This is a genomic window from Rhodobacter capsulatus (assembly GCF_003254295.1).
GTDB classification, from domain to species: Bacteria; Pseudomonadota; Alphaproteobacteria; order Rhodobacterales; family Rhodobacteraceae; genus Rhodobacter; species Rhodobacter capsulatus.
In genome coordinates this window covers 109,794-218,991 of the sequence record NZ_QKZO01000007.1, presented here as the reverse complement: position 1 = coordinate 218,991, position 109,198 = coordinate 109,794, and the positions used below count along the sequence as shown (strand labels likewise).

The 109,198-nt window shown below is 67.2% G+C and carries 107 protein-coding genes, 2 tRNA genes, 1 pseudogene and 1 riboswitch (1 of these 111 running past the window's edge); of the genes and pseudogenes, 41 read left to right on the top strand and 69 right to left on the bottom strand.

Annotation, left to right across the window (positions count from 1 at the left end; genetic code table 11):
* Nucleotides 1-267, top strand: partial view of a glutamine-hydrolyzing carbamoyl-phosphate synthase small subunit gene (gene carA, locus LY44_RS12170; RefSeq protein ID WP_394325864.1) — the final stretch only. The gene continues 900 nt to the left of window position 1, outside the view; only the last 267 of its 1,167 coding nucleotides appear in the window; the start codon falls outside the window, past its left edge; it ends in the stop codon at nucleotides 265-267.
* Between the two features lie 151 nt (nucleotides 268-418).
* Nucleotides 419-2,488: a glycosyltransferase family 2 protein gene (locus tag LY44_RS12165; RefSeq protein WP_223230682.1), complete on the top strand. Its 2,070-nt coding sequence runs from the start codon at nucleotides 419-421 to the stop codon at nucleotides 2,486-2,488.
* A gap of 6 nt (nucleotides 2,489-2,494) precedes the next feature.
* On the opposite strand, the gene LY44_RS12160 is transcribed toward LY44_RS12165, so the two are convergent.
* Nucleotides 2,495-3,130 (bottom strand): GntR family transcriptional regulator, encoded by a 636-nt coding sequence (locus tag LY44_RS12160; RefSeq protein ID WP_055212988.1) that lies wholly within the window; start codon nucleotides 3,128-3,130, stop codon nucleotides 2,495-2,497.
* Between the two features lie 158 nt (nucleotides 3,131-3,288).
* On the opposite strand from LY44_RS12160, the gene LY44_RS12155 reads away from it, so the two are divergent.
* From LY44_RS12155 to LY44_RS12140, 4 genes are all read left to right on the top strand, one after another.
* On the top strand, nucleotides 3,289-3,948 hold the full coding sequence (locus LY44_RS12155; protein ID WP_055212987.1) for a pyrimidine 5'-nucleotidase: 660 nt from the start codon (nucleotides 3,289-3,291) through the stop codon (nucleotides 3,946-3,948).
* A 145-nt stretch (nucleotides 3,949-4,093) separates the two neighbouring features.
* Complete coding sequence (locus LY44_RS12150; protein WP_023918179.1) at nucleotides 4,094-4,312, top strand: hypothetical protein; 219 nt, start codon at nucleotides 4,094-4,096, stop codon at nucleotides 4,310-4,312.
* Between the two features lie 141 nt (nucleotides 4,313-4,453).
* Nucleotides 4,454-4,636, top strand: coding sequence for a hypothetical protein (locus LY44_RS12145; RefSeq protein ID WP_055212986.1), 183 nt, complete (start codon nucleotides 4,454-4,456; stop codon nucleotides 4,634-4,636).
* Nucleotides 4,637-4,722: 86 nt separating this feature from the next.
* On the top strand, nucleotides 4,723-5,940 hold the full coding sequence (locus LY44_RS12140) for a UbiH/UbiF family hydroxylase (protein ID WP_055212985.1): 1,218 nt from the start codon (nucleotides 4,723-4,725) through the stop codon (nucleotides 5,938-5,940).
* Nucleotides 5,941-6,115: 175 nt separating this feature from the next.
* On the opposite strand, the gene urtE is transcribed toward LY44_RS12140, so the two are convergent.
* The 8 genes from urtE to LY44_RS12100 all read right to left on the bottom strand — a co-directional run bounded on the left by urtE (nucleotide 6,116) and on the right by LY44_RS12100 (nucleotide 14,168).
* Nucleotides 6,116-6,811, bottom strand: a complete 696-nt coding sequence (urtE, locus tag LY44_RS12135; RefSeq protein WP_055212984.1) for an urea ABC transporter ATP-binding subunit UrtE — start codon at nucleotides 6,809-6,811, stop codon at nucleotides 6,116-6,118.
* A 1-nt stretch (nucleotide 6,812) separates the two neighbouring features.
* The gene (gene urtD / locus LY44_RS12130; protein ID WP_055212983.1) at nucleotides 6,813-7,553 is read right to left on the bottom strand and encodes an urea ABC transporter ATP-binding protein UrtD; all 741 of its coding nucleotides are present in this window, start codon (nucleotides 7,551-7,553) and stop codon (nucleotides 6,813-6,815) included.
* Nucleotides 7,550-8,776: an urea ABC transporter permease subunit UrtC gene (gene urtC, locus LY44_RS12125; RefSeq protein WP_055212982.1), complete on the bottom strand. Its 1,227-nt coding sequence runs from the start codon at nucleotides 8,774-8,776 to the stop codon at nucleotides 7,550-7,552. The genes urtD and urtC overlap by 4 nt, the downstream gene beginning before the upstream one ends.
* A 108-nt stretch (nucleotides 8,777-8,884) precedes the next feature.
* Nucleotides 8,885-10,861 (bottom strand): urea ABC transporter permease subunit UrtB, encoded by a 1,977-nt coding sequence (urtB, locus tag LY44_RS12120; protein WP_055212981.1) that lies wholly within the window; start codon nucleotides 10,859-10,861, stop codon nucleotides 8,885-8,887.
* A gap of 60 nt (nucleotides 10,862-10,921) precedes the next feature.
* On the bottom strand, nucleotides 10,922-12,175 hold the full coding sequence (gene urtA, locus LY44_RS12115; RefSeq protein ID WP_223230758.1) for an urea ABC transporter substrate-binding protein: 1,254 nt from the start codon (nucleotides 12,173-12,175) through the stop codon (nucleotides 10,922-10,924).
* Nucleotides 12,176-12,446: 271 nt separating this feature from the next.
* Nucleotides 12,447-13,073, bottom strand: a complete 627-nt coding sequence (gene ureG / locus LY44_RS12110) for an urease accessory protein UreG (RefSeq protein WP_055212979.1) — start codon at nucleotides 13,071-13,073, stop codon at nucleotides 12,447-12,449.
* The gene (locus tag LY44_RS12105; protein ID WP_055212978.1) at nucleotides 13,070-13,711 is read right to left on the bottom strand and encodes an urease accessory protein UreF; all 642 of its coding nucleotides are present in this window, start codon (nucleotides 13,709-13,711) and stop codon (nucleotides 13,070-13,072) included. Before LY44_RS12105 ends, ureG begins: the two co-directional genes overlap by 4 nt.
* A complete protein-coding gene (locus LY44_RS12100) occupies nucleotides 13,698-14,168 on the bottom strand; it encodes an urease accessory protein UreE (RefSeq protein ID WP_055212977.1) in 471 nt (156 codons plus the stop codon). The genes LY44_RS12105 and LY44_RS12100 overlap by 14 nt, the downstream gene beginning before the upstream one ends.
* A gap of 80 nt (nucleotides 14,169-14,248) precedes the next feature.
* On the opposite strand from LY44_RS12100, the gene LY44_RS12095 reads away from it, so the two are divergent.
* The gene (locus tag LY44_RS12095) at nucleotides 14,249-14,593 is read left to right on the top strand and encodes a hypothetical protein (protein WP_055212976.1); all 345 of its coding nucleotides are present in this window, start codon (nucleotides 14,249-14,251) and stop codon (nucleotides 14,591-14,593) included.
* 4 nt (nucleotides 14,594-14,597) lie between these two features.
* Here LY44_RS12095 and ureC read toward each other — a convergent pair whose 3' ends face one another.
* From ureC to LY44_RS12065, 6 genes are all read right to left on the bottom strand, one after another.
* A complete protein-coding gene (gene ureC / locus LY44_RS12090; protein ID WP_055212975.1) occupies nucleotides 14,598-16,304 on the bottom strand; it encodes an urease subunit alpha in 1,707 nt (568 codons plus the stop codon).
* Nucleotides 16,304-16,609, bottom strand: coding sequence for an urease subunit beta (locus LY44_RS12085; protein ID WP_055212974.1), 306 nt, complete (start codon nucleotides 16,607-16,609; stop codon nucleotides 16,304-16,306). The genes ureC and LY44_RS12085 overlap by 1 nt, the downstream gene beginning before the upstream one ends.
* 9 nt (nucleotides 16,610-16,618) lie before the next feature.
* On the bottom strand, nucleotides 16,619-16,921 hold the full coding sequence (locus tag LY44_RS12080) for an urease subunit gamma (protein ID WP_055212973.1): 303 nt from the start codon (nucleotides 16,919-16,921) through the stop codon (nucleotides 16,619-16,621).
* 9 nt (nucleotides 16,922-16,930) lie between these two features.
* Complete coding sequence (locus LY44_RS12075) at nucleotides 16,931-17,743, bottom strand: urease accessory protein UreD (protein ID WP_055213154.1); 813 nt, start codon at nucleotides 17,741-17,743, stop codon at nucleotides 16,931-16,933.
* Nucleotides 17,744-17,872: 129 nt separating this feature from the next.
* Nucleotides 17,873-18,331 (bottom strand): Lrp/AsnC family transcriptional regulator, encoded by a 459-nt coding sequence (locus tag LY44_RS12070; protein ID WP_055212972.1) that lies wholly within the window; start codon nucleotides 18,329-18,331, stop codon nucleotides 17,873-17,875.
* A complete protein-coding gene (locus LY44_RS12065; RefSeq protein WP_055213153.1) occupies nucleotides 18,328-18,786 on the bottom strand; it encodes an Lrp/AsnC family transcriptional regulator in 459 nt (152 codons plus the stop codon). Before LY44_RS12065 ends, LY44_RS12070 begins: the two co-directional genes overlap by 4 nt.
* A 58-nt stretch (nucleotides 18,787-18,844) precedes the next feature.
* Between LY44_RS12065 and ilvC the strand changes: the two genes are divergently transcribed.
* Both ilvC and LY44_RS12055 read left to right on the top strand, forming a co-directional pair.
* Nucleotides 18,845-19,933, top strand: coding sequence for a ketol-acid reductoisomerase (gene ilvC / locus LY44_RS12060; protein WP_223230683.1), 1,089 nt, complete (start codon nucleotides 18,845-18,847; stop codon nucleotides 19,931-19,933).
* Nucleotides 19,934-20,010: 77 nt separating this feature from the next.
* Nucleotides 20,011-20,379 (top strand): hypothetical protein, encoded by a 369-nt coding sequence (locus tag LY44_RS12055; RefSeq protein WP_055212970.1) that lies wholly within the window; start codon nucleotides 20,011-20,013, stop codon nucleotides 20,377-20,379.
* A gap of 3 nt (nucleotides 20,380-20,382) precedes the next feature.
* Here LY44_RS12055 and glmM read toward each other — a convergent pair whose 3' ends face one another.
* The 8 genes from glmM to LY44_RS12015 all read right to left on the bottom strand — a co-directional run bounded on the left by glmM (nucleotide 20,383) and on the right by LY44_RS12015 (nucleotide 31,010).
* Nucleotides 20,383-21,729, bottom strand: a complete 1,347-nt coding sequence (gene glmM, locus LY44_RS12050; RefSeq protein ID WP_055212969.1) for a phosphoglucosamine mutase — start codon at nucleotides 21,727-21,729, stop codon at nucleotides 20,383-20,385.
* Entirely contained in the window at nucleotides 21,726-22,742 is a 1,017-nt protein-coding gene (gene folP, locus LY44_RS12045; RefSeq protein ID WP_055212968.1) for a dihydropteroate synthase, read from the bottom strand. Before folP ends, glmM begins: the two co-directional genes overlap by 4 nt.
* A 48-nt stretch (nucleotides 22,743-22,790) precedes the next feature.
* Nucleotides 22,791-23,702 carry a dihydroneopterin aldolase gene (locus LY44_RS12040; RefSeq protein WP_055213151.1) on the bottom strand — a complete coding sequence of 304 codons (912 nt, stop codon included), beginning with the start codon at nucleotides 23,700-23,702 and terminating at the stop codon, nucleotides 22,791-22,793.
* A gap of 84 nt (nucleotides 23,703-23,786) precedes the next feature.
* A complete protein-coding gene (locus tag LY44_RS12035; protein WP_055212967.1) occupies nucleotides 23,787-24,488 on the bottom strand; it encodes a cell wall hydrolase in 702 nt (233 codons plus the stop codon).
* A 244-nt stretch (nucleotides 24,489-24,732) separates the two neighbouring features.
* The gene (locus LY44_RS12030) at nucleotides 24,733-27,270 is read right to left on the bottom strand and encodes a putative PEP-binding protein (RefSeq protein WP_055212966.1); all 2,538 of its coding nucleotides are present in this window, start codon (nucleotides 27,268-27,270) and stop codon (nucleotides 24,733-24,735) included.
* A gap of 137 nt (nucleotides 27,271-27,407) precedes the next feature.
* Complete coding sequence (gene glyS / locus LY44_RS12025) at nucleotides 27,408-29,672, bottom strand: glycine--tRNA ligase subunit beta (protein ID WP_055212965.1); 2,265 nt, start codon at nucleotides 29,670-29,672, stop codon at nucleotides 27,408-27,410.
* Nucleotide 29,673: 1 nt separating this feature from the next.
* Nucleotides 29,674-30,075, bottom strand: coding sequence for a DUF6446 family protein (locus tag LY44_RS12020; protein WP_055212964.1), 402 nt, complete (start codon nucleotides 30,073-30,075; stop codon nucleotides 29,674-29,676).
* On the bottom strand, nucleotides 30,072-31,010 hold the full coding sequence (locus LY44_RS12015) for a glycine--tRNA ligase subunit alpha (RefSeq protein ID WP_055212963.1): 939 nt from the start codon (nucleotides 31,008-31,010) through the stop codon (nucleotides 30,072-30,074). Before LY44_RS12015 ends, LY44_RS12020 begins: the two co-directional genes overlap by 4 nt.
* 165 nt (nucleotides 31,011-31,175) lie before the next feature.
* On the opposite strand from LY44_RS12015, the gene LY44_RS12010 reads away from it, so the two are divergent.
* Nucleotides 31,176-32,930: a trypsin-like peptidase domain-containing protein gene (locus LY44_RS12010; RefSeq protein WP_055212962.1), complete on the top strand. Its 1,755-nt coding sequence runs from the start codon at nucleotides 31,176-31,178 to the stop codon at nucleotides 32,928-32,930.
* A 176-nt stretch (nucleotides 32,931-33,106) separates the two neighbouring features.
* A complete protein-coding gene (locus tag LY44_RS12005) occupies nucleotides 33,107-36,541 on the top strand; it encodes a pyruvate carboxylase (RefSeq protein WP_055212961.1) in 3,435 nt (1,144 codons plus the stop codon).
* Nucleotides 36,542-36,592: 51 nt separating this feature from the next.
* Here the strand turns inward: LY44_RS12005 and LY44_RS12000 are convergent, their stop codons facing one another.
* Nucleotides 36,593-37,738, bottom strand: a complete 1,146-nt coding sequence (locus tag LY44_RS12000) for an alpha-D-ribose 1-methylphosphonate 5-triphosphate diphosphatase (RefSeq protein WP_055212960.1) — start codon at nucleotides 37,736-37,738, stop codon at nucleotides 36,593-36,595.
* Between the two features lie 89 nt (nucleotides 37,739-37,827).
* On the opposite strand from LY44_RS12000, the gene LY44_RS11995 reads away from it, so the two are divergent.
* A complete protein-coding gene (locus tag LY44_RS11995) occupies nucleotides 37,828-38,499 on the top strand; it encodes a DUF1045 domain-containing protein (RefSeq protein ID WP_055213150.1) in 672 nt (223 codons plus the stop codon).
* Here LY44_RS11995 and LY44_RS11990 read toward each other — a convergent pair.
* Genes LY44_RS11990 through LY44_RS11975 form a run of 4 tightly spaced genes read right to left on the bottom strand, consistent with a single transcriptional unit; the run spans nucleotide 38,466 to nucleotide 41,374 of the window.
* Complete coding sequence (locus LY44_RS11990; RefSeq protein ID WP_055256488.1) at nucleotides 38,466-39,020, bottom strand: hypothetical protein; 555 nt, start codon at nucleotides 39,018-39,020, stop codon at nucleotides 38,466-38,468. The two genes, LY44_RS11995 and LY44_RS11990, sit on opposite strands and share 34 nt — an antisense overlap.
* On the bottom strand, nucleotides 39,017-39,700 hold the full coding sequence (gene phnL, locus LY44_RS11985) for a phosphonate C-P lyase system protein PhnL (RefSeq protein ID WP_055212959.1): 684 nt from the start codon (nucleotides 39,698-39,700) through the stop codon (nucleotides 39,017-39,019). Before phnL ends, LY44_RS11990 begins: the two co-directional genes overlap by 4 nt.
* Before the next feature lie 4 nt (nucleotides 39,701-39,704).
* The gene (gene phnK / locus LY44_RS11980) at nucleotides 39,705-40,511 is read right to left on the bottom strand and encodes a phosphonate C-P lyase system protein PhnK (protein WP_055212958.1); all 807 of its coding nucleotides are present in this window, start codon (nucleotides 40,509-40,511) and stop codon (nucleotides 39,705-39,707) included.
* Nucleotides 40,511-41,374 carry an alpha-D-ribose 1-methylphosphonate 5-phosphate C-P-lyase PhnJ gene (locus tag LY44_RS11975; protein ID WP_055212957.1) on the bottom strand — a complete coding sequence of 288 codons (864 nt, stop codon included), beginning with the start codon at nucleotides 41,372-41,374 and terminating at the stop codon, nucleotides 40,511-40,513. Before LY44_RS11975 ends, phnK begins: the two co-directional genes overlap by 1 nt.
* A gap of 28 nt (nucleotides 41,375-41,402) precedes the next feature.
* Between LY44_RS11975 and LY44_RS18445 the strand changes: the two genes are divergently transcribed.
* Entirely contained in the window at nucleotides 41,403-41,528 is a 126-nt protein-coding gene (locus LY44_RS18445) for a hypothetical protein (RefSeq protein ID WP_262985653.1), read from the top strand.
* Nucleotides 41,529-41,530: 2 nt separating this feature from the next.
* Here LY44_RS18445 and LY44_RS11970 read toward each other — a convergent pair whose 3' ends face one another.
* The 3 genes from LY44_RS11970 to phnG are packed head-to-tail and all read right to left on the bottom strand — an operon-like array spanning nucleotide 41,531 to nucleotide 43,641.
* On the bottom strand, nucleotides 41,531-42,604 hold the full coding sequence (locus LY44_RS11970) for a carbon-phosphorus lyase complex subunit PhnI (RefSeq protein ID WP_055212956.1): 1,074 nt from the start codon (nucleotides 42,602-42,604) through the stop codon (nucleotides 41,531-41,533).
* Complete coding sequence (gene phnH / locus LY44_RS11965; RefSeq protein WP_055212955.1) at nucleotides 42,604-43,170, bottom strand: phosphonate C-P lyase system protein PhnH; 567 nt, start codon at nucleotides 43,168-43,170, stop codon at nucleotides 42,604-42,606. Before phnH ends, LY44_RS11970 begins: the two co-directional genes overlap by 1 nt.
* Nucleotides 43,171-43,641, bottom strand: coding sequence for a phosphonate C-P lyase system protein PhnG (gene phnG, locus LY44_RS11960; RefSeq protein WP_081024538.1), 471 nt, complete (start codon nucleotides 43,639-43,641; stop codon nucleotides 43,171-43,173).
* Between the two features lie 77 nt (nucleotides 43,642-43,718).
* Between phnG and phnF the strand changes: the two genes are divergently transcribed.
* Nucleotides 43,719-44,453, top strand: coding sequence for a phosphonate metabolism transcriptional regulator PhnF (gene phnF / locus LY44_RS11955; protein ID WP_055212954.1), 735 nt, complete (start codon nucleotides 43,719-43,721; stop codon nucleotides 44,451-44,453).
* Here the strand turns inward: phnF and LY44_RS11950 are convergent.
* From LY44_RS11950 to LY44_RS11925, 6 genes are all read right to left on the bottom strand, one after another.
* Nucleotides 44,432-45,058: an LbetaH domain-containing protein gene (locus LY44_RS11950; RefSeq protein ID WP_055212953.1), complete on the bottom strand. Its 627-nt coding sequence runs from the start codon at nucleotides 45,056-45,058 to the stop codon at nucleotides 44,432-44,434. The two genes, phnF and LY44_RS11950, sit on opposite strands and share 22 nt — an antisense overlap.
* 3 nt (nucleotides 45,059-45,061) lie before the next feature.
* On the bottom strand, nucleotides 45,062-46,396 hold the full coding sequence (gene phnE, locus LY44_RS11945) for a phosphonate ABC transporter, permease protein PhnE (RefSeq protein ID WP_055212952.1): 1,335 nt from the start codon (nucleotides 46,394-46,396) through the stop codon (nucleotides 45,062-45,064).
* The gene (gene phnE / locus LY44_RS11940) at nucleotides 46,393-47,226 is read right to left on the bottom strand and encodes a phosphonate ABC transporter, permease protein PhnE (protein WP_055212951.1); all 834 of its coding nucleotides are present in this window, start codon (nucleotides 47,224-47,226) and stop codon (nucleotides 46,393-46,395) included. Before phnE (LY44_RS11940) ends, phnE (LY44_RS11945) begins: the two co-directional genes overlap by 4 nt.
* Before the next feature lie 122 nt (nucleotides 47,227-47,348).
* A complete protein-coding gene (gene phnD / locus LY44_RS11935) occupies nucleotides 47,349-48,272 on the bottom strand; it encodes a phosphonate ABC transporter substrate-binding protein (protein WP_055212950.1) in 924 nt (307 codons plus the stop codon).
* A gap of 42 nt (nucleotides 48,273-48,314) precedes the next feature.
* A complete protein-coding gene (phnC, locus tag LY44_RS11930) occupies nucleotides 48,315-49,136 on the bottom strand; it encodes a phosphonate ABC transporter ATP-binding protein (RefSeq protein ID WP_055212949.1) in 822 nt (273 codons plus the stop codon).
* A 183-nt stretch (nucleotides 49,137-49,319) separates the two neighbouring features.
* On the bottom strand, nucleotides 49,320-51,485 hold the full coding sequence (locus LY44_RS11925; RefSeq protein WP_055212948.1) for an esterase-like activity of phytase family protein: 2,166 nt from the start codon (nucleotides 51,483-51,485) through the stop codon (nucleotides 49,320-49,322).
* A 181-nt stretch (nucleotides 51,486-51,666) separates the two neighbouring features.
* On the opposite strand from LY44_RS11925, the gene LY44_RS11920 reads away from it, so the two are divergent.
* Nucleotides 51,667-53,871 carry a methyl-accepting chemotaxis protein gene (locus LY44_RS11920; RefSeq protein WP_055212947.1) on the top strand — a complete coding sequence of 735 codons (2,205 nt, stop codon included), beginning with the start codon at nucleotides 51,667-51,669 and terminating at the stop codon, nucleotides 53,869-53,871.
* A gap of 252 nt (nucleotides 53,872-54,123) precedes the next feature.
* Here the strand turns inward: LY44_RS11920 and LY44_RS11915 are convergent, their stop codons facing one another.
* Nucleotides 54,124-54,321, bottom strand: coding sequence for a CsbD family protein (locus LY44_RS11915; RefSeq protein ID WP_055212946.1), 198 nt, complete (start codon nucleotides 54,319-54,321; stop codon nucleotides 54,124-54,126).
* 164 nt (nucleotides 54,322-54,485) lie between these two features.
* On the opposite strand from LY44_RS11915, the gene LY44_RS11910 reads away from it, so the two are divergent.
* From LY44_RS11910 to hisH, 4 genes are all read left to right on the top strand, one after another.
* Nucleotides 54,486-54,560: transfer RNA gene (locus tag LY44_RS11910), tRNA-Gly, on the top strand.
* Nucleotides 54,561-54,614: 54 nt separating this feature from the next.
* Nucleotides 54,615-54,689 (top strand) — tRNA-Gly (locus LY44_RS11905).
* A gap of 103 nt (nucleotides 54,690-54,792) precedes the next feature.
* Complete coding sequence (hisB, locus tag LY44_RS11900; RefSeq protein WP_055212945.1) at nucleotides 54,793-55,380, top strand: imidazoleglycerol-phosphate dehydratase HisB; 588 nt, start codon at nucleotides 54,793-54,795, stop codon at nucleotides 55,378-55,380.
* Nucleotides 55,380-56,021: an imidazole glycerol phosphate synthase subunit HisH gene (hisH, locus tag LY44_RS11895; RefSeq protein WP_055212944.1), complete on the top strand. Its 642-nt coding sequence runs from the start codon at nucleotides 55,380-55,382 to the stop codon at nucleotides 56,019-56,021. Before hisB ends, hisH begins: the two co-directional genes overlap by 1 nt.
* A gap of 135 nt (nucleotides 56,022-56,156) precedes the next feature.
* Here the strand turns inward: hisH and LY44_RS11890 are convergent, their stop codons facing one another.
* A complete protein-coding gene (locus LY44_RS11890; protein ID WP_055212943.1) occupies nucleotides 56,157-56,366 on the bottom strand; it encodes a YgaP family membrane protein in 210 nt (69 codons plus the stop codon).
* A 126-nt stretch (nucleotides 56,367-56,492) separates the two neighbouring features.
* On the opposite strand from LY44_RS11890, the gene LY44_RS11885 reads away from it, so the two are divergent.
* Both LY44_RS11885 and LY44_RS11880 read left to right on the top strand, forming a co-directional pair.
* The gene (locus LY44_RS11885; RefSeq protein WP_055212942.1) at nucleotides 56,493-58,910 is read left to right on the top strand and encodes a heavy metal translocating P-type ATPase; all 2,418 of its coding nucleotides are present in this window, start codon (nucleotides 56,493-56,495) and stop codon (nucleotides 58,908-58,910) included.
* Nucleotides 58,911-59,020: 110 nt separating this feature from the next.
* The gene (locus tag LY44_RS11880; protein ID WP_055212941.1) at nucleotides 59,021-59,488 is read left to right on the top strand and encodes a transglycosylase SLT domain-containing protein; all 468 of its coding nucleotides are present in this window, start codon (nucleotides 59,021-59,023) and stop codon (nucleotides 59,486-59,488) included.
* A gap of 61 nt (nucleotides 59,489-59,549) precedes the next feature.
* Here LY44_RS11880 and LY44_RS11875 read toward each other — a convergent pair whose 3' ends face one another.
* Together LY44_RS11875 and LY44_RS11870 are read right to left on the bottom strand one after the other, a co-directional pair.
* Complete coding sequence (locus tag LY44_RS11875; RefSeq protein ID WP_055212940.1) at nucleotides 59,550-62,057, bottom strand: ABC transporter permease; 2,508 nt, start codon at nucleotides 62,055-62,057, stop codon at nucleotides 59,550-59,552.
* Nucleotides 62,054-62,722, bottom strand: a complete 669-nt coding sequence (locus LY44_RS11870) for an ABC transporter ATP-binding protein (RefSeq protein ID WP_055212939.1) — start codon at nucleotides 62,720-62,722, stop codon at nucleotides 62,054-62,056. The genes LY44_RS11875 and LY44_RS11870 overlap by 4 nt, the downstream gene beginning before the upstream one ends.
* On the opposite strand from LY44_RS11870, the pseudogene LY44_RS11865 reads away from it, so the two are divergent.
* A pseudogene (locus LY44_RS11865) lies at nucleotides 62,712-63,423 on the top strand (arylesterase). The gene LY44_RS11870 and the pseudogene LY44_RS11865 sit on opposite strands and share 11 nt — an antisense overlap.
* A gap of 40 nt (nucleotides 63,424-63,463) precedes the next feature.
* Here LY44_RS11865 and LY44_RS11860 read toward each other — a convergent pair.
* The 3 genes from LY44_RS11860 to hemC all read right to left on the bottom strand — a co-directional run bounded on the left by LY44_RS11860 (nucleotide 63,464) and on the right by hemC (nucleotide 67,129).
* Nucleotides 63,464-64,666 (bottom strand): MFS transporter, encoded by a 1,203-nt coding sequence (locus tag LY44_RS11860; protein WP_055212938.1) that lies wholly within the window; start codon nucleotides 64,664-64,666, stop codon nucleotides 63,464-63,466.
* Between the two features lie 38 nt (nucleotides 64,667-64,704).
* Nucleotides 64,705-66,081, bottom strand: a complete 1,377-nt coding sequence (locus tag LY44_RS11855; RefSeq protein WP_055213146.1) for an FAD-binding oxidoreductase — start codon at nucleotides 66,079-66,081, stop codon at nucleotides 64,705-64,707.
* Nucleotides 66,082-66,184: 103 nt separating this feature from the next.
* Nucleotides 66,185-67,129, bottom strand: coding sequence for a hydroxymethylbilane synthase (gene hemC / locus LY44_RS11850; protein ID WP_055213144.1), 945 nt, complete (start codon nucleotides 67,127-67,129; stop codon nucleotides 66,185-66,187).
* A gap of 118 nt (nucleotides 67,130-67,247) precedes the next feature.
* Here hemC and hemE point away from each other — a divergent pair, with 118 nt between their 5' ends.
* Nucleotides 67,248-68,282 carry a uroporphyrinogen decarboxylase gene (hemE, locus tag LY44_RS11845; RefSeq protein WP_055212937.1) on the top strand — a complete coding sequence of 345 codons (1,035 nt, stop codon included), beginning with the start codon at nucleotides 67,248-67,250 and terminating at the stop codon, nucleotides 68,280-68,282.
* 71 nt (nucleotides 68,283-68,353) lie between these two features.
* Here hemE and LY44_RS11840 read toward each other — a convergent pair whose 3' ends face one another.
* Nucleotides 68,354-70,339, bottom strand: a complete 1,986-nt coding sequence (locus LY44_RS11840; protein ID WP_055212936.1) for a DEAD/DEAH box helicase — start codon at nucleotides 70,337-70,339, stop codon at nucleotides 68,354-68,356.
* 212 nt (nucleotides 70,340-70,551) lie between these two features.
* Between LY44_RS11840 and LY44_RS11835 the strand changes: the two genes are divergently transcribed.
* Nucleotides 70,552-70,962 (top strand): hypothetical protein, encoded by a 411-nt coding sequence (locus LY44_RS11835; protein ID WP_065118436.1) that lies wholly within the window; start codon nucleotides 70,552-70,554, stop codon nucleotides 70,960-70,962.
* Nucleotides 70,963-70,977: 15 nt separating this feature from the next.
* Here LY44_RS11835 and LY44_RS11830 read toward each other — a convergent pair whose 3' ends face one another.
* Together LY44_RS11830 and clpS are read right to left on the bottom strand one after the other, a co-directional pair.
* Complete coding sequence (locus tag LY44_RS11830; RefSeq protein ID WP_055212934.1) at nucleotides 70,978-72,042, bottom strand: class I SAM-dependent methyltransferase; 1,065 nt, start codon at nucleotides 72,040-72,042, stop codon at nucleotides 70,978-70,980.
* A 21-nt stretch (nucleotides 72,043-72,063) separates the two neighbouring features.
* Entirely contained in the window at nucleotides 72,064-72,417 is a 354-nt protein-coding gene (gene clpS, locus LY44_RS11825; protein ID WP_055212933.1) for an ATP-dependent Clp protease adapter ClpS, read from the bottom strand.
* A 171-nt stretch (nucleotides 72,418-72,588) separates the two neighbouring features.
* Here clpS and LY44_RS11820 point away from each other — a divergent pair, with 171 nt between their 5' ends.
* Nucleotides 72,589-73,299 carry an HAD family hydrolase gene (locus LY44_RS11820; RefSeq protein WP_055212932.1) on the top strand — a complete coding sequence of 237 codons (711 nt, stop codon included), beginning with the start codon at nucleotides 72,589-72,591 and terminating at the stop codon, nucleotides 73,297-73,299.
* Between the two features lie 299 nt (nucleotides 73,300-73,598).
* A complete protein-coding gene (locus LY44_RS11815; RefSeq protein ID WP_236692564.1) occupies nucleotides 73,599-75,116 on the top strand; it encodes a D-alanyl-D-alanine carboxypeptidase family protein in 1,518 nt (505 codons plus the stop codon).
* A 109-nt stretch (nucleotides 75,117-75,225) separates the two neighbouring features.
* Here the strand turns inward: LY44_RS11815 and ccoS are convergent, their stop codons facing one another.
* The 8 genes from ccoS to ccoN form a co-directional block, all read right to left on the bottom strand.
* Complete coding sequence (gene ccoS / locus LY44_RS11810; protein ID WP_055212930.1) at nucleotides 75,226-75,384, bottom strand: cbb3-type cytochrome oxidase assembly protein CcoS; 159 nt, start codon at nucleotides 75,382-75,384, stop codon at nucleotides 75,226-75,228.
* 17 nt (nucleotides 75,385-75,401) lie between these two features.
* Nucleotides 75,402-77,630 (bottom strand): cation-translocating P-type ATPase, encoded by a 2,229-nt coding sequence (locus tag LY44_RS11805; protein ID WP_081024537.1) that lies wholly within the window; start codon nucleotides 77,628-77,630, stop codon nucleotides 75,402-75,404.
* Nucleotides 77,631-77,635: 5 nt separating this feature from the next.
* On the bottom strand, nucleotides 77,636-78,091 hold the full coding sequence (locus LY44_RS11800; RefSeq protein WP_055212929.1) for a FixH family protein: 456 nt from the start codon (nucleotides 78,089-78,091) through the stop codon (nucleotides 77,636-77,638).
* A gap of 1 nt (nucleotide 78,092) precedes the next feature.
* Nucleotides 78,093-79,553, bottom strand: a complete 1,461-nt coding sequence (gene ccoG, locus LY44_RS11795) for a cytochrome c oxidase accessory protein CcoG (RefSeq protein ID WP_055212928.1) — start codon at nucleotides 79,551-79,553, stop codon at nucleotides 78,093-78,095.
* Nucleotides 79,554-79,817: 264 nt separating this feature from the next.
* Nucleotides 79,818-80,711, bottom strand: a complete 894-nt coding sequence (ccoP, locus tag LY44_RS11790; protein ID WP_055212927.1) for a cytochrome-c oxidase, cbb3-type subunit III — start codon at nucleotides 80,709-80,711, stop codon at nucleotides 79,818-79,820.
* Between the two features lie 45 nt (nucleotides 80,712-80,756).
* Nucleotides 80,757-80,933 (bottom strand): CcoQ/FixQ family Cbb3-type cytochrome c oxidase assembly chaperone, encoded by a 177-nt coding sequence (locus tag LY44_RS11785; protein WP_055212926.1) that lies wholly within the window; start codon nucleotides 80,931-80,933, stop codon nucleotides 80,757-80,759.
* Nucleotides 80,934-80,944: 11 nt separating this feature from the next.
* A complete protein-coding gene (gene ccoO / locus LY44_RS11780; RefSeq protein WP_055212925.1) occupies nucleotides 80,945-81,673 on the bottom strand; it encodes a cytochrome-c oxidase, cbb3-type subunit II in 729 nt (242 codons plus the stop codon).
* A 12-nt stretch (nucleotides 81,674-81,685) separates the two neighbouring features.
* Complete coding sequence (ccoN, locus tag LY44_RS11775; protein WP_055212924.1) at nucleotides 81,686-83,284, bottom strand: cytochrome-c oxidase, cbb3-type subunit I; 1,599 nt, start codon at nucleotides 83,282-83,284, stop codon at nucleotides 81,686-81,688.
* A 248-nt stretch (nucleotides 83,285-83,532) separates the two neighbouring features.
* On the opposite strand from ccoN, the gene LY44_RS11770 reads away from it, so the two are divergent.
* The gene (locus LY44_RS11770) at nucleotides 83,533-84,372 is read left to right on the top strand and encodes a universal stress protein (RefSeq protein ID WP_055212923.1); all 840 of its coding nucleotides are present in this window, start codon (nucleotides 83,533-83,535) and stop codon (nucleotides 84,370-84,372) included.
* 74 nt (nucleotides 84,373-84,446) lie between these two features.
* On the opposite strand, the gene LY44_RS11765 is transcribed toward LY44_RS11770, so the two are convergent.
* Nucleotides 84,447-84,830, bottom strand: a complete 384-nt coding sequence (locus LY44_RS11765) for a DUF2147 domain-containing protein (protein ID WP_055212922.1) — start codon at nucleotides 84,828-84,830, stop codon at nucleotides 84,447-84,449.
* 135 nt (nucleotides 84,831-84,965) lie between these two features.
* Here LY44_RS11765 and hisA point away from each other — a divergent pair, with 135 nt between their 5' ends.
* The 4 genes from hisA to LY44_RS11745 all read left to right on the top strand — a co-directional run bounded on the left by hisA (nucleotide 84,966) and on the right by LY44_RS11745 (nucleotide 87,297).
* Nucleotides 84,966-85,685 carry a 1-(5-phosphoribosyl)-5-[(5-phosphoribosylamino)methylideneamino]imidazole-4-carboxamide isomerase gene (gene hisA / locus LY44_RS11760; RefSeq protein ID WP_055212921.1) on the top strand — a complete coding sequence of 240 codons (720 nt, stop codon included), beginning with the start codon at nucleotides 84,966-84,968 and terminating at the stop codon, nucleotides 85,683-85,685.
* 170 nt (nucleotides 85,686-85,855) lie between these two features.
* The gene (hisF, locus tag LY44_RS11755) at nucleotides 85,856-86,617 is read left to right on the top strand and encodes an imidazole glycerol phosphate synthase subunit HisF (RefSeq protein ID WP_055212920.1); all 762 of its coding nucleotides are present in this window, start codon (nucleotides 85,856-85,858) and stop codon (nucleotides 86,615-86,617) included.
* Nucleotides 86,614-86,925 carry a phosphoribosyl-ATP diphosphatase gene (locus tag LY44_RS11750; protein ID WP_055212919.1) on the top strand — a complete coding sequence of 104 codons (312 nt, stop codon included), beginning with the start codon at nucleotides 86,614-86,616 and terminating at the stop codon, nucleotides 86,923-86,925. Before hisF ends, LY44_RS11750 begins: the two co-directional genes overlap by 4 nt.
* A 69-nt stretch (nucleotides 86,926-86,994) precedes the next feature.
* Nucleotides 86,995-87,297, top strand: coding sequence for a DUF1330 domain-containing protein (locus LY44_RS11745; protein ID WP_055212918.1), 303 nt, complete (start codon nucleotides 86,995-86,997; stop codon nucleotides 87,295-87,297).
* A 3-nt stretch (nucleotides 87,298-87,300) separates the two neighbouring features.
* Here LY44_RS11745 and aroC read toward each other — a convergent pair whose 3' ends face one another.
* A complete protein-coding gene (gene aroC, locus LY44_RS11740) occupies nucleotides 87,301-88,401 on the bottom strand; it encodes a chorismate synthase (RefSeq protein ID WP_055212917.1) in 1,101 nt (366 codons plus the stop codon).
* A gap of 259 nt (nucleotides 88,402-88,660) precedes the next feature.
* Here aroC and LY44_RS11735 point away from each other — a divergent pair, with 259 nt between their 5' ends.
* The 5 genes from LY44_RS11735 to LY44_RS11715 are packed head-to-tail and all read left to right on the top strand — an operon-like array spanning nucleotide 88,661 to nucleotide 92,453.
* A complete protein-coding gene (locus LY44_RS11735) occupies nucleotides 88,661-89,164 on the top strand; it encodes a type III secretion system chaperone family protein (protein ID WP_055212916.1) in 504 nt (167 codons plus the stop codon).
* Nucleotides 89,165-89,188: 24 nt separating this feature from the next.
* Nucleotides 89,189-90,001, top strand: a complete 813-nt coding sequence (proC, locus tag LY44_RS11730; RefSeq protein WP_055212915.1) for a pyrroline-5-carboxylate reductase — start codon at nucleotides 89,189-89,191, stop codon at nucleotides 89,999-90,001.
* Nucleotides 89,998-90,336, top strand: coding sequence for a tRNA-binding protein (locus tag LY44_RS11725; protein ID WP_055212914.1), 339 nt, complete (start codon nucleotides 89,998-90,000; stop codon nucleotides 90,334-90,336). Before proC ends, LY44_RS11725 begins: the two co-directional genes overlap by 4 nt.
* A complete protein-coding gene (locus LY44_RS11720) occupies nucleotides 90,336-91,277 on the top strand; it encodes a 2-hydroxyacid dehydrogenase (protein ID WP_055212913.1) in 942 nt (313 codons plus the stop codon). The genes LY44_RS11725 and LY44_RS11720 overlap by 1 nt, the downstream gene beginning before the upstream one ends.
* A 57-nt stretch (nucleotides 91,278-91,334) precedes the next feature.
* Nucleotides 91,335-92,453 (top strand): beta-ketoacyl-ACP synthase III, encoded by a 1,119-nt coding sequence (locus tag LY44_RS11715; RefSeq protein ID WP_055212912.1) that lies wholly within the window; start codon nucleotides 91,335-91,337, stop codon nucleotides 92,451-92,453.
* 234 nt (nucleotides 92,454-92,687) lie between these two features.
* On the opposite strand, the gene gcvP is transcribed toward LY44_RS11715, so the two are convergent.
* From gcvP to gltX, 4 genes are all read right to left on the bottom strand, one after another.
* Nucleotides 92,688-95,522 carry an aminomethyl-transferring glycine dehydrogenase gene (gcvP, locus tag LY44_RS11710; RefSeq protein ID WP_055212911.1) on the bottom strand — a complete coding sequence of 945 codons (2,835 nt, stop codon included), beginning with the start codon at nucleotides 95,520-95,522 and terminating at the stop codon, nucleotides 92,688-92,690.
* Nucleotides 95,523-95,535: 13 nt separating this feature from the next.
* Nucleotides 95,536-95,892 (bottom strand): glycine cleavage system protein GcvH, encoded by a 357-nt coding sequence (gene gcvH, locus LY44_RS11705; protein ID WP_055213141.1) that lies wholly within the window; start codon nucleotides 95,890-95,892, stop codon nucleotides 95,536-95,538.
* 15 nt (nucleotides 95,893-95,907) lie between these two features.
* Nucleotides 95,908-97,017 (bottom strand): glycine cleavage system aminomethyltransferase GcvT, encoded by a 1,110-nt coding sequence (gene gcvT / locus LY44_RS11700; RefSeq protein ID WP_055212910.1) that lies wholly within the window; start codon nucleotides 97,015-97,017, stop codon nucleotides 95,908-95,910.
* Between the two features lie 148 nt (nucleotides 97,018-97,165).
* Nucleotides 97,166-97,256, bottom strand: a riboswitch (glycine riboswitch).
* 171 nt (nucleotides 97,257-97,427) lie between these two features.
* A complete protein-coding gene (gltX, locus tag LY44_RS11695; RefSeq protein ID WP_055212909.1) occupies nucleotides 97,428-98,756 on the bottom strand; it encodes a glutamate--tRNA ligase in 1,329 nt (442 codons plus the stop codon).
* A gap of 99 nt (nucleotides 98,757-98,855) precedes the next feature.
* On the opposite strand from gltX, the gene LY44_RS11690 reads away from it, so the two are divergent.
* A complete protein-coding gene (locus tag LY44_RS11690; RefSeq protein ID WP_055212908.1) occupies nucleotides 98,856-99,260 on the top strand; it encodes a metallopeptidase family protein in 405 nt (134 codons plus the stop codon).
* Between the two features lie 42 nt (nucleotides 99,261-99,302).
* Here LY44_RS11690 and LY44_RS11685 read toward each other — a convergent pair whose 3' ends face one another.
* Together LY44_RS11685 and LY44_RS11680 are read right to left on the bottom strand one after the other, a co-directional pair.
* On the bottom strand, nucleotides 99,303-100,292 hold the full coding sequence (locus tag LY44_RS11685; RefSeq protein ID WP_055212907.1) for a DUF6976 family protein: 990 nt from the start codon (nucleotides 100,290-100,292) through the stop codon (nucleotides 99,303-99,305).
* A gap of 13 nt (nucleotides 100,293-100,305) precedes the next feature.
* The gene (locus tag LY44_RS11680) at nucleotides 100,306-100,515 is read right to left on the bottom strand and encodes a hypothetical protein (RefSeq protein ID WP_055212906.1); all 210 of its coding nucleotides are present in this window, start codon (nucleotides 100,513-100,515) and stop codon (nucleotides 100,306-100,308) included.
* A gap of 141 nt (nucleotides 100,516-100,656) precedes the next feature.
* Between LY44_RS11680 and LY44_RS11675 the strand changes: the two genes are divergently transcribed.
* Nucleotides 100,657-101,604: a 1-phosphofructokinase family hexose kinase gene (locus LY44_RS11675; RefSeq protein ID WP_055212905.1), complete on the top strand. Its 948-nt coding sequence runs from the start codon at nucleotides 100,657-100,659 to the stop codon at nucleotides 101,602-101,604.
* 45 nt (nucleotides 101,605-101,649) lie between these two features.
* On the opposite strand, the gene LY44_RS11670 is transcribed toward LY44_RS11675, so the two are convergent.
* Genes LY44_RS11670 through LY44_RS11660 form a run of 3 tightly spaced genes read right to left on the bottom strand, consistent with a single transcriptional unit; the run spans nucleotide 101,650 to nucleotide 103,725 of the window.
* Entirely contained in the window at nucleotides 101,650-102,435 is a 786-nt protein-coding gene (locus LY44_RS11670; protein ID WP_055212904.1) for a metal ABC transporter permease, read from the bottom strand.
* A complete protein-coding gene (locus tag LY44_RS11665; RefSeq protein ID WP_111396019.1) occupies nucleotides 102,428-103,225 on the bottom strand; it encodes an ATP-binding cassette domain-containing protein in 798 nt (265 codons plus the stop codon). The genes LY44_RS11670 and LY44_RS11665 overlap by 8 nt, the downstream gene beginning before the upstream one ends.
* Nucleotides 103,222-103,725, bottom strand: coding sequence for a Fur family transcriptional regulator (locus LY44_RS11660; protein ID WP_055212903.1), 504 nt, complete (start codon nucleotides 103,723-103,725; stop codon nucleotides 103,222-103,224). The genes LY44_RS11665 and LY44_RS11660 overlap by 4 nt, the downstream gene beginning before the upstream one ends.
* An 84-nt stretch (nucleotides 103,726-103,809) precedes the next feature.
* Here LY44_RS11660 and LY44_RS11655 point away from each other — a divergent pair, with 84 nt between their 5' ends.
* Genes LY44_RS11655 through LY44_RS11645 form a run of 3 tightly spaced genes read left to right on the top strand, consistent with a single transcriptional unit; the run spans nucleotide 103,810 to nucleotide 106,341 of the window.
* On the top strand, nucleotides 103,810-104,769 hold the full coding sequence (locus tag LY44_RS11655; protein ID WP_055212902.1) for a zinc ABC transporter substrate-binding protein: 960 nt from the start codon (nucleotides 103,810-103,812) through the stop codon (nucleotides 104,767-104,769).
* 54 nt (nucleotides 104,770-104,823) lie between these two features.
* On the top strand, nucleotides 104,824-105,822 hold the full coding sequence (locus tag LY44_RS11650) for an aldose epimerase family protein (protein WP_055212901.1): 999 nt from the start codon (nucleotides 104,824-104,826) through the stop codon (nucleotides 105,820-105,822).
* Between the two features lie 9 nt (nucleotides 105,823-105,831).
* On the top strand, nucleotides 105,832-106,341 hold the full coding sequence (locus tag LY44_RS11645) for a GbsR/MarR family transcriptional regulator (RefSeq protein WP_055212900.1): 510 nt from the start codon (nucleotides 105,832-105,834) through the stop codon (nucleotides 106,339-106,341).
* Between the two features lie 6 nt (nucleotides 106,342-106,347).
* Here the strand turns inward: LY44_RS11645 and LY44_RS11640 are convergent, their stop codons facing one another.
* From LY44_RS11640 to trpB, 3 genes are all read right to left on the bottom strand, one after another.
* The gene (locus LY44_RS11640) at nucleotides 106,348-106,965 is read right to left on the bottom strand and encodes a helix-turn-helix transcriptional regulator (RefSeq protein ID WP_055212899.1); all 618 of its coding nucleotides are present in this window, start codon (nucleotides 106,963-106,965) and stop codon (nucleotides 106,348-106,350) included.
* Nucleotides 106,966-106,971: 6 nt separating this feature from the next.
* Nucleotides 106,972-107,508, bottom strand: a complete 537-nt coding sequence (locus LY44_RS18150; RefSeq protein WP_188323851.1) for a hypothetical protein — start codon at nucleotides 107,506-107,508, stop codon at nucleotides 106,972-106,974.
* A 345-nt stretch (nucleotides 107,509-107,853) separates the two neighbouring features.
* A complete protein-coding gene (gene trpB / locus LY44_RS11630) occupies nucleotides 107,854-109,086 on the bottom strand; it encodes a tryptophan synthase subunit beta (RefSeq protein WP_055210034.1) in 1,233 nt (410 codons plus the stop codon).
* Between the last annotated feature and the right edge of the window lie 112 nt (nucleotides 109,087-109,198).

Genomic DNA, 109,198 nt, shown 5'->3' with positions numbered 1-109,198 from the left:
GCCAACCATCCGGTCAAGGATCTCACCACCGGGAAGGTCGAGATCACCTCGATGAACCACGGCTTTGCCGTCGATGCCCAGACCCTGCCCAAGGGCGTGACCGAAACGCATGTCAGCCTGTTCGACGGCTCGAACTGCGGCATCGCGCTCGAGAATCGCCCCGTTTTCTCGGTGCAATATCACCCCGAAGCCAGCCCGGGGCCGCAAGACAGCCTTTATCTTTTCGAGCGGTTCGCCGCCGCAATGGCCGCTCGCCGCGCCGCCTGAGCGCTTTATCCACAGATGTTCGCGCTGTGTTCCGGCCGCCCCAGGGCGGCCGAAAAAATGACTCGCAGAATCCGCTTCAACAGGCGCTTTGGTTAACCCAAGATTAACCAAAAAGGCGAAACTGTGACCCCGCACTCTACCAGGGGGCGAAATGCGCGGTTCCAGTCACCTCAAGATAAAGCTCGTCGAGGCCGTGGCCCCCTGGCCGAAAGCCTGCATCACCGGCGCGGCGCCCCCGCAGGACGGCGCCCCCGAGGCGACGGAGGATCAGGTGACGATCGGGCGGCCGCGGCGACCGCAGCCGGATCGTCGGCAACTGGGACAGATCCTGCTCGAGATGGGCGCGGTGCAGCCGGGCGATCTGCTCAAGGCCGTCGCGCTGCGCAACCGGCAGGACGTGCGGCTGGGCGACATCCTTCTGACGCATGGCTGGGTGTCCGAGGCCGATCTGATGGCGGCGCTGGCAAAGCAGTCGAACGCCGCGGTGATCGACCTTCTGGCAGAGCCCCCCGACCCCCGGCTGATCGACACGCTCGGCCCCGAACTCTGCCTCAAGGAGGCGATGGTGCCCTGGCGGCGGATCGGCGGCGTCACCCTGATCGCCACCGCCCGGCCCGAGCATTTCACCCGTCTTGCCGCCGAATTGCCCGCCGACTTCGGCCCCTACCGGATGGCGCTGGCGCCCGAACGCGACGTGCACGGGGCGTTGCTGGCGCGGCGCCAGACCGCCCTGATCCGCCGCGCCGAGGTCAAGGTCGACCTCGACCGCTCCTGCCGCACCCATAACGAGAAACTGGCGGCGCGGCTGGTGCTTGCGGTCACCGCCGTCTCGGTCGCGGGGCTGATCCTCGCCCCGGTCGCGGTCTTCGCGGTGCTGTTCCTCTGGGCGATGGTCACGCTTTACGCGACGATGGGGCTCAAGCTGGTGGCCTGGATCGCCGAGATGACGGCGCAGCGCCGCGCCCGCACCGCCGCCGCGCGGCGGGCCCTGCGCCCCGCGCTGATGCAGCGGCTGCCGATCATCTCGATCATGGTGCCGCTTTACAAGGAACGCGACATCGCCACGCGGCTGGTCGCGCGGCTGTCGCGGCTGACCTGGCCGCGCGAATTGCTTGATATCCTGCTGGTGGTGGAACAGACCGACCTGACCACGCGCGAGGCGCTTTCGGGCGCAAAGCTGCCGCGCTGGATGCGTGTCGTCACCGTGCCCGCGGGGCCGATCCAGACCAAGCCGCGGGCGCTGAATTACGCGCTGAACTTCTGCCGCGGCGCGGTGATCGGGGTCTATGACGCCGAGGACATGCCCGAGCCCGAGCAGTTGCATGTCGTCGCCCGCCGCTTCGCCGAAAGCCCGCCCGAGGTCGCCTGTCTGCAGGGCATTCTGGATTACTACAACCCGCGCACGAACTGGCTCGCCCGCTGTTTCACCATCGAATATGCGGCCTGGTTCCGCGCCATGCTGCCGGGCCTTGCGCGGCTGGGCCTTGTGGTGCCGCTGGGGGGGACCACGCTGTTCTTTCGCCGCGGCCCGCTGGAGGAGCTGGGCGGCTGGGATGCACACAACGTCACCGAAGATGCCGATCTGGGCATCCGTCTGGCGCGGGCGGGTTATCGGACCGAGCTGATCCCGGCGGTGACGCACGAGGAAGCCAATTGCCGCGCCGTGCCCTGGGTCAAGCAACGCTCGCGCTGGCTCAAGGGCTATGCGATGACCTGGGCCGTGCACATGCGCAACCCGGCGCGGCTCTGGCGCGACCTCGGGCCGAAGCGGTTCTTCGGCGTGCAGATCCTGATCCTCGGCGCGCTGTCGCAATATCTGCTGGCACCGCTTTTGTGGACCTGCTGGCTGATCCTGTTCGGGATCTGGCATCCGATTTCGGCGATCATGTCGGAAAGCCTGGAAAACCTGCTGCTGTTCACCTTCGTTCTGACCGAAATCGTCAATATCACCGTCGGCGCCTGGGCGGTGCGCGGCAAGGATCACCGCCATCTGATCCCCTGGGTGCCGACGCTGAACCTGTATTTCCCCCTGGGCGCGCTGGCGGGCTGGAAGGCGATCTACGAGGTGATCACCAAGCCTTTCTACTGGGACAAGACCGTGCATGGCGTCTTTGACGGGCTGCATCACATGTCGGCCCCGGCGCTGCGCCCGGATCTGGAGACGGCAACGCCCCCGCCCGGCCCGCCGCCACGCACGCCGCTGGCGCCGCAGATCGACTGAACCGCCTCAGGGCTGCTCGGTCCGTGCCTCGGCATCCAGCTTCAGCCGGGTCTCGAAAGCCTGCGAAATGTGATGGCGCAGCGCCGCCGCCGCCGCCTCGGCATCGCCCGCCCCGATCGCATCGACAATCGCCTGATGCTCGTCGAGCGCCTTTTCCCCCCGCCCCTCGGCCGCAAGCGACGTCGTCGCCAGAAGCGCCATCGAGCGGTGCACAAGATCAAGCTGCTGCACCAGATAGCGGTTGTGCGAGGCCAGATGCAGCTGGCGATGAAAGCGCTTGTTCGCCCGCGCCAGCGCGATCGGGTCATCCTGCTGCGCCCGGTCCAGATCGATCATCTCCTGCAGCACCCGGATTTCCTCGGGCGCGGCATGTTTCGCCGCCAGCCGCGCCGCCAGCGCCTCAAGTTCCGCCCGCACCGCGTAAAGCTCGGCCAACTGGTTGTGATCGAGCGAGGCGACGATCAGCGAACGCCCGTCACGCGCCAGCATCGCCTGGGTCTCCAGCCGCTGCATCGCCTCGCGCACCGGCGTGCGCGACACCCCGAAGCGCTCGGCCAGCTCCGATTCGACCAGCCGGTCCCCCGGTCGGTAAAGCCCGGCATCGATCGCTTCGAGAATGAGCGTATAGGCGTCCTTCTGCATCGAAATCCCGACCTTTCCAATTCCGCGCTCCCATTGTATGCCGCAGTATGCGGACTCGGAGCGGGGGGCAGATTAGGCGCAGCCTTGCGCCGTGACAAGCCGCCACAGTTGCAAATCCGACGCTTTGCCCTACCTGCCCGACGCTTCCTGGTGAGATCATGCCCGCATCCAAGTTTTCCCACGTCTGTCACTGGGTCTTCGACCTCGATCACACGCTTTATCCGCCCTCGGCGCGGCTCTTCGATCAGATCGAGGTGCGGATGACCGCCTATGTGATGCGCGCGCTCGGGGTCGGGCAGCAGGAAGCCAACCGGCTGCGCGATCAGTATTGGCGCAGCCACGGCACCACGCTGGCCGGGCTGATGCAGGTGCATGGGGTCGATCCGGCGCCCTATCTGCATGAGGTGCATGACATCGATTTCTCGGCGCTGACGCCCGATCCGGACCTGCGCGCGGCGATTGCCGCTCTGCCGGGACAGAAGATCGTCTTCACCAACGGCTCGGCGCCCTATGCGCAAAAGGTGCTGGCGGCGCGCGGCCTTGACGGGCTTTTCAACGGCATTTTCGGCGTCGAACATGCCGACTATCACCCCAAACCCGCCGCCCGCGCCTTTGCCACCGTCTTTGGCCGCGCCGGGGTCGATCCCGCCCGCGCCGCGATGTTCGAGGACGATCCGCGCAACCTGGCCGTGCCGCATCAGCTGGGGATGCGCACCATACATGTGGCAGAGCATCCCGCGCCCGCCCCCCACATCCAGCATCACACCGCCGACCTGCCCCGCTTCCTGCGCAGCCTGCGCGCGCCCCGTCATCACTGAAGGCCCGCTGTCTCGCCCCCGGGACAGTCACGGTTAAAATAATTCTAACCTTGTGCCGCGCGACAACTTGACGCGAATCTCCGCATCCGTATACAAGAGTATGCAGATTTGGCCGTCCGGGGGGATGGCCCTGGGAGACAGCAGCATGACCATGACGACCGCCGCCGGCGCTTTCTCGGGTTCCGATCACGGCCACGCCGAGAAAAAGGACTACACCCTTGCGATGTATCTGATCGCGGCGGTGGTGATCGGGATTGTCGCCGTTGCGGTGGCGACGATGGGTCTGGGCGGGCTGATCCTGTGCGGCGTCGGCGCGACCTGGTTCATGCTGGCGCTTCTTGTCGTGATGACTGCGGGCGGCTGAGCCCCTCCACCGCGTACCGCATCAAGGCCCGGGTCGCAGCCCGGGCCTTTTGTCTCAGCGACCTTTTGTTGGCTCGTTTCTTGCTTGCATTTGACGATATTTCCGGGCGTTCGACTCACCCCCCTCGGGAAAGGAACGCTCATGAGCACCACACGACCTTCGAATGACACCGGCGCCGCCCTCACCCTGTATCTGATCGCCATCGCGATCTTTGCGGTGATCGTCGCCTCCTATCTGATCGGCGGCCTTGGCGGGCTGATCACCTGCGGCGTCGGCCTGACCGCCGTGGTGATGGTGACGATGGCGATCAGCGCCCGGAACTGACGGCCCGCGCGCGGCCGAATTGGCCGAAGGCGGTTGAAACCGGTCGCGGTTGCGCCATCTTGAGCTCAAAGCTCAGGGAGAGTGCCATGACCGAGACCGCCGCACCGCCGCGCCTTTCGACCGACATCCTGATTTCGGGAGGGGGCGTCGCCGGGCTGACCGCCGCCGCCGCTTTCGGCGCGGCCGGGTTCACCACGATCTGCGTCGATCCCGAGCCGCCGGTGACCGCCGAAACCGACGCGGGCGCCGACATGCGGACGACGGCCTTCCTGCATCCCTCGCGCGCGGTGCTGGAACGCGCCGGGCTTTGGGCGCGGCTGGCGCCGCATGCGGCCCCCCTGCAAGTGATGCGGATCATCGACGCGGGCGGCGCCCGGCCCGAGGCGCGGATCGTGCGCGATTTCGATGCCGCCGACATCTCGGACGAGCCCTTCGGCTGGAACTTCCCGAACTGGCTGTTGCGCCGGGAAATGGTCGCGCGTCTGGCCGAAATCCCGCAGGTCGATTTCCGCCCCGGCGTGGCGACGGTGGGGCTTTTGACCCGCGAAAGCGGCGCCGAGGTGCGGCTCTCGGATGGCACGCTGGTTACGGCGAAGCTGGTGATCGGCGCCGACGGGCGCAATTCCTTTGTCCGCGAGGCGGCTGGGATCGGCACGAAAACAACGCATTACGGGCAAAAGGCGCTGGTCTGCGCGGTCACCCACCCCAGCCCGCATGGCAATGTCTCGACCGAGGTGCACCGCACCGGTGGCCCCTTCACGCTGGTGCCCCTGCCCGACCGCGACGGCAAGCCCTCCTCGGCGATCGTCTGGATGGAACGCGGCCCCGAGGCGGAACGGCTGGCCGCGCTGGACCCGGCCGACTTCGAACGCGAGATGACGGAGCGCTCGACCGGGGTTCTGGGGCCGCTGACGCTAGCCACCCGCCGCGCGCTTTGGCCGATGATCACGCAGATCGCCTGCCGTTTTTCGGCCGAGCGCGTGGCACTGATCGCGGAAGCCGCGCATGTGATCCCGCCCATTGGCGCGCAGGGGCTGAACATGAGCCTGGCCGATCTGCGCTGCCTGCTGGATCTGGCGGAAAAGGACCCGGCGCATCTGGGCGGGGCGGCGATGCTGGCAAGCTACAACCGCCGCCGCTGGCCCGAGGTGAAGGCGCGCGAGGTGGGCATCGATTTCCTCAACCGCGCCTCGATGGTGGCGCCGCGGCCGCTGCGCGATCTGCGCGCCGCGGCGCTGGGAGCGCTTTATGCGTTCAAGCCGGTGCGCAAGACCCTGATGCGGGCGGGATTGGGGATGCGCTGACGGGTTGCGGCCCTGCGGCCCGCCCCGAGCGGGGGGCGCTGCCCCCCTCTTGGCCTCTCGGCCAATTCACCCCCCGGGATATTTCAGCCAAGGTGAAACAAAACCCGGATCGGCTTTCACCTTGGTTCAAATATCCCGGGGGTGAGGCGAAGCCTAGGGGGCAGCGCCCCCTTGCCTAAACGCTGACCACGGCGCGCAAGGTGTCGCGGGACAGGCTGTCCTTGGTGCCCTCCATCGCCACCGCGCCGCGCTTGAGCACATAGAAGCGGTCGCCCAGATCATGCGCGAAGTCGAAATACTGCTCGACCAGAACGATCGCCATCCCCTTGGTATCGCGCAGATATTTGATCACCCGGCCGATCTGCTGAATGATGTTGGGCTGGATGCCCTCGGTCGGCTCATCGAGCAGCAGCAGTTTCGGCTTCATCAGCATCGCCCGCGCGATGGCGAGTTGCTGTTGCTGCCCGCCCGAAAGATCGCCGCCGCGGCGATTGAGGAAGTCTTTCAGGATCGGAAACAGCTCGTAGATCTCGTCGGGGATGAAACGCTCCGCCCGCGGCAGCACGGCAAAGGCGGTTTCCATGTTTTCCCGCACCGTCAGCAGCGGAAAGATCATCCGCCCCTGCGGCACATAGGCCAATCCGCGCCGCGCCATCGCCTGCGGCGCGACGCGCCCGACCGCTTCGCCATCGAGCGTCAGACCGCCGCCCGAGCGCGGATGCGTGCCCGCAATCGCCTTGAGAAGCGAGGTCTTGCCCACCCCGTTCGTGCCCATGATGCAGGTCACCTCGCCCGCCCGCGCCGTGACATCGACGCCATGCAGGATCTGCGAACCGCCGTAATGCAGCGTAAGTCCCTCGGTTTTCAGCATTTCAGCGCCCCAGATAAACGTCGATGACCTGCTGGTTCGCGGTCACGTGATCAAGCGAGCCTTCCGCCAGAACCGCGCCTTCATGCAGCACGGTGACCTTGCAATTCAGCCGCCGCACGAAGTCCATGTCATGCTCGACCACCACGACGGCGTGGGTTTTCGCCAGCTCGACCAGCAACGCGGTGGTCTGCTCGCGTTCGGCCAGCGTCATCCCGGCCGCCGGTTCATCGACCAACAAAAGCCGCGGCTCCTGCGCCAGCAACATGCCGATTTCCAGCCATTGTTTCTGCCCATGCGACAATTCCCCGGATTTGCGCGACAGCGCTTCCCCAAGCCCCACCTGCGCCGCCAGCGCCGCGACCCGCGCATGATCGGCGGCTTTCGGTGTCCAGACCAGCACCCGCCAGGGGCTGCGCGGCGCCTTCAGCGCCATCATCAGGTTTTCCGCCACGGTCTGATCCTCAAACACCGTCGGGCGCTGGAATTTCCGCCCCACGCCCTGCCGGGCGATCTGCGCCTCGTCCAGTTTCAAAAGGTCGATCGAGCGCTCGCCCCACAGCACCCGGCCCTCGTCGGGGCGGGTCTTGCCGGTGACGATGTCCATGAAGGTGGTTTTCCCCGCCCCGTTCGGGCCGATCACCGCGCGCAGCTCGGCCGGGCCGATGGAGAAGGACAGGTTGTTGATCGCGCGAAAGCCGTCAAAACTGACGGAAATGCCCGAGACTTCCAGCAGTTCCCTCATTCGCGGGCCTCCTTCTCCAGCAGGGCGCCCTCATCCGGGCCAAGGGCGGCGCCGCGGCGTTGTGGCGGGCGCAGACCGGCGAGCCCATCGACCAGCCCCGACAAACCCTTCGGCGCGAAGAGCGTGACGAGAACGAAGGAGAGGCCCAAAAGCACCTGCCACCAATCGACCCATTTCACCGTGTAAAAGCCCAGCGGCAGGTCGGGCGCGCGGCCTCCGGTGAACCAGGTCGAGACGATCGAGACGAAAGCCGCGCCGATCACCGCGCCCCAAAGCCGCCCCCGCCCCCCGATCGCCACCCAGACGGCGAGGTAGATCGAGGCGATCGGCGCCACCTCGGCCGGGTTGATGATGCCCGCCTGCGGGTAGTAAAGCGCCCCGGCCACGGCGGCGATCAGCGCGGTCAGGGTGAAGACGAAAAGCTTGTAGCCCTCGACCGGATAGCCAAGGAAGCGGACCCGGGCCTCGTCGTCGCGGATCGCGCGCATCACCGAGCCGAACTTGCCCGAAACGGTGAAGGCGCAGGCGAGATAGCCAAGGCCAAGCGCAAGCGCCGAGGCCCAGAGGAACCAGACCGAGAGCCGGTCCTGCCCCGCCCAGTCAAGGCCGGGGATGTTCTGCAGCCCCGACAGGCCGTTGTTGCCGCGCAGACCGCTGTCGTTCTGGTAAAGGTAGAGCGCAAGGGCAAGCGTCATCGCCTGGGTCAGGATCGAGAGATAGACGCCGGTCACGCGGGAGCGGAAGGCGAGCCAGCCAAAGCCCAGCGCCAGAAGGCCGGGCACCAGCACGACAAGCGCCAGCTGCGCCGGAAGCGACCCGGCCAAGGCCCAGATCGCGGGCATTTCCGAGGCGCCGACGACGCCGAAGATCTGCGCGGCGATGGCGTCGTTCAGCTCTTGCGGGGTCATCGGCAGGCCGTTGGCCGAGGCGAGAACGATGTCGCGGCTGCGCGCCACCATCAGCCACATGCCGATCATGTAGCCGCCGAGCCCGAAAAAGGCGAAATGGCCAAGCGACAGGATCCCCATGTAGCCCCAGACCAGATCCATGGCGAGGGCGATCAGGCACAGGCAGAGCGTCTTGCCCAGCGTCTTAACCATTGAGGTCGAGACGAGGTCGAGCCCATAGGCATTCGAAAGCACCGTCACCGTCAACGTGAAGAGCGCCAGAAGGCCGAGGAAGATCAGCACCGAGGGGTTTTTGGACAGGAACCCTTGTGTCATCGGCTGTGTCATCGGGGTCTCCGGGATCTGGCGGCGCCGGGGGCTTCGCGCCCCCGGACCCCCGCGGGATATTTGGGGCAAGATGAAAGGGCGGCGGGGGGCATGGGGTCAATCTCCGGCGGCGCGACCGCGCAGCGCGATGATGCCGCGCGGGCGGAACTGGATGAAGATGATGATGAAGAGGATCATCCAGGTCTGGGCGGCGAGCGTGTTGGCGGGGTTCAGCGCCTCGATCCCCTTTTGCAGCCCGCCGACGAGGGTGGCGCCCGCCAGCGTGCCCCAGATATTGCCGACGCCGCCGACGACCACGGTCATGAAGCTTTGCACGATGTAATCGGCGCCGAGTTCGGAGGTGACCTTGGCGAAAAGCCCGATGGCGACGCCCGCGATCCCGGCGATGCCCGAGCCAAGGCCAAAGGTCAGCATGGTGATGCGGTCGGGGTTGATCCCCATCGACGCCGCCATCGAGGGGTTCTGCGTCACCGCGCGGACTTCAACGCCGAGCCGCGTGCGTTTCATCACGACCAGGAAAAGGCCAAGGAACAGGCAGGCGAGCGCGAAGATGGCGATGCGGATATAGCTGATCGCGACGATGTCGTTCATCACCCAGGCGCCGTCGAGCCATTCGGGCGCGGTGAGCGGCCGGGCCTGGGTGCCGAAGATGTTCTTGAAGAGCTGTTGCAGCGCGATCGAGATCCCGAAGGTGGCGAGCAGCGTTTCCAGCGGGCGGCGGGCAAGGTGGCGGATCACCAGCCGCTCCATCGCCACGCCGGCGGCGAAGGTGACGGCAAAGGCCAGCGGCAGCGCGACGGCAATCGAGATCGTGTAGTCGGAGATGAATTGCTGCACCACATAGCCGGTATAGGCACCCATGGTGATGAATTCGCCATGCGCCATGTTGATCACCCGCATCACCCCGAAAGTGATCGCAAGGCCGATGGCGGCAAGGAAATAGATCGAGGCGAGCGAGAGCGCATCCAGTGTCAGATCGGCGCCCTGCATCGCGCCGACCTTGAGCGAGACGGATTGCAGCGCGGCTTTCGCGGCGGCGGTAACGGTGGGGTCGGGCTCGGCGTAAACGTCGGCAAAGCGATGCGCGGCGACGGCGGCGGTCACCTCGGCCGAGGTGGCGGCGGCGGGCACCTTGCCCGCGGCTTCAAGCGCCGCATAGGCGGTTTCGCGCTGCGCCGGGTCGGAGAGATCGGCCAGCGGCACGCCGCCCACGGCACCGTTTTCGAGATGGGCCTCAAGCGCCGCGCGCAGATCGGCGGGCGACAGACGCTTCGGCGCAAGCCCTTGATCCACCAGCAGATCATAGGCCTCGGCCTCGGGGAAACCGGGTTTTCCGGGGGTCAGGATCGCGGCGACATTTCCGCTGGGCGCCGCGTCAAAGACCCGGCGCGCGCTGGCCAGGATCGGGTTCAGGGCGGCGCGGAAATCGAGGCCGAGATCGGCGCCGAAACCCTCGATCGCGGCGACGCGGGCCACCGGGGTGGCGCCAAAACGGATCGTCAGCAGGCCCGCCAACCGTTCCTTTTGCGCCTTGATCGCCGGGTCGGTCTCAATCTCGATCGAAGCCGCCAAGGGCGCCAGATGCTCGGCCGCGCCATCCCGGGCAAGTGTCGTCAGCGCGGCCAGACGCTGCTTCGGATCGGGGTCGGAGAGTTGAAACTGGATCAGCGCCGAGGCGATCATGCCGCGGACCCCGGCATTCGGCTTGATCTCGGCGATCTCGGCTTTCGCGGCCGTGCCCCGGTCGGCCCCCGTCGCGGGATCGGCCAGCGCATAGCCATCGGCCGTTTTCGTCACCCGAAAGATCGCGCCATCCGCCTTGCGCGCGCCCAGTTTCTTGTCGGCCCAGGCCTGCAGGAACGCGGGCGCGCCCGTCCCCGCCTGCCCCAGCGCGGCAATCACCGGGCCGATGCTCTGGCGCGAGGGCTTGGCGATGGCGGCGGCATTTTGCGCGATGACGGCGGCAAGGCCGGTCTGCACGCTGGCTGCGGCAACGGGCGGGGCGGCGTCTTGGGCGGCGGCGGGCAGGGCCAGCGCAAGGCTTGCCACCAGCGCCAGAAGAAGGCTGCGCATGGGAAAATCCGGGCTGCGGGAGGGGGCGTCTCGCCCCCTCGGTTTTCGTTGAAAATCAGCTCAGTAGTTCGATTTCAGCTGCACGCAGGTCTTCGTTTCGGTGTTGTACATGCCGCAGTTCAGATCCTTCCAGTCCGAGGTCAGCACGGCGGATTCGGGCAGGAAATCGGTCCAGGCATCGCCCGGCACCGGCTCGGTCTGGCTGATGATGTCGAACTGGCCGTCTTCCTTGATCTCGCCGATCAGGACCGGCTTGGTCAGATGGTGGTTGGGCAGCATTTCCGACATCGTCCCGGTCAGGTTCGGGAATTTCTGCCCGATCATCGCGGCACTGACCTTGTCGACCTCGGTCGTGCCCGCCGCCGTCACCGCATTCACCCACATGTTGAAGCCGATATAGGTGGCCTCCATCGGGTCGTTCGTCGTGCGCTTGTCATTGCCGATGAACTTGTGCCAGGCCTCGATGAAGGCCTTGTTTTCGGCCGTGTCGGCGCTTTGGAAATAGTTCCAGGCGGCGAGCTGCCCGACGAGGTTCTTCAAATCCCCGGCGCCAAGGCCCGAAAGCTCTTCCTCGCCGACCGAGAAGGCGACCACCGGGATGTCATCGGCGGTGATCCCCGAGGCCGCCAGCTCCTTGTAGAACCCGATATTCGCATCGCCGTTGATCGTCGAGATCACGCCGACCTTCTTGCCATCGGCGCCGAGCGCCTTGACGTCGGCGACGATCTTCGACCAGTCCGACTGCCCGAACGGCGTGTAGTTGACGAAAATATCCTCGGCCGGGATGCCCTTCGATTTCAGATAGGCTTCCAGAATGTTGTTCGTGGTGCGCGGATAGACGTAATCGGTGCCCAGAAGCGCGAATTTCTGCACGCCGAGCTCGTTGAGGAAGTAATCCGTCGCCGGGATCGCCTGCTGGTTCGGCGCAGCCCCGGTGTAAAAGACGTTCTTCGAGCTTTCCTCGCCCTCGTATTGCACCGGATAGAAGAGAAGCCCGTTCAGCTCCTCGATCACCGGCAGCACGGATTTGCGGCTGACCGAAGTCCAGCAGCCGAACATCACATCGACCTTGTCCACCGTCAGCAACTCGCGCGCCTTTTCCGCAAACAGCGGCCAGTCCGAGGCCGGATCGACCACGACAGCCTCCAGCTGCTTGCCCAGCACCCCGCCCTTCTTGTTCTGCGCCTCGATCAGCATCAGGACCGTGTCCTTCAGCGTCGTTTCCGAAATCGCCATCGTGCCCGAGAGCGAATGCAGCACCCCCACCTTGATCGTCTCGCCCGCGGCAAAGGCGATGCGCCCCGTCATCGACATGGCACCGGCCGCCGCAGCGGTCATCAGCAGATTGCGCCGAGTAATCATCTGTTCCCCTGTTCCTTGATCGCGCGGCCCGGGAGGTGGGCGCGGGTTGCTTCGTGGCGGGCGCGGCCCGCGGGATCAGCAAAACCGGGGCGCCGCGATGCGGCAAGGATGCGTCCAGCAGGAAAGGGGCCAAGACGCGGAATTGTGCATCACACAGGCAAACGCCCGGTCTCTGCGCAAGAACCGGGCGTTTTGGGAACGGATTTGATGCGACTCTTGCGCGTCAGGCCGGAAGGGCGGCTTGCTCAAGACCGCCTTCCCGGATCAGGAAAGCGACGATCTCGTCGATGCCGACGCCATGGCGCAGCCGCGCCATCACATAGGGGCGCGTGCCGCGGGCGCGTTGCGTGTCCGCTTCCAGCAGCACCGGATCAACCCCCACATGCGGCGCCAGATCGGTCTTGTTCACCACCAGCAGGTCGGATCGCGTCACCCCCGGGCCGCGCTTGCGCGGAATGTCCTGCCCGGCCGCGGTGTCGATCACATAAATCGTCAGATCCGCCAGTTCCGGGCTGAAGGTGGCGGCCAGATTGTCGCCGCCCGACTCGATCAGGATCAGCTCCAGATCCGGGTGCACCCGCGTCAGCTCGGCAATGGCGGCAAGGTTGATCGAGGCATCCTCGCGGATCGCCGTATGCGGGCAGCCGCCGGTCTCGACGCCGCGGATGCGGTCGGCGGGCAGCACCTGCGCGCGCATCAGCGCCTCGGCATCCTCGCGGGTGTAGATGTCATTCGTCACCACCGCCATCGAGAGCCGGGGCGCAAGGGCACGGCACAGCTGCTCGGTCAGCGTGGTCTTGCCCGCGCCGACCGGGCCGCCGATGCCGACGCGCAAAGGTCCATTCGTCATGTCTTGAAGATCCTCACGTCAAGCGTTTCATGCGCGGCCGAGGCGATCTCGGCGCGAAAGGCGGATTGCGCCAGATCGGCGGGCGTGGCGGTGGCGGCGCGGCTGGCAAGCCGCGCGATGATCGGATGCAGCGCCGCCAGAACCCGCTGCCCCGCCGCCTGCCCCAAGGGGATGAAGCGCACCCCGACCGAGACAAGATTGGACGCGAAGGCATGTTGGAAAAGGGCAATTACCTGCTCGGTCGGAAGGCTCAATTCCTTGGCCGCAGCCGCCACCGCCAAAGGCAGCGGCATCGCATTTGTGCAAGTTCCGGTCATTTCGGCCCGCGCCCGCGCAAAGGCCGCCCCCTGCTCCTCGGTTTCCCGCAACCGTTCGGCCGTGCCCGCAAGGGCCCGCGAAAGGTCGCTCAGATCCGCCAGATCCGCGCCCCGCAAGCCACAGGCCAGAAGCACCGCATCGTTCCAGCCCGCGCCGTGTTCCAGGATATCCGAGAGCCAGTCGCAAAGATCCGCCTCGGACCGGACCTCGCCCGCGACGACCGCCTGTTCCAGCCCGTGGCTATAGGCGAAAGCCCCGGTCGGAAAGGCCGGGGACAGCCATTGCACCAGCGCCAGCAGGTCGAGATCACAGGTGGACATGGAAGGGACCGTGGTCATGCCCCATGGTGCGGCCGGTGCCATAGGCGCCGCTCTCGGGGCGGAACGGTTCCATCCGCCGCTCCACCCGCGCGCCAAGGCCGCGCAGCATCGTTTCCAGCACGTGATCCTCGCGGATCAAAAGCCGGTCGGTCTCGATCTGGCAGGGCGTGTGGCGGTTGCCGATATGCCAGGCCAGCCGGGTCAGATCGCCGGTGACGACCAGCACGGGTTCCAGCCCGCAGCGCACCTCGATCAGCCGCCCGTCGTCGAGCGCGAAAGCCTCGCCGCCGCGCAGGTTCATCACCTCGGGCAGATCGACCAGAAATTCGGCGCCCGAAGCCGCAACCAGACGCTTGCGCCGCAAGAACCGCCCCTCGTACTCCAGCGCGATGTGATCGGCGGCCCCGCTCCAGCCGCCCGCAGGCAAAGCGCGGCTTGCCCGGTGCATCAGCGACATGATTTTCCTCCGCTATTTAGAGCTTTTTTAAACATGACTTGGCAGCATGGCGAGGACGAAACCCGGAACGGGAGCGACGGATGCAGCTCAAACCCCCTGCCGATGAACTGGCCGAAATCCGTGCCGAAATCGCCCGGCTGCGCGCCCGCGAAGGGGCGCTGCGCGAGGTGCTGTTGCGCGATGCGGCGATGCCGAAGATCGGCCGCTTCCACAAGGTCGAGCTGGTGACGAGCCGCCAGCGCATCTTCGATCCCCGGCTTCTGCCCGAGGAAATCCGGCTTGATCCGGCCTATACCCGGGAAAAGGTGACCCGCGTGCTGCGCGCCAGCCGCAAGGCCCCCTCTGCGCCGGGCGAAAGCGCCGATCTGCCCGCCCCGCGCGACGCGGCGCGCGCAAGGCTTTTTGCCGGTCAACAGCCGCATTGACACGTCAATACAGGAAGTAGCGCTGCGCCAGCGGCAGGGTTTCCGCCGGTTCGCAGGTCAGGATCTCGCCATCGGCCCGCACCTCATAAGTTTCCGGGTCCACCTCGATCTGCGGCGTCGCGGTGTTCAGCTGCATCGAGGCCTTGCCGATCGTCCGCGTGCCCTTGACCGCCAGAACCTGCTTTGACAGGCCCAGTTTCCCGGCCACGCCGTCCGCCTCGGCGGCCGCCGAGACGAAAGTGACGGCGCTGTTCGAGAGCGCCTTGCCAAAGGCGCCGAACATCGGCCGGGTGTAAAAGGGCTGCGCCGGGATCGAGCCGTTCGGATCGCCCATCTGCGCCGCAACGATCATCCCGCCCATCAGCACCATCTCGGGCTTGGCGCCAAAAAACGCCGGGTGCCAAAGCACCAGATCGGCACGTTTGCCGACCTCGACCGAGCCGACATGCTCGGAAAGCCCATGCGTGATCGCCGGGTTGATCGTGTATTTGGCGATGTAGCGGCGCACCCGGAAATTGTCGTTCGCGCCCGTCTCTTCGGCCAGCCGCCCGCGCTGTTTTCTCATTTTATCAGCGGTTTGCCAGCAGCGGATGATGACTTCGCCGACCCGCCCCATCGCCTGACTGTCCGACGAAATCACCGCCATCGCGCCCATGTCGTGCAAGATATCCTCGGCCGCGATCGTCTCTTTGCGGATCCGGCTTTCGGCGAAGGCGACATCCTCGGGCACCTTGGTGTCAAGGTGGTGGCAGACCATCAGCATGTCGAGATGTTCCTCGACCGTGTTCTTCGTATAGGGCCGCGTCGGGTTCGTCGAAGACGGGATAACATTCCGGGAAGACACGACTTTCAGGATATCGGGCGCATGGCCGCCGCCCGCCCCCTCGGTGTGGAAGGCGTGGATCGTGCGCCCCTTGAAGGCCGCAAGCGTGTTCTCGACAAAGCCCGATTCATTCAGCGTGTCGGTGTGGATCATCACCTGCACGTCCATGTCCTCGGCCACCGTCAGACAGCAGTCGATCGCGGCCGGTGTGGTGCCCCAATCCTCGTGCAATTTCAACGCGCAAGCGCCTGCCTTGACCTGCTCGACCAGACCTTCGGGCAGGCTTGCGTTGCCCTTGCCCGCAAGGGCGAGGTTCATCGGGAAGGCCTCGAAGCTTTGCAGCATCCGCGAAATATGCCAGGGCCCCGGCGTGCAGGTGGTGGCCAGCGTCCCATGCGCCGGGCCGGTGCCGCCGCCCAGCATCGTGGTGATGCCCGAAGCAAGCGCATCCTCGATCTGCTGCGGGCAGATGAAATGGATATGCGTGTCGATCCCGCCCGCGGTCAGGATTTTTCCTTCGCCGGCAATGATTTCCGTGCCCGGCCCGATGATCAGCGTGACGCCCGGCTGGGTGTCGGGGTTGCCCGCCTTGCCGATGCCCGCAATCCGCCCGTCGCGCAGACCGACGTCCGCCTTGTAGATGCCGGTGTGATCGACGATCAGCGCATTGGTGATGACGGTGTCCATCGCGCCCCCCGACCGCGGGATCTGGCTTTGCCCCATGCCGTCGCGGATCACCTTGCCGCCGCCGAACTTCACCTCTTCTCCATAGGTTGTGAGGTCTTTTTCAACCTCGATGATGAGATCGGTATCGGCCAGACGCAGCTTGTCGCCGGTGGTGGGGCCGAACATGTCGGCATAGGTGGCGCGGGACATGAGACGCGGCATCAGAGCTCCCCCATCACTTTGGCATTGAAGCCGAAGACACGGCGGGCGCCCGCCAGCGGCACAAGTTGCACTTCGCGCGATTGGCCGGGTTCGAAACGCACGGCGGTTCCGGCCGCGATATCAAGACGATAGCCCCGGGCGGCGGCACGATCAAAGGACAGCCCCGGGTTCGTTTCGGCAAAATGGTAATGCGAGCCGACCTGCACCGGGCGGTCGCCGGTATTGGCCACCATGAGCCGGATCGCCGCAGCGCCCGCGTTCAGTTCGATGTCCCCCTCGGCAGGGAATATTTCTCCGGGAATCATGGGCTTACCTCAGCGGATCGGGTGGTGGACGGTGACAAGCTTGGTGCCGTCGGGGAAGGTCGCCTCGACCTGGATCGAATGGATCATCTCGGCGATCCCCTCCATGCACTGCTCGCGGCGGATGACCTCGGCGCCCGCCTCCATCAGATCGGCGACCGTACGCCCCTCGCGCGCCCCTTCGACGACGAAATCGGAAATGATCGCAATGGCTTCCGGGTGGTTCAGCTTCACCCCCCGCGCCAGCCGGTTGCGCGCCACCATGGCAGCCAGGCTGACGAGCAGCTTTTCCTTTTCACGCGGGCTCAGGTTCATCTTGTCCCCTCAGGTTTGCCAGACGCGCGGCGGGGGCGCGCCCCGCCGCAATGCGCCCATCAGTTGCAGGATCTGTTGACGCAGGGGCCAGCCATCCTCGGCCAGCAGGCGCACCACGCATTTTCCGTCAAAGCCCGAGGCCGCCGCCTCGACGCCGGGCACCGTCAGCGCGGCGCGGGCCGGGCCCAACGCGTCTTCCGCGCCCTGCGCGCACAGAACCAGCGTCGCAAAGGCGCGCGCAGGCCCGAGCAGCGCGACCCGCGGCCCTTTGGCGATGATATTCGAATTTTGCAGGAAGGGCTCCAGAAAGATTGGCTTTCCTGCCCTGTTGATCCTGCGAATGTCGCAAAAGTGCAAGTCTTGCACGGTCTCGCCCATCGCAGCACGGCCCAGAACCACCGCCTCGAGCAGCAGGCATCCGGCATCTTCGGCCAGGTCCACCGTGGTCTCGCGGTGCAGGCGCGCGCGGTCGAACAGGATCGTTTCCTGCGGCAGCCAGTCAAGCCAGCCGCCCCGCCCCACCCGATGCGCCACCGTCACCCGCGCCGCAGCGCTCTCGGCACGATAGGCACGCTCGGCGGCCTGCGTCGTCGCCACCCCCCGCGCCCCGCCCGAAAGGTCCAGCCCATACTGCAGCGTATCCCCCGCCGTCAGCCCGCCCGAGGTGTTCAGAAACACCACCTCCGGCACGCCGCGGACATGGGGCAGCAGCGCCTTGGCCGAGCCGCGTTGCGCAAGCCCCGTCAGACGCGCGCCCTCAAAGGCCACGGACGCCTGGCCATGGCTGCGCTGAAAGCGGGGCGTGGTCGCAGAATCGAACATGATCGCAGCAAACGCCCGGCGCGGCCGCGCGTCCATGTCGGGGCAGGCAGGCGGGCGCAGCAAGATCGCGGCCAGCCCGGAGACGCACAATTCCGCGCCACCTTGCCCGCAAATTCATCGCCGCGAAAATCAGCCCAGCGGCCCCGGACGGCGTTCCTCGGACAGCATCACATTGGCTTCGATCTGCCCGACCCCGGGCAAGGTCATGATCCGGCGGCGCAGCACACGCTCGAAATCGGCGATGTCGCGGGCGCCCACCCGCAGCCGGTAATCGAAGCGGCCCAGGACATGCTGCACCACCTGCACCTCGGGGATCGCCTGCACGGCGCGTTCGAAATCCTCAAACGAAATCCGCCCCTTGGTGGCCAGCTTGATGCCCAGAAACACGGTGACGCCAAAACCCAAGGCTTGGCGGTCCAGCACCAGCCGCCGCCCGGCGATCACCCCCGCCTCCTCGAGCCGCTTCACCCGCCGCCAGGCCGCAGGCTGCGACAGGCCGAAGCGGCGGCCAAGCTCGCCCGCACCCAGCGTCGCATCCTGCGCCAAAGCCCGCAGAATCGCCCGGTCGATGTCATCCAGCGCGATCACAGCGGCAGCTCCGCCGTGTCCTTCAGCGTCGAAATCAGCATCAAGGCATCGGTGTCGGCAATATGCGGCAGCGCCAGGATGCGTTCGCGGTAGATCTCCTGATAATGCGCCATGTCGCGGGCAATGACGTTCAACCGCACATCGACCTGCCCCAGAAAGGTCTGAATTTCAATGACTTCCGGCACCTTGCGCGCGGCCTCCAGGAATTCGTCGAAAAACCCCGGCTGCGTCTTGTCGAGCGTGAAACGCACCGAGACCTCGATCTCCCAGCCCAGTTTGCGCCAGTCGATCACCGCTTCCTCGGCGCGGATGATGCCGCCTTCGCGCATGCGTTCGATCCGCCGCCACAGGCTTGCCGCCGTCACCCCGGCGCGCTCGGCCAATGCAGCGCGCGCCAGCCCGGGGTCGGCCTGCATCTGCCGCAAGATCCGTCGGTCGATGTCATCCACCTGCATGATTTTTTCCATTTGTCGCCCTACGGCGCATGATCCTTATTAATAACCGTGATATTTCATGAAGTTTGAATGCGCAATCGCCGCAAGGACCCTATCCTGCCTCCATCACAACTGGAGGAACGCCATGCGCGTGTTTTATGATCGCGATTGCGATGTGAACCTGATCAAGGACAAAAAGGTCGCCATTCTGGGCTACGGCTCGCAGGGCCACGCCCATGCGCTGAACCTGCGCGATTCGGGCGCCAAGAACGTCGTCGTCGCGCTGCGCGAGGGCTCGCCCTCGGCGAAGAAAGCCGAAGGCGAGGGCCTCAAGGTGATGGGGATCGCCGAAGCCGCCGCCTGGTGCGACGTGATCATGTTCACCATGCCCGACGAGCTGCAGGCCGAGACCTACAAGAAATACGTGCATGACAACCTGCGCGAAGGCGCTGCGATCGCCTTTGCCCACGGCCTGAACGTGCATTTCGGCCTGATCGAGCCGAAGCCGGGCATCGACGTGATCATGATGGCGCCGAAAGGCCCGGGCCACACCGTGCGCGGCGAATATGTGAAGGGCGGCGGCGTGCCCTGCCTGTTTGCGGTGCACAATGACGCGACCGGCAAGGCGCAGGACATCGCGCTGAGCTACTGCTCGGCGATCGGCGGCGGCCGTTCGGGCATCATCGAGACGAACTTCCGTCAGGAATGCGAAACCGACCTGTTCGGCGAGCAAGCGGTCCTGTGCGGTGGTCTGGTCGAGCTGATCCGCATGGGCTTTGAAACCCTGGTCGAAGCCGGTTACGAGCCGGAAATGGCCTACTTCGAATGCCTGCACGAAGTGAAGCTGATCGTCGACCTGATCTACGAAGGCGGCATCGCGAACATGAACTACTCGATCTCGAACACCGCCGAATATGGCGAGTACGTTTCGGGCCCGCGCATTCTGCCCTATGACGAGACGAAAGCCCGGATGAAAGCCGTGCTGACCGACATCCAGACCGGCAAATTCGTGCGTGATTTCATGCAGGAAAACGCCGTCGGCCAGCCCTTCTTCAAGGCCACCCGTCGGATTAACGACGAGCATCAGATCGAGCAAGTCGGCGCGAAACTGCGCGCGATGATGCCCTGGATCGCCAAGGGCAAGATGGTCGATCGCTCGCGCAACTGACCCGCGCGACAAGACTTAAGGGGGGCGCCTTGCGGGGCGCCCCTTTTTCGTTCAGGCTCAGACCAAAGGAGAGCCCGATGAGCGAATTGAACGAAAAGCAGCTTGCGGCGCTGGCGCGCGAGCGCGCCAAGATCTTCACCCCCGGCTGGTTTGCCGATCTGGTCAGCGCAAGGCTCGGATTTGGCGACACGTTCTGGCTTGGGCTGTTTGGCGTGCTGCTGTTCGTCGTGCCCGCCGTGGTGCTGATCGGGGGCTTGCTTTACGCGCAGGCGCCCGGGGCGCTGATGCCGTTCTTTCGCATCACCGCCGGGCTTTACGGGCTTTGGACGCTGGGCGTGCTGCAGGCGCTGTTGCGGATCGGCGCGCGCGGCGGCTATCCGATGGCGGGGCTGGTGGTGACGGCCGGGATCGCGCTTTCGGGGCTTTACACGGCCGTCACGCTGTAACGCTCAGGCGGTGGCCTGTTCCACCGCCGCCACGATCCCCTCGACCGTTTCGGCCAGAAGCCCGGCATCCTCGCATTCGGCCATCACCCGGATCAGCGGCTCCGTCCCCGATTTGCGGATCAGGATGCGGCCCTGACCGGCGATCCTTCCCTCGGCCTCGGCGATCACTTTTCGAACATTTTCGTTATCGAGCGGCAGCTGACCGGCCTTGAACTTTACATTTTTCAACATCTGCGGCACGGTCTCGAATTGCCGCGTCAGCTCCGAGGCACGGCGCCCGGTCTCAGCCATCGCGGCCAGAAACTGCAGCCCGGCCATCAGACCATCGCCCGTCGTGGCGTAATCGGTCATCACGATATGGCCCGACTGCTCGCCGCCCAGATTGTAACCGCCCGCCCGCATCCGCTCCACCACGTAGCGATCCCCCACCGCCGTGCGTTCAAGCCGCAGCCCCCGCCCGGTCAGGAACCGTTCCAGCCCCAGGTTCGACATCACCGTGGCGACAAGCGCGCCGCCGCGCAAAAGCCCGGCCTCGGCCCAACGCGCGGCAAAGAGCGCCATGATCTGGTCTCCATCCGCCACCAGACCGTTTTCATCAAGGATCATCACCCGGTCGGCGTCGCCATCAAGGCTGATCCCCAGATCGGCACCATGCGCCACCACCGCCTCGGCCGCGGTGCGGGTATGGGTCGAGCCGCATTGTTCGTTGATGTTCAGACCGTTGGGCTTGGTGCCGATCTCGATCACCTCGCAGCCCAGCTCCCACAGCACCTGCGGCGCGGCCTTGTAGGCGGCGCCATGCGCGCAATCGATCACCACCTTGAGCCCGGCCAGCCGATCCCGCGCCGGGAAGGTGGTCTTGGCATATTCGACATAGCGCCCCAGCCCGTCGTCGATCCGCTTCGCCCGGCCAATGTTCATCGGCTGCGCCAGACGGATGTCGCCCGCGACCAGCGCCTCGATCTCCAGCTCGGCCTCGTCGGACAGCTTGAAGCCATCGGGGCCGAAGAACTTGATGCCATTGTCCTTTGCCGGGTTGTGGCTGGCCGAGATCATGATCCCCAGATCCGCCCGCATCGAGCGGGTGAGATAGCCCACCGCCGGGGTCGGCACCGGGCCCAGGAGCAGCACGTTCATCCCGGTCGAGGTCAGCCCCGCCGTCAGCGCGTTTTCCAGCATGTAGCCCGACAGCCGCGTGTCCTTGCCGATCACCACCCGATGCGCATTGCGGCCGTCGCGGCGGAAATACCGCCCCGCCGCGGCGCCCAGTTTCAGCGCCATCTCGGCCGTCATCGGCCAGCTGTTGGCCTCGCCCCGCACCCCGTCCGTGCCGAAAAGTTTCCGCGTCATGGCGTGTAACCCCTTGTTATGGCGTCAAAAAGCCGGATACCCTGGGCGATCTCGGCGACATCGTGAACCCGGTGCATCTGCACCCCCTGCGCCAGTCCCGCCAGCGTCACGGCCAGCGTGCCCGGCGCGCGGGCATCGGCCTGATCCACCCCGGCGATGGTGCCGATGAAACGCTTGCGCGAGACGCCCAGCAGGATCGGGCAGCCAAGGCCGTGAAACAGTGAGAGCCCCCGCAGCAGCGCCAGATTATGCGCGACAGTCTTGCCAAAGCCGATGCCGGGGTCCAGCAGCACGCGCGACCGCGCGATGCCCTCCGCTTCGGCGGCAAGCAAGCGCGCCTCCAGATGGTCGTAAACATCCAGCAAAACATCGTCATAGCGCGGCTCGGCCTGCATCGTCGCGGGCGTGCCCTGCGCATGCATCAGGCACAAAGCCGCGCCAGACCCCGCCACCGTCGCCGCCATCGCCGGATCGAAAAGCATCGCCGAGACGTCATTCACCAGCCCCGCCCCCGCCGCCACCGCCGCCGCCGCCACCGGGGCCTTGCGGGTGTCGATGGAAACGGGCAGCGCAAAACCTTGCGCCCGCAACGCGGCAATCACCGGGGCGGTGCGGGAAATCTCTGCCGCGACAGGAACTTCCGCGGCGCCGGGGCGGGTCGACTCGCCGCCGATGTCCAGAATGTCGGCCCCCGCGGCGGCCAAAGCCTGCGCCTGGGCCAAAGCGGCCTCAGGCGCATCGAACCGGCCGCCGTCGGAGAAACTGTCGGGCGTCACGTTCAGGATGCCCATGACCGAGGGGCGCTCGAAGCCCACCCCGGCCAAGGCCGGGCGCGGCGCGGTCAGCCGCTCCAGCAGATCGGGCGGGATTTCAGACGCCGGAACCAGCCCTTGCGATCCCGCGCACGTCAGCGCCTCGGCATGGGTGAACCAGCACCAGCCGCCCGCCAGCGGCAGCGCCGCATCGGGCCGGACGGCATCGGTCTGGGCAATCGGGCGAAAATAGGTTTTCATGCGTCTCTCTTCGCGAAAGAGCCGCCGCTTGGCAAGGTGAAGCGATGCTTAACGGTCGATCGCAACAACCGGCACGCGACTTCCCGCCGGGGCTGAAACATCGCCGTGAAGCTCGAGCCGGGTCGCGGCCATCTGCTCGGCCAGCCACAGGATCAGCGTGCCGGTGTCGCGCACCGCGCCCTTCGGGCCATCGACCGCGTCCAGAACGATCTTCGAGGGCGCCCAGACCAGCATCTGGCCCCGCCGCATCGCCCAGTCGATCTCGGTCCGGGTCGCGACGACGACACAGCGCGGATCGCGCGCCGCCAGCACCCAGGCATTCTGCTCGATCGCCAGAAGATCGATGCGGCGCTGCGTCGGCCGGTGCCCGGTCTCGGGCGGGGGGACGGCGGGCATGCCCACCGCCAGAATCACCGGCGCGCCCGAGGCCGCCAGCCGGTCGAGCCGCGCCGACAGATCCTGCGCCGCGATCACCGCATTCGACAGATAGGCGACGACCGGATGCAGCGTCGCCTCCTCGTCGAGCGCCTTCACCGGCACCGCGGCCCGCGCGCGCACGATTTCCACCCCAAGCGCGCCGGGGCCGCGGTCCAGCTTCTCGATCCGCACGAAAACCCGCATCGCGCGCGGCTGTGCGAGGATCCGCTCCGCCACCCGTTCCGCCAGCGTTTCCAGAAGGTTGAGCCGTTCCGCCGCAAGTTCCGCCGCAATCGCCTCGGTAATGCGGTCGTAAGACAGGATGCGGTCCACATCGTCTTCCAAAGGCCCGGTTTCCGGCGTCACCTCGACCACGACGTTGAAATTCAGCCGCTGGCCATGGCCGCGTTCCTGCTGAAAGGCGCCGATATCGGCCAGCACGACATGGTCGCGCAGGCTGATCCGGTCGCGCGGATCGGCGGGCGCCGAGGCCAGCGCGCGCTCTTCGGGATGGGCGAAGGCAAGAGACGTGTCGGAGTGCATGAAGGCCACCTTTCGCCCCCAGATATAGAAACGGGGCCAAGCGAAGCCCACCCCGAAACGTCATGCGCGCGCGCGGTTGCGACCTTAGCGGATCGCCGCGGTCTGCAGCGGACGCCGATAGAACGTGTGCGCGCCGATCTGCGCGGTGCGCTGATAGCTGCGCGTCCAGGTCGGACGCACGCCGATCGTGTGGAAAAAGGTGGCGCCATCGGTCAGCCGCCGCGGCGCGCCGTCGATCATCGCCCGGGCGATTTTCGCCGCCTGATCCCAGGCCGCGCGGTCGGCCGCCTGATCGGGGCGCCCGTCACAGGTCCAGCTGAAGGCGCAACCGCCGCGCCCGCCCTGCCCGACCACGCCGCAGATCGTCTTCGGAAACCGCGGATCGTCGAGCCGGTTCAGCACCACCTCGGCCACCGCGACCTGACCCTGCAGGGTCTCGCCGCGGGCCTCGTGATAGATCGTCTGGGCGAGACATTCGAATTGCGCATCGCCGTGCGCCCGGGGTTGCAGCGCCAGCCAGCTTGCGTTGATCACCGTGGGCGCCTCGACGGTGGTTTCGCGCTGCCACGGCCAGCTGCGCGGCACCGGCGCGGCGGTGATCGCCGCAACCCGGTCGGCAGGCACCGATTGCAGACCGACCCGCTCCTGAAACAGCAGCTGCATCAGCCCCTGCTCGGCAACCGCCGTGGGATCGTTCGACTGGCTTACCGTCGTTTCGGCACGCGAGCCTCCGGCGAGGGCCAGGAGGATGAGCATCCCCCCCGTCCAGCTTTTCAGCACTGACATGATCTTCTTTCGATAAGGACAATCGCCCCGGCCCGGGGCCGCGACGGCACGGGCATAGCCCAGCCGGGCAGGATTTGTCCACCACACGAAAGAACGCGGACCATTTCCCCCGCGAAAGCGGCGGAAATCCGCGCAAGAGAGGGGCACGACTCACCCCTCGGGTTACTGAATGCGACTAAAGGTAACGGAAAGAAAACGCCAGAGCTTTTGTTCTGTTAACCCTAAATTCACGCAACATTTTGCGTCAGAATCGATTCCGCGGCGCCAGAAGCGCGAAATGTGCGCCTGCCAGCCGGGCGACCGGCACCCTGAAAGGTGAACAGGACACGTAATCGAATCCGGCGGCCCGGCAGAAGGCGATTGATTCGGGGTTTCCGCCATGTTCGCCGCAGACCGAGATCGTCACGTCATGCCGCGCCGCCCGCCCGCGCGAGGCGCCCATGAGCAAGAGTTCCCCCACCCCTTCTACGTCCAAAATGTGGAACGGGTCCTCGGCATAGACATGCTGGTTGACATAGGTCGACATGAACCGGCCCGCATCGTCGCGCGACAGCCCATAGGTCATCTGCGTCAGGTCGTTGGTGCCGAAGGACAGGAAATGCGTATGTTGCGCGATCTCGCCCGCCCGCAGCGCGGCCCGCGGCGTCTCCACCATCACCCCCAGACGATAGGCGAAATCGGCCTTCATCTCGGTGCGCACGGCGCTGGCGACGGCATCGATCCGGGTCTTGACGATCTCGACCTCGCGCGCGGCCGACACCAGCGGGATCATCACCTCGGGCACCACCGGGGCGCCGCGACGGCTGGCCTCGACGGTCGCCTCAAAGATCGCGCGGGCCTGCATGTCGTAGATTTCCGGCACCGTGATGCCCAGCCGCACGCCGCGCATCCCCAGCATCGGGTTGAATTCCGACAAAGCCTCGACGCGCCGGGTGACTTCGGACAGCGGCCGGTCCAGCGCCTCGGCCAGTTCGCGCATCCCCTCGCGGTCATGCGGCAAGAATTCGTGCAGCGGCGGATCGAACAGCCGGATGCACACGGGCAACCCCGCCATGATATCGAAAAGCGCAATGAAATCCGCGCGCTGCATCGGCAACAGACGATCCAGCGCCACCCGCCGGTCATTCGGCGTATCGGCAAAGATCATCTCGCGCATCACCGTGAGCCGGTCTTCGTCAAAGAACATGTGCTCGGTCCGGCACAGGCCGATGCCGTCGGCGTCGAACATCCGCGCGGTGCGGGCGTCATCGGGCGTGTCGGCGTTCGCCCGGATGCCGATGTCGCAGACCGTCTCGGCCCAGCGCAGAAGCGTGCGAAAGCCGTCATCCAGCGCCGGTTCCAGCATTTCCGCCGTGCCCGCCAGCACCTCGCCATTGCTGCCGTCAAGCGTGATCAGCTCGCCTTCCAGAAAAGTCCGCCCGTCGGGGCCGCGAAGCGAGCGGTCACGGGAATTGATCTGCACCTCGGTGCAGCCGACGATGCAGGGCAGCCCGAGACCGCGGGCGATCACCGCGGCGTGCGAGGTCATGCCGCCGCGTTCGGTCAGGACGGCCACGGCCGCATGCATGCCGCGGATATCCTCGGGCCCGGTTTCGCGCCGCACGAGGATACAGGGCTCGCCGCGGGCGGCGCTGGCCTGCGCGGCGGCGGCGGTGAAGACGATCCGGCCCACGGCGGCACCGGGGCTGGCCGCGATGCCACGCGCAAAGCGGTCGCGCGGCGCGCGCGGATCCACTTGATAATGCAGCAGTTCCGTCAGCGCCCGCGGTTCCACCCGCAACAGCGCATCCTCGCGGGTGATGATCCCGTCCTCGGCCAGAGCCACCGCGATCTTCACCGTCGCCCGGGCCGAGCGCGCGACGCGCACCGCGTCGATCACCGAAATCCGCCCGCCCTCGACGGCGAATTCCAGCTGCATCTCCTCGCGCAGCCGCACCCGGCAGGCAGAGCCATAGCCGCAGAGCACCGCAAAGAGCGCAGGCGCCAATTCCTCAAGCGACAGCCCGCGCGGATCGCGGGTCAGAAACAGCGTGTCATCAGAGCGCGCGCGCCCCTGCGATTGGCCGCGAAACCGCCCCATGATCCGCGGCGCCCCGGTGACGCTGTCGACGAATTGCATCGTGCCGGACCCGGAAATCCCCGGCCCGATCCCCAGCGCCATGCGCTGCACCAAAAGCCCCAGCACCGCATCGGGCGGCGCCCCCTTGGCCTGACGCAGCAGCCGCGCCGTCGTCCCCTCCCAGGCGCGCGCCATCGAGCGCAGCACCTCGGCCAGTTGCCGGGCGGGATCTTGCGGGAAGGGTTCGTCGGTTTCGGCGTGATAGGCGGAAAGCGCAGCGGCCAGCGCGCCATCGCCGGGGCCCGCGTGAAACATGTCGGGGTCGAGCCGCGCGACATGGGTGGCGTAGCTTTGCACGAAACGCAGGTAAAGCGCATCGGCGGCCTCGCGCCCGTGACTGTCGGAGAGCCGCGCATGCATCGCGTCGTTCATGCCGACATTCAAGACCGTGCCCGGCCCGCCCCATTCGGGGTTTTCCGGCGAGGATCGCACCGAAACAAGGAAATCATTGCCGAAAACGGCGGCGATGCGGGCGGTGTCGGGCATCTGCCCGGCGGCGATGGCGCGCACGGTTTCGACCGGCAGGGCGACGGTGGTGGGCACCGGCAGGTCAAGCCGGATCAGCCGTTGCAGGCATTTCGCCCGCCAGCCGTGCCGGGTGGCCTGCACCGGCGCAGCGGGAGAGAGTTTCACGAACTCGGAGAAGTCGGCGATTTTCTGCATTGCGGCGAGCCCCTGACAGCAGCAGGATAGGCCGAATTGTGACGGGCGCAAGTGTGACCTTGGGGCGCGACCGTCAGACCTTCGTGCCTGTCACCGCCGGAGGAGCCTCCGGCGGGGATATTTTTGGCAAGATGAAATCAGCCGTCGAGTTTTGTCAGATCGGCGACGCTTTGGCAGATCTGCCGGATGCGCGAGAGCAGGTTCAACCGGTTGCGCCGCACGATCGGGTTTTCGGCGTTGATCTGCACCGCGGTGAAGAAGGCGTCGATGGGGGCGCGCAGTTTCGCCATTTCGGCCATGGCCGTGGCAAAATCCTCCGAGGCCATCGCCGGGGCCAGCGCCGCTTCGGCGGCGTCGAGCGCGGCGAAAAGGGTTTTCTCTTCCTCGGCTTCGGCGAATTTCACATCGGCACCGAAGCTGTATTCGACGCCATCCTTGGCCTCGGCCTGGGTCAGGATGTTGTTCGCGCGTTTGAAGCCCTGAATGAGGTTGGTGCCATCCTCGGTCTTGAGGAAGGCACTCAGCGCTTCCGCCCGTTTCACCACCAGCGTCAGGTCGTCATTGCCCGGCATCGCCAGAACGGCGTCGATGACATCATGGCGGATGCCCTCGTCCTTCAGGAAGACCTTGAGGCGGTCGTGGAAGAAGGAGAGGAGGTCCGACGAGGATTGACGAGCTTGCCCATGATGCTTGCTGGGAGTGGGCTTAACACCCCCCAAGAACGACGAGGCTAGCTCGGCCAGCTTCGCTTCGTGTCCTTCTGCGTAAGAAGCCAAATCTTCATTTATAAGGGCCTCATACAGCGCGGATTTGGTCTCTTCTTGCTCCAGCTCGGTTTCTCGCACCCAATCTCCAAGCGTTGCGATGTTCGCTCGTTGATTGAAAATCTTGCTGACTACACGCCCCAACCCCATCCGCAGCCCATTCCCGAGCACCAGCCGGATCACGCCCAGCGCGGCGCGGCGCAGGGCAAAGGGGTCTTTCGAGCCCGTGGGTTTCTCGTCGATGGCCCAGAAGCCGGTCAGCGTGTCGATCTTGTCGGCCAAAGCCACCGCCACCGTCACCGGCTCGGACGGCACGGCGTCCGACGGACCCAGCGGCGAGTAATGGCCCTTGCAGGCGGCGGCGATCTCTTCGGACAGGCCCTGCGCGCGGGCGTAATAGCTGCCCATCAGCCCCTGCAGTTCCGGGAATTCGCCGACCATCGCCGAGCGCAGATCGGATTTCACCACCAGCGCGGCTTTTTCCGCCTGATCCGGGTCGGCCCCCACAAGCGGCGCAATCTCGCGCGCCAGCGCGGCGATGCGCTCGATCCGGGCCTTTTGACTGCCCAGCTTGTTGTGGAAGGTCACGTTGGCCAGCCCCGCGCCCATGCCCTCCAGCCCCTCGGTCTTCACCACCCGCAGGTCGTGTTCCCAGAAGAAGCGCGCGTCCGACAGCCGCGCCGACAGCACCTTGAGGTTGCCCTTGAGGATCGTCGCGCCATGATCCGCGGTTTCGCGGTTCGCCACGGTCACAAAGCCCTCGATCCGGCCGGTTTTCGGGTTCTTCACCGAGAAGAATTTCTGATGTTCCCGCATCGAGGTTTGCAGCACCTCGGGCGGCAGATGCAGGAAGTCCTCGGCAATCGCGCCCATCAGCGCGACGGGGAATTCGACCAGCCCCGCGACCTCGGTCAGCAGGCCCCTGTCCTCGACCAGCTCCAGCCCCTGCGCAAAGGCCAGCTGGGTCGCGTCGTGCCAGATCATCGCCTCGCGCTCAGACGAGTCCAGCACCACCTTGGCGGCTTTCAGCTTGGCGGCGTAATCGGCAAAGCCGGTGACGGCAAAGCGATCGGGCGCCATGAAGCGATGCCCGGCCGTGGTGGCGCCCGCCTTGATGCCGTCGATGTCCAGATCGACCACCGAAGCCCCGGTGTCATCGGACAGAAGGCACAGGATCGAATGCAGCGGGCGCACCCATTTCAGCGTGCCGTTGCCCCAGCGCATCGATTTCGGCCAGGGAAAGCTGCGGATCGTCTTTTCCAGCACCTCGGCAACGATTTCGGGCGCGGCGCGGCCGGGCTTTTCGATCACCGCGAACCAGACCTGGCCCTTCTTGTCGTCGCGCTTTTCGAGCTGATCCAGCGTCAACCCGGTCGAGCGCAGGAAGCCCTGCACCGCGGCCTCGGGCGCGGTGACGGCCGGGCCCTTGCGTTCTTCGCGCAGCGTCGGGCTTTCGGTCGAAAGCCCGTCAAGCACCAGCACCAGACGGCGCGGCGTCGAAAACGCCTGCGCATGGCCATAGGTCAGACCGGCCTCGACCAGACCATCGGTGACCATCTTGCGCAGGGTGTCGCGGGCGAAGCCCTGCATGCGGGCCGGGATTTCTTCCGAGAAAAGTTCGATCAGCAATTCGGGCATGTCAGTTTTTCCCCGCAAGGTCATTCGGTTGCAGCCAGACATAGGCCCGGCCATCGGGATAGACGGCGACGACGCGATCGACGCCGGGGGTGATGTTGCGCGCCCCAAGGAAGGCCAGCGCCGTGCCCGCGGCCAGATCGGCGCCGATCCGCGCGGCATCGAAACAGGGCGGCGCTTGCGGCCCGGGCCGGGGCGCGGCGGCATCGTAAAGCGCGAAAGTCTCGGTCAGAAGCGCCAGCGAGAGCGGCGTGCGAAAACAGCCAAGCCCCCCCGGCCCCGGTTGCCAGTCCTCGGTCAGGATCGGCTCGGGCTGGCCGGTTGCGACCGCGGTCAGCGCGACCTCGGCGGGCACGGCGCCCGCGACCAGCGCCAGCGCCGCCGCGACGGGCAGAAGCGGTGTCACGCCTGCGCCTCCGGGCGCCAGCCGCCCGCGGTGGTGGTGACGAAGGCATCGGCGCATTTCTTCGCCAAAGCGCGGACACGGCCGATATAGGCCTGCCGTTCGGTCACCGAAATCACCCCCCGCGCATCGAGCAGGTTGAAGAGATGGCTGGCCTTGATGCACTGGTCATAGGCCGGATGGGCCATGACGATGCGCTTGCCGGAATTCGGATCCTCGGCCGGGAAGGCCAGAAGCCGTTCGCATTCGGCCTCGGCATCGAGGAAATGTTGCAACAGCACCTCGGTATTCGCGCCGTCGAAATTGTGGCGGGAATATTCCTCCTCGGTCTGGCGGAAAATATCGCCGTATTTCAGCGGGATCGGCGAGGCCGGATCGTTGAACGGCATGTCCATCACGTGATCGATGCCAAGGACATACATCGCCAGACGTTCCAGCCCATAGGTCAGCTCGCCCGAGACCGGCTTGCAATCATGCCCGCCGACCTGCTGGAAATAGGTGAATTGCGACACTTCCATGCCGTCGCACCAGACCTCCCAGCCCAGACCCCAGGCGCCCAGGGTCGGGCTTTCCCAGTCGTCTTCCACGAAGCGGATGTCATGCAGGCCCAGATCGATGCCGATCGCTTCCAGCGAGCCCAGATACAGCGCCTGCAGATCCGGCGGGCTGGGTTTGATCAGCACCTGATATTGGTAATAGTGCTGCAGCCGGTTCGGGTTCTCGCCATAGCGGCCATCGGTCGGGCGGCGCGAGGGCTGGACATAGGCCGCGGCCCAGGGCTGGCTGCCCAGGCTGCGCAAGGTGGTGGCCGGGTGGAAGGTGCCCGCGCCGACCTCCATGTCATAGGGCTGCAGGACCGCGCAGCCCTTGGAGGACCAATAGGTCATCAGCCGCAGGATGATCTCCTGAAACGAACGGGGCGCAGCAGGTTTTTCCATGTCACCGACCTTGAGAGCGAAACGCCCCCTCTCTAGGCAAGGGGCGCAACAGGGTCAACCGGATGCCGCCTTGCGGGGCGGAAAATGCCGCGATTGGGGGGTGACGCGGGCGCGCATCCTGTTAGTTTGCGCGAAATGCGGGGCGATAAGGTTACGGGGGGCAGCATGGGGGCGGGGAAACGGTCGGCGCTACGCGCGGGCGTGCTGGGGATGACGCTGACGGTCTGGGCCAGTCTGGCGCCCGGTCTGGCGGCGGCGGACACCTCCTGGGTGCAGATCGAGGCGCTGCCGACGCTGGATCAGGCGCAGACGCGGCTGCGCGATCTGGCAACAAGCTTCCCCGATGCCGCGGGCTTCACCCTGCCGGGCGGCTGGTATGGTCTGGCGCTTGGCCCCTATGACACGCCCGAAATCGCCGCCGAGGCGCTGCGGCAGATGCGCAACGCGGGCCTGATCCCGGCCGACAGCTATGTCGCCGACGGCAGCCGCTTCCGGGCGCAGTTCTGGCCGCCGGAAGCGGCTGAAAGCCCGGCTCTCCCCGCGCCCTCCCCTGCCCCGGCGCCCGAGCTGGCGCCCGAACCGGCGCCGCCGCCGGTCGAGACGCTGGCAGATGCGCGCCGCGCCGAGGAGGCGATGGGCCGCGAGGGGCGGATGCGCGTTCAGGAAGCCCTTGAATGGGTGGGGGTCTATTCCGGCGGCGTCGATGGCGCGTTCGGGCGCGGCACCCGGGCCTCGATCGCCGCCTGGCAGGACAGCCACGGTTTCGAGCCGACGGGCGTGCTGAAATCGGCTGAGCTGCGGCAGTTGCTGGACGGCGTGGCGGCCGAGAAATCGGCGCTCGGCCTCACCCCGGTCGAGGAGACGAAAGCCGGGATCGGGATCGACCTGCCGCTGGGGCTGGTGGAATTCGACCATTACGACCCGCCCTTCGTGCATTACCGCGCCAAGGATATCTCCGGCGTGCGGGTGCTGCTGATTTCCGAACCGGGCGATCAGAACACGCTGTACGGGCTTTACGACGCGATGGCGTCTTTGGAAATCGTGCCGACGACGGGCCCGCGCAGCCGCGACAAATCCGGCTTTTCGCTGGTGGGCGAGGATGCGCAGATCCATTCCGTGACCGAGGTCCGGCTCTCCAAGGGCCTGATCAAGGGCTTCACGCTGGTCTATCCGGCCGCCGACGCGCCGCGGATGGCGCGCGTGCTGGCGGCGATGAAGACGAGCTTCAAGCCGCTCGGCGAGACCGCGCTCGACCCGACTTTGGGTCAGCCGATGGCGGTCGGGCGCGCCGATCTGATCGCGGGGCTGGACGTGCGGCACCCGGAATTCGCCCGCTCGGGGCTGTTCATCGACGCCAAAGGCGCGGTGCTGACCGCGGCCGAGGGGCTGTCCGCCTGCGGCAAGGTCACGATCGAGGGCGCCCCGGCGAAGATCGCCTTTGCCGATCCGCACCTTGGCATTGCCGTTCTGCAGCCGCTCGCCCCCCTTGCCCCGCCCGCCGTGGCGCGATTCGAGACCGTCACCGCGGGGCGCGGCGCGGCGCTGGCGGTGGCCGGGTTCTCCTATCCCGAGGCGCTGTCGGCGCCGGTCGTCAGCTTCGGCACGCTCTCGGACCTGACCGGCCTTGCGGGCGAGCCCGAGCGGGCACGGCTCGCCGTGAAGACGCTGCCGGGCGATGTCGGCGGCCCGGTGCTGGATGGCGCGGGGGCGGTTCTGGGCGTGGTGCTGCCGCGAGGGGGCGAGACGGCGAGACTGCTGCCGCCCGAGATGACGGTGGCGGTGCAGACCTCGGCGCTGGTGCCGGTGCTGGCGGCGCGAGGCTTTGCGCCGCTGCCCGCCGAGGCGGGGGGCACGCTGGCGGCCGAGGACATCTCGGCCTTGGCGCAGGGCTTCACCGTGCAGATCGCCTGCTGGAAATGATGCCGCCCCCGAAGCGGCACAGCGCGGATCGGAACTGACAGGGGCTTTGCAAACATCGCGAAATTGGCCAGTTAATTTGCCCGATTTCGCAAGTTTTGCCTTGCGCCGCGTTGCGGCGTCGTTAGGTTTCGCCCTGACCTCCCGCTGTGCGGGCTGTGTTTTCGGGGAGATCTCAGATGTTCGAAAAGATTCTGGTCGCCAACCGCGGCGAGATTGCCATCCGCGTGCTGCGCGCCGCGAATGAACTGGGCAAGAAGACGGTCGCCGTCTATGCCGAGGAAGACAAGCTCAGCCTGCACCGGTTCAAATCCGACGAGGCCTACCGCATCGGCGCCGGGCTCTCGCCCGTCGGCGCCTATCTGTCGATCGACGAGATCATCCGCGTGGCGCAGGATTCGGGCGCCGACGCGATCCACCCGGGCTATGGGCTTTTGTCGGAAAACCCCGAATTCGTCGAGGCTTGCGACAAGGCGGGCATCACCTTCATCGGCCCGAAAGCGGCGACGATGCGGGCGCTTGGCGACAAGGCCTCGGCGCGCAAGGTGGCGATGGCGGCGGGCGTGCCGGTCATTCCCGCGACCGAAGTTCTGGGCGAGGATTTCGACGCGATCAAGCGCGAGGCGGCCGAGATCGGCTATCCCTTGATGCTCAAGGCCAGCTGGGGCGGCGGCGGGCGCGGCATGCGGCCGATCCTTGGCCCCGATGAACTTGTCGAAAAGGTCCGCGAGGGCCGTCGCGAGGCCGAGGCCGCCTTTGGCAATGGCGAGGGCTATCTGGAAAAGATGATCCTGCGCGCGCGGCATGTCGAGGTGCAGTTGCTGGGCGACAGCCACGGCGGGCTTTATCACCTGTTTGAGCGCGACTGCACCGTGCAGCGGCGCAACCAGAAGGTCGTCGAACGCGCCCCCGCCCCCTATCTGACCGAAGCCCAACGCGCCGAGGTCTGCGCGCTGGCGCTGAAGATCGGCAATGCGGTCGGCTATCAGAACGCGGGCACGGTCGAATTCCTGATGGATATGGACACGAGCCGGTTCTACTTCATCGAGGTGAACCCGCGCGTGCAGGTCGAACATACGGTCACCGAACAGGTCACCGGCATCGACATCGTGCAAAGCCAGATCCGCATCGCCGAAGGCGCGACGCTGGCCGAGGCGACCGGGGTCGCGGCCCAGGCCGACATCAAACTGAACGGCCATGCGCTGCAATGCCGGGTGACGACCGAAGACCCGCAAAACAACTTCATCCCCGATTACGGGCGGCTCACCGCCTATCGCTCGGCCACCGGCATGGGGATCAGGCTGGATGGCGGCACGGCCTATGCGGGCGGCGTGATCACGCGTTATTATGACAGCCTTCTGGTCAAGGTCACCGCCTGGGCGCAGACCCCGGATCAGACGATCAAGCGGATGGACCGGGCGTTGCGCGAATTCCGCATCCGCGGGGTGTCGACGAACATCGACTTCGTCATCAACCTGCTCAAGCATCCGACTTTCCTCGACATGAGCTACACGACGAAGTTCATCGACACGACGCCGGATCTGTTTGCCTTCAAGAAGCGCCGCGACCGGGCGACGAAGATCCTCACCTACATCGCCGACATCTCGGTGAACGGTCACCCCGAGACCGCGGGCCGCCCGAAACCCGCGGCCGAGGCGAAACCGCCGCGCCTGCCCGCGCTGCGCGGCCCGGTCACCCCCGGCACCCGCGACATGCTGGACCGCGACGGCCCGAAGGCGGTGGCGGACTGGATGCGCGATCAGAAGAAGTTGCTCATCACCGACACGACGATGCGCGACGGCCATCAAAGCTTGCTCGCCACCCGGATGCGCTCGATCGACATGATCAAGGCGGCGCCGGTCTATGCGGCGAACCTGCCCGGGCTCTTCTCGGTCGAATGCTGGGGCGGCGCGACCTTTGACGTGGCGTACCGCTTCTTGCAGGAATGCCCGTGGCAGCGGCTGCGCGACATCCGCGCGCGGATGCCCAACATCCTGACGCAAATGCTTTTGCGCGCCTCGAACGGGGTCGGCTACACGAACTATCCCGACAATGTGGTGCAGTTCTTCGTGGCTCAGGCCGCGACCTCGGGCGTTGACGTGTTCCGCGTTTTCGACAGCCTGAACTGGGTCGAGAACATGCGCGTGGCGATGGATGCGGTGGTGGAAGCCAACAAGATCTGCGAAGGCACGATCTGCTACACCGGCGACATCCTGAACCCCGAGCGGGCGAAATATGACCTGAAATACTATGTCGGCATGGCGAAGGAGCTGGAGGCCGCAGGCGCCCATGTTCTGGGCCTGAAAGACATGGCGGGGCTTTTGAAACCCGCCGCCGCGCGCGCGCTGGTGAAAGCGCTGAAGGAAGAGGTCGGACTGCCGATCCACTTCCACACCCATGACACGTCGGGGATCGCGGGCGCCACGGTTCTGGCCGCGGCCGATGCCGGGGTGGATGCGATCGATGCGGCGATGGATGCCTTCTCGGGGGGCACTTCGCAGCCCTGCCTTGGCTCGATCGTGGAAGCCATGGCGCATACGGACCGCGACACCGGCCTTGATATCGCCGCGATCCGCGAACTTTCGAACTACTGGGAGGGCGTGCGGCATCAATACGCCGCCTTTGAGAGCGGTCTCGAAGCCCCGGCCTCGGAAGTCTATCTGCACGAAATGCCCGGCGGTCAGTTCACCAACCTGAAGGCGCAGGCGCGGTCCCTTGGCCTTGAGGAACGCTGGCACGAGGTGGCGCAGGCCTATGCCGATGCGAACCAGATCTTCGGCGATATCGTCAAGGTCACGCCGTCCTCGAAAGTCGTGGGCGACATGGCGCTGATGATGGTGGCGCAGAACCTGACGAAAGACGACGTGCTGAACCCGGCCAAGGACATGGCCTTCCCCGACTCGGTGGTGGACATGCTGCGCGGCAATCTGGGCCAACCGCCCGGCGGCTGGCCCGAAGCGATCGTGGCCAAGGTGCTCAAGGGCGAGACCCCCAGCACGGAACGGCCGGGCAAGCACCTGCCGCCGGTCGATCTGGAAGCGGTGCGCGCGAAGCTCTCGGCCGATCTGGAAGGCCGCGCCGTCGATGACGAGGATCTGGCGGGCTATCTGATGTATCCCAAGGTCTTCCTCGATTACATGGGGCGGCATCGGGTCTACGGCCCGGTGCGGACCCTGCCCACCCCGGTCTTCTTCTACGGCATGGCCCCCGGCTCGGAAATCACGGCCGAGATCGACCCCGGCAAGACGCTGGAAATCCGGCTGCAGACCGTGGGCGAGACCGACGAGACCGGCGATGCCAAGGTGTTCTTTGAACTGAACGGCCAGCCCCGTGCGGTGCGGGTGCCGAACCGTCTGGTCAAGGCCGCGACCAAGGCGAAACCCAAGGCCGATCCGGGCAATCCGGGCCATGTCGGCGCGCCGATGCCGGGCTCGATCGCCGCGGTGGCGGTGACCGTGGGGCAAAAGCTGCGGCCGGGCGATCTGATGCTGACGATCGAGGCGATGAAGATGGAGACCGGCCTGCATGCCGACCGCGAAGCCACGGTGAAGGCGCTGCATGTCACCCCGGGCAGCCAGATCGACGCGAAAGACCTGCTGATCGAGCTGGAATAGGCCGATCCGCGCCAGAACAGGCCACGGGCGCCCCAAGGGGCGCCCGTTTTCTCAACCGACGCGGCGGCCGCGCACCCAGACCCCGCGCAGCGCCGCCGTGCGCTCCACCCGATGCGCCCGGATCAGATCGGCGCGCAGCCCCGGCGCGATCCGGCCGCGATCGGCCAGCCCCACCGCCTGCGCCGGCGCCGCCGTCACCGTGGAGAGCCCGCGCGCCACATCGCCCCAGATGTCGCCCAGAAGCAGCGCCGCTGACAAAAGCGCCCCCGGCACGTAATCCGACGACAGGATGTCGAGCAGATCCGCCTCGGCCAGCGCCTGCGCCGCGACATTGCCCGAATGCGAGCCGCCGCGGATCAGGTTCGGCGCCCCCATCATCACCGCGATGCCATGATCGCGACAGGCCTGCGCCGCCTCGAAGGTGGTCGGAAACTCGGCAAACCGCACCCCATGGCCGTGCGACACCGCGACATGCTCGGGCGTGGTGTCGTCATGGCTGGCCAGCGCCGCGCCCAGACGGCGCGCGGCGGCCACCACCCCCGCCTCATGCGCCGCGCCGTGCCGCGCCTTCAGCGCCTTTTCCTGCTCGACATGGGCCAGAAACTCCGCCTCGCTCAGCCCGTGTTTCTTGCGCACATAATCGCGCAGCTTCGAGAGGTCGCGAAACTGCCGCGCGCCGGGGGTGTGATCCATCAGCGACACGATGCCCACCCGATCCTCGGGGCCGAATTTCGCCAGCTCCTCGAGCAGCGTTTCCGAACAGATCTCGGCGCGCAGATGCAGGTAATGCGAGATCCGCACCCCGTCGCGTGCCCGCATCTGCAAGATCTCATCGGCCAGCGCGCGGGCATATTCGCGATAGTCCGACCGCCCTCCCGACGCCCCGATCGAGCCCACCCGCAGCGCGTCGAACACCGTGGTGATGCCCACCGAACACAGTTCGGCATCATGGGCGATGATCGCATCGGCATGCGGCCAGGCCACTTTCGGGCGCGGCTCGATATGGCGCTCCAGATTGTCGGTGTGCAGCTCGATCAGCCCCGGCGCCAGCAGATCGCCCGCGCAATCGAGCGCGCCTTTCGGCACCGCACGGCCCGTGCCGATCTCGGCGATCAGCCCGTCGCGCAGCAGCAGATGCCCGGGCATCACGCCCTCGGGCAGCACAAGCATGGCATTGGCCAAAATCGTCTCGGTCATCCGTTTCTCCGGGGGTTTTGTTTGCAAACAGGGGTTTGGCAGGCGATTGTCACATTGCGGTGACGCTTTGGTGCGACAGGGGGGCGATGATGATCAAACGCTATGCCCTTTATTTCGCCCCCGCCGATGCGGGGCTCTGGCAGGCCGGATCGGGCTGGCTGGGCCGGGATGCCGCGACCGGCCGCCCGGTCGGTCAGCCCGCCATCGCCGGGCTTGCCGCGGCCACTGCGGCCCCGCGCAAATACGGCTTTCACGCCACGCTGAAAGCGCCGTTCCGGCTGGCCGCCGGAACCACGCCCGGGGCGCTGCACGCCGCGCTCGCAGAGACCGCCGCCGCGCTTGCCCCGGTGCCCCTGCCCGGCCTTGCGGTGACCCGGCTCGGCCGGTTCCTTGCGCTTTGCCCGCAGCCCCAGCCCGCGGCGCTGACCCGCCTTGCCGCCGAGGTCGTGACCCGGTTCGAGCCCTTCCGCGCGCCGCTGAGCGCGGCCGAAACCGCCCGCCGCCGCCCTGAGCATCTGAGCGCGCGGCAAAACGAACTGCTGCGCGACTTCGGTTATCCCTTCGTCTTCGAGGAATTCCGCTTTCACATGTCGCTGACCGGGGATCTTGATCCCGCAGAACTGGACCGGCTTGAACCGCTGGCGACGGACTTTTTCGCGCCGCATCTGGCGCGGCCGGTGCAGATCGACCGGCTCTGCCTGTTCGGCGAGGACGAGACGGGGCGGTTTCATCTGCTGGCGGCGCAGGCGCTGTCGGGCTGAAGCGCCGCGATCAGCGCGGCGATGCCCGCCTCGGGCGCACCGTCGTTGAGGATCCGCACCGCGCCCAGCCCCGGCGGCAGCGCCAGCGCCGCGCGCTCCAGCCGCCGGCCGATCTCGGCCGCCGCCTCGCGCCCGCGCCCGGCCAGCCGCGCCTGCAAGACGGCGGGCGCGGCGGTGATTTCGATCACCCGCAGCGCGGGATAGGCCGCCAGACAGGCAGGCAGGGCCGCGCGCGAGCCGTTGAAGATCACGTCGCGCCCCGCGGCCAGCGGCGCCAGTTCCGAGGCCCGGATGCCATAGCCCAGCCCGTGCGCCTGCCACGACAGCGCAAAGCCGCCCGCCCCGCGCAGCGCCGCGAACTCCGGGGCCGGGAGGCTCTCGAAATCCTCGCTCTCGGCGGGCGGACGGGTGATCGTGCGCCGCGCCCGGTGGATCTCGGGGCGGGCCGCGATAAGCCCGGCGATCAGCCTGTCCTTGCCCGCGCCCGAGGGGCCGACGATGGCGAAAAGCCGCCCGCTCATGCCGCCCTCGCGGGGGTGAAGCCGGTGACATCGACCAGCCGGTCGGCCACCTGCGCGCGCGCGGCCTCATCGTGGAAGATGCCCAGAATGGCGGCGCCGCGGGCCTTGGCCTCGCCGATCAGATCAAGCACGACGGCGCGGTTGACCGCATCGAGCGAGGCGGTGGGCTCGTCAAGCAGCAGCACCGGGAAAGGATGGGCGAAGCCGCGGGCGATGTTCACCCGCTGCTGCTCGCCGCCCGAAAAGGTGGTGGGCGAGAGCGACCAGAGCCGCTCGGGGATGTTGAGCCGGGCAAGCAGCGCGGCGGCCCGGGCCAGCGCCTGCGGTTCGGGCTGGCCCAGCGCCAGAAGCGGCTCGGCCACGACGCGCAGCGTCGGCACGCGCGGCACGACGCGCAGGAACTGGCTGACATAGCCCAGCCGCGCGCGCCGCAGCGCGATGATCTGGCGCGGTGTCGCCGTGGTCAGATCCAGCCCGGCCACCTGCAGCCGCCCCGTCTCGGCGCGGTAATTGCCCCAGATCATCCGCATCAGCGTCGATTTCCCGCTGCCCGAGGCGCCGGTCAGCGCCACGCATTCGCCCGGGTCGACGCGCAGATGCGCCCCCGCCAGTACCGGCAGCACCGCCGCGCCCTGATTGTGCAAGGTGAAGCTTTTGCACAGATTTTCGATCTCGATCATCGGCTCAGACCTGCAAGACAGAGGAAACAAGAAGTTGCGTATAGGCCGCCTGCGGATCGTCGAGCACCTGATCGGTCAGCCCCGCCTCGATCACCCGGCCGTCCTTCATCACCATCAGCCGGTCGGCCAGAAGCCGCGCCACGGCCAGATCATGGGTGACGATGATCACCGCCAGACCCATCTCGCGCACCAGTTCGCGCAGCAGATCCAGAAGCCGCGCCTGCACCGACACATCGAGCCCCCCGGTCGGTTCGTCCATCAAGACCAGCCGCGGTCCGGTCACCAGATTGCGCGCGATCTGCAACCGCTGCTGCATGCCGCCCGAAAAGGCGCGCGGCCGGTCGTCGATCCGCGCGGGGTCGATCTCGACCCGGCCGAGCCAGTCGGTCGCGGTGGCCCGGATCGCGCCGTAATGCCGCGCGCCGACCGCCATCAGCCGCTCGCCGACATTCGCCCCCGCCGTCACCCCCATGCGCAGCCCGTCGCGCGGGTTTTGATGCACGAAGGCCCATTCGGTGCGCGCCAGATGCCGCCGCTCGGGTTCCGCCATCATGCGCAGATCGCGGCCGCGATAGAGGATCCGCCCCGCATCCGCCGGCAGATGCCCGGCCAGACACCCCAAAAGCGTCGATTTCCCCGAGCCGCTCTCGCCGACGATCCCCAGAACCTCGCCGGGGTAAAGATCAAAGCCCACATCGGCACAGCCGATCCGCGCCCCCCAGGCCTTGCCCAACCCCTCGACCAGCAGCAGCGGCCCCGCTTCCGGCTCCGGCTTTTTCCTGGTCCAAATACGCCCTTGCGCGCTCTCCATCACGCGGCCCCCTCCGACAATCGCCCCAGATGCCCGGCCGCCCGCCGCCCGGCGCAGAAATCGGTGTCCGAGCAGCAGAACATCCGCCCGCCCGCATCATCGGTGATCACCTCATCAAGATAGCTCGTCTCGGCCCCGCACAGATCGCAGGCGGCCTCGGCCTTCGTCGCCTCGAACGGGTGATCCTCGAAATCGAGACTGACCACCCGGGTATAGGGCGGCAACGCATGGATGCGGCATTCCCGCCCGGCGCCGAACAGCTGGATCGCCGGGCAATCGCCCAGTTTCGGATTGTCGAATTTCGGGATCGGGCTGGGGTCCATCACATGGCGCCCCTCGACCAGCACCGGATAGGCATAAGAGGTCGCAATCGCCCCGTGCCGCGCGATATCCTCGTAAAGCTTCACATGCATCAGCCCGTAATCGGCCAGCGCATGCATCCGCCGCGTCTCGGCCTCGCGCGGTTCCAAAAACCGCAGGGGCTCGGGGATCGGCACCTGAAAGACCAGGATCTGAGCCTCGGTCAGCGCCGCTTCCGGGATGCGGTGGCGGGTCTGGATCAGCGTGGCGTCTTGCGTGTGGGTGGTCGTGGCCACCCCCGCCGTGCGCTCGAAGAACCGCCGGATCGAGACCGCGTTCGTCGTGTCATCGGCACCCTGATCGATCACTTTCAGCACATCTTCGGGGATCAGACAGGCCGCCGTCACCTGCACGCCGCCAGTGCCCCAGCCATAGGGCATCGGCATTTCGCGGCTGGCAAAGGGCACCTGATAGCCCGGAATGGCGAGGGCCTTCAAAAGGGCGCGACGGATCATCCGCTTGGTTGCGGCGTCAAGATAGGCGAAGCTGTAACCTTCAGACATGTTGGCCCCCGGAACAAGGAACGGACGGATGTTGCACTGGATCTTTTTCGCGCTTGCGGGCGCGTTCCTCGTCGGATCGTTCCTGCGCAATCGGGCGGGCGGTGGCGATGCCCCCAAGGACGACAGAACCGCGCCGGGCAAAGACGAAGACTGAGGTCATTGTCCCGCCCCAGTCGCGTCGCGGCGCAGGCGCCGGATCAGTTCCAGTTCCGACTGGAAATCGACGTAATGGGGCAGCTTGATATGCTCCAGAAACCCCGTCGCCTGAATGTTGTCGCAATGCGACAACACGAATTCCGCATCCTGCGCCGGGGCGCCGGTGGCGTCTTCGCCCAGCTCCTCCCAGCGCAGGGCGCGGTCAACGAGGCTCATGGAAATCGCCTTGCGCTCGGACTGGCCAAAGACCAGCCCGTAGCCGCGGGTGAATTGCGGCGGCTCGGACTTCGAGCCGGTGAACTGGTTCACCGTCTCGCATTCGGTCAGCTCGACCGCGCCGATCTCGATGGTGAAGCCGAGTTCCGGGATCTCCATTTCCACCGCGCAAAGGCCGATGCGCAATTCGCCGACAAAGGCATGGGTGCGCCCGTAGCCGCGCTGGGTGGAATAGGCGAGACCAAGCGTGAAACCCTCGTCCGCCCGCGCCAGCGCCTGTAACCGCAGCGCGCGCGACGCGGGCAGTTCCAGCGGCTCGCGGGTCAGATCGGGGGGCGTTTCGGCGCCCGCGCTCACCGGCTCCATCAGCCCGTCGCGGTCCAGAAGCCCCAACACATGCGGCGCGGGCGTGGCCTCGGCGGGGGCGCGGGCGGCGACGGGCGGCTCCCCCTCGGCCATCAGGGCGAAATCGAGCAGCCGATGCGTGTAATCGAAAGTCGGGCCCAGCACCTGCCCGCCCGGCACATCCTTGAAGGTGGCGGAAATCCGGCGCGAGATCTGCATCGTCCCGGTGTCGACGGGCAGGCTCGCGCCGAACCGCGGCAGCGTCGTGCGATAGGCGCGGATCAGGAACACCGCCTCGATCAGATCGCCGCGCGCCTGCTTGATCGCCAAGGCCGCCAGATCGCGGTCGTAAAGCGAGCCCTCGGCCATCACCCGGTTCACCGCCAGCGTCATCTGTTCGGCAATCTGCGCCACCGAAAGCTCGGGCACGGCGGGATCGCCGCGGCGCTCCTCGGCCAGCCAGGCATGGGCGGCATCGATCGCCCGCTCGCCCCCCTTGGTTGCCACATACATCAGAGCGCCTCCACAAAGGTTGAACGCGGCAGCGCCGAAAGGCTCTCCTCCGCACAGAAATAGCAATCGAAGCCAAGCGGATAGCGGGCCCGGTTGGCGACGAAGGGGGCGATGGCGGGCAGCCTTGCGTCCTGATGCGTCGCAATCCCCGGACCGCGCAGGCGGGCCGTGACGGGCGAAAGGCTGTCGATCTCGACGATCAGCGTCACCGAACGGTCGGGATAATCCGGCGTGCCAAGGCGAAAGCGATCAAGCGGCAGATCCGCCCAGGCACCCAGCGCGAAGACCGCCTCCTCGGGCGCGCAGATCGGCGCGGCGAGGTGAAAGGCGATCCAGCCGCGCAGCGCGGGCGTATCCAGGCCGGGCGCCAGGAAAAGCGGCGTGGTGTCATCGACGAGCGTCAGCAGAACCGCCCCGGCGGCGGGCGACAGCGGCGCGGGGGGCGTGGCGCCGGGGATCGGCTGCCCCCGGCCCGGCCGCGCCATCGCCTGCAGGCAGGCGCGGAAGGCATGGGCCGCGTCGCGCGCGGGATCGGCGAAACCGCCGGAAAGTGCTTGCGTTTGCATTCAATCCTCTCCCCGGACCAGCGTGAAGAATTCGACCCGGGTCGCGGCGGCCTTTTCGGCGCGGTCGCGGCGCCGGGCGGCTTCCTCGGCGCGCAGCGGCGCCAGAACCGCGGCCTCGATCCGGCCCGCCTGATCGCCCTGCAAAAGCGCATCCGCCACGGCCGCGCGGGTGGCGTGATCCTTGTCGCGGCCTTGCACGAAAGCCTGCCCCACCCGGCCATCGGCCAGCCGCAGCGCGCAGCGCGTCACCGTCATCTCGCCCAGATTGAACGGCGCGCCCCCCGCCCCCATCCGCCCGCGCAGCATCACCGCGCCCAGTTCGGGGCGGCGCAGCCAGTCGAAAGGCGGCAGATCGGGCAGAAGTTCGGCCAGGCGCGGACCGGAAGCGCGGGCCAGAAGCCCCAGCGTCGCGGCGCGGTTCTGGGCCCGGTCTTGGGCCCGGTCTTCGGGGGTGAAGGCGAAAGCAGACATCTTGCGGATTTGTCCAGATATGTATACAACTAGACAAATATTGCGGCGACGCGGCCGATTCCACCAGTGAAGTTTCGATGACAAAACGTGACCCCGTCTGGGCGGCGATTGCCGCGATCCTGCGTGCCGAGATCGTCTCGGGCGCCTGCCCCCCCGGGGCGAAGCTGCCGACCGAGGCGGCGCTTTCGGCGCGCTTCGGGGTCAACCGCCACACCGTCCGCCACGCCCTGGCGGCCTTGGCCACCGAGGGGCTGGTGGTGGCGCGGCGCGGCGCGGGGGTCTTCGTGGCCTCCAGCCCGCGCGCCGATTACGCGCTGGGGCGGCGGGTGCGGTTTCAGGAAAACGTGCTCGCCTCGGGGCGCACGCCCTCGCGCCGGGTGTTGCGGCTGGAAACCCGCCCGGCCGAGCCCGCCGAGGCGGCGGCGCTGGGCGTCGACCGGGTGCATCTTTACGAGGGGCTGTCGCTGGCCGACGGCGTCGTGCTGGCGCAATTCCGATCCGTGTTTCCGGCGGCGCGTTTCCCGGATCTGCCGGAACGGCTGACCCGGCTCAGTTCGGTCACCGCCGCGCTGGCCGAGATGGGGGTGAGCGATTACACCCGCGCCTCGACCCGGATCACCGCGAAGATCGCGCGCGGACCCCGGGCGGGGCTGATGCAGCTGCCCGAGGGCGCGCCGCTTTTGCGCACCGAGGCGGTGAATGTCGATGCCGCGGGGCGGGCTGTCGAATACGGGCTGACCTGGTTTGCGGGCGATCGCGTCGCGCTGACGGTCCTGCCCGAAGGGCTGGCTCAGCCGGGCAGGCCCTCGTAACGGTCCAGGAATTCCTCGGCCGGCAGGGCACGGAAATCATGCAGCCGCGCCCGCAGCGTCGCATGGTCCCAGTCCCACCAGGCCAGCGCCAGCAGCCGTTCGGCCACGGTCTCGGAAAACCGCATCCGCAGGGGCACGGCCGGGCAGCCCGCCACGATCATGAAGGGGGGCACGTCCTTCGTCACCACCGCGCCCGAGGCGACGATGGCGCCGATGCCCACCGTCACCTCGGGCTTGATGATGGCGCCATGCCCGATCCAGCAATCGGCGCCAAGATGGATCCGGCGCCCGGCCCGCTGCGCGAAAAAGCCGGCATCATCGCCCACGTCGTCCCAGTAATAGCTTGAGCGATAAAGGAAATGATGCTGCGCGGCATTGCGGAACGGATGGTCTGTCGGGCCGATCCTTGTCATCGCGGCGATATTGGCGAATTTCCCAACCGTGGTGTTGGCGATATCAGCGAACCGGTCGCAATAGCTGTAATCGCCCATCTCGACATGGATCAGCCGCGATCCGCGGCCGACCTCGACCCAGCCGCCGAAGCTGGCATTGACGATCTCGCAATCGGGCGCGATCCGCGGCGTCACGGGATGCAGTTTCGGCATGATCTACCCCTTGATGAAACGCGCCCGCAGCCAGGCCGACAGGCTGTCCATCGCCATCACCATCAGGGTGATCAGGACGATGTAATAGCTGACCTCTTCCCAGTCCTTCTGGGTCTGGATCGCCTGGGTCAGCAACAGCCCGATGCCGCCGCCGACCAGCGCGCCGATGACCGTGGCCGAGCGGGTGTTGCTTTCCAGATAGTAAAGCACCTGGGACAGGATCACCGGCGCCACCTGCGGCACCACCCCGAAGCGGGCCTGGGCGACCGCGGGCGCGCCCGTCGAGGCGATCCCCTCGCGCTGCTTTTCGTCAATGTTTTCCAAAGCCTCCGAAAAGGTCTTGCCGAAGGTGCCGGTGTCGGTCAGCAAGATCGCCAAGGCCCCGGTCAAAGGCCCCGGCCCGAAGGCGCGGCTCAGGATCACCGTCCAGATCAGCCCGTCAATGCCGCGGAACAGATCGAAGATCCGCCGCAGGCCAAGCCGGATCAGCCGCCCGGGGCTGAAATTCGACGCCGCCAGAAAGGCCAGCGGAAAGGCGATCAGCGCCGCCCCGAAGGTGCCAAGGAACGCCATCAGCACCGTCTCGCCCAGCGCCCAGGCGACATCGCCATGCCGCCACATCCGGTTTTGCCAGATGTCAGCGGCCATCGCCGCAAGGTTTGAACGCTCCGGCTCCAGCCGCGGCTGCCACAGCGCCAGAGCGGCCAGCTCGGCGGCGCTTTTGCCGTGGAACGGGCTTTGCAGATCGAAGAAAAACAGCTCCCAGCCGGGTTCGTAGCGCAGGGTTTCCGTGCGCGCGGGCGTCATCGAAAACCGCCACCACGGGCCGCGGATATCGACCCGCGTCGCAGAGGCCGAGAGCCAGTCGGGGTTTGCCGCGCCCTCGGGCAGGGTGACGGCGATCTGGCGCCCGTCGCGGCTGACGCGGATCACCCCGAACCCGGCGCGCTCGATCACCGCGCCCTGCGCGACATAGGTCACGCGCGAGCCGTCGGGCAGGTCGATCCGCGGCTCGGCGCCGTCCCGCACCCAGCCGGGAAACTGCGCGGGGGCGTAGCGGCCCTTGGCCTCGCCCTCGATCGCGACGTCAAGCCCGGGCTTGCGGCGATCCAGCGTGACATGGGTCTTGAAGCTCCAGAAATCGCCCAGCAGCACGGCGGCGTTTTCCGGCCGCATCCGCGCCGCGATCCCGGGCAGATCGAAGCTGAAGAAGATCGTCGTCAGATAGACGAGCAGCACGACAGGCGCGGCCAGCAGAAGTGCACGGCGGCGCGCAAGGCGGCGGCAAATCTCGGCCCGGGTCAGCAAAAGCGCGGGCGTTGTGGCAAGCGCGGTCATGCCGGGCGGCCTCCTTGCACCAGACGCGCGCGGGCGCGGTCGGAGAGATGATCGACGAGGACGATGGTCAGGAACAGAAGCGCGAAGATCGCCACCACCTGATCGTAGCGCCCCTGCCCCCATTGCAGCGTCGTGCGCAGGTCATAGCCGATGCCCCCCGCGCCGACGAAACCCAGGATCGCCGAGGCGCGGATGTTGATTTCAAAGCGCAACAGCGCATAGGAGGACCAGTTCGGCGCCACCTGCGGCCCGACGGCGAACCAGATCCGCGCCAGCCATCCGGCCCCGACCGAGGCCAGCCCCTCGACCGGCTTCAGATCGGCGTTCTCGGCGACCTCGGAGAAAAGCTTGCCCAGCGCCCCCGCGGTATGAAGCGTGATCGCGATCATCGCGGGCACCGGGCCGCCGCCCAGAAGAAAGATCAAGACCAGCGCGATGACGATTTCGGGCATCGCCCGCATCACGTCCATCGACCGCCGGATCGGCACGACAAGCCAGGGCAGCGGCGCCAGCGCGCGGGCCGACAGCACCGCCAGCACCGCGGCGAGCAGCCCGCCCAAAACCGTCGAGACCGCGGCGATGTTCAGCGTCTCGATCAGCGAGGGCAGGTATTGCCGCAGATAGCCCGGCAGGTTGGCCCAGTCGCGCGCCGCCTCGGACAGGATTTCGATCGGAAAATCCGCGACATGCGCGATGCCGTCGAAAAAGCTTCCGGCATTGCGGGCATCGGCCGTGCGCCAGCCCGAGGCCATCAGCACGACAAACAGCACGCCGATCAGCGTGCCATAAAGCCGACGGCGGCGCACCAGCGCCAGATATGCCGCGGTCATGGGCGGGGCAGTCGGGGGCGGGGCAGTCGGGGGCGGGGAAGCCGTCATCTTGCGCCTTTCGGGACAAAAGGACGGGGGCCGAAGCCCCCGCCCGAGGGTGCTGAAAGCTGTGGCTGCTGAAATCAGTTCCCCTGCGTCGCGCGCCGGGTCTCGACGATGATGTCGTAGCGATCGGCGGTGACCGGCATGAAGCCCGCGGTGTCGCCCGCCGCGACGCCATAGGCGCAGTCCTTGTCGCGGGCGTGCAGGCCCTTGACCAGCTCGGTCATCTTCGCCTTCACGTCTTCGGGCAGGGCATGGCGCAGCACCACCGGGCCCTCCGGGATCGGCGCGGATTTCCAGATCTCGACGATGTCGTTCATGTTCACCAGGCCCGCATCGACCGCCTTGCGCAGCGCGCCCGAATTGTAGCCGTCTTCCCAGTTGCCCTGGCCATCGGCCCAGGTCACACCCGCATCGATGTCGCCATTCACCACGGCAACGATGGTCTGTTCATGCCCGCCGGTGAATTTCACCGTCTTGAAATAGCCCGAGGCGCCATCGGCCAGGTCTTCGCGGGTGATCTCGGGATGGGTCTTCGGGATATCGACCGAGGGGATCAGATAGCCCGAGGTCGAGTTCGGATCGCCAAAGCCGAAGACCTTGCCCTTGGCGTCCTCAAGCTTGGTGATGCCGCTGTCCTTGCGCGCGATGCCGATCGAATGATAGGTGAAGGACCCGTCCAGATTGGTCTTCACCAGCGCCACATCGACCGCCTTAGGGTCGGTCAGATAGACTTTGGCATAGGCCGAGGCGCCCAGCCAGGCCATGTCGATGGTGCCGCCCAGAAGCCCCTGCACCACGCCGTCATAATCGGCGGGGGCGAACAGCTTCACCGGCACGCCCAGGGTGTCTTCGGCATATTTGCGCAGGCATTCGTTCGAATTCAGCCGGTCTTGCGCGTTCTCACCGCCCAGAAGGCCGATGTTGAACTGGGTGATGCCCTCGGCATGGGCGGCAGAGGCAAGAAGGGTCGTGGCAGCCAGAACGGCGGGAAGGATCTTCATGGTCGTCTCCGGTTGAACCCGGCCACCCCGGCCGGGAAAGGGTCAGGCGCCCAGCATCGCGCTGGCGTAACTTGCGTCGGCGCGCACATCGGCAGGGATCGCGGTCGAGGTCGCGGCCTCGTTGAAACTGGCGTCGGCGCCGTAGATCTCGCGCGCGATGCCGGTCGAAAGCTGGTCGGGGCGGCCGTCGAAGACGACGCGGCCGTCGCGCATGCCGATCACCCGGTCGCAATAGCGCCGCGCGGTATCAAGCGTGTGCAGATTGGCGATCACCATGCGCCCGTCCTCGGTCTGGATGCGCTTGAGCGTGTCCATGACGATCTGCGCATTCATCGGGTCAAGGCTGGCGATCGGCTCGTCGGCCAGGATGATCGCGGGATCCTGCATCAGCGCCCGGGCAATGGCGACGCGCTGCTGCTGGCCGCCCGAGAGCGCCTCGGCACGTTTGGCCGCCTGATCGGCGATGCCGAGCCGGTCGAGGATCGCCAGCGCCCGGGTGATCTCGGCCTCGGACCACAGATCGAAGATCGCCGCCAGCACCGGGCGCCGCCCCAGCAGCCCATGCAGCACGTTCGAGGCGACATCGCGGCGCGGCACCAGGTTGAATTGCTGGAACACCATGGCGCACCGGCTTTGCCAGGCGCGTTTCTCGGCCCCTCGCAGCGTCGCGACATCGCGGCCCTGAAACAGGATCTCGCCCGCGCTGACATCGGTCAGCCGGTTGATCATCCGCAGAAGCGTCGATTTCCCCGCCCCCGAGCGGCCGATGATGCCGACAAAGCCCGGACGGTCGAAGCGCAGCGAGACATTGTCGACCGCGCATCGGCCCGCGAAATCCCGTGTCAGGTGTCGCAATTCCAGCATCTGTCCCCCCGATCCAGCGTCGCGGCCCTTCTCGCCTGTCCGGGCGACAGGACCATGGCAGTTTGTTAAAGCTTCGGTAACGATGCCCCCAACGATGCCAACCGGGGCCGGACGAAAGCAAAACCCCCGGGCCTTGCGGTCCGGGGGTTTCGGGTCAGAGTCGGAGGTCGGAGGTCGGGAGGGTTATTCGACCTTGCCGATTGACCAGAACAGCGTCTCGCCCGAGCTGTCGTCCACGCCGTCATTGTCGGTGACGACAAAGCCCTCGCCCGCCGCGTCGATGGCGAAACCTTCCACCTTGTCAAGGATATAGCCGTTCCATGCCGCCAGATCGGGCAGCAGGTCGCGCACCAGTTCCTTGGTCACCACCGGCAGCGGGCCGCCCAGCTCCGCGGGTTTCAGATCGGCCAGCGCGACGCGGTAAAGCCGCTTCACCGCCGCCTTGTCGGCCAGCTGGTTGTCGCGCTCGATCAGATAGGCGAAATCGCCGTGCAGGGTGATTTCCGACAGCCCGACCCAGCCACCTTCGGGCGCGGCATCGAGCGGATACTGCACCGCGCCCCATGTTTCGGCGTCAAGATCATAGGCGACCAGCTTGACCATCCCCTTCGGATCGTCCTTCCACGGCCGCTGCACCGCCAGCCACAGAACATTGCCCGCGACCGCGATCCCCTCGAAGCCGAAACGGGTTTCGGCCGCGGCAAGCTCGGGCGGCAGGCCGATCTGCCGGTCGATCGCGCCCGTTTCATCGACATGCACGATGCCATGCGGGATCATCTTGTCCGTGCGCCCCTCGGTCGCGAGCCAGAAGCCGCCCTCGCCATCGCCGGTCAGCCCCTCGATATCCATCAGCTGCGCCGGATCGCCCCCCCGCGTGACGGTCAGCGCCGCGGTGATCCGCGCAGGTTTCTGCGTCGCGTCGATGGTGTAGATCGTCGGCGCCGCCGACAGGAAACTGTCCGAAGCGGCGAAAAGATGCCCCGGTTTCGCCGGATCGGCGGTCAGCGCCGAAAGCGCCGCCCAGCCGATCAGCGGCTCGGTGCCCGCACTGGTCAGCGTCGGATAGGCGGGCGCGGCATCGGAGAGCGCGTAAAGCATCACATGCGCCGGGGCGAGCCCGTCTTCGCGCAGATCGACCTCGTTCGCCGTGGCCAAAAGCCCGCGGGCCGGGATCGCCACCAGACCTTCGGGGCTGATCCCCGAGGGCAGGATCTGCAAGAGTTTCGGCGCCGTCAGATCGGCCAGATCATAGACCGCGACCAGCGAGGCCCGCTCGGCGGCAACGAAAAGCAGCTTGCGACCGTCGAACTCCGCCACCTCGACCGATTCGATCTCGACGCCCTTTTTGTTGCGCTTGTCGGGGTAATGGCCCAGCGCCGCCATCTCGCGCTCAAGGCTGGCCCCGGCCTCGAAAACCACCGTGCCGTCCTTTTTCCAGATCGTGAAGCCGCGCGCGCCGCCCTTCCAGTCGCCCTCGTTCGCGGTGACGAAATGATCCGTGTCGATCCATTTCACCGCATCGGGTTCGCGCGCGACGGCGTCTTTCTTGCCGGTGAAGTCGAGCTTGCCGTCCTTCTTCGTGTCGATCCCCGCCAGATCGACGCTGCCCGCGGAAAAATGCGAGGCGACCTTGCCATCGGCGCCGATCACCACGATTTCGTTGTTCTCCTGCAGCGTCACCACGATCTCGCCCGCGGTGTTGACCGAGACGAATTCGGGCTCGGGATCGTCCCCCGCCACCGCCGCAAGCCCGGTCAGCTCGATCTTCTGCAACCCGCCACAGTCAACCGCACCCTTCGAAAGCGGCAGTTTCACCAGATACCCCGCGGGGGCCTGCGGCAGATCGCCCTCGTTCACCTCCTCGTCGCGCTCGTTTTCGATCGCCACGGCCAGGAAGCTGCCATCGGGGGCCTTGGCGACGGAATCGGGCTGCCCGCCCAGATCGCAGTCCGCCACGATTTTTTGCGTGCCCAGATCCACCGTCACCAGCTTGCCCGAGGGTTTGGCATAGCTTTCCGACGTGTTCACCCCGGCAAAGGCGAAATTGCCCAGCACCACCGTCGTCGTCGGCTCGCCGCCCATCGCCACTGTGCCCAAGGGCTTCGGCGCCGCCGGATCGGCGATGTCGATCAGCCCCAGCACGCCCAGCGGGCTGTCGGAATAGATCAGTTTCCGCCCGTCTTCGGTCGCGGTGATGATCTCGGCCGAGGAGGGTTTGGCCGCCTCGGCGCCGGTCGCATTCAGCGGCGTCGCAAAGGCGGAAATGCGGTTGAAGCTTTGCTCGGCATGGGCGGGAAAGGCCGTGGCAAGCGCCAGCGCCGAGGTCAGGCAGAGGCTGCGAAAGGTCATGGATCGGTCCTGTCAGGTTGCGTCGCCGGACCATCCCCGCGGCGCATGACGGGGCGGTGACAAAGCGATGACGGTTTGATGTGTGACAGACGGATGAAGTTTTGATGACAGCCTCGGGTTGTTCAGACTTGTTCAACGCCTTGGCCCAAGACTTGGGCGCGCAAGGCAAAACAGGTGCGGCATGGCGGATATACGGGCTTATCTGGGCAAAATCGGGGTGCAGGTGGGGCTTTGCGCCGGGCTGTTCGCGCTCCTGCTGGCGGTGCTGGGCTGGACCTCGCATCAGGGGCTGTCGGGGTTTCGGACACAGACGCGCGACATGGCCGAGGAACGGCTGCCCGATCTGCGCGGCGCCAGCACGCTGGTGGCGCAGATCTCGGCCTTGCCGCAGGGATTTGCCCAGCTTCTGCAGGCGCCCGACGCGGCGGCGGTGACGGCTGCCCATGCCGCGCTGGCGGCCCGGATCGAGCGCTTCGCCGCAACGCCCGAGGCCGCGGCGGTGCCCGGGCTCGGCGCCCATTTCACCCGGCTGCAGGCGCATCTTGCGGCGCTGACCGCGGCGCTGTCGGAACGGATGGCGGCCGAGGCGGCGCTGGCACAGGCGCTGAAGGACATCGATTCGGTGCTGGCGACGGTGGTGACCGGCTTCAACGCCTATGAGCCGAAGGACGTGATCCGGCTGCGCACGGAAATCATCCGCATCCTGACCGAGACCGATCCGGCGGCCTTCGGACCGCGCGGGCGGAAATTCGCCGAGGCGGCGGAAAAGGTCGCGCGCTCGGTGCCCGAGTCCAAGGCCGCGGGGCGCGCAAGGCTGCTGGATCTGGCCAGCCCCGAGACCGGGCTTGTCGCGCTGCGCCGCGCGGTGCTGCGGGCGGGCACCGAGGCCTCGGGCCGGGCCGAAGAGGCACTGGCCGCGACCGAGGAGATCACCACCGATGTCACCGCGGGCGGTCTGGCGGTGCTTGAGTCGGTGGCGGCCGACATGGGGCGACTGGAGGACGACGCCGCGCGCACGATCCGCAGCTTCAGCCTGTTGCTGGCGCTGGCGGGGCTGGCGCTGGGCGGGGTCGTGCTGGCGCTGCGGGGGCTGATCGTGCGCCCGCTGCGTCGGCTGACCGCGCGCACCCGCGGCCTGGCCGCGGGCGATCTGCGCGTGCTCGACGACATGCGCCGCCGCGGCGGCGAGATCGGCGCGCTGCAGGAGGCGCTGCTGATCTTTCGCGACATGCTGGACCAGAATGCGCGTCTGGCCGAGGCCGCGCAGCGGGCCGCTGCCGAACGCGAGGCCGAGCACCTGGCGCTGATCGCGCATGAACGCGCCGCCGAACGCGCCGAGGCCGAGCGCGCCGAGGAGCGCCGCGCCGCCGCCGCCGCCGCCGAGGCCGAGCGTCTGGCGCTCGAAGCGGCGGTGGCGGCGGAACGGGCCGCGCAGCTGGCCGAGCAGAGCCAGATCGTCGCCGCGCTGGAGACCGGGCTGCACCGGCTCGCCGCGGGCGATCTGACGGCGCGGATCGAGACCCCCTTCCCGCCGCATTCCGAAAGCCTGCGCACCAATTTCAACGCCGCGCTGGGCGAGCTTGCGGCGCTGGTGCGGACGATCCGACACAGCACCGAGGGCATCCTGTCCACCTCGGCGGCGCTGGACCGCGGCGCGGAGGAGATGTCGGCGCAGGCCGCCCGGGCCGCCGCCTCGCTGGAAGAGACCGCGGCGGCGATGACCGAACTGGCGGGCTCGTCGCGCACCGGGGCCGAGCGGGCGGCCGAAACCGCGCGCAGCGCCGAACGGATGTGCGCCGACATCCAGACCGCGCAGGCGACGGTGAACCGGGTGGTCGAAGCGATGGGGCGGATCACCGCCTCGTCGGATGCGATCGCGCGGATCATCTCGGTGATCGACGACATTTCCTTCCAGACCAACCTTCTGGCGCTGAATGCGGGCGTCGAGGCCGCCCGCGCGGGCGAGGCCGGGCGCGGCTTTGCCGTCGTCGCCTCGGAGGTCCGCGATCTGGCGCAGCGCACCACGGCCGCCGCCGCCGAGATCGGCGGGCTGATCACTGAGGCGCGCAGCAAGGTCGGCGAGGGTGAAACCCTGGTGAGCGAGGCCGACCGCGGCCTTGCCGCCGCCGTCGCGGTGATCGAGGCGATCGTCGGCCATGTGCAGGATCTGGCGCAGCTCAACCGCGAGCAATCGGCCAGCATCGGCGAGGTGACGGCGGCGACCGAGGTGCTGGATCTGGCGACGCAGAAAAGCGCCGAGGGGGTGGAGCGCACGGCGCATTCGGGCCGCGATCTGCTCTCTTCCGCGCAAAGCCTGTCGCAGGCGATCGCGCGGTTCGACCTGGGACCGGGTTTCGCGCCCTCGGCGCCCTCCCGCGCCGCCTGAACCGGCCGAGACCCCGACCGCGGGGCATCGCCACCGATCAGGGAAAAGGGGGGCGCTGCCCCCCTCTTTTCCTTCGGAAAATTCACCCCCCGGGATATTTGGACCAAGGTGAAAGCAGCGCCCCGGTTTCATTTCACTTTGGGTCAAATATCCCGGGGGGAGTCCCGCAGGGACGGGGGGCAGCGCCCCCCTCTTCGGCCGGACCGAAAGCGGGGGCCCGAAGGCCCCCGGTTCCGGTCCGGCACCCCCGGGTCAGAGTTTCGACAGGAACTCGTCGACTTCCTTCTTCGCCGCCTCCTTGGTGCGGCCGTATTTCTGCTGCACGAGCCCCTCCAGCCGCTCGCGCTCGCCCGCGATCTCCTCGATCTCGTCATCGGTCAGATCGCCCCATTTGGCACGCACCGCGCCCTTGATCTCTTTCCACTTGCCTTCGATGATGTCCGTGTTCATGGCCGTCTCCTCTCGGTTGGAAGCGCGCGGCCCTTTCGCCGCACCCGTCTTTCCAACGTCGCAAGGCCGCTTTCGGTTCCCGCAGCAGTTTTTCATCGAACCGTGCATTTTCCACTTGCAGCCCCCGGCGCGATTTCATAAATCCCCCCTCACCGAAAGGCAGCGCGGGCGTAGCTCAGGGGTAGAGCATAACCTTGCCAAGGTTAGGGTCGTGAGTTCGAATCTCATCGCCCGCTCCAATCGGAACCAGGTCGCAAGACCGTACCTCAGGCCGCAAGGCCATCGCCAAGGACGCGGGCGTAGCTCAGGGGTAGAGCATAACCTTGCCAAGGTTAGGGTCGTGAGTTCGAATCTCATCGCCCGCTCCAGACGAAAAACCCTCCCCTCGGGGAGGGTTTCGTCTTTTTGGCTTCCGGCTTAACATCCGCGCCTGCCCGCCCTATAAGGCGCTGAAACCAGCAGGAGCAGCCGATGCGGACAGCCACGATCCATCGCAAGACCGCCGAGACCGAGATCTCGGTGACGGTGAACCTTGACGGCACCGGGGTTTACCGGAATGCCACCGGCGTCGGCTTCTTCGATCACATGCTGGATCAGCTGTCGCGCCATGCGTTGATCGATCTCGACATCACCGCCAAGGGCGATCTGCATATCGACGATCACCACACGGTCGAGGATACCGGCATCGCGCTGGGCCAGGCCTTGAGCGCGGCTTTGGGCGACAAGCGCGGCATCCGACGCTACGGGCATTTCGTTCTGGCGATGGATGATGCGCAGGTCGCTTGCGCGCTCGATCTGTCGGCGCGGCCGTTTCTGGTCTGGAATGTCGACTTCCCGACGCAGAAGATCGGCACTTTCGACACCGAGCTTGTGCGCGAATTCTTTCAGGCGCTCGCTACCCATGGCGGGATCACCCTGCATGTCGACCGCGTGCACGGGGTGAACAGCCACCATATCGCCGAGGCCGCCTTCAAGGCGGTCGCCCGCGCGCTGCGGATGGCGGTCGAGCCCGATGCGCGGATGGCGGGGATCCTGCCCTCGACGAAAGGGGCGCTGTGATGAGCCTGACGGTTCTGGTCGATTACGATTCTGGCAACCTGCATTCGGCGCAAAAGGCCTTTGAACGCATGGCACGCGAGGCCGGGCATGGCACGGTGGTTGTGACATCGGAGCCCGATGTGGTGGCGCGCGCCGACCGGATCGTGCTGCCCGGTGACGGGGCCTTTCCAGCCTGCCGGGCGGCGCTTGTGCGCCACAGCGGGCTCTTCGAGGCGGTGGACGAGGCCGTCACCCGCCGCGCCGTGCCCTTCATGGGGATCTGCATCGGCATGCAGATGCTGGCGACGCGCGGGCTGGAATTCGAGCCCACCCCGGGTTTCGGCTGGATCGGCGGCGAGGTGGTGCGAATCGCCCCCGCGGATGCGCGGCTCAAGGTGCCGCATATGGGCTGGAACGATCTGGTGCTTGATCACGCCCATCCGGTGCTCGACGGCATCGCCACCGGCGATCATGCCTATTTCGTGCATTCCTATCATTTCGTGGTGGCGGACCCCGCGCACCGGCTGGCGCATGCCGATTATGCGGGCGCGATCACCGCGATCGTCGGGCGCGACAATATCGTGGGCACGCAGTTCCACCCGGAAAAATCGCAGCGCACCGGGCTGCGGATCATCGCGAATTTCCTGAGCTGGAAGCCGTGAGGGATTTCGCCTCGGCTTTCGCCGAGGCGACCCGGGCGGGGGCTCCGCCCCGTCGTCCATTGGTTCTTGAACCAATGGCGCACCAATGGACGACCCCCGAGGTATTTAGGGCAAGATGAAAGCAGAGCCCCGGGCTTACTTTGCCTCGAAGGCACAGCCGGTCGGAAAGCCGAGCTTGCCCAGAACGAGGGCGGCGGGGCAGAAGCCGGTGAAGGCCGACTGGATCAGGTTCAGGCCGATGAAGACGGTGAACCACAGGAAATAAACCGACACGGTCCAGGTCAGCACGACGCTGAGCAGAACCATGATCCCGGCAAAGACGAGAACGGCACGATCAAGGGTCATCGGGAAACTCCGGTTGGGTGGATGTCCCCTCAGATAGCATCGCCGCCTGACAAATTCAAGTTCTCGAATATTTCGGCGCTTGACCTTGCCGCCGTGCGGCGCAACTGAAGGGCAAAGGAGAGCGTCATGGCCAGCACCAGCTTCATCGTCGAGGGGATGCATTGCGGCGCCTGCACCGGGCGGGTGGAACGCGCCTTGCAGGCCGAAGCGGGGGTGACGCTGGCGGCGGCAAATCTGATGGCGCGTTCGGTCCGGGTCGAATTCGAGCCCCCCGCGCGGGCGGAGGCTTTGGCCGAAGCGCTGGCGCGGGCGGGCTATCCGATTGCGCGGGCCGAGACCTGTCTGGCGTTCGGGACCGCCGATCCGGGGCAGGTCGCGGCGGCGCTGCAGGCGGCGCCCGGCGTGCTCTCGGTCGCGGTGGCGCCGGACGGCACCGCCCGCGTCACCTATGCGCAGGGCACGGTGGCGCCGTCGGAGCTTCTGCGGCGGCTGGAGGGCATCGACGTGCAGGCGCGGGTGATCAGCGCCACACCCGCCCCCGCGCCGGTGGCCGAGCGGCAGGCGGCGGAAGCCGCGCGGCTGAAACGTCAAGTCCTGCTGTCGGCGCTGCTCACCGCGCCGGTCTTCTTTCTGGCCATGGGGCCGCATCTTTACCCGCCGCTGCATCACCTCCTTGCCCGGGCGATCGGCGAGGACGGGATGCAGAACGTGCAATTCGTCTTCACCACCCTGGTTCTGGCCTTCCCGGGCCGGGTCTTCCTGCGCCTGGGCCTGCCTGCCCTCTTTCGCCTCGCGCCCGAGATGAATTCGCTTGTCGCGCTTGGCGCTTTGGCCGCCTGGGGCTATTCGGCGCTGGTCGTGCTGATGCCACAGATCCTGCCGCCCGGCACGGTCGATGTCTATTTCGAGGCGGCGGCGGTGATCGTGACGCTGATCCTGCTTGGCCGCTGGCTGGAAGCCCGTGCCAAGGGGCAGGCGGGCGAAGCGATCTCGCGCCTTGTGGCGCTGCGCCCGGCCACGGCGCGGGTGCAGCGGCCGGGCGGCACGGTCGAGCTGCCGGTCGCGGAGCTCGCCCCCGGCGATCTGGTAGACCTGGCCCCGGGCGGGCGGGTGGCGGTGGATGGGATCGTGACCGAAGGCCATGGTTTCCTTGACGAAAGCATGCTGACGGGCGAGCCCGTCCCGGTCGAGAAAGCCCCGGGCCAGCCCGTGACGGGCGGCACGGTGAACGGCACTTCGGCGCTGGTGTACCGCGTCACCGCGACCGGGGCCGACACGGTGCTCTCGCGCATCATCGCGCTGGTGGAAGCCGCGCAGGGGCAGAAACTGCCGGTGCAGGCGCTGGTCGACCGTGTCACCCGGGTCTTCGTGCCGGTGGTGATGGCGCTTTCGACCCTGACCTTCGCGGTCTGGTTCGCGTTGGGGCAAGGGCTGGCGCCCGCGCTGGTCGCGGCGATTTCGGTGATGATCATCGCCTGCCCCTGCGCGATGGGGCTCGCGACGCCGGTCTCGATCCTGGTCGGCACCGGGCGTGGGGCGGAGCTGGGCCTTCTGTTCCGGCGCGGCGATGCGCTGCAACGGCTGGCCGAGGTGAAAACCCTTGCCTTCGACAAGACCGGCACCCTGACCGAGGGGCGCCCGGCGCTGACCGATCTATTCGTCCTTCCGGGCCTGACCGAAGCGGATCTTTTGCGCCTTGCCGCCGGGGCCGAGGCGCGGTCCGAACACCCGCTGGCCCGCGCCGTGGTGCAGGCGGCCGAGGCGGCGGGCATCGCCCCCGCCCGCGCCCGCAAGGTGGTGGCGACGCCCGGCCGGGGCCTTGCGGCCGAGGTCGAGGGACGGCAGATCCTGCTTGGCAATGCCGCCGCCCTGAGCGAGGCCGCGATCGACCCGGCCCCGCTTGCCGCTCAGGCCGAAGTCTTTGCGCAGGATGGCAAGACCCCGGTCCTTGTGGCGCTCGATGGCACCCCCGTTGCGGTGCTGGCCCTCTCTGACCCGCCGAAACCCCATGCCGCCGCAGCCGTCGCGGCGTTGGAGCGTGAAGGCATCGCGGTGGCGATGATCTCGGGCGATGTCGCGGCCACGGCGGCGGCGGTCGGGCGACAGCTGGGAATTTCGCGCGTCATCGCGGGCGTGCTGCCCGCGGGCAAGGTCGCGGCGCTGACGGCGATGCAGGACACCGGCGCCGTCGCCTTTGTCGGCGATGGCATCAACGACGCCCCTGCCCTTGCGGCGGCCGATGTCGGGCTGGCGCTGGGGTCTGGCACCGATGTCGCGATCGAGGCGGCCGAGGTGGTGATCGTCGGCGCCGATCCGCGCGGGGCGGCCCGTGCAGTCACGCTCTCGCGCGCGGTGATGCGCAACATCCGGCAAAACCTGTTCTGGGCCTTCGCCTACAACGCCGCGCTGATCCCGGTCGCGATGGGGGTTCTGGTGCCCTTTGGGGGGCCGGGCCTCTCGCCGATGCTGGCCGCCGCGGCGATGTCGCTGTCCTCGGTTTTCGTCGTCACCAACGCCCTCAGATTGCGCCGCGCCGCCGCCTGAGCATCGGCGAAGCTCCGCCCATTGTCGCCGGGGCGTGGAAAATTCCTTTGCCGCAGGGATCACGGCTCGGTATCAGGGCTGAAACGAACCCGTGAGCGACTGGAGGCCACATGCTGTCCCGCCGATCCCTGCTGCTGAGCTTTGGTGCCGCCCTGGCGCTTTCGGCTTGTGGTACGGGCCGTCAATCGTCGAAAAACCCGCCCGATGGCCTGCTGCAACCCGGCGAAAGCCCCGCGATGCGCGCCAAGATCAACCGCTGGGCCGATCATTACGAGGTGCCGCGCAGCCTCGTGCACCGGATCGTGCAGCGCGAAAGCGGCTACAATCCGGGCGCCCGCAACGGCCCCTATTACGGGCTGATGCAGATCCATCCGCGCACCGCGGGCACGATGGGCTTTGACGGCTCGGCCGCGGATCTGCTCGATGCGGATACGAACCTGAAATACGGGGTGAAATACCTGCGCGGCGCCTGGATGTGCGCCGATGGCAACGAAAGCCGCGCCGTCAGCTGGTATGCCAAGGGCTATTACTACGAAGCCAAGCGCCGCGGCATTCTGGACGAGGTCGGGCTCGCCTGAGCCGCCCCGCCAGATCTGTCTGAAAAGCCCCGCCGAACCCTGTCCCGCGGGGTTTTTCGTCTCAATCCTGTGCCCGCAGCACCTGCGCCGGCCGCACCGAGAGCGGGCGCGCCGCAAACAGCGTGCCCGCCGCCAGCACCGCCACCATGCCGCCCAGAACGATCCCCCCGGCCGAGACCGGATCAAAGCGGAACGCGGCCTCCATCACGAAGCGCAGCACCGCCCAACCGGCCAGCGCCCCCACCGCCACCGCAATCGCCCCCGAGGCGGCGCCAAGGATCAGCGCCCGCAGCGCAAAGGATCCCAGGATCATCCCGCGCGTCGCCCCCAGCACCTTGAGCAGCGCGGCTTCCCGCGCCCGGGCCTCTTCGCCCGCCGCCGCCGCGCCCAAAAGCACGGTGAAGCCGGTCAGCAGCGTGACCGAGGCCGCCAAGGCCACCGCCTGCGCGATCGAGGCAAGCGCGTCGCTGACCCGCGCCATCGCCTCGCGCACCGGAATGGCGGTGACGGTCGGGAAGTCTTTCGACAGCGCGCGCAGGATCGGCGCCTCCTCGGCGGGGGGGGCGTAGATCGTCGCCAGTTCGGTATGCGGCGCCCCCGAGAGCGCATTGGGCGAAAAGGTCAGCACGAAGCCGATCCCCATCGTCGAAAAATCGACATCGCGGAACGAGGATATCTCGGCCTCGATGTCCCGCCCCAGAATGTTCACCGTGAGCCGGTCGCCCAGCTTCAGCCCCAGTTCCACGGCCTCCTTGGCGGAGACCGAGACCAGCGGCGGCCCGGCGTAATCCTTGGGCCACCATTGCCCCTCGGTCAGTTTTTCGCGCGGGGCGTCCGCAAAGGTCACGCCGCGGTCGCCGCGCAGCACCCAATGCTCGCCCGCGACCCTGCGCGCGTCCTCTCCGTTGATCTTCGTCAGGATGCCGCGCAGCATCGGCACGGTATCGACGCGCGACACGCCCGCGAAATCCTGCATCCTTTCCACCAGCGCCGGGCGGTCAGGCGGCGGAATGTCCATCAGGAAGAAGGCGGGGGCGAGTTTCGGCAGGTCTTTCGCGATGGCGCCGCGCAGCCCGCTTTCGACCTGACCGACCGCAGCCAGAACCGAGAGCCCAAGGCCCAGCGCCAGAATGACCGCCGTCGCTTCCGATCGCGGCGCGCCGATCGCGGCCAGCGCCGCATGGAGCGCCGGAAACCGCGCGCTGCGCGGGCCAAGGCGCCGGGCCAGACGGCGGATGCCCGCAGCCGCCAGCGCCAGCAACAACAGCGCCCCGGCAACGCCGCCCAAAGTGCCCAGCGTCAGCGCGGGCAGGCCCGAAAACGCCACCGCCGCGCCCAGCAGCATCGCCGTCAGCGCGCCGATCAGCGCCAGCATCCCCCAGCCCGGCAGGCCGCGCCGGGCCGTCTGCGCCTCGCGGTAAAGCGTGGCGGCGCGCAGCTCGGACAGCTGCGCCAAAGGCCAAAGCGCGAAGATCGCCGCCGTCAGCGTGCCGTAAAGCGCGGCCTCGAGCAGCGGGCGGGGGGCAAGCGTCACCGTGACCGGCACCGGCATCGCGGCGGCAATCGGGCCCTGCGCCGCCAGCACCAGCGCCGCGGCAAGGGCAAGCCCCGCCGTCACCCCCAGCACCGTCAGCGCGGCAAGCTGCAGCAGAAACGCGCCCCGGATCGTCGCCCCGGAAGCGCCCAGCGCCCGCAGCGTGGCGATGGTGGCCGCCTTGCGCGCGATCCAGGCCTGCACCGTGGCAAAGATGCCGACGCCCCCCACGGCCAGCCCGGCCAGCCCCACCAGCACCAGGAAAGAGCCGAGCCGGTCAGTGAACCGCTCGACCGAGGGGGCGGCGCGGCGCGCATCGCTCCAGCGCATCCCGGCGCCCTCGAAGCGCTTTTGCGCAGCGGATTTGAGCGCGGGCAGGCTTTGCCCCTCGGGCAGGGTCAGGCGGTATTGCGTTTCGTAAAGCGAGCCGGGGTTCAATAGCGGCGTGCGTTCCAGCGCCGAAAGCGCCACCACCGAGCGCGCGCCAAAGGCCATGCCCGCCCCGCCCGCATCGGGTTCGCGCAAGAGCCGCGCCATCAGCACAAAGTCCTGCCCGCCAAGCCGGAACCGATCCCCGGGCTTCAGCGCCAGCCGGTCGGCCAGCACCGGATCAAGGAAAGCGCCGGGCAGACCGCCCTGCCCCGCCAGCGCGGACGTGCCCACCGGCGGATCGAGCACCACCTGCCCGACGAGCGGCCAGTTTTCGTCCACCCCCTTGAGCTGCGTCAGCGCGGTTTCCGCGCCGTCGCCCGTGCTGGCCATCGAGCGCAGATCGACCACCTCCGAGACCCGCTCGCCCTGCGCCATGATCCAGTCGCGCTCGGGGCCGGTCGCACGCCGATAAGTGAATTCCAGCTGCGCCTGCCCGCCCAGAAGCACCGCGCCCTGATCAGAAAGCCCGGCCCGGATCGCCTCGCGCACAAGGCCGACGGCGGCAATCGCCGCCACGCCCAGCATCAGGCACAGAAGAAAAATCCGAAACCCCTTGATCCCGCTGCGCAATTCCGCACGGGCGATGGAAAGGGCGAGCCTCATGCCAGCCGCCCGTCGGCCAGACGCACCAGACGGCTGCAGCGCGCGGCCAGATCCGGCGCATGGGTGACCAGCACCAGCGTCGCCCCGGTTTCCGCCTGCAGGGTGAACAGAAGCTCGATGATCGCGGCACCGTTCGCCGCATCTAGATTGCCGGTCGGTTCGTCGGCCAGCAAGATCGCCGGACGCGGCGCGACGGCGCGGGCCAGCGCCACGCGCTGCTGCTCGCCGCCCGACATTTCCGACGGATAATGGTTGCGCCGATGGCCCAGCCCGACCCGGGCAAGCTCGGCCTCGGCGCGCGCGATCGCGTCTTTCGCCCCGGCGATCTGCAGCGGCAGGGCGACGTTTTCCAGCGCCGTCATCGTGGGCACAAGGTGGAAAGACTGGAACACGATCCCCATGTTGCCACGGCGAAAGCGGGCCAGATCATCCTCGCCCAGCGCGGTCAGATCGCGGCCCAGCGCCATGACCTGCCCCGAGGTGGCGCGTTCAAGCCCGCCCATCAGCATCAGGAGCGACGACTTGCCCGACCCGGACGGCCCCACCAGCCCCACGCTTTCGCCGCGCAGGATATCGAGCGTGATGGAATGCAGGATCTCGACGGGACCGGCATTTCCGGCCAAGGTCAGTCGCGCGTCGGCAAGGGAGAGAACGATGTCGGTCATCTGGGCCTGTCTGCAAAGGGGATCAATCGGATATGGGGTGCGGCGGCGGCTGGGCAAGGCGCTGGCCACGGGGATTTTCGCGCTTGGCATCGGCGGGACGGCCATGGCCGAGCCGGTGACGCTGCTTGCCGTGGGCGACAGCCTGACCCAAGGTTACGGGCTTGAACCGGATCAGGGGCTGGTGCCGCAGCTGGAAAGCTGGTTGCGGGCGCAGGGCGCCGAGGTGACGGTGATCAATGCGGGGGTGTCGGGCGACACGACATCGGGCGGGCGGGCGGGCGCGGCTGGGCTGGTCGCTGACGCCCGAGGTCGATGCGGTGATGATCGCGCTTGGCGGCAATGACATGCTGCGCGGCCAGCCCCCCGCACAGGCGCGCGGCAATCTGGAGGCGATGCTGGCCGAGGTGACGGCACGGGGGCTGCCGGTGGCCTTGGTCGGACTGAAGGCGCCCGGCAATTACGGCCCGGACTGGCAGGCCGGTTACGATGCGATCTGGCCGGAGCTTGGGGCGCGCTATGGCGCGGTTGTCGTGCCCGATCTGCTGGCGCCGATCGCCGCGAAGACGCCCGAGGCGCGCGCGGCGGAAGGGCTGATGCAGGGCGACAACATCCACCCCTCGGCAAAGGGCGTGACGCTGATTGTCGGCGCGCTCGGACCGAAGGTGCTGGAGGTGCTGGACCTTGTGAGGCCTGCGCCCTGAAACCGCGGTGGGCCAAGGGCGTATTTGGACCAAGAAAAAGTCAGCGGTTTCGGTCAAGCGCGATCAGCAGGGTGGCGCCGAGGAGGGACAGGGCCGCGCCCAGGAAGGCGGCAAGGCCGTAGCCGCCGAGGCTGGTGCCAAGGGCAAAGCAGGCGGCGGAAAAGGCGTCGCCCGCCAGTTTCTGCAGCGCCATCAGCGAGGCGCCCGCGCCCGGGCGCTCGGCCATCAGCTCCTGCAGATAGGCCATCGGCTGGGTCAGCACGATGGCGCCGCCGATCGCGCCCGACAGCGTCAGCGCCCAGACCGCGGGGGTCTCGGCCAGAAGCGGGATGCCCGCGAGGTGGACGGCGTAGAGAAGCGTGCCAAGGGCGATCAGCCAGGTTTGGCGGACCCGGCCGACAAGGAAGGGCAGCGCCAGCATGAAGGGCACCTCGAGCCCGGCCATGAGCCCCGCGTAAAGCGCGGTATCGGCGGCGCCGCGAAAGGGAATGGCGGCGAAGACCAGCCCGACGACCACCATGTAAAGCATCACCGCGCCGTTGATCGTGCCAAGGGCCAGCACGCGGATCAGCACCTGCGGATGGCCGATCTCGCGCAGCGCCTCGCGAAACGAGAGGCCCGAAGGCACGTCTTCCCAATGGGTTGCGCCGTCGCGCGGCCAGAGCCGGACGGTCAGCCCCAGCATCAGCACTGCCAAGACAAGGCAGACCGGATAGATCGCGGTGAGGGGGGTGTCGCCTTGAAACACCACCGACCAGATCGGCAGCACCACGACCCAGGGCAGGGCGAAAAGCGCGCGCAGGGTGGAAAGGACGGCGGGGCGGTCGGCCTCGGGCTGGGTGGTGGCGGCCAGACGGGCCAGCGCGAAGATCTGCCCGAAGATCGCGCTGGAGATCGGCAGCAAGAGCGCATGGGCCAGCACGAAGGCGGGGGTGGCGGGGGCGAGTGCCATCAGTGCCGTGCCCAGCGTCAGCGCCGTGACGGTCATCAGCGCGATGGCGCGGCGATTGGCGCGCTGATCGGCGAGGATGCCGAAACCGACCGAAGTGGCAACGGCGACGAGCGAGGCGAGGATCAGAAGCGCCGAAAAGGCGTGATCGGACAGGCCGAAGACCTTGACCGCAAGCGACGAGACATAGGGCGCGATCGTCGCGGCATGGGCGCCGAAAAGCACAAGCAAGCCAGCGGCCAGCATCAGGGTGCGGTCGCGCAGGATCGGGCGGAAGGGGGCGGCAAGGGACATGCGGCCTGATGCGCCTGGCAGAGGCGATTCTCAACCCCCTACGGCAGCACCTTGCCGGGGTTGAGGATGCCCTTGGGGTCAAGCGCCGCCTTGATCGCGGCCATCATCGCCAGCGCCACCGGGTCCTTGTGCACCGCCATCGTCGCGCGCTTCGAAATCCCCACCCCGTGTTCGGCACTGAAACTGCCGCCCAGGGCGACCGCCTCGGCACTGACCCGGGCGCGGATCGCCTGCGCCAGCGCCGGATCGGGGCGCGAGGGGTAAGCGGTGTAATGGATGTTGCCGTCGCCCAGATGCGCGATCACCAGCTCCTCGGCGCCGGGGTCAAGATCGGCCAGCGCAGGCGTCATCCGGGTCAGGAAGGTCTCCAGCCGGTCAAGCGGCAGGGCGATGTCGCAATCGACGATGTCCGGCGTGGTGAAGGTGATCTCGGCCGCCGATTCGCGCATCTCCCACAGCTTGCGGCGCTGCGTGGCGGATTGGGCGATCACCGCTTCGGTCACCTGACCGGCCTCCAGCGCCGCGCCGAGCAGGGTTTCCAGCGCGGCGACGGGATCGGCGCCAGGAACGGTCGTCGCGGTCTCGATCAGCACATTGACCGGGCGGGGGGCATAGGGACAGGCGAGCGCCGGTTTCAGCCGGGAAAGCCGCGCCATGTAGCGATCGGGCATGAATTCGAAGGCCTCGACCGCGCCGCCGGTGCCCGCCTGCACCGCGTTGAGCAGCGCGAGCGCCTCGGACAGGCTCTCCAGCCCGACCAGCGCGGTTGCATAGGCCGTGGGCGCGGGGACCAGTTTCAGCACGGCGGCGGTGATGATCCCCAAAGTGCCCTCGGCCCCGATGATCAGATCGCGCAGATCGTAACCGGTGTTGTCCTTGTGCAGGCCCGTCAGCCCGTGCCAGATCCGGCCATCGGCCAGAACCACTTCAAGCCCCAGACACAGCGCCCGGGCCGAGCCGTAGCGCAGCACATTCGAGCCGCCCGCATTGGTCGAGAGAAATCCCCCCACCATCGCCGAGCCCTTGGCGCCAAAGCTCAGCGGAAAGGCCAGCCCCTGCCCGGCGGCAAGATCCTGCAGGGTTTCGAGCACCACCCCGGCCTCGGCCACCACCGTCCGCGCGGCGGGGTTCAGATCGCGGATGCGGCTCATGCGGGAAAGCGACAGCATCAGCGCGCCCGGCGCATAGGTGCCGCCATTGAGCCCGGTATTGCCGCCGACGGGCACGACGGGCGTGCCGGTCTGATGCGCCAGACGCAGGACCGCGGCCACCTCCCCGGTCGTGCCGGGGCGGACGACGGCAAGCGGTTCCCAGGCATAATGCCCGGTCCATTCGCGGCCATAGGCCAAAGCTTCGGCCCCGCGCAGAACCTGCGCAGGGCCGAGAATGTCGCTCAAACGGTCAAGAAGATCCATCGGATCGCCCGGGGCTTTGGCCGCGCTTTCGCGTATTTTCACCAAGAAAAAACATGCCGCTTTTTCTTGGCTCAAATACGCCCTTTACGCGGGTGCGGCAGGCTTACCGCCAGCAGAAGAAATCCGCAGGCGCCTTGGCCAGCAGCTGTTTCGCCAGTTCCGCGCCCAGCGCCACGCCATCGGCGGCCGGGCCGCGGATCTCGCCCGTGATCGTCTCGGAGCCATCGGGACGCAGGATCTCGCCGCGCAGCCAGATCTGATCGCCTTCGAGCACCGAAAGACCGCCGATCGGGGTCTCGCACGAGCCATCGAGCGTCAGAAGGAAGCTGCGTTCGCAGGCCAGACGCAGCCCCGAGGGCGCGTGATGGATGGCATCAAGCATCATCTTGGCGCGGCTATCGGCCTCGCGGCGTTCGATCCCGATGCAGCCCTGCGCCACGGCGGGCAGCATGTCTTCCGGCTCGATCGCGGATTTCGCCACTTCGGACATGCCCAGACGGTTCAGACCGGCCAGCGCCAGGAAGGTGGCATCGGCCACGCCTTCGCCCAGCTTCTTCATCCGCGTCTGCACGTTGCCGCGGAATTCGACCATCTTCAGATCGGGGCGACGGGCAGACAATTGCGCGCGACGGCGCAAGCTGGAGGTGCCCACCACAGCGCCCTCGGGCAGCTCGGCGAGCGAATTGTATTTCATCGAGACGAAGGCATCGCGGGTGTCTTCGCGCGGCAGGTAGCAGTCGAGGATCAGCCCCTCGGGCTGAAGCGTCGGCATGTCCTTCATCGAATGCACGGCGATGTCGATCGAGCCCGCCAGCATCGCCTCTTCGATTTCCTTGGTGAAAAGGCCCTTGCCCCCCACCTCTTTCAAAGGCTTGTCGGCGGCGATCAGCGCCGCATTGTCGCCCGAGGTCTTGATCACGACGATCTCGAAGGCCTCTTCGGGCAGATCGAAGGCGGCCATGAGCCGCGAACGGGTCTCAAAGGCTTGCGCGAGCGCCAGAGGGCTGCCGCGGGTGCCGATCTTCAGCGGGGCGTTGGGCGAGGGCATCTGTTCCATGCGCTTGGCATAACCGCGTCAGATTGCCCGCGCAAGCTTTACAAGTGTCAACAGAGCTTGACATTCAGCCGCAGGGGACGCTGAAAGGAAGCAAGTAAGGAGGCCCCCTATGACCGACAAGACGATCCTGCGCGCCCTCAAGGGCGAAGTTCTTTCCACGCCGCCGGTGTGGCTGATGCGGCAGGCGGGCCGTTATCTGCCCGAATACCGCGCCACCCGCGCGCAGGCGGGCGATTTCCTGAGCCTGTGCTACACGCCGGACCTGGCCGCCGAGGTGACGCTGCAACCGATCCGCCGCTATGGCTTTGACGCGGCGATCCTGTTTGCCGACATTCTGCTGCTGCCGCAGGCGCTTGGGCTGGATCTGTGGTTTGAAACCGGGGAAGGCCCCCGGATGTCCACCGTGACCTCGATGGAGGGCGTCAAGGCGCTCAAGGGCAAGGACGACATCCACGACAAGCTTGCCCCGGTCTATGAGACCTGCAAGATCCTGTCGCGCGAGCTGCCGAAGGAAACCACCTTCATCGGCTTTGCGGGCATGCCCTGGACCGTGGCCACCTACATGATCGCGGGCCGCGGCTCCAAGGATCAGGCGGCGGCGCACAAGTTCAAGGACACCGACCGGGCCGCCTTCTCGGCGCTGATCGATGCGGTGACCGTGGCGACGATCGAATATCTCTCGAAACAGGTCGAGGCGGGCTGCGAAGTGGTCAAGCTCTTCGACAGCTGGGCCGGGTCGCTCAAGGGTCAGGATTTCGAGGATTTCGCGGTCGAGCCCGCGCGGATCATCACCGCCGAGATGAAGCGCCGCTTCCCCGGCCTGCCGGTCATCGCCTTCCCGCGCGAGGCGGGCCAAGGCTACATCGGTTTCGCCGAGAAGACCGGAGCGGATTGCGTCGCCATCGACAATTCGGTCTCGCCCGACTGGGCGGCGGCGAATGTGCAGATGGGCAAGACCTGCGTGCAGGGCAACCTTGACCCGTCCTACATGGTGACCGGCGGCGAAGCCCTTGTGGACGCAACGAAAAAGGTCGTCGCCGCGTTCAAGAACGGGCCGCATATCTTCAACCTCGGCCATGGCATCACGCCGGAGGCGAACCCGGACAACGTCACGCTTTTGATGGAAACCATCCGCAAGGGCTGAGCGCGCAAGGGCGTATTTGGACCAAGAAAAAGGGGGCCGCGAGGCCCCCTTTGCTTATCTGGCGCAGCGGTTCAGAAGCTGCGCGGTTTTTTCGGACCGGGCTTGCCCGCCGGTTTCGCACCCGGCTTGGCAAAGCTTTTCGCGCCGTATTTCGGCGCCGGTTTGCCCTCTTTCGCGGCGGCACCGTGGCCGCCTTCGCGCGCCCAGGGGGCGGCCTTGCGGGGCTTCGGCGCCGGGGCGTCGCCCAGGGGCTTGCGGGCGGGACGCTCGGTCTTCTCGAACCGCTCGGCGCGGTCGGGACGCTCGGCCCCCTCTTCGCGCGGCGGGCCCTTGCGATGCGGCTTCGGCGCGGGCTTGTCGCCATAGCTGCCGCGCGGCGCATAGGGTTTCTTCTCATAGGGCTTGCGATCGCCGGTCTTGGTCCACCGGTCGGGCTTCGGCGCCGGACGGTCGAGTCCCTCGGGCATGCCCGGCAGGTTTTCGACCGTGCATTTGCCTTCCATCACCCGATCGGCGCCCAGACCCGCCTCGAAACGGTCGGCCATCGATTCATGGATCTGCACGAAGGTCTCTTGCTGCATCACCCGGATCATCCCGATGTCGCGCCGGGTCAGATCGCCCGCACGGCAAAGCATCGGCAAAAGCCATTTCGGATCAACCCATTGGTCATGGCCCATCGAGAGCCGATACCAGCGCGCGGCGCCGAATTCCTCGCGCGCGCGGGGTTTCGGCCCCTCGCCCACGGTGACGGCGATCACATCCTCGGGCGCGGTGCGGGCGGCGCGGAAATGGCGCAGCACGGCAGCGGCCAGCTGTTTCGGCTCATGCGTTTCCAGAAGCCGGGCGATGGCGTCGAATTCCTCGGCCGTCGCGGGCTCGACCAGCGCCGGTTCCGTCAGCAGACGTTCCTGATCGCGGGCCAGAATATCCTCGGGCGTCGGCGCGCCTTCCCAGGTCACCGAGACCTGCGCCTCGCGCAAAAGCCGCTCGGCCTTGGCACGCACGTTCAGCGGCACGACGATCGCCGACAGCCCCTTGCGCCCGGCCCGGCCGGTGCGGCCCGAACGGTGCAACAGCCCCTCGCGGTTCATCGGCAGATCGGCGTGAATCACCAGCTCCAGCCCCGGCAGGTCGATGCCGCGCGCCGCCACGTCGGTCGCGATGCAGACCCGCGCCCGGCCGTCGCGCATCATCTGCAGCGCGCGCGAGCGTTCGTCCTGCGTCAGCTCCCCCGACAGCGCCACGACCGAGAAACCCCGGTTCAGAAGCTTGCCGGTCAGATGCGTCACCGCCGCCCGGGTCGAGCAGAACACGATGGCGCGCTCGGCCTCGTGCAGGCGCAGCAGGTTGACGATGGCGTTTTCCCGGTCGGAGCGGTCCACCAGCACGCCGCGGTAGTCGATATCGGCATGGCTCTCGCGCGAGGACACGGTGGAAATCCGCTCCGCCTCGCGCTGGAAGGTCTGCGCCAGCCGCTCGATCTCGCGCGGCACGGTCGCCGAAAACATCAGCGTGCGGCGCCCTTCGGGTGCGGATTCCAGAATGAATTCCAGATCTTCGCGGAAACCCATGTCGAGCATCTCGTCGGCCTCGTCCAGCACGACCGCCGACAGCGCCGAGAGATCCAGCGCACCGCGGCGGATGTGATCGCAGATCCGCCCGGGCGTGCCGACAACGATATGCGCGCCGCGTTCCAGCGCCCGGCGCTCGGCGCGGGCATCCATGCCGCCGACGGCGCCGGTGATCACCGCCCCCGCCTTTTCGTAAAGCCAGCTCAGCTCGCGGCTGACCTGCACCGCCAATTCGCGCGTCGGCGCGACAACCAGCGCGCGCGGCAGATCCGGGTAAGGCGAGATGCCGTTTTCGCCCAGCAGTTCCGCTGAGATCGCCAGCCCGAAAGCCACCGTCTTGCCCGACCCCGTCTGCGCCGAGACGAGGAGATCCCGTCCGGCCAGCTCGGGGCGCGTCACCGCGTCCTGAACGGGCGTCAGGGCATCATAGCCCCGCGCGGACAGAGCCTCGGCAAGCGCCGCGGGAAGATGGGGGAAGTCGGTCATATGGGGGGGGCTTTCGCTACTATCAAAGGGCAGCCCATACGCCCAATCCGCCCAAAAGGAAAGCCCCGTTCTGGCATCACGGCAAATATCCCGCGTTCACCCTGGCCAAATATCCCGGGGGCGGCGCCCCCCTCCCCGGTTGGCTTTCCGCGTGCGCGGGCGATTGCCTTTCCGCGTGCGCGAGCGCAAGAATGACCCAAACGGAGGGTTCCATGCGCAAGCTGATCGTGTTCGCTGTTCTGGGCTTCGGTGTTCTGGCCGGCTGCGGCACGCCGCAGGAGCAATGCATCAACCGCGAGACCCGCGAGATCCGGCATCTGCAGGGGATGCTCGACGAGATCGAGGGCAATCTGGCGCGCGGCTATGCCTATGAGGATTACGAGGTGCCGATGACGCGCTGGGAACACTGCGGCACCGACGTGATCCGCCGCGGCAACGGCACGGTGATCGAGAAGCCGCGGATGTGTCTTGAGGATTACACCGTCACCCGCACCCGCGAAGTGGCGATCGATCCGGTCTCGGAACGGCGCAAGCGCGACGGGCTGCGCGACAAGATCCGCGAGATGACCCCCGCCGCCAATGCCGCGATCCGCGCCTGCCGCGCGGCCTATCCCGAAGAATAGGCCCGCGCGCCGCTCTCAGCGCCGCCGCCGCACCACCCGGCGCGCGGCGGTTTCGGGCGCGGGCTTTTCCGGTTTCGTCGCATGCGCAATCGGACGCTCGGCCCGGAGCACCCGGAAGGCGCCGTCGCGGCCGCCGGGCGGGGTGAGTTCCGTCACCTCGTGGAAGCAGGCGCGCAGCACGGCTTCATAGGGCAGATGCCGGTTCGCCACCATCCAGAGCGTGCCCGAGAGCGACAAAAGCCCCGCCGCCGCACGGATGAAGGCCACGCCCAAAGCGGGATCGGCGGCGCGGGAGGTGTGAAAGGGCGGGTTCATCACGATGGCGAGCGGCCGGGTGTCGAGCTTGACCCGGGTCGCATCGGCCCAGTGAAACCGCGCCCGCGGATCGGGCAGGTTGCGTTTCGCACAATCCAGCGCGGCATGGTCCGCCTCGACCAGATCGACCGCCTCCACCCCCTTGCGCGCCAGAACCTGCGCCGCAAGCCAGCCCCAGCCCGCGCCCAGATCGACCACCCTTGCGGGCAGCGTCTCGGGCAGGCAGGCGGCCAGCAGCGCCGAGCCACGGTCGATGCCATCGGCCGAAAACACCCCCGGCGCGGTGGTGAAGCCCGGCGCGGGCTGCAGCGGCCGCGCCTCCCAGCCCGCCAGCGCACCCGGCGTGGCGGCAAAGCCGAAAATCTTGCCATGCGCCTTGGCGATCGGGTCGGTGACCGGCACCAGCGCACGCAGATCTTTCAGCAGCGAATCGATGCCGTCAGTCTTCAGCCCGTCGACCCAGATCGGCCCGCCCGGCACGACGCGGGCGCAAGCCTCGGCCAGCAGCGCCCGCGCCTCGGCCTTGGCGCGCGGCACGAAGACCACGGCGGCGGCGAACCCGCCTTCCGCCGTCGCGGCGGCGACAGTGAAACCGCGCCCGGCCAGCGCGTCGTGGTCGGGCCGGAAGCCCTGCACCAGCTGCAGCCGGTCCTTTGGCAGATCGGACAGGTCGGTCTCGGCGGTGGGACGGTAAACGACGATCCGCCCTTCGGACGGCAGGGCTTGCGGCGCCTCAAGCGCCAGCATCAAACGGGGATGGCTCATCAGATCGGAGGGGTGCCCCCCTCACTCCTTTTCCATGGTGCATTGCAGCGGGTGCTGGTGACGGCGGGAAAAATCCATCACCTGCGAGACCTTGGTCTCGGCCACCTCGAAGGAATAGACGCCGACGACGGCCAGCCCCTTCTTGTGCACGGTCAGCATGATCTCGAAGGCCTGGGCATGGGTCATGCCGAAGAAACGTTCCAGAATATGCACGACGAATTCCATCGGCGTGTAATCGTCGTTCAGCAGCATGACCTTGTACATCGGCGGCCGGGCGGTGCGGGGCGCGGTCTTGACCGCAAGCCCGGCCTCGCCCGCGCCATCCCCCTCGCCGTCTCCGGCGCGAGGGGCGCTGAGGTATAGGGGGTGAAGCAAGGGCAGTCCTCCGCAGGGTCAAAAGGGTCGAATCGGTGTCAAATGTCCAAGATCGCAGGGAATCGTGGCTCCGGGGATCAATATAGGATCATGGCGCGGCAAGAAAAGCCAGTGCGGCGCATCTTGCCAACCGCGCGGCCCGGCGTCAGTTTGCCCGCAAGGAGAGCCCCGATGACCCTGACCACGATCGGCTTTGATGCCGATGACACGCTTTGGCACAACGAGCGGTTCTTCCGCCTGACCCAGGCCCGGTTTCACGACCTTCTGGCCGATCACGCCGAGGTGGCGCAGCTGGAACAGCGCCTGCTCGCCGCCGAGCGCCGCAACGTCGGCGCCTATGGCTTTGGCGTCAAGGGCTTCACCCTGTCGATGATCGAGACCGCGATCGAGGTCAGCGCAGGCCGCGTGCCCGCCGCGGTGATCGGCGAGATCCTGGCCGCCGGGCGCGAGATGCTGGCGCATCCGATCGAGATCCTGCCCCATGCCCGCGAGGCGGTCGAGGCGCTTGCAGGCCGCTACCGGCTGGTGCTGGTGACCAAGGGCGATCTGCTCGATCAGGAACGCAAGCTGGCGCAATCGGGCCTTGGCGATCTTTTCGACGCGGTCGAGATCGTCTCGGACAAGCGCCCCGAGACCTATCGCGCGGTCTTCGCGCGGCACGGCACCGGCGCCGATCAGGGGCTGATGGTGGGCAATTCGCTGAAATCCGACGTGCTGCCGATGCTCGATGCGGGCGGCTGGGGCGTGCATGTGCCGCATGAGATGACCTGGGCGCTGGAACATGCCGCCCCGCCCGCGGCGCATCCGCGTTTTGCCGAGCTGCCGGATCTGGGCGGGCTGGCGGGTCTTGTCGGCGCGATCGCGGTCGCCACCGGGGACTGATCCGCGACCGCCAGCCACAAGATCCGGCACAAACCCCCTCCGCGGCCGCAACATGTTGACGAAAATCATCCCTGCGTTGCACGAACGCCTCAGTTGAAGCCTTTGAATCTTCGTGGTTTTCAGCACCGGGAAGGCGTGCTAAACTTGCCGTCAAGCCCCAGACCACAACGGGGTACATAGAGGCAGTAAGGGCAGTTATCGTGACCAGGCTGACGCACTGGGGCCGTTCGGGTCTTTTGGCAGTATTCTTGGCTCTTCTTCCGGTGGCGCTGTCGGCGGCACCGTTTGCGGCCTATGTGATGGACGCCCGCACCGGCGAGGTTCTTTACGAAAAGAACGCCGACACGCGGCTTCACCCGGCCTCGCTGACCAAGATGATGACGCTTTACATCGCCTTTCAGGCGATCGAATCGGGCGAGGCGAGCCTTGACACGATGGTCACGGTCTCGGCCAATGCCGCCGGTCAGGCGCCCTCGCGGCTGGGGCTGCGCACCGGACAGAAGATCGCCCTGCGCTATCTGATCCGTGGCGCCGCGATCAAATCGGCCAATGACGCCGCCGCCGCGATCGGCGATTTCCTCGAGGGCGACGAGGCGCATTTCGCGGCGCGGATGAACCGCACCGCCAAGGCGCTTGGCATGAAGAACACCACCTTCAAGAACGCCAACGGGCTGACGAAGGCGGGGCATCTGTCGACCGCGCATGACATGTCGATCCTCGGCCGTCACCTGCTTTACGATTTTCCCCAATATTACAATCTGTTCTCGCGCCGGACCGCGGATGCGGGCATCGCCCATGTGGCGAATACCAACCGCCGCTTTCTGGACGCCTACGACGGCGCCGACGGCATCAAGACCGGCTATACCGTGCCCGCAGGCTTCAACCTGACCGCCTCGGCGCAGCGCGGCAACAAGCGCATCATCGCGACGGTCTTCGGCGGCACCTCGCCCGCGGCGCGCAACTCGAAGATGGCCGAGCTGCTCGACCTGGGCTTTGAACGCGCGCCCGGCAAGGTCAATGCGCAAAAGCCCGAGCCGCCGATGCTGATGGCCAATGCCGAAAACGACATCTCCGGGCCGCAGGTCGAAGCCGCGCAGGAGGCCGAGGACGGCGACGAGGAGGCGGTGAAACTGGCCGCCGCCGCCGCCGGGGCCGCCACCGTCGCCGCCCGCGCCGCCGCACCCGACGCGCTCGAACTCGCAGGCCTTGCCCGCAGCCCGCGCCCGCAGGCCCGCCCGGCCTCCGCCGCCGCGACGCCCGAGCCGGAAGACGCGCCGGTGCAACTGGCCGCCGCCACGCCCGAACCGGCCCCCGAACCCGCGCCGCTGGACCAGGTCACCGCACCGCAGCCCGAAACCCTCGCGATGATCGAGCCCGCCGACGAAAGCGTCGAAGCCCAGGGCGACACCGATCCCTCGGGCCCGGTCTTCATCCAGACCGCCACCGCGCAGCCCGAAACCCTGGCGCTTGGCGCCTCGGCGCAGGTGCCGCGCAATGACACGGTGATTCTCGCCGCCCTGACGCCGCCCGCGCCGATGCCCGAAGGCAAGCGCGAGGTCGTCGCCCGCGCCTCTTCCTCGGGCGGGCGCAACTGGGGCATCAGCCTTGGCAAATATCCGTCGCAATATGCCGCCGAACAGGTACTGCTGAAAACCGCGCTGATGGAAAGCAACGCGCTGTCGCAGGGGCTGCGCAAGGTCGCGACCCGCAAGTCGGGCTATGATGCGCTCTTTGTCGGTCTCAGCCGCGGCGACGCCGATCTGGCCTGCGCGCGCCTTGCAGCCCGGGCGGTCGATTGTTCGGTGATCGGGCCGTAAGCTCGGCCCCGCCCGTCGAAAGGGCGTATTTGGACCAAGAAAAAGCAAAACCCGGGCCCCTTGAAAGGTCCGGGTTTTTTCTTGGCGCAAATACGCCCTTGCCGCCTTATCAGCTTTTCGGCCGGTCGTCGTATTTGCCCGACAGGATGCGCTCGGCATCGCCCCTGGGGTCGTCATATTGCCGGGCGCGCAGCGACCACAGGAAGGCGACAAGGCCGAAGCCGCCCAGAAACAGCGAGATCGGGATCAGATAGGTCAGGACCGACATCTTGGCCTCCGTTCGGGCTATTTCAGCCGCATCGAGTTCAGCGACACAGTAATCGACGAGGTCGACATCGCCAAGGCCGCAGCCAGCGGCGTGGCAAGGCCCACCAGCGCCAGCGGCACGGCAATGACGTTATAAGCGGCGGAGATCACGAAATTCTCCTTGATCCGGCGCCGCGCCTGTCCGGAGATGCGCAAAGCATCGCCCACCGGCGCCAGATCGGCGCCCAGAAGCACGATGTCCGAGGCGGTGCGCGCGGCATCGAGCGCCGAGGCGGGCGAGATCGAGACATGCGCGGCCGCCAGCGCCGCGGTGTCGTTGAGCCCGTCGCCCACCATCAGCACGCGCCGCCCCTGCCCCATCAGATCGGCGACCAGCGCCGCCTTTTCGGCGGGCAGCGTGCCCGAATGCCATTCGGTGATGCCAAGCTTGCCCGCCAGCGCCGAAACCGCCGTCTCGACATCGCCCGAGACCATCAGCACCCGCTTGCCCTGCGCGGTCAAAAGCGCCACCGCCTCGGCCGCGCCCAGACGCAGGTGATCCGAAAAGCGGAAGGTCACCGGCTCGGCCTGACCCAGCCGCAGATGCGCGGCGGTGCAATCGCAGGGCGCGGCGCCGACCCAATCGGCCCGGCCCAGCCGCAGCGCAAGCCCGCCCAGCCGCCCCTCGATGCCGAAGCCCGGCACTTCGCGCAGGTCATCGAGCGCGACGGGGCGGATTTCGCGGGCTTCGGCCGCGGTCACCAGCGCCCGCGCCAGCGGATGGGAGGAGGCCTGCGCCAGCGCCGCCGCGACCGAGAGAGTTTCCTCCTCGATCGTGTCGAGCCCTTCCAGAACCGGCATGCCCATGGTCAGCGTGCCGGTCTTGTCGAACACCACCGTATCGACCTCGGCCAGCCGTTCCAGCGCGGTTCCGTCCTTGATCAAAAGCCCCTTGCGGAACAGCTTGCCACTGGCCGCGGTGATCACCGCGGGCACGGCGAGCCCCAGCGCACAGGGGCAGGTGATGATCAGGACGGCGGCCGAGATATTGATGGCAAAGCGCAGATCGCCCCCGGTGGCCCACATCCAGTAGCCAAAGGCCGAGAACGAGAGCGCATGGACGAGCGGCGAATAGGCCCGCGCGGCGCGTTCGGCCAAGGTCGTGTAGCGGGTCTTGGCGCTTTCGGCCATCGCGACCAGATCGGCCATCCGGTGCAGCGAGCTGTCCTTGCCCGCCGCGGTGACGCGCAGCGTCAAAGGCCCGGTCAGGTTCACCTCGCCCGCCGACAGCATCGTGCCGGGCCCCACATAGACCGGCAGGGTTTCCCCGGTCAAAAGCGAGCGGTCGGTTTCCGAGCTGCCCGAAGTCACCTCGCCATCGGCCGGGATGCGGCCGCCCGGACGCACCCGGATCAGATCGCCCGGCTTCAGATCGGCCACCGGCACGATCGTCTCGACGCCCTCGCGCAGAAGATGCGCGCGCGGCACTTCCAGCGCCGCCAGCTCCTCGGCCGCCGAGCGCGCCACGGCGCGGGTGCGATAGTCGAGATAGCGGCCGACCAGCAGGAAGAAGGACAGCATCACCGCCGCGTCGAAATAGGCGTGATGGCCGTGGTTCATCGTCTCGAAGATCGAGATCCCCGAGGCGAGGATCAGCGCCAGCGAGATCGGCACATCCATGTTGACGCGGCCGTGTTTCAGCCCGCCCCAGGCGGAGGCGAAGAAGGGCTGGCCGACGAAGACCACGGTGGGCAGCGCGATGGCGGCGGAAATCCAGTGGAACATGTCGCGCGTCGCGGCTTCGGCCCCCGACCAGACCGCGATCGACAAGAGCATGATGTTCATCATCGCGAAACCGGCGACGCCGATCCGCATCAAGAGATCCCGGCCGCGCTTGTCGGTTTCCGTCGCCGACAACATGCCGGGGTCAAGCTCATAGGCCTCGTAACCGATCCTGGCCAAGGCCTCGACCAGCGCCTCGGCGGTCACCCCCGCCTCGGCATCGACCGAGACGCGTTTCAGCGTCAGGTTGACCCGCGCCGAGCGCACGCCCGGCTGCGCCTCCATCTCGCGTTCGACATCGGTGATGCAGACCGCGCAATGGGCGGTGGGCAGCGAGAGCATGATCCGCGCCCCCTTGATATCGCCCGATTTCGCCAGATCTTCGGCCGAGGGCGCGGCCAGACAGGCCGGGCAGGCGGAAGCGGACAGGTGATCTTCGGTGACCGCCGCAGGGGAGGTCACCGAGGCAAGGGGGGCAGCGGTCATCGGTCTCAGCCTTCGACGAAGAAATCGAGGCGCTGGCGGAACAGCACCCCGTCCGCGGATGTGGCAGAAAGATGGATCAGCCAGGCCCCGGGGGCAAGGCTGAGGGGCGCGGAATAGACGCCGTCCGTCCGGGTCATCTGCGGCTTGCGATCCTCGGCCGCCATGGTGGTGCGGCCGACCAGAACCTCGAGCTGGCCCAGCGGGGCGGGCTGCCCCGCCCGGTCGCGGATGTCGAGCGTCAGCAGGCCATCCGCATAAGCGGGCTTCACCGTCCAGCCCAGCCGCTCCTGCGCGGCGCGGTCGGCATCGAAGCTTTGCGAGGCGACATAGGAATTAGCCACTTCAAGCCCCGGGAAGGTCCTCACCGCCTGCACCGCCATCGTCACGTTGACGGCGATGATCAGCCCGAAAAAGGCCACGAATATCAGCAGGACCTTGCGGCCGGTCAGCGGTTTTGCCATCTCACTTGCCCTTGCCGTTGAAGACGGTGTCGGCCTTGTCCGACACCGGCTCGTCCTCGCCCACCTGTTCGACCCAGATCATGATCCCGGTGCGCTTGGCCGCGGCCAGATCCGACGCGGGACCAGCATCGAGGTAAAGGCGCTGGTTGTAAAGCTGGTCGGCGGGCACGGTGATCGTGTCGCCCTCGACCCCTTCGAGCGTCAGTTTCAGTGCCCGGGTTTCCGCGTCATCCGCGGTGGTGGCCGAGATGCGGAAGGTTTCTTCCGAACCGTGCTTGTTGCGGATGCGCAGGGTGTAGATGTTGCGGATCGTGCCGTCGGATTGCGTCACGAACAGCGGATCGCGGCTCGGCGTGACGTTGAAATCGAGCGGCGAGCGCAGGAAAAGCGCCACCACCAAAGCGACGCCGAAGCCCGCCCAGAGGGTGAAATACAAAAGCGTGCGCGGCCGCAGTACATGGGTCCAGATATTGGTGACCTTGTTACCGGCGCGCTCATGCGCCTCGTCCTTCAGCGCCATGTAGCCGACCAGACCGCGCGGCTTACCGATCTTGTCCATCATCTCGTTGCAGGCGTCGATGCACAGCCCGCAGGTGATGCATTCGAGCTGCTGGCCGTTGCGGATGTCGATCCCCATCGGGCAGACGTTGACGCAGGCCATGCAATCGATGCAATCGCCTTGCCCCTCGGCCAGTTTCTCGCCCTTTTGCAGCTTGCCGCGGGGTTCGCCGCGCCATTCGCGATAGGCAATGGTGATCGTGTCCTCGTCCATCATCGCGGCCTGGATGCGCGGCCAGGGGCAGGCATAGATGCACATCTGTTCGCGGGCGAAACCGCCAAAGGCAAAGGTCGTCGCGGTGGCGATGGCGATGGTGGTGTAAGCGATCGGCGAGGCGTCGCCGGTGAGAAGATCGGAAAGCAGCGTCGGCGCATCGGTGAAATAGAACACCCATGCCCCCCCGGTGGCCAGACCGATGAACAGCCAAAGCCCCCATTTGATCAGCCGCTTGCGGATCTTCTCGGCGTTCCAGGCCTGACGGTGCAGGCGGATGCGGTTGTTGCGGTCGCCCTCGACCCAGCGTTCCACAAGGATGTAAAGATCGGTCCAGACCGTCTGCGGGCAGGCATAGCCGCACCAGACCCGGCCCAGCGCCGAGGTGAACAGAAAGAGGCCCAGCCCCGCCATGATCAAAAGGCCCGCGACGAAGTAGAATTCATGCGGCCAGATCTCGAGCCCGAAGAAGAAGAAGCGCCGGTTGCCAAGGTCAAGCAGAACCGCCTGATCGGGCAAGGCCGCGCCGCGGTCCCAGCGGATCCAGGGCGTGATGTAATAGATGCCCAGCATCAGCGCCATCAGCACCCATTTGAGCGAACGGAACTTGCCGGAAATGCGTCGGGGGAAAATCGGTTCACGCGCGAAATAAAGCGGCGCGTCGTCGGGACTTGGTTGATTGGCGCTCACGGGTGTCTCCGTTGGCTGGGCTCCGTCCTGACGGGATTGAACAGGAACGGGCCGGGTTTGCAACTGCACCTTAAAGCTATGTCGCCGATGCAGCTTTTTGGACGTGCGTTCCCCGGATCGGGGCAGTTCGGCCAGTCTGCCCCTTGATCGGCCGGGCCGGGGGGCAGATATGCTGAAACGCACCGACGCCCCGGGAAACGCGCGAACAGGACGGGGCATCGGTGCTGCCCGGGGGGGCAGGCCCCCCGGGATCAGGTTTCGCTGTTACTGGCCGCCCCCCAGGCTGTGCACATAAGAGGCCACCGCGCGGATCTGCGCTTCGCTCAGACGCGGTTTCGCGCCATCGGCCGCCCAGCTCCAGGACGGCATCACGCCGCCGCGGCCATACTGGATCGTGCTGGTCAGCGTCGCGACATCGCCGCCGTAAAGCCAGATCCCGTCGGTGAGGTTGGGCGCGCCCATCTCCACCAGGCCCTTGGCGTCTTCGCCATGGCAGGACACGCAGTTTTCGGCGAAGATCTGCTGACCCGCGGTCGCCTTGACCTCGTCGGCCGGCTGCCCGGAGATCTGCAGCACATATTGCACGACCTCGTCGATCTGCGCCGGTTCAAGCAGCTCGTCGGTCAGATGCGCGGGCATGTTCGCGACCAGCAGCGTGTCCGGATCAAGCGGATCGCGGATGCCGTGCTTGACGTTGGTGTAGATCGTCTCGATCGCGCCGCCATGCAGCCAGTCGCCGTCCAGCAGGCTGGGGAAGCCGGTGTTGCCGCCCGCCCCCGCGCCGTGGCACTGCGCGCACCAGGTGCGGAACACCGCGGCGCCCGCGTTGCGGGTGTAGGTCACCAGCTCCGGATCGGCCGCGATCGCGGTCAGATCCGTCGCCACCAGCTTTTCTTCCACCGCCTTGTTCATCTCGGCGAATTTGGCGATGTCCTTTTCGACATCGGCCCGGGTCGAAGACCCGAGCAGGCCCGGCGTCGCCCCCGAGGCGAAGATCGGCCAGGCCGGCATCGCGATCGAATAGGCCACACCCCAGATGATGGTGGCGTAGAAGGTCCACAGCCACCAGCGCGGCAGCGGCGTGTTCAGTTCCTCGATGCCGTCCCACTGGTGTCCAGTGGTCTGCACCTCTTTCTTGGTCGTCGGTTTTTTGCTCATCTCCACGCCTCCTTACCGCGTGGCGCCGTCGTCGCGACCGGGGTCTCAGCCCCGGCCATGATCGGCGGGTTTGTCTTCATGGCGGAAAGGGATGTTCGCGATATCGTCGTGAACCTTGGAGGAGCCGGGCCGGAAGGCCCAGATCACGGCACCGATGAAGGTGAGCAAGAGCGCAAGCGCCGCCCAGCTGTCAGCGAATTCACGCAAGATATGATAGTCCATCCCCAGCTCCTTCAGCGACTTGCCACGGGTTGGAAGGTCGAGAAATCGACCATCGTGCCGAGCACCTGCAGATAAGCCACCAGCGCATCCATCTCGGTCAGACCGGGCTGACCGTCGAAGTTGCGGATGTTGACCTTTTCACCATAGCCCGCCAGCAGCGTGGTGCTGTCGGCGTTCGGGTCCGCCTGGGCGACGAAGTCGGCCTTGGCCGAGGCGATCATCTCCGAGGTGTAGGGCACGCCCACGAAGGCATCGGTGCTGACGCGATCTTCGATCCAGGTGCTGTCAAGCGGCACTTTGGCCAGGTAGCCGTAGCTCGGCATCACCGATTCCGGCACCACCGATTGCGGGTTGATCAGGTGTTCGACATGCCACGCATCCGAATAGCGGCCGCCGACGCGGGCGAGGTCGGGCCCCGTCCGTTTCGAGCCCCACTGGAACGGCCGATCATACATCGATTCCGCCGCCAGGCTGTAATGGCCATAGCGTTCCACCTCGTCGCGCATTGGCCGGATCATCTGCGAGTGGCAGACATAGCAGCCCTCGCGGATGTAGATGTCCCGCCCGGTCAGCTCGAGGGGGGTGTAGGGACGCATGCCCTCCACCTTCTCGATGGTGTTTTCCAGATAGAACAGCGGCGCGATTTCCACGATGCCGCCGATGGTGACGACGAGGAAGGCGAAGATCAAAAGCAGCGTCGCGTTCTTTTCCAGAACGTGGTGTTTGTCCATGATTGACATCTGCGTTGCTCCTTATTCCGCCGGAACCGCAACGGCGAGATTGGCCGTCTTCGGTTGTTTCGCGACCGTGGCCCAGAGGTTGTAGGCCATGATCAGACCGCCCAGCAGGTAGAGCACGCCACCGACGCCACGCACCACATACATCGGGAATTTCGCGGCCACGGTGTCGGCAAAGGCGTTCACGAGGAAGCCCTGCGCGTCGACTTCACGCCACATCAGGCCTTCCATGATGCCCGTCACCCACATCGCCGAGGCGTAAAGCACGATACCGATCGTGGCGAGCCAGAAGTGCCAGCTGACCAGCTTGAGCGAATAAAGCCCCGAACGGCCCCACAGGCGCGGCGTCAGGAAGTAGAGCATGCCGAAGGTGATCATGCCGTTCCAGCCCAGCGCGCCCGAATGGACGTGACCGATGGTCCAGTCCGTGTAATGCGAGAGCGAGTTGACCGCCTTGATCGACATCATCGGCCCTTCAAAGGTCGACATGCCGTAAAAGCCGATCGAGACCACCATCATCCGGATCACCGGATCGGTGCGCAGCTTGTCCCAGGCGCCCGAAAGCGTCATCAGGCCGTTGATCATGCCGCCCCAGGACGGCATCCACAGGATCACCGACATCACCATGCCCAGCGTCGAGGCCCAGTCGGGCAGCGCGGTATAGTGCAGGTGGTGCGGACCGGCCCAGATGTAGAGGAAGATCAGCGCCCAGAAGTGGACGATCGAGAGCTTGTAGGAATAGACGGGACGCTCGGCCTGTTTCGGCACGAAGTAATACATCATGCCCAGGAAGCCCGCGGTGAGGAAGAAGCCCACGGCATTGTGGCCGTACCACCATTGCGTCATCGCATCCTGCACGCCCGCCATCAGCTGCACCGATTTGGTGCCGAAGATCGAGACCGGGACGGCCAGGTTGTTGACGATGTGCAGCATGGCGATGGTCACGATGAACGACAGGTAGAACCAGTTCGCCACGTAGATATGGGGTTCCTTGCGCTTGAAGATCGTGCCGAGGAAGGCGATCAGATAGGCCACCCAGACCACCGCGACGAGGATGTCGAGATGCCAGTTCAGCTCGGCATATTCCTTGCCCTGCGAGCCGCCCAGCAGATAGGAGGTCGCGGCGGTGACGATGATCAGCTGCCAGCCCCAGAACACGAACCAGCCCAGAGCCGTGCCGCCGAAGAGACGCGCCGCCGAGGTGCGCTGCACGACATAGAAGGCCGAGGCGATCAGGGCGTTGCCGCCGAAGGCGAAGATCACCGCCGAAGTGTGCAGCGGACGCAGACGCCCGAAGTTCAGCATCCCGTTGCCGAACTCAAGGTTCAGGGCGGGAAAGGCGAGCTGGAAGGCGATGACGACGGCCACGAGAAAGCCGACGATCCCCCAGAACGTGGTTGCGATCACGCCGGCGCGGATCACGCCGTCGAAATACTCGTCTTTCGAGGGTTTCGGGTCCCCCATGGTGCGCAGCACCCAGATCAACGCGATCACGGCCGCAAGCGCGACCTCGACCATGTTCACCATATACGGCAAATCTCGCGCCTGACTGGCGGCGTAAGCGGCAATAGCCGCCACGACGCCAAGCGCGACAAGCTTGACGTAATCCCACATTTTTTTGCGTCCCTTCGCGTTTTCAAATCCCGTCCCGACGATTCGGCCGGAGCAGGAAGTCTCTCTCTCTTGTTCTTTGTGACTTCAGGGTATGACACCCGCTTTGACCTTGATCAAACTCTTGACAAGAGGATGCGACCGTTCGTCGCACCGTGTCATGGTGTCCACTTGAAAGCTTGATCCGCGTCAAGGCGTGACCGGACGGAAGCCGTTAATTTAAGGACAGAATCGGCACATGGAGGGGTCACATGGCCTATAAAACAGTTTTGACGATTGTGACGGATGTCTCACAAGCCCGGCTTCAGCTTGAGTCGGCAATGGCGGTGGCGCGCGCCGAAGATGCACATCTGGAAGTGCTGTGCATGGGCGTCGACCGGACCCAGACAGGGTATTATTACGCGGGGGCCACGGCCTTCGTGCAGCAGGAAGTTCTGGACCGGGCGCAGGATGACGCGCGCGAGCTGGAACAGGCGATGCGCGAGCGTCTGGCGGGCGAGGAAATCCGCTGGAGCAGCGAGGCCGTGGTGGCGCAGATCGGCGCGATCGCGACCGTCGTCGGGCTGCGCGCCCGCTTCGCCGATCTGGTGGTGATGGGGCATCCCTATGGCAAGGGGCGTGGTCAGGAACTGGAAGCCGCGGTCGAGGCCGCGCTGTTCGAGGGGCAATCGCCGGTGATGATCATGCCCGATGCGGCGGTGCCCTCGCTGGCGCCGCGCCGCGTCGTGGTGGCCTGGAACCAGTCGAACGAGGCGATGAACGCGATCCGCAAGGCGCTGCCGCTGCTCAAGGCGGCGACGCTGGTGGACATCACGGTGATCGACCCGCCCGCGCATGGACCGGAACGGTCCGACCCGGGCGGACAGCTGAGCCAATGGTTGGCGCGGCATGGCGTGAAGGTCGAAGTGTCGGTTCTGGCCAAGACGCTGCCGCGGATCTCGGATGTGATCAACCGCCATGTGCGCGACACCTCCTCGGAGATGGTGGTGATGGGCGCCTATGGGCACTCGCGCTTCCGCGAGGCGATCCTGGGCGGCGCCACGCGCAACATGCTGGAAATGGCCGAAGTGCCGGTCCTGATGGCGCATTGAACGAACGACGACTGCCACTCACGCAACGGAACGGCGCCCCGCGGGGCGCCGCTTCATATTCGGCGCAAGCGGGATCAGTTCACCCTGGTCCAGGCCTGCGCCTTGCAGATCAGCCCGCCCGCGACGCAGCCCGAAAGCTTCATCGCGCTGCCCGAAAGCGCGATCTTGCCGATGTAGATCTTGTCGTTCGAAGGCCGCCAGACCTTGCCCTCATAGGCGCCCGGCCCTTTCGGCACCATGTCGATGACGATCTGCCGCCCGACATTGGGCGAGTCGTAAGGCCCGGTCTCCTTGAACGATTTCACGATCGTGCCGCAAAAGGCCGGACCGCAGGGGGCGATCTTCACATGGGCATAGGCGCCGTCATCGGGCTGGGTCTGCCACAGCCCCTCGATCGGATCGGCCGCGGCCATCCCCGCCACAAGGCAAAGCGCCATCGCCATCAGCGTTGTTCTCATCGGTGTCTCCTCCCGGTTTCCCTGCGCGTCATTGCGACACAGCGCCCGATTCCCGGCAAGCCTGACGTGACGTTGACCCGGCCTTGGCAAGCGCCGCCGCCCGTGGCAAGAGGCGGGCAGCGAAAGGAGCCTCCGATGATCCTCTACCCGGCAATCGACCTCAAGGACGGCAACTGCGTGCGGCTTTTGCACGGCGAGATGGACAAGGCCACGGTCTTCGGCACCGATCCGGCGGCGCAGGCGGCGAAGTTCGAGGCGGCGGGCTGCGCCTGGGTGCATCTGGTCGATCTCAACGGCGCCTTCGCGGGCGAGCCGGTGAACGGCGCCGCGGTCGAGGCGATCCTGGCCCGCATCACCGTTCCGGCTCAACTTGGCGGCGGCATCCGCGACATGGCGACGATCGAGCGCTGGCTCTCAAAGGGGCTGGCGCGGGTGATCCTCGGCACGGTGGCGGTGGAAAACCCGGGCCTCGTGCGCGAAGCGGCGAAGACCTTCCCGGGGCAAGTGGCGGTCGGCATCGATGCGAGGAACGGCAAGGTGGCGACCAAGGGCTGGGCCACGGAAACCGACGTGCTGGTGACGGATCTGGCGAAAAGCTTCGAAGATGCGGGCGTGGCGGCGATCATCTATACCGACATCCTGCGCGACGGCGCGATGTCCGGCCCGAATATCGAGGCGACCGAGGCCCTCGCCCGCGCCGTCTCGATCCCGGTGATCGCCTCGGGGGGCGTGTCGTCCCTGCCCGATCTGATCGCGCTGCGCGACACCGGCGTGATCGCAGGCGCGATCTCGGGCCGCGCGATCTATGACGGTGCGCTTGATCTGCAAGCGGCGCTTGCGGCGCTGAAGGCCTAGGGGGGCGCTGCCCCCCGTCCCTGCGGGACGCCCCCCGAGGTATTTTCGGCAAGATGAAAGGGCTTGGGGTTCATCTTGCCAAAAATACCTCGGGGTGCGGGGCAGAGCCCCGCGTCCAGCGCTTTCCAAGCCGCAAGACGCCCGCTAGAAAGGCGCCAAAGGAGTGCCCCATGCTCAAGACGCGCATCATTCCCTGCCTCGACGTGGCCGATGGCCGCGTGGTGAAAGGCGTGAACTTCGTCAACCTGATCGACGCGGGCGACCCGGTCGAGGCCGCCAAGGCCTATGACGCGGCGGGCGCGGACGAGCTGTGTTTCCTTGACATCCATGCCACGCATGAAAACCGCGGCACGATGTTCGATCTGGTCACCCGCACCGCCGAGCAATGTTTCATGCCGCTGACCGTGGGTGGCGGCGTGCGCACGCACAATGACGTCCGCGCGCTGCTTCTGGCGGGCGCCGACAAGGTCAGCTTCAACTCGGCCGCCGTCGCCAATCCCGATGTGGTGGCCGAAGCCGCCGATCGTTTCGGGTCGCAATGCATAGTCGTCGCCATCGACGCGAAGACGGTGGAGCCGGGGCGGTGGGAGATTTTCACACATGGCGGGCGCAAATCGACCGGCATCGACGCCGTCGAATTTGCCCGGCAGGTCGAGGCAAAGGGCGCGGGCGAGATCCTGCTCACCTCGATGGACCGCGACGGCACCAAGGCCGGGTTCAACCTGCCCCTGACCCGCGCCATCGCCGATGCGGTGAAGATCCCGGTGATCGCGTCGGGCGGCGTCGGCACGCTCGATCACCTCGTCGAGGGCGTGACCGAGGGCCATGCCTCGGCCGTTCTGGCCGCCTCGATCTTCCATTTCGGCACTTATACGATCGGCGAAGCGAAAGCCCATATGGCCGCCGCCGGCATTCCGATGAGGCTTGCATGACCGCCCTTTCCCGTCTGGCCGCCACCGTCGAAGCCCGCAAGGGCGCCGACCCCGACAGTTCCTGGACCGCGAAGCTTTTCGCCAAGGGCCCGGAAAAATGCGCCGAGAAATTCGGCGAGGAGGCGGTCGAGGCGATCATCGCCGCGGTCAAGAACGACCGCGAAAATCTGGTCTACGAGGCCGCCGACGTGCTTTACCATCTGGTCGTCATGCTCGCCGCGCGCGACGTGACGGTCGATGAGGTTCTGGCCGAGCTGGACCGCCGCGCAGGCACCTCGGGCCTTGCGGAAAAGGCCGCGCGCGGCTGAAAGGTCGCGCTCGAAGCGCTTGCAAAATCCCCCCCTGCCCCGCAGGCTGCCTCAAAGCGGGAGGGGAAAATGAACGAGACACCCAAGGGGTACTGGGTCGGCCATGTGACGGTCGACGATCCGCAGGCCTATCAGGCCTACCGCACCGCCAATGCCGCAGCCTTTGCGAAATACGGGGCGCGCTTCCTTGTCCGCGGTGGCGAGATGGAGGTGGTCGAGGGCGATCTGCGCCCCCGCACCATCGTCATCGAATTCCCCAGCCTCGCCGCCGCCCGCGCCTGTTATCTCAGCCCGGAATACCAGCACGCGCTGGCGCTGCGGACGCCGGTCTCCGACGCCGACATCTGTATCGTCGAGGGCTGGATCGGCTGAGCCTCAGCCGATCTTGCCGCGGACGCCGCCGGTCTGGGCGCGGTCCAAAAGCAGGTGATCGAGGATCACGCAGGCCATCATCGCCTCGGCCACCGGCACGGCGCGGATGCCGACGCAGGGATCGTGGCGGCCCTTCGTCACCACCTCGACCGGCTCGCCTGCGGTGTTGATCGAGCGGCGCGGCGTCAGGATCGAGGAGGTCGGCTTGACCGACATCCGCACCACGATCGGCTGCCCGGTGGTGATGCCGCCCAAAATCCCGCCCGCGTGGTTCGACAGATACTCGGGACCGTTCGGCCCCATCACGATCTCGTCGGCATTGTCGGTGCCCAAAAGCGCCGCCGCCGCCATGCCCTCGCCGATCTCGACGCCCTTGACCGCGTTGATCGTCATCATCGCCGCGGCAAGATCGCTGTCCATCTTGGCATAGATCGGCGCGCCCAGCCCCACCGGGCAGCCCGTCGCCACCACCTCGATCGCCGCGCCGACCGAATTCTGATCCTTGCGGATCGCGGCGAGATAGTCGGTCCATTCGTCAACGGCGGAGGCATCGGGCAAAAAGAACGGGTTGCGCAGGATTTCGGCGGCATCGAAATGGGCGCGGTTCAGATGTTTCTCGCCCATCTGCACCATGTAGCCGGTGATCGTCAGCCCCGGCACCAGCGCCCGCAACACCGCCTGCGCGACGCCCCCCGCCGCCACCCGCGCCGCGGTTTCCCGCGCCGAGGACCGCCCGCCGCCGCGCGGATCGCGCAGCCCGTATTTCTGGTGATAGGTGATGTCGGCATGGCCCGGGCGGAACTGCCGCGCGATCTCGCCGTAATCTTTCGAGCGCTGATCGGTGTTCTCGATCATCAGCTGGATCGGCGTGCCGGTCGTGCGCCCCTCATAGATGCCCGAGAGGATCCGAACCCGGTCGGGTTCCTGCCGCTGCGTCGTCATCGCCGACTGGCCCGGGCGGCGACGGTCCAGAAACACCTGGATGACCTCTTCCGAGATCTCGATGCCGGGCGGGCAGCCGTCGACCGTGGCGCCCAGCGCAGGCCCGTGGCTTTCGCCCCAGGTGGTGACGCGGAAGATGTGACCGAAGCTGTTGAACGACATGGGGCCCTCCGTTTGCATCCGCCATAAGCCAAGGCCGCGCGCCGATAAAGCGCGAACTGCCCCGCTTTCCCACGCAAGCATCGGATTTATCCCCGGGATTCCGCAGGCTTCACGACTTATCCACGATAATCTGCTTTACACAGGGGTCTGCAGGCCCCACGATATCTTGTAGGGACGGCAGGGAAAACTGCCGCTCATAGTGGCCCCGGCGAATCCTAGCGGGGCTCTTTGATGGGCACACAGGCAAGCAGGGACGCGCATGGCACTGAGCGAAGATTTCCTGGACGGGTCCGACCTGCATCCGATCGATGTGGTCGAGAGCGTCGCGCTTGCCTATGATTGGGACTTCGACCGCGTCGCCCATGACCAGATCGCGATGACGGTCGAGGGGCAGTGGCGGTCCTATGCGATCACGCTCGCCTGGTCGGACAGCGAAGAGACGCTGCGGCTGATCTCCACCTTCGAGATCGACCCGCCGAAAGACCGCGAAGCGGCGCTTTACGAGCTTCTCAATGCGATCAACGATCAATGCTGGACCGGCGCCTTCACCTTCTGGTCGGCGCAAAAGCTGATGGTCTGGCGCTACGGGCTGGTGCTGGCGGGCGGTCAGGACGCCGCGCATGAACAGATCGACCGGATGATCCGCTCGGCGCTGACGGTGTCGGAACGCTTCTATCCGGCGATGCAGCTGACCACCTGGGGCAATGACACGCCCGAGGCGGCGATGAAAGTCGCCATTGCCGAGGCTTACGGCCGCGCCTAATCTGCCCCCAAAAGGGGGATTGCGATGGATTTTTCCGATATCGAGGCCCGCGGGCTGGTGCTTTTGGGCTGTGGCAAGATGGGCTCGGCGCTGCTTTCGGGCTGGCTGCGGCAGGGGCTTTCGCCGGCCGCCGTGCATGTGGTCGAGCCGTTTCCAAGCGATTGGCTGAAGGCTTCGGGGGTGGCGCTGAACGGCGCCCTGCCCGCAGCGCCCGCCGTGGTTCTGGTGGCGGTGAAGCCGCAGATGATGGCCGAGGCGCTGCCGGGGCTGCAGGCGATGGGCGGCGGTGACACGCTTTTCGTCACTGTCGCCGCGGGCACGACGCTTGCGAAATATGCAGCGATTCTGGGGGCTTCGACGCCGGTGGTGCGGGCGATGCCGAACACCCCCGCCGCGATCGGCCGCGGCATCACCGCGATCTGCGGCAATGCCACCGCCACGCAAGCGCATCTGGATCTGGCCGAGGGGCTTCTTTGCGCCGTCGGTCAGGTGGTGCGGCTGGAGGGCGAGCATCAGATGGATGCGGTCACCGCCCTGTCGGGCTCGGGCCCGGCCTATGTCTTTCACCTGATCGAGGCGCTGGCCGCGGCGGGCGAAGCCGAGGGGCTGCCCGCGGATCTGGCGATGAAACTGGCCAAGGCCACCGTGGGCGGCGCCGGGCAACTGGCGGAAGACGCGACCGAAAGCCCGGCGCAGCTGCGGGTGAACGTCACCTCTCCGGGCGGCACGACGGCGGCGGCGCTGGCGCATCTGATGGACCCCGAAACCGGCTTTCCGGCCCTGTTGCAACGCGCGGTCAAGGCCGCGGCCGATCGCGGCCGGGAACTCGGCCAATGACCGAGATCAGCTACGACGACTTCGCCAAGATCGATATTCGGGTGGGGCGCATCGTCGAGGTGCAGCCCTTCCCCGAGGCGCGCAAGCCCGCCTACAAGCTTCGGGTCGATTTCGGCCCCGAGGTGGGGGTGAAGAAATCCTCGGCGCAGGTGACGGTGCATTACACGCCCGAAACGCTGCTGGGGCGTCAGGTTCTGGGCGTCGTCAACTTCCCGCCGCGCCAGATCGGGCCGTTCCGCTCTGAAGCCCTGGTGCTGGGCCTGCCCGATGAGACCGGCGCCGTGGTGCTGATCGGCCCGGGACAGGATGTGCCCTCGGGCGGAAAGTTGTTCTGATGCGGGTTCTGGTCACGCGGGCGCTGACGCCCCGGGTCGCGGCGCTCCTGCGCGACGAATTTGCCGCCGAGTTTCGCGAGCGTGACGCGCCGATGACGCTGCCCGAGGCGCGGGACGCGCTGGCCGCCTATGACGCGCTTCTGCCGACGCTTGGCGATGCGCTGCGGGCCGAGGCCTTCACCGGCCCCATCCGCGCGAAATTGCTGGCAAATTTCGGCGTCGGCGTGAACCATATCGACGTGGCGGCGGCCAAGGCGGCGGGGATGGCGGTGACGAATACCCCCGGCGCCGTCACCGATGCCACGGCCGATATCGCGATGACGCTTTTGCTGATGTCAGCACGCCGGGCGTCGGAGGGCGAGCGGATGCTGCGCGCGGGCGGCTGGACCGGCTGGGCGCCGACGCAGATGCTGGGCGCGCATGTGACGGGCAAGCGGCTGGGCGTGATCGGCATGGGCCGGATCGGTCAGGCGGTGGCCAAACGCGCCCATTTCGGCTTCGGCATGCCGGTCAGCTATGCCGCGCGCAGCCCGAAAATCCTTGATGTCCCGGCCCTGCCCCTGCCCCTGCCCGATCTGCTGGCGCAATCGGATTTCGTCGTGCTGGCCGTGCCCGCGACGCCCGAGACGCGCCACCTGATCGGCGCGGCGGAACTTGCCCTGATGCCGCCCCATGCGCATCTGATCAATGTCGCGCGCGGCGATGTGGTCGACGAGGCCGCGCTGATCGAGGCCCTTGCCCGGGGCCGGATCGGCGGCGCGGGGCTTGATGTCTATGAACGCGAGCCCACCGTCCCCCCTGCCCTGCGCGGTTTGGAAAACGTCACGCTGCTTCCGCATCTGGGCACCGCGACCGAGGAAGTCCGCGATGCGATGGGGCTGATGGCCGTCGAAAATCTGCGCGCCTTCCGTGACGGCACGCCGCTGCCAAACGCTTTATGAAGGCTTGACGACAGCCGCGCCCCGGAAGAATTTGACCCCGACCCTGGGGGAGCCTTCATGTATCAGCCAGCCATCACCGCAACCGGCGTCTTCGTGCCGCCCGATGCGATTTCGAACGATGACCTTGTGGCCGCGTTCAACGCCTATGCCGACCGGTTCAACGCCGCGCATTCGGACCAGATCGCCGAAGGCGAGATCAGCCCGCTCGAGCATTCCTCGTCCGAGTTCATCCTGAAAGCCTCGGGGATCGAGAGCCGCTATGTGATGGACCGCTCAGGCATTCTGGACCCCGACCGGATGTATCCGGCGCTGCGCCAGCGCTCGGATGACGAGCCCGGGATCATGGCGGAAATGGCGGTGGATGCCTGCCAAAAGGCGCTGGCGAAAGCCGGGCGCAGCGGGGCCGAGGTCGATCTGGTGATCTGTGCGGCCTCCAACATGGAGCGCGCTTATCCCGCGATTGCGATTGAAATTCAGCAACTTCTGGGCGCGAGCGGCTTTGCCTTCGACATGAACGTCGCCTGTTCCTCGGCCACCTTCGGGATTCAGGCGGCGGCTGACATGATCCGGGCGGGCTCGGTGCGGCGCGCGCTGGTGGTCAGCCCGGAAATCACCTCGGGGCATCTGGAATGGCGCGACCGCGATTGCCATTTCATTTTCGGCGATGTGGCGACGGCGGTGCTGATCGAACGGCAGGACGATGCGGCGCAGGGCTTTGCGATCCGCTCGGTGAAATGCGCGACCGAGTTTTCGAACAACATCCGCAACAACAACGGCTTTCTGCGCCGCACCCGGCCCGACGGGCTGGCGGATCGGCGCGACATGCAATTCATGCAGGAGGGCCGCAAGGTCTTCAAGGAAGTGCTGCCGCTGGTCTCGGCGCATATCCTGCATCATCTGGAGGCCGAGGGCGTGGCGGCGAGCGATCTGCGGCGGCTCTGGCTGCATCAGGCGAACAAGACGATGAACGATTTCATCGGCCGCAAGGTGCTGGGGCGCGACCCGGAACCGGGCGAGCAGCCCAACATCTTGCAGGAATTCGCCAATACCTCCTCGGCCGGGTCGATCATCGCCTTTGACCGGTTCTCGGAGGACCTGAAACCGGGCGAGACCGGGCTGATTTGCTCCTTCGGGGCGGGCTATTCGGTCGGCTCAGTGATCGTCGAGCGGTTCTGAAACGGCCGGTCCGGGCGGATCAGGAAAGGCGCTGCCTTTCCCCGCCCGCTTGCGGCCCCGCCGTCCCAAGACCGTTTGCCCCAAGCCCGAACAGAGGCCGGCGCCCGTCCCGGCGGGCGAGAAGCGCCCGCCATGGGCGGGGCGGGCGCTGGCAGGGACGCTTTGGCGTCCGGCCTGACAAGGGGACATGTACCGCAAGGCCGAGGCACGGGCCTCGGCCAAGACGGGCAGCCCCTATTCCGCCGCCCAGTCCGCCACCGGCGGGCAGGTGCAGACAAGGTTCCGGTCGCCATAGACGTTGTCGACCCGCCCCACCGGCGGCCAATATTTGTCGACGCGGAAGGCCCCGGGCGGGAAGCAGCCCTGCTCGCGCGAGTATTTCCGGTCCCATTCCGCCACCAGATCCTCGACCGTATGCGGCGCGTGATGCAGCGGGCTGTCCTCGGGGCCAATCCGCCCCTCGGCCACGTCGCGCACCTCTTCCCGAATCGCCAGCATCGCAGTGATGAAGCGGTCGATCTCGGCCTTGGTCTCGCTTTCCGTGGGCTCGACCATCAGCGTTCCCGCCACCGGCCAGCTCATCGTCGGCGCATGGAAACCGTTGTCGATCAACCGCTTGGCGATGTCATCAACGGTCACGCCCACTTCGGCAAAGGGGCGGGTATCGAGGATGCATTCATGCGCCACCCGGCCGCGGTTGCCCATGAAGAGGATCGGATACTCCGCCTTCAGCCGCGCCGCGATATAGTTCGCATTCAGGATCGCCACCCGCGTCGCCTGCGCCAGCCCCTCGCCGCCCATCATCAGGCAATAGGCCCAGGAAATCAAAAGGATCGACGCCGAGCCATAGGGCGCGGCCGAGACCGCCCCCGCCTTGCCGTCGGTCTCCACATGGCCGGGCAGATAGGGCGCAAGATGCGCCTTGACGCCAATCGGTCCCATGCCCGGACCGCCGCCGCCATGCGGAATGGCAAAGGTCTTGTGCAGGTTCAAATGGCTCACGTCCGAGCCGCATTCGCCCGGCTTCACCAGCCCCACGAGCGCGTTCATGTTCGCGCCGTCCATATAGACCTGCCCGCCAAAGCGATGGGTGATGGCGCAGATTTCCTTGACCGTTTCTTCGAACACGCCATGGGTCGAGGGGTAAGTGATCATGCAGGCCGCCAGCCGATCCCCCGCCTGTGCCGCCTTGTCGGCGAAATCCTCAAGATCCACGTCGCCATTCGGCGCGGATTTGACCACGACGACCTTCATCCCCGCCATCGCCGCCGAGGCCGGGTTGGTGCCATGCGCCGAGACCGGGATCAGACAGACATCGCGCTGCGCGTCACCGCGGGCCCGGTGATAGGCGGCAATCGTCATCAGCCCGGCATATTCGCCCTGCGCGCCGGAATTGGGCTGCATCGAAAACGCGTCATAGCCGGTGATTTCGCACAGCTTCGCGGTCAGATCCGCGATCATCTCGGCATAGCCGCCCGCCTGATCGGCCGGAACGAACGGGTGCAGCGAGTTGTAGCGATGCCAGGTCAAGGGCGCCATTTCCGCCGCGGCATTGAGCTTCATCGTGCAGGAGCCAAGCGGGATCATCGCCCGGTCGAGCGCCAGATCGCGGTCGGACAGGCGGCGCATGTAGCGCATCATTTCCGACTCGGCGCGGTTCATCTGAAAGACCGGATGCGTCAGATAGTCGGTTTTCCGCAGCATTTCCGCAGGGAACCCAAGGGCTTGCCCCATCGGCGGCACGGTCTTGATGCCGAAACTGTCCAAAAGCCGCACCAGCACGTCTTCGTCCGTCACCTCGTCGATCGAGATGCCAACGCGCCCCTCGCCCACCTTGCGCAGGTTGATGCCATGCTGGCGCGCGGCGGCCATGATGCCTTGCTGCCCCACGCCCACCCGCACAGTGATCGTGTCGAAGAACGCCTGCGGCGCCACATCGGCCCCGGCCGCGACCAGCGCATCGCGCACCCGCACGGCGTTCAGATGCACCCGCTCGGCAATCGCGCGCAGCCCCTTCGGCCCGTGGAAAACGGCGTAGAAACTGGCGATCACCGCCAGAAGCGCCTGCGCCGTGCAGACGTTCGAGGTCGCCTTTTCGCGCCGGATATGCTGTTCGCGCGTTTGCAGCGACAGCCGATAGGCCTTGTTGCCCCGCGCGTCGATCGACACGCCGACGATCCGCCCCGGCATCGTGCGTTTCAGACTGTCACGGCAGGACATGAAGGCCGCATGCGGACCGCCAAAGCCCATCGGCACGCCAAAGCGCTGCGCCGAGCCCACCGCGATATCGGCCCCCATCGCGCCCGGTTCCTTGAGCAGACACAACGCCAGCAGATCCGTCGCCACCACCGCAATCGCCCCGGCTTCATGCAGCATCGCGATGTAATCGGTGAAGTCGCGGACATGGCCATAGGTGCCCGGATATTGGAAAATCGCCCCGAAAACCGCATCGGGCACCAGCTCGTCGGGCTGGCCCTTGACGATCTCGATCCCGAACGGCGCGGCCCGGGTTTCCAGCACCGCCACCGTCTGCGGATGCAGGTTGAGATCCACGAAAAACGCCCGCGCCTTCGATTTGGCGGACCGTTCCGCCATCATCATCGCCTCGGCCGCGGCGGTCGCCTCGTCGAGCAGCGAGGCATTCGCCACCGGCAGACCGGTCAGATCGGCGACCATGGTCTGATAGTTCAGCAACGCCTCAAGCCGGCCTTGCGCGATTTCCGGCTGATAAGGCGTGTAGGCGGTATACCAGGCCGGGTTTTCCAGCACGTTGCGCTGGATCGCGGGCGGCGTCGCGGTGCCGTAATAGCCCTGCCCGATCAGCGAGGTCATCACGGCATTCTTCTTTTGCACCTCGCGCAGCTTGTCGTGCAGCTCGTGCTCGGTCATCGGCGGCCAGGACAGCGGAGCCGCCTGACGGATCGCCTGCGGCACCGTCTCGTCGATCAGCGCGTCGAGGCTTTGCACCCCCACCACCTTGAGCATCTGCGCCATCTCGGACGGGCTTGGCCCGATGTGGCGGCGGTTGGCGAAATCGTAAGGGTCGTAATCGGTGGGGGTGAAGCTCATGTTTTTACTCGATTTATCCGATGAAATCCTCATAGGCGCCCGCGGACATGTAGTCCTCGACCGCCGCCAGATCGGCGACCTTCATCTTGAAGAACCAGGCGTCCATCGGCTTTTCATTCACCAGCGCCGGGGTGTCGGGCAGGGCCTCGTTCACTTCGACGATCTCGCCCGCCAAGGGCGCCAGAATGTCGGAGGCGGCCTTGACCGATTCGATCACAGAAACCTCGTCGCCCTTTTCGACCTTGCGGCCCACCTCGGGCAGCTCGACGAAGACGACATCGCCCAGCTGTTCGCTGGCATGTTCGGTGATGCCGACGACGACAAGGTCGCCCTCGACGCGCAGCCATTCGTGTTCGGGGGTGTAACGGATCGCCATCGTTGGCTCCTATCGCTTGTAGCTGGTGGGATGGAAAGGCAGGTCGGAAACGCGGGCGGGCAGCCGCTTGCCGCGGACCTCGCCGTAAACAAGGGCGCCGGGGGCCAGATCCGCGGGCAGACAGGCCATCGCCATCGGACCGTCGATCGAGGGGCCAAAGCCGCCCGAGGTGACCCGGCCGATGGGGCTGCCGCCCGTCGCTTCGGCATAGATTTCAACGCCTTCGCGCATCGGCGCCCGGCCCTCGGGGCGCAGGCCGATGCGTTTGCGCGCGGCCCCCTCGGTCAGCTCGCGCAAGATACGATCCGCGCCCGGGAAACCGCCTTCGCGCGCGCCGCCGGTACGCCGCGCCTTCTGGATCGCCCAGGCCAGACCCGCCTCGACGGGCGAGGTCTCGGTGTCGATGTCATGGCCGTAAAGCGGCATCCCGGCCTCCAGCCGCAGGCTGTCACGCGCGCCAAGGCCGATCGGCGCCACTTCGGGCATCGCCAGAAGCGCGCGGGCAAAGCCCTCGATCACGCCTTCGGGTACGGAAATTTCAAAGCCGTCCTCGCCGGTATAGCCGGACCGGGACACCCAGAGATCGGCGCCCTCCCAAATGAAGCTCGCCGTGTCCATGAACCGCATCGCGGCAACGCCCGGGATCAGCCGCGCCAGCGCGGTTTCCGCCTGCGGGCCTTGCAGCGCCAGCAGGCCGCGACCCTCGACCACGATCACGCCGGGCACATGGGCGCGCAGATGGGCGATATCGGCCTCGGCGCAGCCGGCATTGACGACCAGAAACAGATGATCGCCGCGGTTCGCCACCATCAGATCGTCCAGGATGCCGCCCGCGTCATTGGTGAACATCGCATAACGCTGCCGGTTCAGCCCGAGCCCGGCGATATCGACCGGCACCAAAGCCTCCAGCGCCGCCACCGCTTCGATCGGCAGGATCACCTGCCCCATGTGGCTGACGTCGAACAGCCCGGCCGCAGCGCGGGTGTGCAGATGCTCTTTCAGCACCCCCATCGGATATTGCACGGGCATGTCCCAGCCCGCAAAGGGGACCATCTTCGCCCCCAATTCCACATGCAGATTGCAAAGCGCCGTGCGCTTCAAGCCCGTATCCCCGGCCATCGCATCCCCCAAGCCGGAAACCCGGCACCGAATCCCTGGGCTTTCGCCCGCTCGATGCCCCCCCTGTCCCTGCCTGTCGGCGCCTGAGATCGTTATCCCTTCGGCGGACCTTCCCGAACGTCCCGGGCGGGGTCACTCTCCAGAGTTCTTTGTCAGAACGGTCCTTTTGCCTGAGAGTTTACCGGGGCGGTTGCTCCTTCGGCCCTGACCTTGCGGCCAGCGTCTCCCGATCCTGACGCCTCCGATCTAGCCCGTCGTGCGACACTCTGGCAAGAGGGAAAAACAAATCCGACGCTTTCGGGAAAAATCCGACACCCTCTCGCCCGGACAGCAAAAAAGGGGCCGGAAAACCCGCCCCCTTTCATCTTGCCCGAAATACCTCGGGGGTCTGGGGGCAGCGCCCCCAGCCGTCACACCTTGGCGCGCACCTTCTGCATCAGCGGCATCAGATCGGCCATCTCGGGCCCATGCGCCTGCCCCGTCAGCGCCTTGCGCAGCGGCATGAACAGCCCCTTGCCCTTGCGGCCGGTGGCCTCCTTGACCGCGGCGGTCCAGGCGGCCCAGGTGTCCTTGGCAAAGGGCAGATCGGGCAGAAGCGCCAGCGCCACGGCGACGAATTCGGCGTCTTCCGGGTCGATCACCGCTTCGGCGCCCTCCAGCACCAGCTCGGCCCAATGCGCAAGGTCCGACAGCTTGTCGATGTTCTTCGAGGCGACGGCCCAGAAATCCCGCGCCAGATGCGGCGGAATGCCGAGCTTGCGGATCTCGTCCTCGACCTTTTCAAACGGCAGGTGCTGGTTGCGCGCCCGCGTCAGCGGGATCAGATCCTCGGGGTCGAATTTCGTCGGCGCCGCGCCGAATTGCGACAGATCGAAGCCCTCGGCGATCTCGTCGAGGCTCATCCGCAGCTCGACCGGCTGGCTCGACCCCAGCCGCGCCATCAGGCTCAACAAAGCCTCGGGGGCGATGCCATTCGCCCGCAGATCGCGGATCGAGAGCGTGCCGAGCCGCTTCGACAGTTCCTCGCCCTTCGCGCCGGTCAGCAACGAATGGTGCGCAAAACTCGGCGGCACGCCCCCCAGCGCCTGCATGATCTGGATCTGCGTCGCGGTGTTGGTCACATGGTCGGCGCCGCGCACGATATGGGTCACGCCCATCTGGATGTCATCGACCGAGGAGGCAAAGGTATAAAGCACCTGCCCGTCGGCCTTGATCAAGACCGGATCCGAAACCGAGGCCGCGTCGATCGAAATGTCGCCGATGATGCCATCATGCCATTCGATCCGGGTCTGATCGAGCAGGAAGCGCCAGTAGCCGTCGCGGCCCTCTTCGCGCAGCCGGGCCTTGTCCTCGGCCGAAAGCTTCAGCGCCGCGCGGTCATAGACCGGGGGCTTGTGCATGTTCAGCAGTTTCTTGCGCTTCAGGTCCAGCTCGGTCGGGCTTTCGAAACATTCGTAAAACCGCCCCACCGACCGCAGGCTTTCCGCCGCCGCCTCGTAGCGGTCAAAGCGCGCCGACTGCCGTTCCTCGCGGTCCCAGGTCAGGCCGAGCCACTCCAGATCCGCCTTCAGCGCATCCACATATTCCTGCTTCGAGCGTTCCTGATCGGTATCGTCGATGCGCAGGATGAAGGTGCCGCCGGCCTTGCGGGCGACAAGGTAGTTCATCAGCGCGGTGCGCAGGTTGCCGACATGGATGTAGCCGGTCGGCGAGGGGGCGAAGCGGGTAACGACGGTCATCGGGCTCTCCTGTTGACTGTCTGCTCTTTCACAGGCCGAGGGTTTTGTCCATATCTGGCGGGGAAAGCCTGCCCCCGCGGGAATGAAGGAGCCGTGAAGATGACCCTCTGGAAAGGCCGCGAGGCGCCAAGTCTGGCCGAGATCGAAGCGATGGCTGAAGCCGCCCGCGCTGCCCTGCCCGAGGCGTTTCGCGCCCCCGCCGCCGCGGTGGTGCTGCGGGTGGAGGATTTCGCCGCCGATGCGGTGCTCGACGAGATGCAGATCGAAGACCCGTTCGAGCTGACGGGTCTTTACGAAGGCGTGCCGCTGACGGAAAAATCGGTCTTCGACCCGACGGGGCCGGATGTGATCTGGCTGTTCCGGCGTCCGATCCTGGATGAATGGGCCGGGCGGGGCGATGTCCCGCTTGATGCGCTGGTCGCGCATGTCTTCGTGCACGAGCTGGCGCATCATTTCGGCTGGTCGGATGACGATATCGCCCGCATCGACCGCTGGTGGGAATGAACGGGGCCGCCCCTGCCGGACCGCCCCGCCCTGTCCGCATTCTCAGGCGGCGTCGGTTATCTCCATCCGCACCAGGGTCTGGTTGAGCAGGATATAGGCGATCTCGCCGAAGGTGACCGGGCCGGTGAAGGCGCCGGTGCGCTGACCTTCCAGCTCGCCGTAAAGATAGTTCAGGATGCAGTTGCAGGAATATTGCCCCGCGCCCGCCGCGCCCGCGCCCTGCGCGAAGGCCTGCGCATAGGAGCCCAGCGCATTGGCCAGACGATATTCCACCCCGGCCACGACCGGGGCATAGAATTTCACCTCGCCCGCCGCGACATCGACCGACTGGATCGAGACATTGACCAGCGCGCCCGCGTAATTCGCCACCAGCGGCAGACGGGTGTCGATGCCGTTTTCAGTGATGTAGCGCGCCAGATCGACCTCGGCCCCGTTGACCCGGGCGGTCCGCGCCGAAAATCCGCCCTCGGCGAAGCTGAAGGTCAGTTTCGCATCATCGCCCTGCGCGAAGATGTTGAGAATGTCGAGATCGATCGCCACGCCTTCGGGCAGGGCGACATGCAGCAGCACCGCGCCCTCGTCATGCCCCTTGCCGGTGGCGCCGTCGAAGACCTTGGGCGCCTTCTTGCCGATGTCATCCAGATGCACGCCGGTGATCCAGCCCGCCAGCGGCTGATCGAACAGCCCGGGCCAGGTCTGACCGTCCACCGCGAATTGCGCATGCGCGACCGAGAAGGCCGGGATCATGATCATGGTAACGCCGCCGGGCTTGTAACCTTCGGCGATGCGGGGCAACTCGTCCACCCACAGATGGCGCGGCGTCGCGGCGCTGGCCTTGGGGAAGGTGGTGCAGAAAAGCTTGTCGCGCACCACCGCGCCACCATCCTCGGTGACGAAATAGACGGTGGTGCCGCCGATCCAGGCCCCGCGCGGCAGCTGCGCCAGAAGCGATTCGTCGCCGGCGATCGCCATCACGTCGCCCGCTTCGATCCGTTTGGCCGCCTCGGCGACCGTGAGCATTTCGTTCTTCATCGGTCGTCTCCGTTCAGAATTTCGCCGCATCGGCCAGGGCAAAGGGGTTCTTCGCCACGAAGTCCCGCAATTCCCCGATCTTTCCGGCCAGGGCCGCCGGTGCTTCCGCAACTTCGCGGCGCAACCGCGAGATCAGGATGCGCGTGGCAAGCGAGGCCGAGGACAGATCGGAAGTGCCGGTAAGAACCCGTTTCCAGCGCGGATCGGACAGGTCGGGAATCATGTTTCTCCTCCTCAGGATGTGACGCGCATCACACCAGCAATGCGTTAAAGACCGGTTTCCGCCCTTCCCCCCTGCGCGCGAACCTGCAATGTTAGCGCCAAAGACCCGAAACCGGCCCCCGGGCCGCAGGAAAGACCCGGCATGACCGCCATTTTGACCGTCACCCTGAACCCCACCGTCGATCTTTCGATCCATGCCGATCAGGTCGCCCCCGAACGCAAGCTGCGCTGCACCCGCCCCGAAACCGATCCCGGCGGTGGCGGGCTGAACGTCAGCCGGGCGATCTCGGCGCTTGGCGGGCATTCCACCGCCTTCGTGGCGCTGGGCGGGCCGACCGGCGACAAGGTCATGCATCTGCTGGCCGAACAGGGGATCGGCCTGGCCCCCTTCCCGGCGCCCGGCGAGACGCGGCAAAGCCTGACCGTCACCGATGCGGCGACGGGCGAACAATACCGCTTCGTCATGCCCGGCCCGACCTGGTCCAGCAGCGACGTGACGAAGGTGATGGACCGGATCGCGAAAGCGGCGCCGGAAAACGGCATCGTCGTGCTCTCGGGCAGCCAGCCGCCGGGCGTGCCCGACGATTTCCCGGCGCGGCTGGCGACGAAGATCTCCCGCACCCGGGCGCGGTTCTTTCTGGATACCTCGGGCAAAGCGCTGCACCAGCTGCTGACCGCCGGGGCGAAGCCCGTCGACGTGCTGCGGATGGACGATCTTGAAGCCGAGGAACTGGCGGGCCGCGCCCTGCCCGCGCGCGCCGACAGCGCCGATTTCGCGCAGGACCTGGTCCGGCGCGGCATCGCCCGCGCTGTCGTCGTCGCCCGCGGCGCCGATGGCAACGTGCTGGCGACCGAGACCGAGCGCTGGGTGGCGCAGGCCATTCCCGACAAGGTCGTGTCCAAGGTCGGCGCGGGCGACAGTTTCGTCGCCGCCTTCACCCTCAGCCTCGGCCGCGGCCTGAGCCTGCCCGAGGCGCTGCGTTGGGGCGCGGCAGCGGCGGCGGCGGCGGTGATGACGCCCGCCACCGATCTCTGCACGCTCGCCGATGTGAAACGGCTTTTGCGCGTCTCGACGCTCGAGACGATCTGAGGCCCCAAAACCGAACGCGAGGGGGGCTCTGCCCCCCTGCGCCCCCTAGCCTGCGCGCCGCACCATGAGGGTGAGCGCAAAGATCCCCGCCGCCACCGCGACGATCGAGGGACCGGCAGGCGTGTCGAAGGCGAGCGAGGCCTGCAACCCGCCCAGCACCGCAAGCGCGCCAAGCGCGGTGGCGCTCAGTGCCATCGTCTCGGGGCTGCGCGCCAGTTGCCGCGCCGCGGCGGCGGGCACGATCAGCAGCGCCGCGATCAGCAGCGCGCCGACGATCTTGATCGCCACCGCCACCGTCAGCGCCAGCGCCAGCACCAGAACCAGCCGCTCGCGCCGCGGATCAAGCCCCGAGGCCTGCGCCAGTTCCTCGTTCACCGTCGCGGTCAAAAGCCCCTGCCAGCGCCAGGCCAGCACCGCCGCCACCAGCACCGAACCGCCCCAGATCACCGCCAGATCGGCGCGGCTGACCGCCAGGATATCGCCGAAAAGAAAGGCCGAAAGATCGACGCGCAGCCCGGACAGGAACGAGGCCGCGACGAGACCGAAGGCCAGCGCCGAATGGGCCAGCACCCCCAGAACCGTGTCCATCGCATGGCCGCGCCCGGACAGGCTGGCCACCGTCAGCGCCATCGCCAACGCCACGGCAAGCGTGCCCGCATAGACCGACACGCCAAAGCCATAGGCCAGCGCCACCCCAAGAATGGCGGCATGCGCCGTCGCATCGCCGAAATAGGCCATGCGGCGCCAGATCACGAAAGAGCCGAGCGGCCCCGTCGCCAGCGTCAGCCCGACGCCGCCCAGCGTCGCGCGGGTCAGGAAATCGTCAAGCATCGTGACGGCACTCCGGTCCATGCACATGCGGATGCGCCTTGTGCGGTGCGGCGGGATCGTGACCGTGGCCCTCGTCATGTTCATGGTCATGGTCATGCACATGGCGGTAAAGCGCGAAGGCCCCGCCCGTCCCCAGCCCGAAGAGCGCGCGATATTCCGGCGCGGCCGAGACCACCTTGGGCGTGCCCGCGCAGCAGACATGGCCATTGAGGCAGACCACCCGGTCCGAGGCCGCCATCACCACATGCAGATCATGACTGACCATCAGCACCGCGGCGCCGGTCTCGGCCCGGACCTCCTCGATCAGCCGGTAAAAGGCCGCCGTGCCGGGCTGATCGAGCCCCTGCGTCGGCTCGTCGAGGATCAGCACCTGCGGCGCGCCCAGCAGCGCCCGCGCCAGCAGCACGCGCTGGAACTGCCCGCCCGAAAGCCGGGCGAGCGGCCGCGGCCCCAGCGTCGGCACGCCGACCCGCGCCAGCGCCGCGGTGGCCGCCGCATCCGGGACGCGCCGGGGCAGCGACAGGAAGCGGCGCACCGTCATCGGCAGACCGGCGTCAATATGCAGTTTCTGCGGCACGTAGCCGATGCGCAGCCCGGGCGCGCGGGTGACCCGCCCCGTCGCCGCCGGTTCCAGCCCGATCAGCGCCCGGATCAGCGTCGATTTCCCCGAGCCGTTCGGCCCCACGACCGTGACGATCTCGCCCGGCGCAAGGGTGAAATCGACCCCCGCCAGCACCACCGCCTCGCCATGGCGCACGGACAGATTTTCCGCCGAAATCAGGGGGATCATGTCGCCGCCTCGGCCCGGGCACGGCAGGCGGGGCACAGGCCCACCGCCTCGAAACTGGCGCGCTCGATGGCAAAGCCAAGCGCGCCCGCGACCTGATCCAAAGCCGCCCGCACCGGCGCCGCCTGTGCCTCGGCCACGGCGTCGCAATCGCGGCAGATCAGAAAGACCGGCGCATGAACCTCGCCCGGATGCATGCAGGCGGCAAAGGCATTGAGCCCCTGCACCCGATGCGCCAGACCCGCCTCGACCAGAAATTCGAGCGCCCGATAGGCCACCGGCGGCTGATTGCCGAAGCCCTCGGCCGAGAGCCGGTCGAGCACCTCATAGGCGCCCATCGCCCGATGGGCTTCCAGCAGGATCTGCAGCACCCGCTTGCGCACCGGGGTAAAGCGCAACCCCCGCCGCGCGGCTTCCGCCTCGGCCCGCGCCAAGGTGTCGCCCGCGCAATGCGCATGGTCGTGATGCGCGAAGGCGCGGCCCGGATCGGTCTTGCCGTTCATGTTACTCTATCACATTTTGCTTGACTTGTTATCTCATAACATAGAGAACCGGCTCCCGACCCGCAAGCCTTGCCGAGGAACCCCATGCAACGCCCCGCCCTGACACGCCCCGCCCTGACCGCCCTGCTTTTGTCCGCCCTTGCCAGCCCGTCCCTCGCCGAGGTGCCGAAGGTGGTGACCGACATTCCGCCGGTGCAATCACTTGTCGCGCAGGTGATGGGCGATCTGGGCAGCCCCGCCGTTCTGCTCGAACAGGGGGGGAATGCGCATTCCTACCAGCTCAAGCCCAGCCAGGCCGCGGCGCTGCAAGAGGCCGATCTGGTGCTCTGGGTCGGCCCCGAGATGACGCCCTGGCTCGATCGGGCGATCGACGGGCTGCAGGGGCCGGGCAAGGCGGTGGCGCTGCTCGATGCGCCCGGAACGCTGCTGCAGGATTTCGGCGGCAAGCCGCATGTCGGCGGCCATGAAGGCCACGATCACGACGCGCACGATCACGAGGAGCATGGCGAAGAGCACCACCACGAGGGGCTTGACCCGCATGCCTGGCTCTCGCCGGTGAATGCGGGCACCTGGCTGACGCTGATCGGCTCGGAACTGGCGCGGCGCGACCCCGAACATGGCGCGACCTATATCGCGAATGCGGCGCAGGCGCGGCTGCGGCTGGCGATGCTCGACGCGAAACTGATGGCGGATCTTGCCCCGCTCAAGGGCCGTTCCTTCGTCACCTTCCACGATGCCTATGGCTATTTCACCAGCCATTACGGGCTGAGCGCGGCGGGCTCGGTGTCGATGGGCGATGCGGCCGAGCCGGGCGCCGCGCATCTGACCGCGCTGCGCGACAGCCTGAGTGCCAAGGGCGTCGTCTGCGCCTTCCCCGAGGCGAACCACGACCCGAAACAGGTCGACATGCTGCTGGAGGGGACGACGGTGAAACGCGGCGCGGCGCTTGACCCCGAGGGCTCGACCCTGCCCTATGGGCCTGCGCTTTACGACCAGGTGCTCTCGGGTCTCGGCCAGGCGATGCGCGACTGCCTCGCGCCGTAATCCCTTGTTCTTTGGGGCCTTCCGTGCTGGAGTAGCACCAGAGCGGGAGGCCCCATGACATCAGATATCCGCCGTTTCGGCACCACCGGCACCGGCCAGAGGGTCGCGGCGATCACGCTGCGCGCGGGCGAGCTGACCGCGCGCATCCTGACCTTCGGCGCGACGCTGCAGGATCTGCGGCTGGCGGGCACGCCCTGGCCGCTGGTGCTGGGATCGGATCTTCTGGCCGCTTACGAACAGCGCCTGCACTGGTGTGGCGCCGTCGTCGGGCCGGTGGCGAACCGGCTTTTCCGGGCGCAGGTGACGCTCGACGGGACGCTCTGGCAGGCGCAGCCCAATGACGGGGCGAACCTGCTGCATTCGGGCGCCGAGGGAATCTCGCAGCGCATCTGGACGATCGAGGAGGCCAGCGCCGAAGCCGTGACGCTGCGCCTTGATCTGCCCCATGGCGCGGCGGCACTGCCCGGCAACCGGGTGATCCGCGCCACCTACCGGCTGGCGCCCCCGGCCACGCTGGAAATCACGCTTGCGGCCGAAACCGATGCGCTGACGCTGATGAACCTGGCACATCACCCCTATTGGAACCTGGACGGCACGGCGACGACGGCGGGGCACAGCCTCTCGGTCGCGGCGGATCAGATCCTGCCCACCGATGCCGAAAACCTGCCGCTTTCCCCGGTGCCGGTCGAGACGCTGACCCTCGATCTGCGGCACCCCCGCCCGCTGCCCGACCTGCCCCCGGTCGATCACAATTTCTGCCTGTCGGGCAAGGGCTTGCGCCCCGTGGCGCAGCTGACGGGCGCAAAGGGCGTAAGCCTTGATCTGCACAGCGACGCGCCGGGGCTGCAGGTCTATGACGGCCGCGCGCTCCAGTCCGCCCCCTTCCCCGGGCTGATGGGCAGCCCCTATGGCGCCCATGCCGGGGTGGCGCTGGAGCCGCAGCTTTGGCCCGATGCGCCCCGCCATGCCGATTTCCCGCCGATCACGCTTGCGCCCGGCACGCCTTGGCGGCAACGTAGCGCCGTGCACCTGACCCGCCGTCCCGCCGCTTGAAGAGGCCCCATGACCGCGCCTGCCCCCTCGGATCTGACGCAGCTTTTCGCCGATCTGGCCAGCGCCTTCGGCCTGAGCCGCGCCGCCGGGCAATGCCTGGCCGCGATCTGGCGGACCACCGACACCCCCTCGGCCGAGGATCTGGCGACGGGGCTTGGCCTCTCGCGCTCGAATGTTTCGGTCGCGCTCAAGGAATTGCGTCAGGCCGGGCTGGTGCAGGTCAGCCGCAAGCCCGGGCTGCGGCGCGATTACTTTACCGCCGATCCGAACCCCTGGGCGCTGTTGCGCGCGGGGCTTGCCGAACGGCACCGGCGCGAGATCGCGCCGCTCGTCGACCGGATGACCGCCCTTGCCCAGGCCGAGGAGGACACGCGAATGCAGGATCTGGCCGAGATGGCCAGGGCGGCCTCGCAGTGGTTTGCCAAAATGATGCGCCGCGATCTGACCGAGCTGATGCAGACGATGGGCGCCGACCGCCCCGAAAAGAAGGCCAAGAAAAAGCACCGGACCGAGAAGTGAGCCGGCCTACCGCCCGCCCTGCGTCGCGCGTTTGGGCGCCGCGATCGCGCTTGCGGGAATATCGGTGAACCGCGCGGTGGGCTCGTCCATCAGATCCTCGATGAAGATCGACACCAGCTGGCTGCGCGTCGAGACCCCGGCCTTGCGATAGATCGACGCCGTCTGCGCCTTCACCGTGCCTTCCGAGGTGGCGCGCAGACCGGCAATCTCGGCCAGGGTCAGCCCCTTGATCGCAAACAGCGCCACCTCCCGCTCGGCCGTGGTCAGCCGCCATTCGGCGAAGCGCTCGCTCAGCAATTCGGCAAAGGCGGTCGAGGCGCGGCGCAGTTTCTCGGTCGCCACCTCGGCCTCGTGCCGGGCCGAAAGCAGCGCCTGCGCGCCGAAGACCAGCCCCAGCACCAGCCCGAGCGCGGCCGAGATTTCCATCGCCTCGCGCAGTTTCCAGTTGATCGGCGCGACCTCGATGCCCAGCACCGAAAACACGATGTCGGAGACGAAGAACAGCGCGGTCACCGTCTGGACCAGGAACAGCGGCAGCAGCGCGACACGCAGGTTCAGCCAGGCCGGGCGCCGCCGCGGGCCTTGCGGCGGGGGGGGAAGGTCGGTCGGATCGGTCAGGGCCATGATCGGTCAGGTCCCGCCCGGCCCGGCGCCCGCGCCCGCGGGGCCGCCGGGCCCCCGGTCGCCGCCATGCCCGGGGCCGCCATGCCCGGGGCCGCCATGCCCGGGGCCACCAGGTCCGGGGCCGCCCGCTCCGCCGTCCCGGCCCGGCCCTGCGCCATCAGGTCCGGGGCCACCATCCGGCCCGGGGCCGCCCGGACGTCCGGGGCCCTCGGGTCGCGACGGGCCGCCGACCGGCGGCATGCCCCCCGGCCGCGGCCCGGGCGGCGGGGCCGCCCCGCCCCGGCGCGGCGCGGGATCGGTGAAATCGCGCAACACCTCGCCGTTGCGGGGATCAATGACCACTTCGCGCAGGCCCGCGCCGCCCTCGGCGACGATCCGCACCCGGCGCAGCCAGGTGGTCGAAACCTCGATGGAGCGGTAGCCCTCGGCCTGCATCTGCGCCACGATCTCGGCCTCGGTCTCGGCCCGGGCGGCAAGCGCCCCCAGCGTCAGGCTCAGCGCCAGCGGGGCGACGGGGGCAAGGCGCGACAGGCGCGATCGCATGATCTCACTCCGAAAAAGGCGCGCCCCCTCCGCTGGATCGGGGCGCGCTCAGGAACCGCCGGACGCGGGCGCGCCCTGGCGAAAGCAGTACAACTGTCGAAGCATCCCGACAACGGCGCCGATCGCATCGTGAGTGGCGGCCCGGTCCGGTGTCAGGGTCAGTACGTCACGTTTGGGGGACGCGACACGGGTCTGTTCGCCCGAAGCAACCGGAAAGGCAATTCAGCGAAAGGTATAAACCCACGGTTTTCGCGCCGGATTGCGCCGCATAAACCTTGGTGTAGGGGCCGAAAACCAAAAGCGGCGCCCGGGGCGCCGCCTTGTCGCGCCAGTCCGCCGGGCGGATCAGACCTTCATCTCCACGCCCAGATGCTTGGCCACGGTGAAGATGTCCTTGTCGCCCCGCCCCGACAGGTTGATCACGATGATGTGGTCTTTCGGCAGCGTGGGCGCGATCTTCATCACATGCGCCAGCGCATGGCTGCTTTCCAGCGCCGGGATGATGCCCTCGGTCCGGCAGCAGAACTGGAACGCCTCCAGCGCCTCGGCATCGGTGATGCTCACATATTCGGCGCGCTTGATGTCATGCAGCCAGCTGTGTTCCGGCCCGATGCCGGGATAATCAAGGCCCGCCGAGATCGAATGCCCCTCAAGGATCTGCCCGTCCTCGTCCTGCAAAAGATAGGTGCGGTTGCCATGCAGCACGCCCGGACGCCCGCCGGTCAGCGAGGCGCAATGCTGCATCCGGTCGTCCACCCCAAGCCCCCCGGCCTCGACCCCGATGATCCGCACCGACGGATCGTCAAGGAACGGATGGAACAGCCCCATGGCGTTCGAGCCACCGCCGACACAGGCGATGATCGTGTCGGGCAGACGGCCTTCGCCTTCCTGCTCCTCCAGCTGCCAGCGGGTTTCCTTGCCGATGATCGACTGGAAATCGCGCACCATCGCCGGATAGGGCGCGGGCCCCGCCACGGTGCCGATGCAGTAAAACGTGTCGCGCACATTGGTCACCCAATCGCGCAGCGCATCATTCATCGCGTCCTTCAGCGTGCCGCGGCCCGAGGTCACCGGCACCACCTCGGCGCCCAGAAGCTTCATCCGGAACACGTTCGGCGCCTGCCGCTCGACATCCGTGGCGCCCATGTAAACAATGCATTGCAGCCCGAACTTCGCGCAGACGGTGGCGGTCGCCACGCCATGCTGGCCCGCCCCGGTCTCGGCGATGATCCGGGTCTTGCCCATGCGCCGGGCCAGCAGGATCTGCCCCAGCACGTTGTTGATCTTGTGCGCGCCGGTGTGGTTCAGCTCCTCGCGCTTGAGATAGACCTTGGCGCCGCCCAGCTCCTCGGTCATCCGCGGCGCGAAATAAAGCGGCGAGGGACGGCCGACGTAATGCTTCCACAAAGCCTCCATCTCGGCCCAGAAGCTCGGGTCGGTCTTGGCGTGCTCGTATTGCGCCTCGAGTTCAAGGATCAGCGGCATCAGCGTCTCGGACACGAACCGCCCGCCGTGAATGCCGAAGCGGCCGTTGTCATCCGGAGCCGTCATGAAACTGTTGAGCCGATCTTCCGCCATCGCCATCCCCTTTGTCCGTCGCGCGCCACCAGCAGATAGCGCGCCCCCCCCTCGGGGTAAAGTTCCTGTTTTTTCTTGGCCAAAATACGCTGGGGGTGTGGGGGTGAAACCC

What these genes read in the sequence shown, in the direction of transcription:
- LY44_RS12165 (WP_223230682.1), top strand. Translation starts at nt 419, where the DNA reads ATGCGCGGTTCCAGTCACCTCAAGATAAAGCTCGTCGAGGCCGTGGCC.
- LY44_RS12160 (WP_055212988.1), bottom strand. Translation starts at nt 3,130, where the DNA reads ATGCAGAAGGACGCCTATACGCTCATTCTCGAAGCGATCGATGCCGGG.
- LY44_RS12155 (WP_055212987.1), top strand. Translation starts at nt 3,289, where the DNA reads ATGCCCGCATCCAAGTTTTCCCACGTCTGTCACTGGGTCTTCGACCTC.
- LY44_RS12150 (WP_023918179.1), top strand. Translation starts at nt 4,094, where the DNA reads ATGACCATGACGACCGCCGCCGGCGCTTTCTCGGGTTCCGATCACGGC.
- LY44_RS12145 (WP_055212986.1), top strand. Translation starts at nt 4,454, where the DNA reads ATGAGCACCACACGACCTTCGAATGACACCGGCGCCGCCCTCACCCTG.
- LY44_RS12140 (WP_055212985.1), top strand. Translation starts at nt 4,723, where the DNA reads ATGACCGAGACCGCCGCACCGCCGCGCCTTTCGACCGACATCCTGATT.
- urtE (WP_055212984.1), bottom strand. Translation starts at nt 6,811, where the DNA reads ATGCTGAAAACCGAGGGACTTACGCTGCATTACGGCGGTTCGCAGATC.
- urtD (WP_055212983.1), bottom strand. Translation starts at nt 7,553, where the DNA reads ATGAGGGAACTGCTGGAAGTCTCGGGCATTTCCGTCAGTTTTGACGGC.
- urtC (WP_055212982.1), bottom strand. Translation starts at nt 8,776, where the DNA reads ATGACACAAGGGTTCCTGTCCAAAAACCCCTCGGTGCTGATCTTCCTC.
- urtB (WP_055212981.1), bottom strand. Translation starts at nt 10,861, where the DNA reads ATGCGCAGCCTTCTTCTGGCGCTGGTGGCAAGCCTTGCGCTGGCCCTG.
- urtA (WP_223230758.1), bottom strand. Translation starts at nt 12,175, where the DNA reads ATGTCGATGACGGGGCGCATCGCCTTTGCCGCGGGCGAGACGATCAAG.
- ureG (WP_055212979.1), bottom strand. Translation starts at nt 13,073, where the DNA reads ATGACGAATGGACCTTTGCGCGTCGGCATCGGCGGCCCGGTCGGCGCG.
- LY44_RS12105 (WP_055212978.1), bottom strand. Translation starts at nt 13,711, where the DNA reads ATGTCCACCTGTGATCTCGACCTGCTGGCGCTGGTGCAATGGCTGTCC.
- LY44_RS12100 (WP_055212977.1), bottom strand. Translation starts at nt 14,168, where the DNA reads ATGTCGCTGATGCACCGGGCAAGCCGCGCTTTGCCTGCGGGCGGCTGG.
- LY44_RS12095 (WP_055212976.1), top strand. Translation starts at nt 14,249, where the DNA reads ATGCAGCTCAAACCCCCTGCCGATGAACTGGCCGAAATCCGTGCCGAA.
- ureC (WP_055212975.1), bottom strand. Translation starts at nt 16,304, where the DNA reads ATGCCGCGTCTCATGTCCCGCGCCACCTATGCCGACATGTTCGGCCCC.
- LY44_RS12085 (WP_055212974.1), bottom strand. Translation starts at nt 16,609, where the DNA reads ATGATTCCCGGAGAAATATTCCCTGCCGAGGGGGACATCGAACTGAAC.
- LY44_RS12080 (WP_055212973.1), bottom strand. Translation starts at nt 16,921, where the DNA reads ATGAACCTGAGCCCGCGTGAAAAGGAAAAGCTGCTCGTCAGCCTGGCT.
- LY44_RS12075 (WP_055213154.1), bottom strand. Translation starts at nt 17,743, where the DNA reads ATGTTCGATTCTGCGACCACGCCCCGCTTTCAGCGCAGCCATGGCCAG.
- LY44_RS12065 (WP_055213153.1), bottom strand. Translation starts at nt 18,786, where the DNA reads ATGCAGGTGGATGACATCGACCGACGGATCTTGCGGCAGATGCAGGCC.
- ilvC (WP_223230683.1), top strand. Translation starts at nt 18,845, where the DNA reads ATGAAGTTTGAATGCGCAATCGCCGCAAGGACCCTATCCTGCCTCCAT.
- LY44_RS12055 (WP_055212970.1), top strand. Translation starts at nt 20,011, where the DNA reads ATGAGCGAATTGAACGAAAAGCAGCTTGCGGCGCTGGCGCGCGAGCGC.
- glmM (WP_055212969.1), bottom strand. Translation starts at nt 21,729, where the DNA reads ATGACGCGGAAACTTTTCGGCACGGACGGGGTGCGGGGCGAGGCCAAC.
- folP (WP_055212968.1), bottom strand. Translation starts at nt 22,742, where the DNA reads ATGAAAACCTATTTTCGCCCGATTGCCCAGACCGATGCCGTCCGGCCC.
- LY44_RS12040 (WP_055213151.1), bottom strand. Translation starts at nt 23,702, where the DNA reads ATGCACTCCGACACGTCTCTTGCCTTCGCCCATCCCGAAGAGCGCGCG.
- LY44_RS12035 (WP_055212967.1), bottom strand. Translation starts at nt 24,488, where the DNA reads ATGTCAGTGCTGAAAAGCTGGACGGGGGGGATGCTCATCCTCCTGGCC.
- LY44_RS12030 (WP_055212966.1), bottom strand. Translation starts at nt 27,270, where the DNA reads ATGCAGAAAATCGCCGACTTCTCCGAGTTCGTGAAACTCTCTCCCGCT.
- glyS (WP_055212965.1), bottom strand. Translation starts at nt 29,672, where the DNA reads ATGCCCGAATTGCTGATCGAACTTTTCTCGGAAGAAATCCCGGCCCGC.
- LY44_RS12015 (WP_055212963.1), bottom strand. Translation starts at nt 31,010, where the DNA reads ATGGAAAAACCTGCTGCGCCCCGTTCGTTTCAGGAGATCATCCTGCGG.
- LY44_RS12010 (WP_055212962.1), top strand. Translation starts at nt 31,176, where the DNA reads ATGGGGGCGGGGAAACGGTCGGCGCTACGCGCGGGCGTGCTGGGGATG.
- LY44_RS12005 (WP_055212961.1), top strand. Translation starts at nt 33,107, where the DNA reads ATGTTCGAAAAGATTCTGGTCGCCAACCGCGGCGAGATTGCCATCCGC.
- LY44_RS12000 (WP_055212960.1), bottom strand. Translation starts at nt 37,738, where the DNA reads ATGACCGAGACGATTTTGGCCAATGCCATGCTTGTGCTGCCCGAGGGC.
- LY44_RS11995 (WP_055213150.1), top strand. Translation starts at nt 37,828, where the DNA reads ATGATCAAACGCTATGCCCTTTATTTCGCCCCCGCCGATGCGGGGCTC.
- LY44_RS11990 (WP_055256488.1), bottom strand. Translation starts at nt 39,020, where the DNA reads ATGAGCGGGCGGCTTTTCGCCATCGTCGGCCCCTCGGGCGCGGGCAAG.
- phnL (WP_055212959.1), bottom strand. Translation starts at nt 39,700, where the DNA reads ATGATCGAGATCGAAAATCTGTGCAAAAGCTTCACCTTGCACAATCAG.
- phnK (WP_055212958.1), bottom strand. Translation starts at nt 40,511, where the DNA reads ATGGAGAGCGCGCAAGGGCGTATTTGGACCAGGAAAAAGCCGGAGCCG.
- LY44_RS11975 (WP_055212957.1), bottom strand. Translation starts at nt 41,374, where the DNA reads ATGTCTGAAGGTTACAGCTTCGCCTATCTTGACGCCGCAACCAAGCGG.
- LY44_RS18445 (WP_262985653.1), top strand. Translation starts at nt 41,403, where the DNA reads ATGTTGCACTGGATCTTTTTCGCGCTTGCGGGCGCGTTCCTCGTCGGA.
- LY44_RS11970 (WP_055212956.1), bottom strand. Translation starts at nt 42,604, where the DNA reads ATGTATGTGGCAACCAAGGGGGGCGAGCGGGCGATCGATGCCGCCCAT.
- phnH (WP_055212955.1), bottom strand. Translation starts at nt 43,170, where the DNA reads ATGCAAACGCAAGCACTTTCCGGCGGTTTCGCCGATCCCGCGCGCGAC.
- phnG (WP_081024538.1), bottom strand. Translation starts at nt 43,641, where the DNA reads ATGTCTGCTTTCGCCTTCACCCCCGAAGACCGGGCCCAAGACCGGGCC.
- phnF (WP_055212954.1), top strand. Translation starts at nt 43,719, where the DNA reads ATGACAAAACGTGACCCCGTCTGGGCGGCGATTGCCGCGATCCTGCGT.
- LY44_RS11950 (WP_055212953.1), bottom strand. Translation starts at nt 45,058, where the DNA reads ATGCCGAAACTGCATCCCGTGACGCCGCGGATCGCGCCCGATTGCGAG.
- phnE (WP_055212952.1), bottom strand. Translation starts at nt 46,396, where the DNA reads ATGACCGCGCTTGCCACAACGCCCGCGCTTTTGCTGACCCGGGCCGAG.
- phnE (WP_055212951.1), bottom strand. Translation starts at nt 47,226, where the DNA reads ATGACCGCGGCATATCTGGCGCTGGTGCGCCGCCGTCGGCTTTATGGC.
- phnD (WP_055212950.1), bottom strand. Translation starts at nt 48,272, where the DNA reads ATGAAGATCCTTCCCGCCGTTCTGGCTGCCACGACCCTTCTTGCCTCT.
- phnC (WP_055212949.1), bottom strand. Translation starts at nt 49,136, where the DNA reads ATGCTGGAATTGCGACACCTGACACGGGATTTCGCGGGCCGATGCGCG.
- LY44_RS11925 (WP_055212948.1), bottom strand. Translation starts at nt 51,485, where the DNA reads ATGACCTTTCGCAGCCTCTGCCTGACCTCGGCGCTGGCGCTTGCCACG.
- LY44_RS11920 (WP_055212947.1), top strand. Translation starts at nt 51,667, where the DNA reads ATGGCGGATATACGGGCTTATCTGGGCAAAATCGGGGTGCAGGTGGGG.
- LY44_RS11915 (WP_055212946.1), bottom strand. Translation starts at nt 54,321, where the DNA reads ATGAACACGGACATCATCGAAGGCAAGTGGAAAGAGATCAAGGGCGCG.
- hisB (WP_055212945.1), top strand. Translation starts at nt 54,793, where the DNA reads ATGCGGACAGCCACGATCCATCGCAAGACCGCCGAGACCGAGATCTCG.
- hisH (WP_055212944.1), top strand. Translation starts at nt 55,380, where the DNA reads ATGAGCCTGACGGTTCTGGTCGATTACGATTCTGGCAACCTGCATTCG.
- LY44_RS11890 (WP_055212943.1), bottom strand. Translation starts at nt 56,366, where the DNA reads ATGACCCTTGATCGTGCCGTTCTCGTCTTTGCCGGGATCATGGTTCTG.
- LY44_RS11885 (WP_055212942.1), top strand. Translation starts at nt 56,493, where the DNA reads ATGGCCAGCACCAGCTTCATCGTCGAGGGGATGCATTGCGGCGCCTGC.
- LY44_RS11880 (WP_055212941.1), top strand. Translation starts at nt 59,021, where the DNA reads ATGCTGTCCCGCCGATCCCTGCTGCTGAGCTTTGGTGCCGCCCTGGCG.
- LY44_RS11875 (WP_055212940.1), bottom strand. Translation starts at nt 62,057, where the DNA reads ATGAGGCTCGCCCTTTCCATCGCCCGTGCGGAATTGCGCAGCGGGATC.
- LY44_RS11870 (WP_055212939.1), bottom strand. Translation starts at nt 62,722, where the DNA reads ATGACCGACATCGTTCTCTCCCTTGCCGACGCGCGACTGACCTTGGCC.
- LY44_RS11860 (WP_055212938.1), bottom strand. Translation starts at nt 64,666, where the DNA reads ATGTCCCTTGCCGCCCCCTTCCGCCCGATCCTGCGCGACCGCACCCTG.
- LY44_RS11855 (WP_055213146.1), bottom strand. Translation starts at nt 66,081, where the DNA reads ATGGATCTTCTTGACCGTTTGAGCGACATTCTCGGCCCTGCGCAGGTT.
- hemC (WP_055213144.1), bottom strand. Translation starts at nt 67,129, where the DNA reads ATGCCCTCGCCCAACGCCCCGCTGAAGATCGGCACCCGCGGCAGCCCT.
- hemE (WP_055212937.1), top strand. Translation starts at nt 67,248, where the DNA reads ATGACCGACAAGACGATCCTGCGCGCCCTCAAGGGCGAAGTTCTTTCC.
- LY44_RS11840 (WP_055212936.1), bottom strand. Translation starts at nt 70,339, where the DNA reads ATGACCGACTTCCCCCATCTTCCCGCGGCGCTTGCCGAGGCTCTGTCC.
- LY44_RS11835 (WP_065118436.1), top strand. Translation starts at nt 70,552, where the DNA reads ATGCGCAAGCTGATCGTGTTCGCTGTTCTGGGCTTCGGTGTTCTGGCC.
- LY44_RS11830 (WP_055212934.1), bottom strand. Translation starts at nt 72,042, where the DNA reads ATGAGCCATCCCCGTTTGATGCTGGCGCTTGAGGCGCCGCAAGCCCTG.
- LY44_RS11820 (WP_055212932.1), top strand. Translation starts at nt 72,589, where the DNA reads ATGACCCTGACCACGATCGGCTTTGATGCCGATGACACGCTTTGGCAC.
- LY44_RS11815 (WP_236692564.1), top strand. Translation starts at nt 73,599, where the DNA reads ATGGACGCCCGCACCGGCGAGGTTCTTTACGAAAAGAACGCCGACACG.
- ccoS (WP_055212930.1), bottom strand. Translation starts at nt 75,384, where the DNA reads ATGTCGGTCCTGACCTATCTGATCCCGATCTCGCTGTTTCTGGGCGGC.
- LY44_RS11805 (WP_081024537.1), bottom strand. Translation starts at nt 77,630, where the DNA reads ATGACCGCTGCCCCCCTTGCCTCGGTGACCTCCCCTGCGGCGGTCACC.
- LY44_RS11800 (WP_055212929.1), bottom strand. Translation starts at nt 78,091, where the DNA reads ATGGCAAAACCGCTGACCGGCCGCAAGGTCCTGCTGATATTCGTGGCC.
- ccoP (WP_055212927.1), bottom strand. Translation starts at nt 80,711, where the DNA reads ATGAGCAAAAAACCGACGACCAAGAAAGAGGTGCAGACCACTGGACAC.
- LY44_RS11785 (WP_055212926.1), bottom strand. Translation starts at nt 80,933, where the DNA reads ATGGACTATCATATCTTGCGTGAATTCGCTGACAGCTGGGCGGCGCTT.
- ccoO (WP_055212925.1), bottom strand. Translation starts at nt 81,673, where the DNA reads ATGTCAATCATGGACAAACACCACGTTCTGGAAAAGAACGCGACGCTG.
- ccoN (WP_055212924.1), bottom strand. Translation starts at nt 83,284, where the DNA reads ATGTGGGATTACGTCAAGCTTGTCGCGCTTGGCGTCGTGGCGGCTATT.
- LY44_RS11770 (WP_055212923.1), top strand. Translation starts at nt 83,533, where the DNA reads ATGGCCTATAAAACAGTTTTGACGATTGTGACGGATGTCTCACAAGCC.
- LY44_RS11765 (WP_055212922.1), bottom strand. Translation starts at nt 84,830, where the DNA reads ATGAGAACAACGCTGATGGCGATGGCGCTTTGCCTTGTGGCGGGGATG.
- hisA (WP_055212921.1), top strand. Translation starts at nt 84,966, where the DNA reads ATGATCCTCTACCCGGCAATCGACCTCAAGGACGGCAACTGCGTGCGG.
- hisF (WP_055212920.1), top strand. Translation starts at nt 85,856, where the DNA reads ATGCTCAAGACGCGCATCATTCCCTGCCTCGACGTGGCCGATGGCCGC.
- LY44_RS11750 (WP_055212919.1), top strand. Translation starts at nt 86,614, where the DNA reads ATGACCGCCCTTTCCCGTCTGGCCGCCACCGTCGAAGCCCGCAAGGGC.
- LY44_RS11745 (WP_055212918.1), top strand. Translation starts at nt 86,995, where the DNA reads ATGAACGAGACACCCAAGGGGTACTGGGTCGGCCATGTGACGGTCGAC.
- aroC (WP_055212917.1), bottom strand. Translation starts at nt 88,401, where the DNA reads ATGTCGTTCAACAGCTTCGGTCACATCTTCCGCGTCACCACCTGGGGC.
- LY44_RS11735 (WP_055212916.1), top strand. Translation starts at nt 88,661, where the DNA reads ATGGCACTGAGCGAAGATTTCCTGGACGGGTCCGACCTGCATCCGATC.
- proC (WP_055212915.1), top strand. Translation starts at nt 89,189, where the DNA reads ATGGATTTTTCCGATATCGAGGCCCGCGGGCTGGTGCTTTTGGGCTGT.
- LY44_RS11725 (WP_055212914.1), top strand. Translation starts at nt 89,998, where the DNA reads ATGACCGAGATCAGCTACGACGACTTCGCCAAGATCGATATTCGGGTG.
- LY44_RS11720 (WP_055212913.1), top strand. Translation starts at nt 90,336, where the DNA reads ATGCGGGTTCTGGTCACGCGGGCGCTGACGCCCCGGGTCGCGGCGCTC.
- LY44_RS11715 (WP_055212912.1), top strand. Translation starts at nt 91,335, where the DNA reads ATGTATCAGCCAGCCATCACCGCAACCGGCGTCTTCGTGCCGCCCGAT.
- gcvP (WP_055212911.1), bottom strand. Translation starts at nt 95,522, where the DNA reads ATGAGCTTCACCCCCACCGATTACGACCCTTACGATTTCGCCAACCGC.
- gcvT (WP_055212910.1), bottom strand. Translation starts at nt 97,017, where the DNA reads ATGGCCGGGGATACGGGCTTGAAGCGCACGGCGCTTTGCAATCTGCAT.
- gltX (WP_055212909.1), bottom strand. Translation starts at nt 98,756, where the DNA reads ATGACCGTCGTTACCCGCTTCGCCCCCTCGCCGACCGGCTACATCCAT.
- LY44_RS11690 (WP_055212908.1), top strand. Translation starts at nt 98,856, where the DNA reads ATGACCCTCTGGAAAGGCCGCGAGGCGCCAAGTCTGGCCGAGATCGAA.
- LY44_RS11685 (WP_055212907.1), bottom strand. Translation starts at nt 100,292, where the DNA reads ATGAAGAACGAAATGCTCACGGTCGCCGAGGCGGCCAAACGGATCGAA.
- LY44_RS11680 (WP_055212906.1), bottom strand. Translation starts at nt 100,515, where the DNA reads ATGATTCCCGACCTGTCCGATCCGCGCTGGAAACGGGTTCTTACCGGC.
- LY44_RS11675 (WP_055212905.1), top strand. Translation starts at nt 100,657, where the DNA reads ATGACCGCCATTTTGACCGTCACCCTGAACCCCACCGTCGATCTTTCG.
- LY44_RS11670 (WP_055212904.1), bottom strand. Translation starts at nt 102,435, where the DNA reads ATGCTTGACGATTTCCTGACCCGCGCGACGCTGGGCGGCGTCGGGCTG.
- LY44_RS11665 (WP_111396019.1), bottom strand. Translation starts at nt 103,225, where the DNA reads ATGATCCCCCTGATTTCGGCGGAAAATCTGTCCGTGCGCCATGGCGAG.
- LY44_RS11660 (WP_055212903.1), bottom strand. Translation starts at nt 103,725, where the DNA reads ATGAACGGCAAGACCGATCCGGGCCGCGCCTTCGCGCATCACGACCAT.
- LY44_RS11655 (WP_055212902.1), top strand. Translation starts at nt 103,810, where the DNA reads ATGCAACGCCCCGCCCTGACACGCCCCGCCCTGACCGCCCTGCTTTTG.
- LY44_RS11650 (WP_055212901.1), top strand. Translation starts at nt 104,824, where the DNA reads ATGACATCAGATATCCGCCGTTTCGGCACCACCGGCACCGGCCAGAGG.
- LY44_RS11645 (WP_055212900.1), top strand. Translation starts at nt 105,832, where the DNA reads ATGACCGCGCCTGCCCCCTCGGATCTGACGCAGCTTTTCGCCGATCTG.
- LY44_RS11640 (WP_055212899.1), bottom strand. Translation starts at nt 106,965, where the DNA reads ATGGCCCTGACCGATCCGACCGACCTTCCCCCCCCGCCGCAAGGCCCG.
- LY44_RS18150 (WP_188323851.1), bottom strand. Translation starts at nt 107,508, where the DNA reads ATGCGATCGCGCCTGTCGCGCCTTGCCCCCGTCGCCCCGCTGGCGCTG.
- trpB (WP_055210034.1), bottom strand. Translation starts at nt 109,086, where the DNA reads ATGGCGGAAGATCGGCTCAACAGTTTCATGACGGCTCCGGATGACAAC.